100 protein-coding genes and 2 riboswitches (2 of these 102 only partly in view) are annotated in these 115,343 nt (G+C 42.7%); of the genes, 37 read left to right on the plus strand and 63 right to left on the minus strand.

Going from position 1 to position 115,343, the window contains the following annotated elements; translation table 11 throughout:
• Positions 1 to 24: the beginning of a YveK family protein gene (locus ACCB35_RS20785; RefSeq protein WP_374055139.1), read on the minus strand. The gene continues 717 nt to the left of window position 1, outside the view; only the first 24 of its 741 coding nucleotides appear in the window; it begins with the start codon at positions 22 to 24; the stop codon falls past the left edge of the window.
• A 205-nt stretch (positions 25 to 229) separates the two neighbouring features.
• Here ACCB35_RS20785 and ACCB35_RS20790 point away from each other — a divergent pair, with 205 nt between their 5' ends.
• Positions 230 to 1,012 carry an SGNH/GDSL hydrolase family protein gene (locus ACCB35_RS20790; RefSeq protein ID WP_374055140.1) on the plus strand — a complete coding sequence of 261 codons (783 nt, stop codon included), beginning with the start codon at positions 230 to 232 and terminating at the stop codon, positions 1,010 to 1,012.
• Between the two features lie 120 nt (positions 1,013 to 1,132).
• Here the strand turns inward: ACCB35_RS20790 and ACCB35_RS20795 are convergent, their stop codons facing one another.
• Complete coding sequence (locus ACCB35_RS20795) at positions 1,133 to 1,672, minus strand: DUF6241 domain-containing protein (protein ID WP_374055141.1); 540 nt, start codon at positions 1,670 to 1,672, stop codon at positions 1,133 to 1,135.
• A 220-nt stretch (positions 1,673 to 1,892) separates the two neighbouring features.
• Here ACCB35_RS20795 and ACCB35_RS20800 point away from each other — a divergent pair, with 220 nt between their 5' ends.
• Positions 1,893 to 3,059, plus strand: a complete 1,167-nt coding sequence (locus ACCB35_RS20800; protein WP_374055142.1) for a 3-phenylpropionate MFS transporter — start codon at positions 1,893 to 1,895, stop codon at positions 3,057 to 3,059.
• Between the two features lie 214 nt (positions 3,060 to 3,273).
• On the opposite strand, the gene ACCB35_RS20805 is transcribed toward ACCB35_RS20800, so the two are convergent.
• Positions 3,274 to 4,206, minus strand: coding sequence for a LysM peptidoglycan-binding domain-containing protein (locus tag ACCB35_RS20805; protein ID WP_374055143.1), 933 nt, complete (start codon positions 4,204 to 4,206; stop codon positions 3,274 to 3,276).
• A 486-nt stretch (positions 4,207 to 4,692) separates the two neighbouring features.
• Here ACCB35_RS20805 and ACCB35_RS20810 point away from each other — a divergent pair, with 486 nt between their 5' ends.
• The 7 genes from ACCB35_RS20810 to ACCB35_RS20840 all read left to right on the plus strand — a co-directional run bounded on the left by ACCB35_RS20810 (position 4,693) and on the right by ACCB35_RS20840 (position 11,832).
• Positions 4,693 to 5,739 carry an acyltransferase gene (locus ACCB35_RS20810; RefSeq protein ID WP_374055144.1) on the plus strand — a complete coding sequence of 349 codons (1,047 nt, stop codon included), beginning with the start codon at positions 4,693 to 4,695 and terminating at the stop codon, positions 5,737 to 5,739.
• Positions 5,740 to 5,790: 51 nt separating this feature from the next.
• On the plus strand, positions 5,791 to 6,138 hold the full coding sequence (locus ACCB35_RS20815) for a hypothetical protein (protein WP_374055145.1): 348 nt from the start codon (positions 5,791 to 5,793) through the stop codon (positions 6,136 to 6,138).
• Positions 6,139 to 6,207: 69 nt separating this feature from the next.
• On the plus strand, positions 6,208 to 6,462 hold the full coding sequence (locus tag ACCB35_RS20820) for a hypothetical protein (protein WP_374055146.1): 255 nt from the start codon (positions 6,208 to 6,210) through the stop codon (positions 6,460 to 6,462).
• A 699-nt stretch (positions 6,463 to 7,161) separates the two neighbouring features.
• A complete protein-coding gene (gene treP / locus ACCB35_RS20825) occupies positions 7,162 to 8,577 on the plus strand; it encodes a PTS system trehalose-specific EIIBC component (RefSeq protein WP_044338389.1) in 1,416 nt (471 codons plus the stop codon).
• Positions 8,578 to 8,913: 336 nt separating this feature from the next.
• Positions 8,914 to 10,599: an alpha,alpha-phosphotrehalase gene (gene treC, locus ACCB35_RS20830; RefSeq protein ID WP_374055147.1), complete on the plus strand. Its 1,686-nt coding sequence runs from the start codon at positions 8,914 to 8,916 to the stop codon at positions 10,597 to 10,599.
• A gap of 744 nt (positions 10,600 to 11,343) precedes the next feature.
• Positions 11,344 to 11,589, plus strand: coding sequence for a hypothetical protein (locus ACCB35_RS20835; RefSeq protein ID WP_374055148.1), 246 nt, complete (start codon positions 11,344 to 11,346; stop codon positions 11,587 to 11,589).
• Between the two features lie 75 nt (positions 11,590 to 11,664).
• On the plus strand, positions 11,665 to 11,832 hold the full coding sequence (locus ACCB35_RS20840; protein ID WP_374055149.1) for a Spo0E family sporulation regulatory protein-aspartic acid phosphatase: 168 nt from the start codon (positions 11,665 to 11,667) through the stop codon (positions 11,830 to 11,832).
• Between the two features lie 36 nt (positions 11,833 to 11,868).
• Here ACCB35_RS20840 and ACCB35_RS20845 read toward each other — a convergent pair whose 3' ends face one another.
• On the minus strand, positions 11,869 to 12,474 hold the full coding sequence (locus ACCB35_RS20845; RefSeq protein ID WP_374055150.1) for a hypothetical protein: 606 nt from the start codon (positions 12,472 to 12,474) through the stop codon (positions 11,869 to 11,871).
• Positions 12,475 to 12,592: 118 nt separating this feature from the next.
• Here ACCB35_RS20845 and treR point away from each other — a divergent pair, with 118 nt between their 5' ends.
• Complete coding sequence (treR, locus tag ACCB35_RS20850; protein ID WP_374055151.1) at positions 12,593 to 13,315, plus strand: trehalose operon repressor; 723 nt, start codon at positions 12,593 to 12,595, stop codon at positions 13,313 to 13,315.
• A 309-nt stretch (positions 13,316 to 13,624) separates the two neighbouring features.
• Here treR and ACCB35_RS20855 read toward each other — a convergent pair whose 3' ends face one another.
• Positions 13,625 to 14,302, minus strand: a complete 678-nt coding sequence (locus ACCB35_RS20855; RefSeq protein ID WP_299742952.1) for a response regulator transcription factor — start codon at positions 14,300 to 14,302, stop codon at positions 13,625 to 13,627.
• 29 nt (positions 14,303 to 14,331) lie between these two features.
• Positions 14,332 to 15,447, minus strand: a complete 1,116-nt coding sequence (locus tag ACCB35_RS20860; RefSeq protein WP_374055152.1) for a sensor histidine kinase — start codon at positions 15,445 to 15,447, stop codon at positions 14,332 to 14,334.
• A gap of 575 nt (positions 15,448 to 16,022) precedes the next feature.
• Here ACCB35_RS20860 and ACCB35_RS20865 point away from each other — a divergent pair.
• The 3 genes from ACCB35_RS20865 (at position 16,023) to ACCB35_RS20875 (ending at position 18,671) form a co-directional block, all read left to right on the plus strand.
• The gene (locus ACCB35_RS20865) at positions 16,023 to 16,667 is read left to right on the plus strand and encodes a YigZ family protein (RefSeq protein ID WP_374055153.1); all 645 of its coding nucleotides are present in this window, start codon (positions 16,023 to 16,025) and stop codon (positions 16,665 to 16,667) included.
• A 370-nt stretch (positions 16,668 to 17,037) separates the two neighbouring features.
• Positions 17,038 to 18,099: a glycosyltransferase family 4 protein gene (locus ACCB35_RS20870; RefSeq protein ID WP_044338402.1), complete on the plus strand. Its 1,062-nt coding sequence runs from the start codon at positions 17,038 to 17,040 to the stop codon at positions 18,097 to 18,099.
• A gap of 413 nt (positions 18,100 to 18,512) precedes the next feature.
• A complete protein-coding gene (locus tag ACCB35_RS20875; protein WP_374055154.1) occupies positions 18,513 to 18,671 on the plus strand; it encodes a hypothetical protein in 159 nt (52 codons plus the stop codon).
• A gap of 11 nt (positions 18,672 to 18,682) precedes the next feature.
• Here the strand turns inward: ACCB35_RS20875 and ACCB35_RS20880 are convergent, their stop codons facing one another.
• From ACCB35_RS20880 to galU, 4 genes are all read right to left on the minus strand, one after another.
• Positions 18,683 to 20,494 (minus strand): LTA synthase family protein, encoded by a 1,812-nt coding sequence (locus ACCB35_RS20880; RefSeq protein WP_374055155.1) that lies wholly within the window; start codon positions 20,492 to 20,494, stop codon positions 18,683 to 18,685.
• Between the two features lie 173 nt (positions 20,495 to 20,667).
• A complete protein-coding gene (locus ACCB35_RS20885; RefSeq protein ID WP_052504480.1) occupies positions 20,668 to 21,804 on the minus strand; it encodes a glycosyltransferase family 2 protein in 1,137 nt (378 codons plus the stop codon).
• Between the two features lie 72 nt (positions 21,805 to 21,876).
• Positions 21,877 to 23,187, minus strand: coding sequence for a UDP-glucose/GDP-mannose dehydrogenase family protein (locus tag ACCB35_RS20890; RefSeq protein WP_374057086.1), 1,311 nt, complete (start codon positions 23,185 to 23,187; stop codon positions 21,877 to 21,879).
• Between the two features lie 10 nt (positions 23,188 to 23,197).
• The gene (galU, locus tag ACCB35_RS20895) at positions 23,198 to 24,070 is read right to left on the minus strand and encodes a UTP--glucose-1-phosphate uridylyltransferase GalU (protein WP_374055156.1); all 873 of its coding nucleotides are present in this window, start codon (positions 24,068 to 24,070) and stop codon (positions 23,198 to 23,200) included.
• Positions 24,071 to 24,392: 322 nt separating this feature from the next.
• Between galU and ACCB35_RS20900 the strand changes: the two genes are divergently transcribed.
• Entirely contained in the window at positions 24,393 to 25,193 is an 801-nt protein-coding gene (locus ACCB35_RS20900) for a glycosyltransferase family 2 protein (protein WP_299742926.1), read from the plus strand.
• A gap of 515 nt (positions 25,194 to 25,708) precedes the next feature.
• Here ACCB35_RS20900 and ACCB35_RS20905 read toward each other — a convergent pair.
• From ACCB35_RS20905 to ACCB35_RS20935, 7 genes are all read right to left on the minus strand, one after another.
• Positions 25,709 to 26,677 (minus strand): hypothetical protein, encoded by a 969-nt coding sequence (locus ACCB35_RS20905; protein ID WP_374055157.1) that lies wholly within the window; start codon positions 26,675 to 26,677, stop codon positions 25,709 to 25,711.
• Between the two features lie 5 nt (positions 26,678 to 26,682).
• Positions 26,683 to 28,056: an O-antigen ligase family protein gene (locus ACCB35_RS20910; RefSeq protein ID WP_374055158.1), complete on the minus strand. Its 1,374-nt coding sequence runs from the start codon at positions 28,054 to 28,056 to the stop codon at positions 26,683 to 26,685.
• Positions 28,057 to 28,095: 39 nt separating this feature from the next.
• On the minus strand, positions 28,096 to 28,449 hold the full coding sequence (locus tag ACCB35_RS20915) for a hypothetical protein (RefSeq protein ID WP_374055159.1): 354 nt from the start codon (positions 28,447 to 28,449) through the stop codon (positions 28,096 to 28,098).
• A gap of 378 nt (positions 28,450 to 28,827) precedes the next feature.
• A complete protein-coding gene (locus ACCB35_RS20920) occupies positions 28,828 to 31,089 on the minus strand; it encodes a SpoIID/LytB domain-containing protein (protein WP_374055160.1) in 2,262 nt (753 codons plus the stop codon).
• 63 nt (positions 31,090 to 31,152) lie between these two features.
• Positions 31,153 to 31,956 (minus strand): hypothetical protein, encoded by an 804-nt coding sequence (locus tag ACCB35_RS20925; protein WP_374055161.1) that lies wholly within the window; start codon positions 31,954 to 31,956, stop codon positions 31,153 to 31,155.
• A gap of 12 nt (positions 31,957 to 31,968) precedes the next feature.
• The gene (locus ACCB35_RS20930) at positions 31,969 to 34,029 is read right to left on the minus strand and encodes a cell wall-binding repeat-containing protein (RefSeq protein WP_374055162.1); all 2,061 of its coding nucleotides are present in this window, start codon (positions 34,027 to 34,029) and stop codon (positions 31,969 to 31,971) included.
• Between the two features lie 202 nt (positions 34,030 to 34,231).
• On the minus strand, positions 34,232 to 35,329 hold the full coding sequence (locus ACCB35_RS20935; protein WP_374055163.1) for a glycosyltransferase: 1,098 nt from the start codon (positions 35,327 to 35,329) through the stop codon (positions 34,232 to 34,234).
• 220 nt (positions 35,330 to 35,549) lie between these two features.
• On the opposite strand from ACCB35_RS20935, the gene ACCB35_RS20940 reads away from it, so the two are divergent.
• Positions 35,550 to 36,983 (plus strand): oligosaccharide flippase family protein, encoded by a 1,434-nt coding sequence (locus tag ACCB35_RS20940; RefSeq protein ID WP_044338413.1) that lies wholly within the window; start codon positions 35,550 to 35,552, stop codon positions 36,981 to 36,983.
• Positions 36,984 to 37,218: 235 nt separating this feature from the next.
• Here ACCB35_RS20940 and ACCB35_RS20945 read toward each other — a convergent pair whose 3' ends face one another.
• From ACCB35_RS20945 to ACCB35_RS20970, 6 genes are all read right to left on the minus strand, one after another.
• Entirely contained in the window at positions 37,219 to 38,328 is a 1,110-nt protein-coding gene (locus ACCB35_RS20945; RefSeq protein ID WP_374055164.1) for an LCP family protein, read from the minus strand.
• A gap of 156 nt (positions 38,329 to 38,484) precedes the next feature.
• Positions 38,485 to 40,320: a cell wall-binding repeat-containing protein gene (locus tag ACCB35_RS20950; RefSeq protein WP_374055165.1), complete on the minus strand. Its 1,836-nt coding sequence runs from the start codon at positions 40,318 to 40,320 to the stop codon at positions 38,485 to 38,487.
• Between the two features lie 105 nt (positions 40,321 to 40,425).
• Positions 40,426 to 42,477, minus strand: coding sequence for a S8 family serine peptidase (locus tag ACCB35_RS20955; RefSeq protein ID WP_374055166.1), 2,052 nt, complete (start codon positions 42,475 to 42,477; stop codon positions 40,426 to 40,428).
• A gap of 809 nt (positions 42,478 to 43,286) precedes the next feature.
• A complete protein-coding gene (locus tag ACCB35_RS20960; RefSeq protein ID WP_374055167.1) occupies positions 43,287 to 47,510 on the minus strand; it encodes a cell wall-binding repeat-containing protein in 4,224 nt (1,407 codons plus the stop codon).
• 524 nt (positions 47,511 to 48,034) lie between these two features.
• Positions 48,035 to 49,348 carry a cell wall-binding repeat-containing protein gene (locus ACCB35_RS20965; RefSeq protein WP_374055168.1) on the minus strand — a complete coding sequence of 438 codons (1,314 nt, stop codon included), beginning with the start codon at positions 49,346 to 49,348 and terminating at the stop codon, positions 48,035 to 48,037.
• 171 nt (positions 49,349 to 49,519) lie between these two features.
• A complete protein-coding gene (locus tag ACCB35_RS20970; protein ID WP_374055169.1) occupies positions 49,520 to 50,467 on the minus strand; it encodes an NAD-dependent epimerase/dehydratase family protein in 948 nt (315 codons plus the stop codon).
• A gap of 304 nt (positions 50,468 to 50,771) precedes the next feature.
• Here ACCB35_RS20970 and ACCB35_RS20975 point away from each other — a divergent pair, with 304 nt between their 5' ends.
• Together ACCB35_RS20975 and ACCB35_RS20980 are read left to right on the plus strand one after the other, a co-directional pair.
• Complete coding sequence (locus ACCB35_RS20975; protein ID WP_374055170.1) at positions 50,772 to 52,148, plus strand: cell wall-binding repeat-containing protein; 1,377 nt, start codon at positions 50,772 to 50,774, stop codon at positions 52,146 to 52,148.
• Between the two features lie 123 nt (positions 52,149 to 52,271).
• Complete coding sequence (locus ACCB35_RS20980; protein ID WP_374055171.1) at positions 52,272 to 52,829, plus strand: hypothetical protein; 558 nt, start codon at positions 52,272 to 52,274, stop codon at positions 52,827 to 52,829.
• A 39-nt stretch (positions 52,830 to 52,868) separates the two neighbouring features.
• Here the strand turns inward: ACCB35_RS20980 and ACCB35_RS20985 are convergent, their stop codons facing one another.
• Positions 52,869 to 54,014 (minus strand): acyltransferase family protein, encoded by a 1,146-nt coding sequence (locus tag ACCB35_RS20985; RefSeq protein ID WP_374055172.1) that lies wholly within the window; start codon positions 54,012 to 54,014, stop codon positions 52,869 to 52,871.
• A 119-nt stretch (positions 54,015 to 54,133) separates the two neighbouring features.
• Between ACCB35_RS20985 and ACCB35_RS20990 the strand changes: the two genes are divergently transcribed.
• Complete coding sequence (locus ACCB35_RS20990) at positions 54,134 to 54,868, plus strand: PIG-L family deacetylase (RefSeq protein WP_374055173.1); 735 nt, start codon at positions 54,134 to 54,136, stop codon at positions 54,866 to 54,868.
• A 69-nt stretch (positions 54,869 to 54,937) separates the two neighbouring features.
• On the opposite strand, the gene tagH is transcribed toward ACCB35_RS20990, so the two are convergent.
• The 10 genes from tagH to ACCB35_RS21040 all read right to left on the minus strand — a co-directional run bounded on the left by tagH (position 54,938) and on the right by ACCB35_RS21040 (position 65,820).
• Positions 54,938 to 56,536, minus strand: a complete 1,599-nt coding sequence (tagH, locus tag ACCB35_RS20995; protein WP_374055174.1) for a teichoic acids export ABC transporter ATP-binding subunit TagH — start codon at positions 56,534 to 56,536, stop codon at positions 54,938 to 54,940.
• A gap of 18 nt (positions 56,537 to 56,554) precedes the next feature.
• Positions 56,555 to 57,358, minus strand: a complete 804-nt coding sequence (locus ACCB35_RS21000) for an ABC transporter permease (protein ID WP_374055175.1) — start codon at positions 57,356 to 57,358, stop codon at positions 56,555 to 56,557.
• 57 nt (positions 57,359 to 57,415) lie between these two features.
• Positions 57,416 to 58,516, minus strand: coding sequence for a capsular polysaccharide biosynthesis protein (locus ACCB35_RS21005; RefSeq protein WP_374055176.1), 1,101 nt, complete (start codon positions 58,514 to 58,516; stop codon positions 57,416 to 57,418).
• A 26-nt stretch (positions 58,517 to 58,542) separates the two neighbouring features.
• A complete protein-coding gene (locus tag ACCB35_RS21010) occupies positions 58,543 to 60,861 on the minus strand; it encodes a hypothetical protein (protein WP_374055177.1) in 2,319 nt (772 codons plus the stop codon).
• 90 nt (positions 60,862 to 60,951) lie between these two features.
• Positions 60,952 to 61,371 (minus strand): HIT family protein, encoded by a 420-nt coding sequence (locus ACCB35_RS21015; RefSeq protein ID WP_374055178.1) that lies wholly within the window; start codon positions 61,369 to 61,371, stop codon positions 60,952 to 60,954.
• A 16-nt stretch (positions 61,372 to 61,387) separates the two neighbouring features.
• Positions 61,388 to 61,915: a KdsC family phosphatase gene (locus tag ACCB35_RS21020; RefSeq protein ID WP_374055179.1), complete on the minus strand. Its 528-nt coding sequence runs from the start codon at positions 61,913 to 61,915 to the stop codon at positions 61,388 to 61,390.
• An 11-nt stretch (positions 61,916 to 61,926) separates the two neighbouring features.
• Positions 61,927 to 62,904, minus strand: a complete 978-nt coding sequence (locus ACCB35_RS21025; RefSeq protein WP_374055180.1) for an SIS domain-containing protein — start codon at positions 62,902 to 62,904, stop codon at positions 61,927 to 61,929.
• A gap of 21 nt (positions 62,905 to 62,925) precedes the next feature.
• Entirely contained in the window at positions 62,926 to 63,753 is an 828-nt protein-coding gene (gene kdsA / locus ACCB35_RS21030; RefSeq protein ID WP_374055181.1) for a 3-deoxy-8-phosphooctulonate synthase, read from the minus strand.
• Positions 63,750 to 64,481 (minus strand): 3-deoxy-manno-octulosonate cytidylyltransferase, encoded by a 732-nt coding sequence (gene kdsB / locus ACCB35_RS21035; RefSeq protein WP_374055182.1) that lies wholly within the window; start codon positions 64,479 to 64,481, stop codon positions 63,750 to 63,752. Before kdsB ends, kdsA begins: the two co-directional genes overlap by 4 nt.
• Positions 64,453 to 65,820, minus strand: coding sequence for a hypothetical protein (locus tag ACCB35_RS21040; RefSeq protein WP_374055183.1), 1,368 nt, complete (start codon positions 65,818 to 65,820; stop codon positions 64,453 to 64,455). Before ACCB35_RS21040 ends, kdsB begins: the two co-directional genes overlap by 29 nt.
• A gap of 456 nt (positions 65,821 to 66,276) precedes the next feature.
• On the opposite strand from ACCB35_RS21040, the gene ACCB35_RS21045 reads away from it, so the two are divergent.
• Positions 66,277 to 67,524 (plus strand): LysM peptidoglycan-binding domain-containing protein, encoded by a 1,248-nt coding sequence (locus tag ACCB35_RS21045; protein WP_374055184.1) that lies wholly within the window; start codon positions 66,277 to 66,279, stop codon positions 67,522 to 67,524.
• A 36-nt stretch (positions 67,525 to 67,560) separates the two neighbouring features.
• Here the strand turns inward: ACCB35_RS21045 and ACCB35_RS21050 are convergent, their stop codons facing one another.
• Positions 67,561 to 69,306 (minus strand): cell wall-binding repeat-containing protein, encoded by a 1,746-nt coding sequence (locus tag ACCB35_RS21050; protein ID WP_374055185.1) that lies wholly within the window; start codon positions 69,304 to 69,306, stop codon positions 67,561 to 67,563.
• Between the two features lie 197 nt (positions 69,307 to 69,503).
• Here ACCB35_RS21050 and ACCB35_RS21055 point away from each other — a divergent pair, with 197 nt between their 5' ends.
• Positions 69,504 to 70,436 carry a LytR family transcriptional regulator gene (locus ACCB35_RS21055; protein ID WP_374055186.1) on the plus strand — a complete coding sequence of 311 codons (933 nt, stop codon included), beginning with the start codon at positions 69,504 to 69,506 and terminating at the stop codon, positions 70,434 to 70,436.
• 79 nt (positions 70,437 to 70,515) lie between these two features.
• On the opposite strand, the gene ACCB35_RS21060 is transcribed toward ACCB35_RS21055, so the two are convergent.
• The gene (locus tag ACCB35_RS21060; protein ID WP_374055187.1) at positions 70,516 to 71,202 is read right to left on the minus strand and encodes a hypothetical protein; all 687 of its coding nucleotides are present in this window, start codon (positions 71,200 to 71,202) and stop codon (positions 70,516 to 70,518) included.
• A 51-nt stretch (positions 71,203 to 71,253) separates the two neighbouring features.
• Positions 71,254 to 72,132 carry a helix-turn-helix domain-containing protein gene (locus ACCB35_RS21065; RefSeq protein ID WP_374055188.1) on the minus strand — a complete coding sequence of 293 codons (879 nt, stop codon included), beginning with the start codon at positions 72,130 to 72,132 and terminating at the stop codon, positions 71,254 to 71,256.
• Positions 72,133 to 72,337: 205 nt separating this feature from the next.
• Here ACCB35_RS21065 and ACCB35_RS21070 point away from each other — a divergent pair, with 205 nt between their 5' ends.
• Both ACCB35_RS21070 and ACCB35_RS21075 read left to right on the plus strand, forming a co-directional pair.
• On the plus strand, positions 72,338 to 72,586 hold the full coding sequence (locus tag ACCB35_RS21070) for a hypothetical protein (RefSeq protein ID WP_374055189.1): 249 nt from the start codon (positions 72,338 to 72,340) through the stop codon (positions 72,584 to 72,586).
• A 733-nt stretch (positions 72,587 to 73,319) separates the two neighbouring features.
• Positions 73,320 to 73,646 carry a hypothetical protein gene (locus tag ACCB35_RS21075; RefSeq protein WP_374055190.1) on the plus strand — a complete coding sequence of 109 codons (327 nt, stop codon included), beginning with the start codon at positions 73,320 to 73,322 and terminating at the stop codon, positions 73,644 to 73,646.
• 64 nt (positions 73,647 to 73,710) lie between these two features.
• Here the strand turns inward: ACCB35_RS21075 and ACCB35_RS21080 are convergent, their stop codons facing one another.
• The 12 genes from ACCB35_RS21080 to ACCB35_RS21135 form a co-directional block, all read right to left on the minus strand.
• Positions 73,711 to 74,031, minus strand: a complete 321-nt coding sequence (locus ACCB35_RS21080) for a hypothetical protein (RefSeq protein ID WP_374055191.1) — start codon at positions 74,029 to 74,031, stop codon at positions 73,711 to 73,713.
• Between the two features lie 246 nt (positions 74,032 to 74,277).
• Positions 74,278 to 75,600 carry a hypothetical protein gene (locus ACCB35_RS21085; protein ID WP_374055192.1) on the minus strand — a complete coding sequence of 441 codons (1,323 nt, stop codon included), beginning with the start codon at positions 75,598 to 75,600 and terminating at the stop codon, positions 74,278 to 74,280.
• Positions 75,593 to 76,159 (minus strand): sigma-70 family RNA polymerase sigma factor, encoded by a 567-nt coding sequence (locus ACCB35_RS21090; RefSeq protein WP_374055193.1) that lies wholly within the window; start codon positions 76,157 to 76,159, stop codon positions 75,593 to 75,595. Before ACCB35_RS21090 ends, ACCB35_RS21085 begins: the two co-directional genes overlap by 8 nt.
• A 173-nt stretch (positions 76,160 to 76,332) precedes the next feature.
• Positions 76,333 to 76,533 (minus strand): hypothetical protein, encoded by a 201-nt coding sequence (locus ACCB35_RS21095; protein WP_374055194.1) that lies wholly within the window; start codon positions 76,531 to 76,533, stop codon positions 76,333 to 76,335.
• Between the two features lie 199 nt (positions 76,534 to 76,732).
• Positions 76,733 to 77,683, minus strand: a complete 951-nt coding sequence (gene hutG, locus ACCB35_RS21100; RefSeq protein ID WP_374055195.1) for a formimidoylglutamase — start codon at positions 77,681 to 77,683, stop codon at positions 76,733 to 76,735.
• The gene (gene hutI, locus ACCB35_RS21105) at positions 77,661 to 78,947 is read right to left on the minus strand and encodes an imidazolonepropionase (RefSeq protein WP_374055196.1); all 1,287 of its coding nucleotides are present in this window, start codon (positions 78,945 to 78,947) and stop codon (positions 77,661 to 77,663) included. Before hutI ends, hutG begins: the two co-directional genes overlap by 23 nt.
• A gap of 1 nt (position 78,948) precedes the next feature.
• Positions 78,949 to 80,619 (minus strand): urocanate hydratase, encoded by a 1,671-nt coding sequence (gene hutU / locus ACCB35_RS21110; RefSeq protein WP_374055197.1) that lies wholly within the window; start codon positions 80,617 to 80,619, stop codon positions 78,949 to 78,951.
• The gene (gene hutH / locus ACCB35_RS21115) at positions 80,612 to 82,144 is read right to left on the minus strand and encodes a histidine ammonia-lyase (RefSeq protein WP_374055198.1); all 1,533 of its coding nucleotides are present in this window, start codon (positions 82,142 to 82,144) and stop codon (positions 80,612 to 80,614) included. Before hutH ends, hutU begins: the two co-directional genes overlap by 8 nt.
• A 270-nt stretch (positions 82,145 to 82,414) precedes the next feature.
• Positions 82,415 to 82,861: a hut operon transcriptional regulator HutP gene (gene hutP / locus ACCB35_RS21120; protein WP_301280440.1), complete on the minus strand. Its 447-nt coding sequence runs from the start codon at positions 82,859 to 82,861 to the stop codon at positions 82,415 to 82,417.
• Positions 82,862 to 83,138: 277 nt separating this feature from the next.
• Entirely contained in the window at positions 83,139 to 83,621 is a 483-nt protein-coding gene (locus ACCB35_RS21125) for a hypothetical protein (protein WP_044339954.1), read from the minus strand.
• Between the two features lie 90 nt (positions 83,622 to 83,711).
• A complete protein-coding gene (locus ACCB35_RS21130) occupies positions 83,712 to 84,305 on the minus strand; it encodes a transposase (protein WP_374055199.1) in 594 nt (197 codons plus the stop codon).
• A gap of 166 nt (positions 84,306 to 84,471) precedes the next feature.
• Positions 84,472 to 84,687: a hypothetical protein gene (locus ACCB35_RS21135; RefSeq protein WP_374055200.1), complete on the minus strand. Its 216-nt coding sequence runs from the start codon at positions 84,685 to 84,687 to the stop codon at positions 84,472 to 84,474.
• A 197-nt stretch (positions 84,688 to 84,884) separates the two neighbouring features.
• On the opposite strand from ACCB35_RS21135, the gene ACCB35_RS21140 reads away from it, so the two are divergent.
• Positions 84,885 to 85,301: a helix-turn-helix transcriptional regulator gene (locus tag ACCB35_RS21140; RefSeq protein ID WP_044339957.1), complete on the plus strand. Its 417-nt coding sequence runs from the start codon at positions 84,885 to 84,887 to the stop codon at positions 85,299 to 85,301.
• Between the two features lie 271 nt (positions 85,302 to 85,572).
• Here the strand turns inward: ACCB35_RS21140 and ACCB35_RS21145 are convergent, their stop codons facing one another.
• The gene (locus ACCB35_RS21145; RefSeq protein WP_374055201.1) at positions 85,573 to 88,074 is read right to left on the minus strand and encodes an NEW3 domain-containing protein; all 2,502 of its coding nucleotides are present in this window, start codon (positions 88,072 to 88,074) and stop codon (positions 85,573 to 85,575) included.
• Positions 88,075 to 88,382: 308 nt separating this feature from the next.
• Between ACCB35_RS21145 and ACCB35_RS21150 the strand changes: the two genes are divergently transcribed.
• The 5 genes from ACCB35_RS21150 to argH are packed head-to-tail and all read left to right on the plus strand — an operon-like array spanning position 88,383 to position 95,008.
• Positions 88,383 to 89,585, plus strand: coding sequence for an ROK family transcriptional regulator (locus ACCB35_RS21150; RefSeq protein ID WP_374055202.1), 1,203 nt, complete (start codon positions 88,383 to 88,385; stop codon positions 89,583 to 89,585).
• Positions 89,586 to 89,603: 18 nt separating this feature from the next.
• On the plus strand, positions 89,604 to 90,692 hold the full coding sequence (locus ACCB35_RS21155; RefSeq protein WP_374055203.1) for an extracellular solute-binding protein: 1,089 nt from the start codon (positions 89,604 to 89,606) through the stop codon (positions 90,690 to 90,692).
• Between the two features lie 14 nt (positions 90,693 to 90,706).
• Entirely contained in the window at positions 90,707 to 91,813 is a 1,107-nt protein-coding gene (locus tag ACCB35_RS21160) for an ABC transporter ATP-binding protein (RefSeq protein ID WP_374055204.1), read from the plus strand.
• Positions 91,810 to 93,501, plus strand: coding sequence for an ABC transporter permease (locus tag ACCB35_RS21165; protein WP_374055205.1), 1,692 nt, complete (start codon positions 91,810 to 91,812; stop codon positions 93,499 to 93,501). The genes ACCB35_RS21160 and ACCB35_RS21165 overlap by 4 nt, the downstream gene beginning before the upstream one ends.
• A 16-nt stretch (positions 93,502 to 93,517) precedes the next feature.
• A complete protein-coding gene (gene argH, locus ACCB35_RS21170; RefSeq protein WP_374055206.1) occupies positions 93,518 to 95,008 on the plus strand; it encodes an argininosuccinate lyase in 1,491 nt (496 codons plus the stop codon).
• A 42-nt stretch (positions 95,009 to 95,050) separates the two neighbouring features.
• Here the strand turns inward: argH and ACCB35_RS21175 are convergent, their stop codons facing one another.
• Positions 95,051 to 95,212, minus strand: a complete 162-nt coding sequence (locus ACCB35_RS21175; RefSeq protein ID WP_374055207.1) for a hypothetical protein — start codon at positions 95,210 to 95,212, stop codon at positions 95,051 to 95,053.
• Positions 95,213 to 95,408: 196 nt separating this feature from the next.
• Positions 95,409 to 95,483: riboswitch (cyclic di-GMP riboswitch) on the plus strand.
• 16 nt (positions 95,484 to 95,499) lie between these two features.
• Here ACCB35_RS21175 and ACCB35_RS21180 point away from each other — a divergent pair.
• The 6 genes from ACCB35_RS21180 to ACCB35_RS21205 all read left to right on the plus strand — a co-directional run bounded on the left by ACCB35_RS21180 (position 95,500) and on the right by ACCB35_RS21205 (position 104,408).
• The gene (locus ACCB35_RS21180; protein ID WP_374055208.1) at positions 95,500 to 95,631 is read left to right on the plus strand and encodes a hypothetical protein; all 132 of its coding nucleotides are present in this window, start codon (positions 95,500 to 95,502) and stop codon (positions 95,629 to 95,631) included.
• Between the two features lie 88 nt (positions 95,632 to 95,719).
• Complete coding sequence (locus ACCB35_RS21185; RefSeq protein WP_374055209.1) at positions 95,720 to 96,418, plus strand: hypothetical protein; 699 nt, start codon at positions 95,720 to 95,722, stop codon at positions 96,416 to 96,418.
• A gap of 19 nt (positions 96,419 to 96,437) precedes the next feature.
• Positions 96,438 to 97,676, plus strand: a complete 1,239-nt coding sequence (locus ACCB35_RS21190; RefSeq protein WP_374055210.1) for an efflux RND transporter periplasmic adaptor subunit — start codon at positions 96,438 to 96,440, stop codon at positions 97,674 to 97,676.
• 147 nt (positions 97,677 to 97,823) lie between these two features.
• A complete protein-coding gene (locus ACCB35_RS21195; RefSeq protein WP_374055211.1) occupies positions 97,824 to 99,443 on the plus strand; it encodes an alkaline phosphatase in 1,620 nt (539 codons plus the stop codon).
• 503 nt (positions 99,444 to 99,946) lie between these two features.
• A complete protein-coding gene (locus tag ACCB35_RS21200; protein WP_374055212.1) occupies positions 99,947 to 101,590 on the plus strand; it encodes an SWIM zinc finger domain-containing protein in 1,644 nt (547 codons plus the stop codon).
• Positions 101,583 to 104,408 carry a DEAD/DEAH box helicase gene (locus ACCB35_RS21205; RefSeq protein ID WP_374055213.1) on the plus strand — a complete coding sequence of 942 codons (2,826 nt, stop codon included), beginning with the start codon at positions 101,583 to 101,585 and terminating at the stop codon, positions 104,406 to 104,408. Before ACCB35_RS21200 ends, ACCB35_RS21205 begins: the two co-directional genes overlap by 8 nt.
• 568 nt (positions 104,409 to 104,976) lie before the next feature.
• Here the strand turns inward: ACCB35_RS21205 and ACCB35_RS21210 are convergent.
• Together ACCB35_RS21210 and ACCB35_RS21215 are read right to left on the minus strand one after the other, a co-directional pair.
• On the minus strand, positions 104,977 to 105,150 hold the full coding sequence (locus tag ACCB35_RS21210; RefSeq protein ID WP_374055214.1) for a hypothetical protein: 174 nt from the start codon (positions 105,148 to 105,150) through the stop codon (positions 104,977 to 104,979).
• Positions 105,151 to 105,174: 24 nt separating this feature from the next.
• On the minus strand, positions 105,175 to 105,552 hold the full coding sequence (locus ACCB35_RS21215; RefSeq protein ID WP_044339964.1) for a single-stranded DNA-binding protein: 378 nt from the start codon (positions 105,550 to 105,552) through the stop codon (positions 105,175 to 105,177).
• 268 nt (positions 105,553 to 105,820) lie between these two features.
• Between ACCB35_RS21215 and ACCB35_RS21220 the strand changes: the two genes are divergently transcribed.
• Both ACCB35_RS21220 and ACCB35_RS21225 read left to right on the plus strand, forming a co-directional pair.
• A complete protein-coding gene (locus ACCB35_RS21220; RefSeq protein WP_044339965.1) occupies positions 105,821 to 106,261 on the plus strand; it encodes a YwpF-like family protein in 441 nt (146 codons plus the stop codon).
• A gap of 112 nt (positions 106,262 to 106,373) precedes the next feature.
• Positions 106,374 to 106,694 (plus strand): helix-turn-helix domain-containing protein, encoded by a 321-nt coding sequence (locus ACCB35_RS21225; protein WP_374055215.1) that lies wholly within the window; start codon positions 106,374 to 106,376, stop codon positions 106,692 to 106,694.
• A 33-nt stretch (positions 106,695 to 106,727) separates the two neighbouring features.
• Here the strand turns inward: ACCB35_RS21225 and ACCB35_RS21230 are convergent, their stop codons facing one another.
• Positions 106,728 to 106,865 carry an anti-repressor SinI family protein gene (locus tag ACCB35_RS21230; RefSeq protein ID WP_374055216.1) on the minus strand — a complete coding sequence of 46 codons (138 nt, stop codon included), beginning with the start codon at positions 106,863 to 106,865 and terminating at the stop codon, positions 106,728 to 106,730.
• Positions 106,866 to 106,897: 32 nt separating this feature from the next.
• Positions 106,898 to 107,024, minus strand: a riboswitch (cyclic di-GMP riboswitch).
• Between the two features lie 644 nt (positions 107,025 to 107,668).
• Between ACCB35_RS21230 and ACCB35_RS21235 the strand changes: the two genes are divergently transcribed.
• Positions 107,669 to 107,989 carry a helix-turn-helix domain-containing protein gene (locus ACCB35_RS21235; protein WP_374055217.1) on the plus strand — a complete coding sequence of 107 codons (321 nt, stop codon included), beginning with the start codon at positions 107,669 to 107,671 and terminating at the stop codon, positions 107,987 to 107,989.
• 90 nt (positions 107,990 to 108,079) lie between these two features.
• Here the strand turns inward: ACCB35_RS21235 and ACCB35_RS21240 are convergent, their stop codons facing one another.
• The 9 genes from ACCB35_RS21240 to ACCB35_RS21280 form a co-directional block, all read right to left on the minus strand.
• Positions 108,080 to 108,376 carry a hypothetical protein gene (locus tag ACCB35_RS21240; protein ID WP_374055218.1) on the minus strand — a complete coding sequence of 99 codons (297 nt, stop codon included), beginning with the start codon at positions 108,374 to 108,376 and terminating at the stop codon, positions 108,080 to 108,082.
• Between the two features lie 191 nt (positions 108,377 to 108,567).
• Positions 108,568 to 109,002, minus strand: coding sequence for a 3-hydroxyacyl-ACP dehydratase FabZ (gene fabZ, locus ACCB35_RS21245; RefSeq protein WP_044339970.1), 435 nt, complete (start codon positions 109,000 to 109,002; stop codon positions 108,568 to 108,570).
• Between the two features lie 365 nt (positions 109,003 to 109,367).
• Positions 109,368 to 109,646 carry a DNA-directed RNA polymerase subunit beta gene (locus tag ACCB35_RS21250; protein ID WP_374055219.1) on the minus strand — a complete coding sequence of 93 codons (279 nt, stop codon included), beginning with the start codon at positions 109,644 to 109,646 and terminating at the stop codon, positions 109,368 to 109,370.
• Positions 109,647 to 109,661: 15 nt separating this feature from the next.
• Positions 109,662 to 110,504 carry a flagellar hook-basal body protein gene (locus ACCB35_RS21255; RefSeq protein WP_374055220.1) on the minus strand — a complete coding sequence of 281 codons (843 nt, stop codon included), beginning with the start codon at positions 110,502 to 110,504 and terminating at the stop codon, positions 109,662 to 109,664.
• A 60-nt stretch (positions 110,505 to 110,564) separates the two neighbouring features.
• Positions 110,565 to 111,404 carry a flagellar hook-basal body protein gene (locus ACCB35_RS21260; protein WP_374055221.1) on the minus strand — a complete coding sequence of 280 codons (840 nt, stop codon included), beginning with the start codon at positions 111,402 to 111,404 and terminating at the stop codon, positions 110,565 to 110,567.
• Positions 111,405 to 111,474: 70 nt separating this feature from the next.
• Positions 111,475 to 112,485: a rod shape-determining protein gene (locus ACCB35_RS21265; protein WP_374055222.1), complete on the minus strand. Its 1,011-nt coding sequence runs from the start codon at positions 112,483 to 112,485 to the stop codon at positions 111,475 to 111,477.
• Positions 112,486 to 112,916: 431 nt separating this feature from the next.
• Positions 112,917 to 113,177 carry a sporulation transcriptional regulator SpoIIID gene (spoIIID, locus tag ACCB35_RS21270; protein ID WP_032086905.1) on the minus strand — a complete coding sequence of 87 codons (261 nt, stop codon included), beginning with the start codon at positions 113,175 to 113,177 and terminating at the stop codon, positions 112,917 to 112,919.
• Between the two features lie 395 nt (positions 113,178 to 113,572).
• A complete protein-coding gene (locus ACCB35_RS21275) occupies positions 113,573 to 114,169 on the minus strand; it encodes a PolC-type DNA polymerase III (protein WP_374055223.1) in 597 nt (198 codons plus the stop codon).
• A gap of 70 nt (positions 114,170 to 114,239) precedes the next feature.
• Positions 114,240 to 115,343, minus strand: partial view of a DUF294 nucleotidyltransferase-like domain-containing protein gene (locus ACCB35_RS21280; protein WP_374055224.1) — the 3' portion only. Its footprint extends 792 nt past the window's final position; only the last 1,104 of its 1,896 coding nucleotides appear in the window; the start codon falls outside the window, past its right edge; its stop codon occupies positions 114,240 to 114,242.

The raw sequence follows: 115,343 nt of genomic DNA on the forward strand, positions 1-115,343 counted from the left end.
GCGCAAACTGATCGTTTCTTCCATAACTTCCTCCCTAAGATAAGAAAAAATATGTAAAATATTGTGGATTCCTGTTGTATTTTCAGAATTTTGTTGTCATAATTTTAATCAAAATGTAACATTTCCATACTTATCTATTAAACTACAAATACTGTCAAAAAGAAAGAGTAAATAAGGAATTGGAAATGTTTTCTTTGAATTTTTTTTATTACAAATGGGGGTCTAAAGTATGAAAACCTTTTCATTATTTCTATTAGGAATAATTTGTGCAGGTGTGCTTGTTTACGGGAATATGTATTGGCAGGAAAGAACCTCTGTTTCAAGTGAAGAAAAATCGACAGTTGTTACAGAATCAGCCTCTGAGGAAAAAGTGACTGACAATGAGAAAGATGTTGACTCTCTCATGGGAAACTGGCCCGAGGAAGCTCAAGCTACTTTTAAGAAAACGGTCGCTACTGGAAATCCATATAAGCTGGCTATCGTCGGTTCCCTTGCACTTGGGGCAGATGAGAACGGCTGGAGTGAACAAGTGAAAACAGAACTGACGGATACATACCGAGACACCATCGAAGTGAAAATCTTTCAATACGACACCACCTCTTTGACATTCGTCAATGGAGAAAACGTTGACGAGGTACTTGAGTATGAACCACAGCTTGTCCTGTTCGAACCATTTGCGTTGAACGACAATTCAAATGGTGTGGGCGGAGAGAATAACCAGGAAAGCATCCAGATCTTTGAACGTAAGCTGAAAGAACAAAATGAAGAAGCTGTATTGATCCTGCAGCCTACTCACCCGATTGCCGGGGCTACGTATTATCCGATGCAAATCGAGGAGCTTAAAGAGTTTGCTGAGGAGAATGGGATTCCTTATGTAGATCATTGGAGCGCTTGGCCGGTGGATGATGAGGAAGCGTTGGGTGAGTTGTTGGTGGATAGTCAGGAGATGCCGAGTGAGGAAGGGCATGCGGTGTGGGCTGACTATTTGGTGGAGTATTTTATTAATGAGTGAATGGGAATGAGCTTGAGGTTGGTTGCCTCAAGTTCATTTTTTATTGATTGGAGTCACGAAGATTACGATTACCTAAAATAGAAAAAGACGTTTCTTCAAGACACGTCTTTTTCTCTATCATTATCTCTTCTCTTTCTTTTGACTCTCTATATACTTCTTTTCTTCATTTGCACTCAGCATTCCCGTTGCCTTGCCGATGTTCCCGTTCTGCATTCTCCAAATTACATTATGATCCCCAACGGCACCGGAGAAATCCCCTTCCTTCCAGCTGGTCAGGATGTCTTTATATGTCTGTTCATTTTTATAATTGTTGATCTCTAGTTGCCCTAACAAGTAATCGATGCGTTCATCCGTGATTTCAAAGAAAGACCATTTTTCCTTTGCCTTCACCTTTTGATGACTCATGGCGTGTATGTATTGCTGGATCAGATTTTCACTCAGCGGCGTCTTCACCTTTTCCCCGAATGGGTTTTCTTTTCCCGTTTTGGTTTCGGATTGTGGCGGAGTGGTTTCCACCCCGGCAGTTGAGACGACGTCCGTTTGGTTTGTATCCTCGGTTGTGCCGGTATTGTTTAAACTGCCTACGGCGATATACACCCCGATGGCCGTTAAGAGCAGGACGCTCCCCACTATGATGGCGAATGATTTTTTTCGTAGCATGTTGAAACTCCCCCTGTATGCTAGTTTCTGTAGTACTTTCTTCTATGTGTTAGGCTAAATGTCCTGCAAGGATCTGTAAACGAATTGTAATACTACCATATTTTTCATTGATACTAAAGAGATAGTCGCTAAGTTGGTTGTATTCATGGGGAGACTGCTATATAATGACTCAATGTTTGTAAATTGATTTCCAGTCTACATAAAGGGAGTTTTGATAGATTTGAAGAATCAGACGTGGTTGTCGGTTCAGTTCTTTGCGATTTTTTTCACTTGGGGAATTTTCATACCTTATTGGACAGCGTGGCTGGTGGAAAGTAAGGACTTTTCCATCTCGGCAGCAAGTACGGTGATTGCAGTCGGGATGATTGCGCGGTCGTTTTCGAGCTTTTTTTTATTTCCGAAATTGAGTCAGACGGTATCATTGGGACGATTGTCTCGATGGCTAGTATTGATTTCGGGGGCTGCTTTGCTGTTGTTCCTGCCCATGAATTCGTTCGGGATGATATTGGGATGTATGGTGATATTCAGCCTCGTTTATCCGATGCTGCTTCCGATGGTGGAGAGCATGGCGGCTGTGATGATGAAGGAAGATGGCATCGATTATGGACGGAGCCGTTCGTGGGGTTCGATTGGATACACGGTTGCACTGCTTGCGGTTGGGTTTTTGACGTCAATTTTTACAGAGGGCGCAGTGATTTATCTGTTATTCGGGGGGATTGTGGTCATACTGCTGTCATCCTTGGCTAAATTGCCCCAGTCCATGAGTGGGACCCGCGGTCAGGAGAAGCTCTCGTATCGTGGATTATTGAAGTCCCGTAAGTTTGTCTGGGCTATGGTGGTTGTCGTACTGATTCAGGGAGCTCATGCTTCTTACTATAATTATGGTGTCCTTTATTTAAAGGAATTAGATGTTAGCGCCGTTTATATAGGTGTGATTTTAAATATTGCCGTGCTGTCTGAAATCCTGTTCTTTGCGTTTTCAGATCGGCTATTGAAGGGCAAGAGCATTTCCGTCATGTTCATGATCGCAGCAGGGGCCGCTGTGACGCGTTGGACGTTGCTGTTTCTGTACCCTAGCGTCCCTGTATTTGTCTTTACCCAACTTTTTCACTCTTTAACCTTCGGATTGACACATTTTGCATTTATGCGGTTAATTTATGAAGAATTGGAGAGCAAGGACATCCCGGCTGCCCAGGGAGTGTATACATCACTGGGCATGGGATTGAGTACCGCGATCCTGACGTTCATCGGTGGATTCCTGTATGATATCTCGCCTGGTTCCGCGTTCCTCGGAATGGCTATTGTGGTGGTTCCTTGTGTGGTGCTTGGTGGATGGATGTATTGGAAGTATGATCGTGTGGCGGATGGTGTTTTTTCATATAAATAGAGTGATTTTTTGAGCCGTTCAGGATGTTGATCCTGGGCGGTTTTTTTCATGTGAAGGTGTTAGTGTAGACGGTCCCTTTCGTAGTTCCTGATTGGTGATGGTGGGTATATGAGAAGGAAGTAATCATTTGAATTAATTGATCCTCTATGTCGAATTTCCTCGGAAATAGTACAAATTAAAAAGCGCCCCGCCTAGGCAGGACGCTCCACTCAAATTAGTTAAATCGCTTATATCCGACAAACTTCGGATTCCAATACGTGTTGCTTAACTTCGAAATCGTCACACCGCTGTCTGAAGCGTGGATGAATTCTCCGTTTCCAAGGTAGATCCCCATGTGGCTGATGCCGGCTTTGTATGTATTCTCGAAGAATACAAGGTCGCCTGCTTTCGGGCTGCTAACAAAGGAGGATTTGCTGTAGTAACCATCTGTGTTGGTACGAGCAATCGATTGGCCCGCCTGGTTGAATACATAGTAGATGAACCCGCTGCAGTCGAAGCCGGATGGTGATGTTCCGCCCCATGCGTATGGAGTTCCTACGTATTTCTTCGCAATATCAACTACGTTTGAAGTAGGAGCAGGAGTTTGCGTTCCGCCATCAGACGTTCCTTGAATGGAAAGCTTTTGACCGACATAGATGTTATCGGAAGTTAATCCGTTCCATGACTTGATGGAAGAGACGCTTACATCATAGCGTACTGCGATATGTGATAACGTGTCACCGGATTGGACGGTGTATGTACTTGATCCTGTTGGAGCAGTCGGTGTCGTGCTTGTTCCTCCTGAAGAAACGATCAGCGTTTGACCAGGATAGATGACATCACTCTTCAAGTTGTTCCACGCTCTTAGTTCAGCCAGATACACATCGAATTTGACACCGATTTTTGACAGGTAATCACCTGATTGTACGGTATAAGTTTTGGCAGAAGTGCTGGTTGGACCTGTTACTTCAAGGACCTGATTTACATAGATCATGTCGGAGCTCAGGTTATTCCAGCTCTTCAGATTTGAAACGGATGTATCATATTTATATGCAATCACCGAAAGGGAATCCCCTGATTGAACGCGGTAAGAAGCCGCTTCCGATGAATTGACAGCAACTGACGATAGTAATGCAGCAGTAGTGAAGGCAATAATGGTTTTCTTCAAAAAAATGTCTCCTTTATCGATAATGTCGAATTTTGTTGCTTGTCCATTATGGAGGAAGAAGACTGATATTTTAATAGGCTAAAATTCTTATATGAAGAAAAATAAGGAAGAAACCCCAGTATAATAAGGTTTAGTAAATTATGGACTATTTTCCGTTATTGGTAAATCAACTGGCTATTACATATTGTTTTACTAGATAGGTGAAAGTCCTTAATTTGAAAATGAACCAGCTCATCCCCTACCTCACGCACTTTAGAAATTTATGGTTGCGCTTCCATTCATTAAATGACCACTTTATAGGGCTTTACTATCTATTCTCTCCAATATTATTCACCCTCTCACATTTCCTATGGACCAGTCGATCCCAGCCTGCCCCTCCCTATTACCCACTCCCCGATTCCATCAAGAAAATTCTGAATGACAAGACGATTTTAATAGATTAAAATAAGTAGAATTTATCTTTCTATAAACAAGGGGCGGGTTGGATTGGCGGAGAAAATTAGGCTGTCAAACTTTGAATCTCTCAGGGTACTGTCGATGGTCATGATCGTCTTATTGCATTTCGGTACCTACGGATTTTCAAAATATATCGCGATATCTGAATTAAGCACGGTGAATCAATATCTATTCCATTTCATAAAGGTGCTTTGTATCGTCGGGGTCAATGTGTATGTCTTGATCAGCGGGTATTTTTTATGTAAGTCACAATTCAAGATGAGCAAAGCGTTCCGGGTCGTGCGGGAAACATTCATTTTCTCGGTTCTTATCTTTGCCGGACTCACGGTTTTACAATTGACGGATGGCTCCTATACCAGCTTCATCAGGTCGGTATTCCCGGTGTATCTGTCCACCTACTGGTTCATCACCGTGTATATCGTATTATTCATGCTTTCACCTTATTTAAATATCTTGATCAATCAGTTATCAAAGAAAGATTACGGGAAATTTCTCTTTCTATTATTTATGATCAATTGTGTATGGCAGTTCTTTCATCCCCTGGGGAGCTTCGGGGTGAACGGCGGCTATAGCATCGTGCATTTCATTTTCCTTTATTTTGTGGCGGGGTATTTAAGGTATCACGGACAGTTTCTGTCTGGTTTCAGCAAGCACTATTATTTAAGCGTTTACATATTATTGGGAGCCGTTACGGCCCTGGTCATACTGCAAGCGTGGGAATTACCATTTAAGCTGTTGTCATATAACTCCCCTGTCATCGTGATGATGTCACTTGCGCTGTTCCTGTTTTTCTCGAAGCTTACGTTTGTATCAAGACCGATCAACCTCATTTCCGGATATGTGTTGGGGGTTTATTTGATCCATGAGCATCCGTTGATCAGGCAGCGATTGTGGAATAACGTGATGGAGTGGATGAGCACCGGGAATGAGTCTTTATTGATTGTTCAATACCTGCTGTATGCGGTCGTGGTATTCGGAATTTGCCTGGGGATTTCTTATGTGGTTTATTCGATGATCAATTATAAGACATTCTTGAAGAAAAAGGATCCGGTTAAGAAAGTGAAGATGGCCGGTTGATGGCATCCATATTGAAAGAGAGCACGCCGGCTGGCAATCAGCTGGCGTTTTTTGATTGGAATTTCTGACGAATTGTCTGAAAGTGGTTTACATTTAGTGAAAACAGGTAAATTTACATATAAGTGTAAACTATTTAGGAGGGGTACTCTGGAAATCTTGATGTATTTGTTTAATATTCTAATAGCTGTTTATTTGTTTGTGGATGCCAAAAAGCATAACAAAAATCCATGGTTGTGGGGGATTCTTGGACTGCTGTTCAGTTTCATCACATTAGGGATCTACTGGATTATAACGGGCAAGAAACTTTTGGGATGGTTGATTCTCATCGCCTATGTCATCTGGATCATATTAGGGATTATCGGGGTAGTGGCATTCGGTTTGTTCGAAGCCCTGAGTTAAATTTTATGATGTAAATATATCTGCTTTGTATGGCAAATGTCTTTTTTACAACCCGAAAGGAGGCTCCATATGTGGGAAGGACATACGGAGAAGGTCGATAAAGGTTTTGAACTGATTTATTTTAGACTCAGTTATAGAAGGAAAATGATTCGGACCCTCTGGATGACCCTGCTTCTCCCTGTTTCATATTTTCTACTAAGATTCATGGGCCTGGACCTTTTCTACACCTGGATCTTTATGGCGGTCTTCTTGCTTGGTCATCTGGCACAACTTTATTATAACTACTATATGTGGAACAAATATGAGAGAGATCGTAAAGAATAGATTCTGATTGGAGACACTTTTCCTGGTTGCAGGGGGTGTCTTCTTTTTTGTTTAGGATAGAAAGATATATATAAATCACCACTCAACCTAAATAATGTTGTTTGCAAATTTCTTGTTTTACTTGATTCCATTAAGGATACATGCTCAGAAAGTTGATTGGAGCGGAAGGATGCTCGACTCCTGCGGGAGTAGCTGGACAGTATGAAAAGTGGAGGGGCTTTGCCCAGGGGCGACAAGCATAAGGTGAGTCTGCCGGAAAGGCGCTCTTTGCCTTTTTGGCAGACTTGGCTTATGACCTCGAGCCCCTAAGCCCCGTAGCTGGACAGGTGAGACCCAGGAGGCGCAGCCGAGGAGGCTCACCGCCAGCCCCGCGGAAAGCGAGCATCCTGGAGCGGAAATCAACTAGCACTCTCTACCTACAGGGGTTGTTTGGACCACATCCAAATGAAAACGGCTACACTTTTCCATTGACAACTTGTATATACATGAATACAATAAAACTATATCTTGTATATACAACAAGACCCAAATAGGTTGAAAGCGTTTCGTTTTATCGGTAGTTTTTTACGAAAGCATAGAGAGAAGCGTTTTCCACATACTATTTAGGGGAATTCCATTAATAGAAATGAAAGCGGGTTCAAGACAACTTTCGACAACATTCGAGAGTTGCCATGCACCATCACTAAGGGAGGGAATTTCATGAGCGTGAAACGTGAAGACGTTCTGGAAATCATTGAAGCGATTGGCGGCAAGGATAACATCCGTACGGCCACTCATTGTGTGACTCGTCTTCGGTTAGTATTGAATGATGAGAAAAAAGTTGATAAGGAAAGATTAGAGGCGATTGATTTAGTGAAGGGTTCATTCTCTTCCAATGGTCAGTTCCAAGTTGTCATCGGACAAGGTCTTGTAAATAAAGCGTATCAAATTTTAGCAGAGGAAACGGGGATCGAGCATGCATCCAAGCAGGATGTGAAAGATGCCGCCACTCAAAACCTGAATCCATTGCAGCGTGCGATCAAGGTATTGGCGGATATCTTCATCCCGATCCTGCCGGCGATCGTAACGGCCGGTTTGTTGATGGGTCTTAATAACATTTTAACCGGGCCGGGGATTTTCTATGATGAGAAATCGGTCATTGATGTTCATAAGCAATGGGCTGATTTCGCATCGATCATCAACTTGATTGCCAACACGGCCTTTGTATTCTTGCCCGGGTTGATCGGTTGGTCAGCGGTCAAGCGTTTTGGGGGAAGTCCATTACTCGGTATCGTATTAGGTCTTATGCTTGTTCATCCAGACTTACTTAACGCTTGGTCTTATGCAAGTGCAGAAAAGATTCCTACGTGGAACTTATTCGGATTTGAAGTCGACAAGATCGGGTATCAAGGACAAGTCCTGCCGATTCTATTCGCTTCCTATTTATTAGCGAAAATTGAAATGTTCCTGGATAAGAGAGTTCATGATTCCATCAAGCTATTGGTAGTTGCGCCAGTTGCACTCTTGATTACTGGATTTGCTTCCTTCATCCTGATTGGCCCGGTAACGTTCTTTATCGGTAACCTGTTAACAGACGGTGTGGTTTGGGTGTTTGACTCTGCTTCATGGTTAGGTGGACTGCTGTATGGTGGTTTGTATGCGGTGATGGTAATCACAGGTATGCATCATACCTTCCTTGCAGTAGATTTACAGCTGGTCGGAAGCCAAGGAGGAACATTCCTATGGCCGATCCTTGCACTATCTAATATCGCACAAGGCTCAGCTGCCCTTGCGATGATGTTTGTAGCGAAGAAAGAAAACGAAAAGCTTCGCGGCCTTGCAGGTACATCTGCCATCTCGGCTTATTTAGGAATTACGGAACCGGCGATGTTCGGGGTTAACCTGCGCTACCGCTACCCATTCATCAGTGCCTTGATCGGTTCTGCCATTGGTGGTGTACTGTTAGCGATGACAGGAACAAAAGCCTTCTCCATCGGTGTAGGTGGATTACCTGGATTCCTATCGATCATTCCTGAATACTGGCTATCATTCTTCATCGGAATGGCCATCTGTATCGTCGTACCATTCGTCCTGACAATGGTATGGTCAAAATTCAGCAAAAACGAAGCAGCCTAATAAATAGAAAAAGAAAACAGTTGTAACAACTTGTATATACAAGTTAAACTAAGGGGGACAAATCAATTCAGCCACTCACCTGCTTCTCAGGTTACGTGTGATGGATGATTGTCTCCCTTTTGTTTAGGGACGGACCTCCTGAAATCCTGTAGTGGGGCGGGTTGGTCGGTCCTAAGGGTCAGATATCAGAGGAATATGTGTTGGAGGTCCGTCCCTCTTGGCGGATCTTAAAATAGCAAAATCGCAGAAGAGTCATGTTTGACGGCCATGATTCTGTATGAGTGAAATCGATTGAGGTCCGTCCCTCAAAATTTAATCTAGGATGGTGTTTTAGGTATGAAGCAGCCTTGGTGGAAGAAGTCGGTTGTGTATCAGATTTATCCGAAGAGTTTTTATGATACGTCGGGGAATGGCGTTGGTGATATTAAGGGGATTACGGCGAAGTTGGATTATTTGAAGGAGCTTGGGGTTGATGTGGTTTGGCTGACGCCGATCTACAAGAGTCCTCAGCGTGACAATGGGTATGACATTAGCGATTACTTCAATATTCATGATGAGTATGGGACGATGGAAGATTTCGATGAGCTATTGGAACAGGCTCACGAGCGTGGGATCAAGATCATCATGGATATCGTGATCAACCATACCTCCACGGAGAATCAGTGGTTCATCGAGTCCCGTAAGTCGAAGGATAACGAGTACCGGGACTTCTATATTTGGAAGGACGGCAAGCCCGATGGTTCCGAGCCGACAAACTGGCAGTCCAAGTTCGGTGGCAACGCATGGCAGTATGATGAGGAAACTGGTCAGTACTACCTTCACCTCTTTGACGTGACGCAGGCTGACTTGAACTGGGAGAACGATGAGGTCCGCAAGAAGCTTTATGACATGATGCACTTCTGGTTGAAAAAAGGCGTCGACGGTTTCCGCTTAGACGTTATCAACCTAATATCGAAAGATCAGAATTTCCCTGAGGATGACGGTTCCGTGGCTCCTGGAGACGGCCGCAAGTTCTACACAGACGGTCCCAAGGTCCACGACTATATGCAGGAGATGAACAAGGAAGTCTTCTCTCAATACGACATCATGACGGTTGGTGAGATGTCTTCTACAACAATCGATCACTGCATCAAATACTCACGCCCTGACCGGAACGAGCTCAGCATGACGTTCAACTTCCACCATCTGAAAGTGGATTATCCGAACGGGGAAAAATGGTCGGTAGCTGACTTTGATTTTCTTAAACTAAAGGAAATCCTATCTACCTGGCAGCGTGAAATGAATAAAGGCGGTGGCTGGAATGCCCTGTTCTGGTGCAACCATGACCAGCCCCGTATCGTGTCCCGCTACGGCAATGATGGTAAGTACCATAGTGAATCGGCGAAGATGCTCGCGACGACGATTCATATGATGCAAGGTACCCCTTATATCTATCAAGGGGAAGAGTTCGGAATGACGAACCCTAAGTTCACAGGCATTGATGAATACCGTGATGTTGAGTCGATCAACATCTTCAATATTTTGAAAGAGCAAGGTAAATCCGAAGAAGAGATTTTAGAGATTCTTCGACATAAATCCCGTGACAACTCAAGGACTCCTGTGCAGTGGAACGGTGATGAGAATGCCGGATTTACGAGCGGAACTCCTTGGATCCCAGTGGCTAAGAATTATAAAGAAATCAATGCAGAACAAGCATTGAAAGACGAGAATTCTGTCTTCTATCACTATCAGAAGCTGAATCGCCTTCGCAAGGAATATGACATTATTGTGGACGGCGACTATCAATTGATTCTGGAAGATCACCGTGATATTTTTGCTTATGTCCGTAATGGCGATGGGGAAAAATTGCTTGTGGTGAACAACTTCTATGGTCATGAAACGGAGTTCGTTCTTCCTGATGAGGTTGAGGTTGAAGGCTGGTCGAGCGGGGTATTGTTGTCTAACTATGACGATACGGCAAATGCTTATAAGAACATTACGCTCCGTCCTTATGAGTCTGTTGTGTTTCATTTTACAAAATAATAAAGAAAAGGCATTGTTTACCCCGACAATGCCTTTTTTACGTTAAAATAATAGAAGGATTAATAAAACCATAATATGGGTATTAGGTGTTTAGTCACTCCACTTGTTAAAAAGTACTATCATCGAAATGAAAAAGAAGTACAGAGAACGCAACCCATATTGTAACAGGGAAAGGGAATGGGATGTACATGCAGACATACAAAAAGAAACTAAGAAAATCGATACGCTTTTCGCTACTACTCTACCCGATTTTCATAGGAACAATGGGTACCATTGGCCTGATTACTTTTATTACATGGATCATTCCCAAAGAAGATTTGCCCTCACTAATACCTGTAATCAGCCCGATGTTTCTATTCTTATACGGGACATGTGCAGTATCACTAATCATTAGGGCAGTATTTTTCAAGAAAGAAGGAACTGATAAACATGATCACTAGTCAGACCAACCAAAATCAACTCATTCGCGTTGCCTTACTTATTTTCTCCATTTTCATCGGGATCAGCGGAACAGTTTCCCTTAGCATTGTCACTCTGCTATTATTTCGGGATGGACAACTATCTTCACAATACCCCGCTATCATCATATTAGCTTTATTAACCTTTGCAAGTTGCGTGTTCACCTTATTCATACGCTCAAAATTTTTCAAGAAAGACAAGGAATGAGATCATCGTGAGAAGATTTTTTCAATACATACTAGTTATATAAAATGGCAACTAAAACAGATTCCAGGAGGGCTACCTATGTTCACAGACAATCCATCCCTTAAAAAGATCATTCGCACCGGCCTGCTCGTATTCGCCATCATGGGCTTCATCAGTGGAACACTGCCGCTGGCTATTATCACCCCAGCCCTGCTTTCCGGCAATCCGATGCCTGACCAGTTTCCGGCATTTGCAATTATTGCGGTTGTTAATTATGGATTCGCTATCATGTTGCTTCTGGTCCGCTCGAAATTCTTTAAGAAGAATCCCGATCAGCACACCTAATAGTAAACCGATTAAATAAACTAGTTAACATTTAGAGGCGATTGTGGGATAATAAATTAAAAAGGAGTTCCTGCCATGAGCATCACGCTAAACGTTCAAACCACCATTCAAGAAATGGAATTAAAACGAATGCAACTGCAATCCTTTGCCCAACAGGATGGATTCACGCATCCCGACACGGTGCTTCTTAGTCAGGAACTTGATGATCTATTTAACGTTTACCACCAATTGAATCAAAAATAAAAAAGGAAGGCTGCCGACGGGCACAGCCTTCCTTTTTTATTCTGCCGGTTCCTCTTCCCCTTCACTCGCCAGGAAGAAAATCGCAGCAACCTTCCATCCATCTTCTTTCTTATGGAAGACAGTCACTTGCTTACCGGAACGAGTCACTTCCTTATCGCTATTAGGGTCCTTCGTTGTCGCTTCAATTTCTGCATACACATCTGCTTTTTTACCAGCTGCATAATTGATAATCTTTACGTTTTCAACTGTACGCTTTGAATCGACGGAATCAAAGATTTGTTTTACATAACGCTCTTCGTCTTCGTATTCGAAATTCACCGGTGTCTTCGAGATGACACTCATGTATGATTCGAAGTCTTCTTCGTTAAATGCATTGATATATTGATCAAAGGCTGCGTTGATCGCCGTTTTCTCTTCTTCGGGGATACCCTCTGCTTCTTTCAGCTCGCTCGCATCCTCAACGATTTGTGTCATCTGATTCAGAGATGCCGCTTCATCTGTTGCCGGGTCTTCACTTGGCTTTACCTCTTCCGTACTGTTCGTGTTCTCTTCCTTCTTCTCTTCGTCTGCACCACAAGCACCCAATAGTAACGTACTCATGCCAATTCCCAACATGATTTTCTTCCAATGCTGTTTCGACAATGCTCTTCACCCTTTTCTAAAATTTGCGCTATCTCCATTCTATTGAAAATATTCACAACACTCAAGTTCAATCTCATTTCTTCCAATTAATTATGGTAAAATAATAGCAGGTGATATTATGACGAAAAGCAATAAATACAAACAAATCTTCGAGGATCTCTCTGAAAAAATACAGGATGGCACCTATACAGCGAATTCGATCCTGCCTTCGGAAAACGAGCTCTCGGTGATCTATGCCACTTCACGTGAGACAATTCGTAAAGCGCTTACATTACTGGCTCAAAAAGGACTCATTCAAAAGCTCCGGGGAAAAGGCTCCCTTGTACTGGATGTCTCCAGGATGAGCTTTCCGATATCGGGTCTTGTGAGCTTTAAAGAGCTGCAGACTTCGATGGGCCGGGATCAGATCGAGACATTCGTTCATGACTTCGGATTGATTGGTGCCGGTGATCAGCTTGCTTCAGTCCTTGAAACCTCTGCGACCGCAGAAGTCTGGAAAGTCGTTCGCTCCCGTCGAATCGGTGGTGAGAGAATCATTCTGGACAAGTCCTATTTCCTCAAGGAGCAGGTGCCGCTTCTGACAAAGGAAATATGCGAGAACTCCATATATGAGTATTTGGAAGGCGAGCTTGAACTTCCCATCGATTTCGCCAAAAAAGAAATCGTCGTTGAAGAATGCACAGATGAGGACCGGAAGTATCTTGACTTACACGACTATGATCATGTCGTTGTCGTGAAGAATTATGTGCACTTGAAGGATGCGACGCTGTTTGAATATACCGAATCGCGCCACCGATTGGATATGTTCCGGTTTGTTGATTTTGCACGGAGAAAGCATTAAGGTGGGTCCACTTCCTGGTTGGGGAGTGGATTTTTAATTGTCTATGTTGTCGCGGATGGGTACATCGCAAGCCGCGCAAAGAAAATTCGACACCGGGGGTCAATTCCTCTGCGAGAGGAGACTAGATCAGGAATTTCCATCCTATTTCGGCCTTCAATCCCATTGAAAATCTCATTCCTAGCTGAAACAGACAATCTAAAGCCCTAACTCAATCCAAAACCCCACCAATCAAACAAAAAAACGGCCCTTCTCAAAGAAGGACCGCTCTCTCAACAACAAATGTACAATACTCTATTTAGTTACCGGCACTTATCGTACTTCCACCCAACCATTCTTGATCGCAGTTACAACGGCTTGGGTACGGTCATTAACGTTCATTTTTTGTAGTATATTACTTACATGATTTTTGACAGTTTTTTCGCTGATATACAGGCCTTCACCGATTCCGCGGTTGCTCTTTCCGTCTGCGAGCATCTGCAGTACTTCACACTCGCGGCGCGTTAATAGGTGAAGCGGGCGGCGAACTTCGGATTGTTGGAATCCACCTGAGTTTTGGGCGTTTGCCAGGCGCTTGTACTCGGCTACCAGGTTATGTGTTACTTTCGGATGTACGTAGGAACCGCCGTCTGCGACGATCTTCACTGCGTCGACAAGTGCTTCTGAGTCCATCTCTTTCAATAGATAACCCAGTGCTCCCGTTTTCAGCGCATGGTTTACATAGTTTTCGTCATCGTGGATGGATAGGATGATGACTTTTGTATCCGGGTATCTGTCCATCAGTTCACGAGTTGCTTCTACGCCGTTTGTTTCAGGCATGTTGATATCCATCAGGACAACATCCGGTTCGTGTGCTTCTACTAGGTTCATGGCTTCTGAACCGTCATCGCCTTCTGCTACTACGTTGAAAGAAGGTTCGAATTCCAGGATTCGTTTTACTCCCTCTCTGAAAAGCTGATGATCATCAATGATAACAATATTTGTTGCCATGTCTTTCGCCTCCCTAAACCTTGGAAAATTTACTTATTAAGCGGAACCTGGATCAGTATCACCGTTCCTGTCCCTACTTTTGAGTCAATCGTGATGTCTCCTTCGAGAAGGTCGACACGTTCTTTCATCCCCATGATGCCAAAGGATCCTGTTTTCTGTTGTTCTTTATCGAATCCTTTGCCGTTGTCTTTGACAACAACTGTTATTTGGTCTTTCTTTACTTCTACTTTAACTTGGATATGTGATGCTTCAGCGTGCTTAAGTGCGTTTTGGACACTTTCTTGTACTAATCGGAATAGAGCGACTTCGAATTTTGAAGGAAGTCTGATATCGAGCCCCATATTCACAAACTGAATGGAGGTCTTCTGGTTATACTCTTCGATTGTACTCAAGTATTTTTTGAGGGTCGGAATCAACCCCAGGTCATCAAGTGCCATTGGTCTGAGGTCGTAAATGATGCGCCGGACCTCGTATAGGGCTGAGCGGACCATCCGTTTAAGGTCGCGGATTTCCCTGATGGCATCGTCTGTCCCTTTTTCACGGTAGACGCGTTCGATCAGATCGGAACGCATTAAGACGTTGGCCATCATTTGCGCAGGTCCGTCGTGAATTTCACGGGATAAGCGTTTCCGCTCGTCCTCTTGTGCTTCAATGATTTGAAGTCCGAAATCCTGACGCTGCTTTGCGTCCTCCAGTGCCTCATTCACTTGCCTTAAGTCACTATTTAAGTAATTGAGAACGACGGATATTTGTGAGCAAAGGTTTTCTGCCCGTTCGATCGTGTCCCCGAGTGAGTGTAAACGCCTCTCGAGTTCATCCCGGCGGTCTCTCAGCTGCTTTTCTTGCTGTCTATTCATGGATAATTTCATTTGCAGGTCATGAGCTTTCTCGTACGCTTCTCTTACCTGATCTTCTGAATAGGTTTGAAAATGTTTGCTTACTTCGGAAAGTCTAAGCCGTGCAAACTTGGATTTCTGTTGGAGGTCATCTCCTTCATCAATCACTTTCAAGACCATTTCTTTTACATCCAGTAATTCTTTCATCAAATCTTCATAATCAGTTCGACATTGCTCGCCAATCTGGAAGATTTCATCCTTACTTTCGTCAACCGTATCGACCATCTTTTTCAGGATGCTATCTAACATCTTGGTGTTTATTTTTTTAAGTGACACGGTACACCCCTCTTTTGTTCCACCAATAGTAGTCAACCTAGAATAAAGCTTTACGAAAAACTATTCTTGCATAATAATAAGTGGTTTTTCAGCTTTCGATCAGGTCCATTCATTATGTCCATAGACCTACCATTCCGCTTTAAAATCGTACCTCTTATCATTTCAATGCAAAATCACAAAACCCTTTATTCATCTAGGCATATTCCTATGTAATACCTCTACCAAGGGATCATTCGCTCAAGGTTGGAAGAGAATGAATGGGAATTATCTAGACCATTCGACTTCCCTTTCAGAGCTTTGGAACAACTGAAGTATTACTATCAGCGTCCATTATACCATGTCATATATTGTCGGAGATTAAAGTTTGATTACATTGTATTACCATTATTTCATGTAAAACCAGTTTTTTCCGTATGGAATTGGAAATTGATCTTTATTTATGTGCAATCCGTTCTACTTTTATATATAGTAGATATAGGATGCAAATAGAGATAAAACGCGTATTTCGCCATTATTCATACATAAGGAAATGGAAAGGGGAAACCGTATTGCTACATCACTATAATACCGTCAAGGGTTACGGAGAACATGAAATCAATATAGAACGCTCCAGATTCATCACATACGTCAGTCGTGTGGAATCTGAAGAAGAAGCACAGGAATTCATTGCAGCCATTAAGAAAAAGCACTCGGATGCGAACCATAATTGTTCTGCCTATATGATCGGTGAGAATAATCTGATCCAGAAAGCGAATGACGATGGTGAACCCAGTGGGACTGCCGGAGTGCCGATGCTCGAGGTATTAAAGAAGAGGGATCTTAAAGATACCGTTGTCGTGGTCACCCGCTATTTCGGCGGGATCAAGCTTGGCGCAGGTGGACTGATCCGGGCGTATGGACGTGCGACGTCAGAAGGTTTGAATGCTGCAGGCATCGTGGAAAGAAGCTTGATGCGCATCATGAAGTCCACGATTGACTATACGTGGCTGGGAAAAGTGGAAAACGAAGTAAGGTCCTCCCGTTATCAGTTGAAGGAAATCCAGTACCTGGAAGCCGTTGAGGTCGAGGTGTATGTCGAGGAAGCCAATAAATCCTCGTTCATTGAGTGGATGACGGAGCTCACAAATGGACAGGCTGACATAATAGAAGGCGATGTTGAATACCTTGAAACGCCTGTTGAAACCAACTCGTAAAAATATTTACATTGGAAAAATCTTTTTTCTTACAAAGCCATCATTAAACTCATACTAATTGTATAGAAGTAACACGGAAAAATGACTCTTTAGACGGATAGAGAAATAAGCTTTTTTCGCCTACAATGGTGAAATTAATCGGACATCCTGACGTTTAAATCCATCTGGTTAATGGGTAGTAATAAATTAACTTGTTACTTTTGAAACTTTTCACTAAAATTCGACGTCTAATGAAGAAAGCCTCTGCTTTTTTTGACAAAATAGCCACTACGCATTTTAGTAATTGTTCCCTTAAAAAAAATGTTGCACATCATTAAATATGTGGTATTCTTACAATTGGAGTGCCCATAGAAGAAAAAGAGGTGAACGAATGTACTCTCTAATTGATTTTGTAATTGCTTTTGCTATTTCTTTAGTTGTTTCTGTAGCAGTGACTCCATTCGTAATCAAATTCGCCAAGCGATTTGGCTTTGTCGATAAACCAGACCATCGAAAGGTCCATAAAGGACTCATGCCTCGTGTGGGCGGCTTGTCGATCGTCATAGGTGCATCAGCTGGCCTGTTGTACTTGAATGATCTGATTGCTCCACTTTGGCCGGTCATTCTAGGGGGTGGAATCATCCTGATCGTAGGGATCCTCGATGATCGCTTTACCCTGTCACCTAAAGCTAAACTTGTTGGACAAATTCTGGCAGCTTGTATCGTCGTGTTTGCCGACTTTAAAATTGACTTTATCACTTTGCCGTTCGTGGCAGAGCGTATATATTTAGGGAATTTCAGTTATGTGTTCGGTATTCTTTGGATCGTTGGAATCACCAATGCCATCAACCTGATTGATGGACTGGATGGACTTGCAGGCGGAGTATCCGTCATTGCCATGACTTCCATTATGGCTCTTGCAGCTATGAATGGTCAGTATATGGTGGTTGCCCTTACCGTCATCCTGATCGGTGGGACAATCGGATTCCTATTCTTCAACTTCAATCCTGCGAAGATCTTTATGGGTGATACGGGAGCATTATTCCTTGGCTATTGTATTTCCATCATCTCGCTCCTTGGATTGTTCAAGAGTGTCACGATCTTCAGTTTAGTTGTTCCAATTATCATCCTGGCTATACCGATTTTCGATACGTTCTTTGCCATTATCAGACGTATCCTGAATAAGCAAAAGATTTCAGCACCTGATAAATCTCATTTACACCATCGCTTACTGGCAATGGGCTTCTCTCATAAAGAGACGGTCTTGATCATTTACGCGATTGGAGCATTTTTCGGACTATGCGCGATCCTGTTCACACGATCAACGCTTTGGGGAGCTATTTTATTCTCCGCTGTCCTGGTGATTATCATTCAGTTGACGGCAGAAGTGGTTGGATTGATCGGTCAGCATAAGCCACTCATTAATACAATGAAGAAATTACGCGAAAGATAAGCACACGCTTTCGTCTATGCGTGGAAAATACTAGATTAGTAGAAAACCTTGGATGATTATCCAAGGTTTTCTTTTTTGTCTGATTGAGACCGATTATGGCTCCAAATTGGCTGATTATAGGGAGATTTTCTTTAGATTGTCCTTTTTTAGCTGGGAATGTAGTTTATAGCCAGCCTGAAGGCAGATTCTGGTGACGGATCTGTAGGTTGAGATGGGCTTCGCGGGAGAATTGATCCGGTTTGGTATATAATTGATCCTGATATACAATCATTAATCCTGGTTGGTTTTTTTAATCCTGAAAGGTGATTAATTGATCCTCATTTCAATTTATTGATCCTCCGTGTCGAATTTTCTTGATATTTAAATCCTTTACTCACATACATGAATTTCACGAGAAGGAAAACGGCACACTAATGAAGGACACATTCTCTTATGAAGCTCCACTGGGTTTAATCGGGACGCTTGCAGACAAGCTCTTTTTAAAAAGGTACATGCACACATTCATCGAGATGAGAGCAAACGAATTGAAGAAAATCGCAGAACAAAAAAAACACTCCTACCTCATGAGATAGGAGTGCGAGCGTTATTCTTTTTTCTCGAAGTAATTGCTTCTGATGATGAGATCCGATACTTCCTGTGCTTTCAGTTCGAATTCTTTCTTCTCTTCAGCAAGCTCTCGATCTGATCGAATCGTATTCTCGAGTGGGATGACGGCAAAACTGTCATCGGATGTGAGCATGTTTCTTCCCATTACCACATCTTCATACTTCTTATCGTCAATGCCCATGACATAAGCAAGAGTAGGGAAGATATCGACTTGACCGTAGGCCTTGTCCAGTTCCATCGGTTCCATGCCAGGATTGTAGAGGATGAACGGCACTCTGCCCTCTTCGTCGATCCCTTCAACCTTTGGATTTTCTTTCATCATTTGATCTTTGTAGCTGTTTTCGAAAGCAGCGTGATCTCCGAAAATTGCAATCATCGTGTCATCGAGCATATCATTCGCTTCAAGATCCTCCATCAGCTTGCCGACCGCCATATCCGTGTAGTGGATGGACTGGAGGTAATGAGCGGCTGATGTGTCACTGTACTGGGCTTCAAATTCAAGGCCCCTGAATTTCTCCGGGATCACGAAAGGCGTGTGACTTGTCAGTGTAATCAGATAGCCAAAGTAAGGCTGCTCCTTTTCACTCAGGAATTCGACCGATTGGTGGAAAAATTCTTCATCACTCAAGCCCATTCCGATTTCTTCGCCTTCGTGAAACTCCTCAATGGCGTGATATTCATCAATTCCGATATGCGGGTAAGCTTCTCTTCTATTCCAGTACGTTCCCTCGTCCCCGTGGAAGGCGTAGGTTGAATACCCTTCCTCTTTCAATAAGCCGGGAAGCGTCGTATAATCATTTGTCGGATAGCGGAAGAATGTGCTTCCTTCCATGACCGGCATCAGGGATGTATTCACGACAAACTCTGCATCTGAGCTTCGTCCGCCCTTTGTTTGCGGATAGAAGTTGGACGCATAGATACTGTTCTTCAACAGTTTGTTCAGGTTGGGGGTTACTTCTTTCCCGTTCACCTTTTTATTCAGCACCCAGTTTTCAAGGGATTCGAATTGCAGGATGATGAGGTTTTTCCCTTCTCCGACTCCTTCGTACTTATTGTTTAAGTACAGTCTCTTTTCCCTATTTTCCTCTTTATTTTCAAACCATTCTTTCACGAGCTTTTCTTCTTCCTCGTTCAGGTCTATATATCGATTGTTTTGATAAAACAGGTACATATCCAACACGCTGTATTGAAGCGGATTGAACTTCAATATGTAATCATAGCGATCGTAAATCTTGAAGATCTGAGCGTATGGAGTACCGTCGACATAGTGGTTCTTCAATGGTTTCACGGCAAGGATGCTGAAACCTGCAAGGAAGAGGATGATGAAGGTTTTCCATTGTACCTTAGGAATTGAAAATGATTTCTTTTTCGTCAGGATGAGCAATAGAATGATATCCACTACAAATAGGACATCGAGCCCGTTGATCAGTTCCATGATGCTCGGTCCGAGCCCTGAAAGGTTGGACGTCTGCAGCAGTGCAAAGAACGATAGTGGTGTTCCAAAATAGCGGATATACCATAACTGGGACAGCAGCAGGAGGGTCGCTATGACATTGAGACCGATTATGGCCGTTTTTCTGGACCAGGTTTTAAATAAAAATACAAAAGAAAATAACATTAAAATACTGCCTGGAAGCGTCACGAATAAGCTTTTCACTTCGAATAGGCCTTTTCCTAATAATAAATAGAATAATACGACTTTAATGGAAAGGCCGATGGCAGAGATGAGCAGGAGCTTGTCTTGCCATATGGAAAGCAGCGCCTCTTTTAACTTGTTTACTAGATTCATAATCTTTATACCCCGTTTACATAATTGTAATAAAATTTTAACACTTTTCCTTTTACTTATAAAGTCAGGGTGTGACATTTTATTGTAGAAATCGACTTTATAAGAGACGGACACGACAAATAAAGTCGCGAAAAAACCCGGTTTGAGGAGGCTCAAACCGGGTTTTGTTTCCATTATCTACTAGTAGGTGTCCATGTTGCCTGTCTCTTACCTGAGATCGCTCTCAGTGTACCGAGGAAGGCAGCATAGTTTACGAGGCAGAAGTAGTATGGGATATACGTTATTTTGTTGCTCGTCACTTTGCCTAATAGTGCGAGGAGATAGAATGCCAATTGTAGGCCGAACATCACTTGATAGAGTGGCTGATCCAGTAAGAAAAGATTAATGATAAAGATTGCAATCATATAGTAAGGAACAAGCCATCTTAAGAATTTATGAGACATGTATTTATAGAAGAAATCGAAATTCCTTACAGGATTCAACACATGCTTGTAGCTCATGATCCCTGTGAAGCTTCGCGTTACGATGCGGACTTTACGGCCAAATTCTTCTGATGATTTCGGCGATGTTTCTTCCATCGTGATCGCGTTCGGCTCATAGACGAATCTCTTTTGCTGGTTGATGATGATGAGCGGGTTCTGCATATCATCCCCGACGTTCGGATTCATTTCTTTGAATAATTCCTTACGGAGGGCATAGATCGAACCATTTGCTACGATTGTCGTACCGGTTGCCGTCTCGAGCATTTTCAAGAGTTTCTCATACTTCCAGTAAGCACCCTCCGACTCCCCGATTGAAGAGTTGGTTGGGTTCGTTAATCTCAGTTCACCACAAACCCCGCCGATTTCTTCATCTTTAAAGTGCTTCACTAAGTGATGAACGGCATCCTTATTGTAAAGGGAGTTCGCATCGGAGAATACAAGGACTTCTCCAGTTGCCATTGGGACGGACTTGTTCAGTGCCGCTGTCTTCCCTTTTCTTCCTTTCACGACATTCAGCTTCACGTTCGGGTATTTCGCCACGAACTCATTGACGATGTCGTTCGTTCTGTCGGAAGAATCATCTGACACAACGATGATTTCAAGCTTGTCCTGCGGATAATCAAGATCCACAGAGTTTTGTACTTTTTCAGCGATGACTTTCTCTTCGTTGTACGCTGCGATAAAGAGCGTTACCTTTGGTTCATAGCCTGTATCGGTGATTTGATCCTTTTTGACAACTCCTGATATGAGCTTCAGCAGGATCGGATAACCGGCATAGATATAAACCGAAAGAAGTATCAGCAGCCAAAAGATTATTTCCAGTATCATATCATGACTTCCTCTCATCTAACCTTATATACCAATTGAAGGTGGACCCTGATGAAGGATCCACCTATCTTGTTATGCTTTGATCGTTTTTCTTCCGATTGACGCATAGTAGAATCCGTTTTCTTCCATATGAGCAGGATCAAAGATATTACGTCCATCAATGATTACTTTGTTGTTTACTAGTGTAGCTACTTTTTCTAAATCAAGCTCTCTTACTTCATCCCATTCTGTCAGAATCAGGATGGCATCTGAGTTCTGGATCACTTCATACAGATCTTGTCCTGTACGAAGGTTTGGAATGAGCGCCTTTGCATTTTTCTCTGCAATGCGATCATATGCCGTGATGTCCGCTCCAAGTTCTTGCAGCTTAGGAATGACATCGACAGAAGGTGCGTCCCTCATATCATCTGTATTCGGCTTGAACGCAAGTCCAAGGACAGCAATTTTCTTATCTGTCAGGTCGCCACCGAAGGCTTCTACCAGCTTGTCCACAACCTTAAAGCGCTGAAGACCATTCACGGCTTCAACGTCTTTGACGATCTTGAAGTCGTAGCCCACTTGATCGGCAATCTTGACAAGGGCACTTGTATCTTTAGGGAAACAAGAACCTCCGTAACCGATTCCTGCGTTCAGGAATTGAGGGCCGATACGCGGGTCATACCCCATTCCCTCTGCTACCTTCGTCACGTCTGCCCCAACAAGTTCACACACGTTTGCGACTTCATTGATGAAGCTGATTTTCGTTGCAAGGAACGCATTGGACGCATATTTGATCATTTCAGATGTTTCAATATTTGTCACTACGATATTTTTGGTAAAAGGAGCATGTAATTCCTTCAGGATCGCCTCTGCTTTCTCTGATTCCACACCGATGACCGCTCTTTCCATATTCACCGTATCGTAAATGGCCGATCCTTCACGAAGGAATTCAGGGTTTGATGCGACATCGAATTCTTCATGTCCGACAACCTCTTTGATGACACCTTTGATCATGGCACCTGTTCCGACTGGAACCGTGCTCTTCGTTACGATCACTTTATAGTCATGAAGGTGCTCTGCAATCGAGCGGGCAGCCGCTTCGATATATTGAAGGTTCGCTTCACCATTCTCTTTTGGAGGAGTTCCGACCGCAATGATGACAAGATCCGCGTCCTTCATTCCTTCAGCATAATCCGTTGTGAAGGATAGGCGGCCTTCGCTGATGTTCTTTTCTACTAATTCGGTCAAGCCCGGCTCGTAAATAGGGATGATCCCATTTTTCAGGTTCTCTACTTTTTGAGCGTCTATATCCAGGCACGTCACGTTATTTCCGGCGTCACTGAAGCATACGCCTGAAACAAGCCCTACATAACCTGTACCAATTACACAAATGTTCATCTTAATTTCTCCTTGTTCATTCTGAAATGATGTCTTTTAACCAGCTTTTCAATGGACCTTTAAGGTCATCTCTCATTAAAGCAAACTCTACTGTTGCTTGAACAAAGCCGTATTTGTTTCCAATATCATATCTTTTACCATCAAAAGAATAACCGTAAACATTTTGCTTCGTATTTAATTCTTGAAGAGCGTCTGTCAATTGAATTTCATTCCCTTGACCAGGCTCCAGGTTTCCTAAAATATCAAGTACATCCGGTGTGAGCACGTAGCGACCCATGATGGCCATGTTGGATGGCGCATCTTCCAGTTTTGGCTTTTCCACGAGTCCTTTGACTTTAAATAGTGGGCCGTCATTATTAGGGTCTGCCACGTCGATGACACCATATTTGGATACGTCCTCGTCAGGGACTTCCTGTACGCCGATGATGCTCGCTTCTTTTTCTTCGAATTCATCGATCAGTTGTTTTAGACAAGGTTTCTCAGAGACTACGATGTCGTCTCCAAGAAGGACGGCGAAAGGATCATTGCCGATGAATTTTCTGGCACACCAGATGGCATGTCCGAGTCCTTTTGGCTCTTTTTGACGGATGTAGTGAATGTCCGCCATATGAGAGATTTGTTTGATTTGCTCGAGCTCATCGTATTTTTCTTTCATGGCAAGCATTTCTTCAAGCTCTAAAGACTTGTCAAAATGGTCTTCGATGGCACGTTTTCCGCGACCCGTCACGATCAGGATATCTTCTATCCCGGAATTGACTGCTTCTTCGATAATATATTGGATTGTAGGTTTATCTACAATTGGTAGCATTTCTTTCGGCTGTGCCTTTGTTGCTGGTAAGAATCTCGTACCTAAACCCGCAGCCGGGATAATCGCTTTTTTTACTCTCAAAGAACTCACCTCTTAGTTTTGTGTAAATCAATTGTTCTTATTCTACTGGTTCGAAGTCTTTTTAATAGTGTCTGCAGATTTTGGCTCATTTACGCCTCTTGGTGAGAAAACGCCCGAGCAAATTTCTTTGCTCATGCGTTTTCTCACCAAGAGGCTACCTTTCAGCTATTCGCTGAAAGGCGAGTGAAACTTTGGTTTCACTCGAATGAGCCAAAATCTATTAAAATTCATGTGTATTATACCATATGTTGTTGATTTCTTAATCTCACGGGTTTATTGTGCTATAATATAGCGAGTAATTTCAGATGTGAGGATGAAGAAAATGATTAGTGTAATCGTACCAACTCTTGGAACGAAGCCAGAGGAATTGAAACGATTGTTTGAAAGTCTTAATAATCAATCATACAAAGACTTCGAAGTCATTATTGTATCACAAGACAATCACAATTATATTACATCCGTTTTAAAAGATGTTAACTTTAAATACAATCATATTGAAATTGACCGTAAAGGGTTGTCACTTGCCCGGAACGTTGGTATTGAGCATGCGAGTGGAAGCATTCTGACGTTTTCGGATGATGACTGCTGGTATAATGACGACTCGTTCCAGCTTGTTGTCGATTATTTCAATGAGAATCTCGAGACCGATGTCGCTTGCTTCCAAATCTATGATCCGATCAAGGGCGTCTACTATAAAGAATATGACGAAGAAGAGCAGAAACAGGTTACAACCGGTAAGCTGTTGAAGAAGTCTTCTATTGAAATCTTTATCCAAACGGCGAACATCGAGCCTTCCCTGATCCGATTCGACGAGAAGTTCGGCTTGGGTGCGATTTATCCTTCTGGTGAAGAAAATGTCTTCTTATTCGATTTGGCCAGAAATCATAAATCCATCAGCTATTATCCGAAGGTTGTCGTCAATCATGAGAAGCCTGAGATGCAGACCCGATTATATGAGAAATCGTTCATCGGAAAAGGGCCTTTGTTCAAGAGAATGTACAATACCCCTACTGCGGTGGTTCTATTGACCCTCTTCACGTTGAAGAAGTATCGTCATTTAGATGAGCCGTTTAGCTATTATGGTAAAGCGTTCAGGGAGATTTTTAGGTATGAGAAGAAATAGTGTTTGTTTGATTTGTTTTGCGGCAGGCGCCCGGTTTTGGGTGCCTGCCGTTTTTTTGCGATGAACGCCGTAAAATAAAAAGGCACTTTTCGTAAAATTTGTTGTTTTTAACATGAGTTCTGCAAGGCTCTGTTAATTAGTGTGTGCTGGATGGTGAGGGGAACTGCTCCGCTTTCCGCGGACGTTCGGCCAAGCCTCCTCAGCTTCGCTTCCGGGGTCTCGGCACGCCCGTACTTCCGCAGGAGTCTGCGCAGTTCCCCTCACCATCTTTTACAGGTTTTTTTGTGACAGAGCTTCAAAGTGTGCTAGAAAACAAAATAACTTAAAATATACTTCCTTGAGACAATCAATCTCTACTTACCTTCAATGAGATTGTTTTCGATTAAGGATTCATGCTCAGAAAGTTGATTGGAGCGGAAATCAACTAGTACTTTCTTCTCTACAATAGCAACAAACTTTACGAAAAGATCGAATTAAAAAGATGCACCCCACTTGCCCGGGTGCATCTCAAGAAATCACTTCTCTTTTAAAATGACTTCCGTAATCATGTCATTTTCTTTCGTTAACTTCAGCTCGTTTGGTTCAAGCTCGAGCTCATTTTCAAGATCGCCATGGATCTTTTCGAATTCCGCTGCCGGGATGTTTACCGGGAACTTGATTTCCACGAGTCGCTTATCTTCGTTTAATCCAACAAAGGAATTGAACTCTTTATAGTAGTAGTAGAATTCAACCTCGCCTTGTCCTTCGAAGATGTAAACAGGATCACCGTATTTACGGAACAGGTTCTTTTCTGAATACCCGATTGGCAATGGCGTCTCTGGTAAAAGGCCTGCATCCACGTATTGCAGGAATTCATCTGATAGTACTTTTCTGTTGTTCTTTTCGTAATCGATCCGGAAGCTCAGCATGCCGGACTCTTCAAGAAGCTCTTCGTCTGTCAGCTCAAGGAACTCTTCCGTCGCCAATTCTTCATTCAGAGCACCTATCAGCTCGACGATAGGAATTTCTTCTTGAGCCAGTAGTATTTTGGCAATCTTACCTTCTTCCACTTCGAACACTACGCTTTGTTCATCGATTATCATATATACATACGATGTTGTCGCATTTTCATCTGCTTTATATTCAAACATGTCCAGCTCTAAGTTGTTATCAATGACCTTTTGCAGGTCGTCTCCAACATTGATCGTTTCGGAAATCTTGAACTTTTTACTGGATGTGACCAGGTAGTCTGCTTCTCCGCCCGTGAAGTGAACGCTAAGCTTCTGTGCTGGATCATCCAGGACTTCATCTTTGGATTCGGGATCTTTCATGACCTTAAAGACTTCCTGATACCTTTCGCCTAAGCCGAAATTCAGGAGTGAATATTCGTTTCCGACCGATTTATATTCACTTTTCTGCACCTCTTTTGTTTTCACGCCAACGATGATGCCGAACAAAAGAACCACAAAGATCAGATATGAAAGAAAGATTTTGTAAGAACTCAACTGTATCACTCCATTACATTTTGCTTATCTTTGTGTTTCATTTCACCGATTTTCACTAGCACGGCGATGACTAATAGAACTGCCCAGAATCGTGGTGTGACATAATCCGCTCTGTATAAGGATGTGACCATCAGGTGAAAGTACTCTACCAATGCAATGAAGTAGTACATGTTCTTCATGCCGTTCTTCAATAGGAATACGGCGATGGAAATTAATCCTGTCAATAATAGAAGGAGTCCGATGACACCTTGCTCGAATAGGACATCGATAAACATATTGTTTGCCGAGATGGCCAGGCTCATCTGAGTATGTGGCACAATCTTGGTACCCGCCAGGAACTCATAAGCCCCCGGGCCGTATCCGAATAGTCCCGATACGATGGAATGATCGAACAGCCACTGGAATGGCATGACGTACATATAAATCCTGCTTGATTGTGTCGGATCAAAAAGATTATCTCTTCTTCCCCAAATCGGAGAGAAGAATTTCGCCAGCAGGTCCGGGTTTACGAGATAAAGACCGGCAATCCCGATGATCCCCACCAATGGAATCATCCAAAGGATCTTTTTCGGGAATCTTGGATGGAACATGAGATAGACCATCAAGAAGCCTATCACGAGTACCAGATTAAAATAGGCACTCACGGAAAACGTAAAGGCCAGGATGAAAAGCGTCGGGATGAGTACGACGACTGCATACACCCATTTCCGTTTCACAAACAGGAATGCCAGGATGATCAGATCGATCAAGAACGGTCCCATATAGCTTGGTTCATTTGTGAAGGAAGTGATTCGGAAGTCGAACAGTGTCACTCCCTCAACGCTATGAACGAAGGAACGGGTATTTAAATTAAGGAATGGAATGTTGAACATGAAATAGGCCAGCTGCCAAAAGGCTACTGCCACTAATAATGATATCGACAACGGGTAGACTTTGATGATGCTTTCGTTATCCTTCGGCTCATTCGCAAGCAACCGGTAGCCGAAGTACACAAACATGAAAAAGCTGAGATAATAGGCAAGTCGCGTGATCATCGAGCTTTTCAGGTAGTTCATATACTCGACACTATTCAATACCGTAGCCGTATAAAAGGCAGAAAGAATAGCCAGTGCCAATGAGATAAGGAACAGAATCAGGAAGCGCTTCAAGTATTTATCAAACTCCGAGGTTTGCGTCAAACGTTTTCGATTGAGTACGTAATACAGGAATAATAGTGAGCCAACTCCCAATGTCAGCACCGCAGGAACGGGTACGGGGAGAAGCTTGATGTATTTAGCTTGAGTAGAGAACTGGGCGAAGAACAAATATCCGGCCACTAAAATCAAGATGATCTGCTTCATCCTCGGCTCATACTTGTTCATGAGTGTGGAAAAATTCATACTAAACTCCTCATTGTCTTTTTAGTTTATGGAAAAGCCTTATTGAATATAGTCTATATCCTTGAGTAAAAGAATTCCGTCCTTCTTCTCCCACTCCGTCATATAAACCAATTCATTATCTTTATTAAAACGATAGAACTTATTGACAGCTTCGGTATGAAAATAACTTTTGCGTTGAGATGTCAGTTTCTCTTTAAGATAGTTGAAGTCCTTTTCTGTCACTGTGTTGTCAGGACTCAGCATATATTTAAAGGCATCCCAATCCGTGTTTTCGATATTATTGCGAATATATTGATCCGCTTCCAGAAGGTTTCTGAATTTCAATGGCTGGTCACCGCAGCCGCTTAAAAATAAGGTGATCAAAATGAGTAGAGCGGCAAACTGTCTTTTCATTACAAACTCCTTTCCTATGAGGACCGTCGAATTCGTCTTTCTTATGTAAATAGGGACGCACCCTGTTACGTCTTGATAATTGAAACAACAATAAAAAATTATACATGAAAACCAACCATTTGAAAATGCTTTGTTCCTTGCATCTCTACGCTTCGTCACCCTTGTCAATACTGAAAAATGACGCAGATTCTCTATGATTCCGTTATGTTAAATATGTGTTACAAACATGATTTATAGTCATAATTTTGGAAGTTTGATCTATATGTGGGGAAGTTACTCATTTTCAGCTACCGAATATCTGGCTGGTAGTAGGGCTGGATGGGCTCCAACCCTATTAAAAAACTGCCATCCCGAAGAATGGCAGCTCCTTGATTCAAATTAATTCGCTAAAGCCTGTTGGATCTCTTGACGAACAGATTCTGAAATAGCACCTTTACCGCCTAAGAAGTAGGTATCGGCCAGGACAGTACGCTCATCCAGCCATGCTTTCACATTGTCCGGCAATTGATCCTTACGCGTCAAGATTAATGGTGATTTCATCGCTGCTGCCAATGAAGATGCAGGCAGGGCATCGATGAAGACGTCTCCGCGCGCGAAGAATAATGTCTTTTCTTCAAACTCACTGCTATATTTCTCTGCAATGGTCAGACTTGTTTGGTATCGGTCATCTCCGTATACCCTTGACACATCTGAAGCAAGACTCATCAATTGTCGTTCCACTCCAGTAGAAACGGCAGACTGACCGCCAATGATTGTTACTTTATTGATCGTATTCTCTTTCATGTAAGCTTCAACACTTTCATGAAGAGTATCTTTTGTCGTGTAAAGAATCGGGATTTGCATCATGCTTGCATAGGAAGCAATCGACAAGGCATCCGGGGATTTCTCGTCTTTTGTCACAACAAAAATTTCATCATTGTTGTTAATTTGATCTGCCACTTTCACTGCTGTCTCATAACGCTCTGCCCCGCTGATGCGTGTAACATCAGATAAGTCTTTCAATTGATTCTCAACATTACTACTGATGGCATTCGTACCACCAAGTAAGTAGACCTTTTCAGGCTGAAGTCTCTTAATCTCATCCAGAACTGTCTCTGGAAGTGACTTGGATGTGGTTAATAATAATGGTGAATCCAATTTCTTCGCCAGTACACTTCCTGTTAACGCATCGATGGATAAATCGCCGCGGCCGATGACAACAGCCTTCGATTTATTTTCCCAGCCATACTCTGATACGCTTACGCTTGTTTCGTAACGGTCGATCCCTTCAAGTTCATGAGAATAGTCGTTTAAGTCCAATTCTCTGTTCACGCTTGTTGTCGGGTAGTAGTAGCCCAGGATCGTCCTGAAGTTGTTTCCTTCTTTCGACATTTGGTACGCACCGTATTGGCTCATCCCGATTCCGTGGCCGAAACCCCCGCCGTTGATCGTGTAAAGCTCATCTGTTTCTTTCAATTCTTTTACATAAGGACTCTTCATGATCGATGTTCCCAGCATAAAACGAATGTTATAAGAGCGATCATTAATCGTTTTCGTTTGCAGCTTGATGGTTTCATCTTCATTTTTCACAAATCCACTATCTTTTTTCTCAAAATAAGTGAACGATACGGTTCCCTTTAATACATCTGTCGAAGTGAAGGAAGCATCCGGGATATCAAAAGAGACATCCTTAATATCGACGATTTTTATTTCACTCTTTTCATCAATATGATTCTTATTTTTTAACCATGATTTCATGTTGGAAATGATCGTTTGATCTTTTTCCTTCGCGTCCGACCACCATGCTTCCGGTTTCTTAAGATCTAACTCGCTTGCGTCGAATTGAGATTTCGTAAGAGGAACTGCCCAATTTCCATGTGGTGAGATTTTCGCATCATAGATGTCCGGTTTCGTTTCCAGGTAAGGAACTAAATCTGAGCCCCACACATTTTGATTCGAGAATACTCTTCCCCCGTTAGATGAAGAATAAAAAGCTTCCGCATAGCTGTCGTCTTTTTTCAGAACTTCACCTTGTGTTTCATTGACCGCTTTTGTTGTATAGGTGTTCCAATCATAGCCTTTATAGACTTGATCACTTTGCCCATCATAAATCGTCCAGTTTCCCTTTTTCAATACAAAGGTTCTGGCCGCTACAGCTTGAGCTTTCAAAGCATCCAGTCCGCCGTTACCGCCCCAGGAAGCAGGCATTTCCGCCGGGACCACGCCTTTTAAGTAGTCTTCCAGATTGATATGATTCACAGGTCTAACATATTTACTGGATTCAACCGTAAACTCAACTTCTCCTAAGTATTGCTTGTCGTAATTTCCTTTAATCGTCATGGAACGATCCATCGCTTCCGTGATCGTCGGAATGATCGATACGTTGCCACTGAACTTTTTCACTAGTGTAGAACCTTTGTAAAGAGATAGATTCCCTGACTCAACCTTGAGTGTGTAGGCAGTTCCGGGCTGGATGAAAATCGATGTCCCTTTCACTTGATAGTCCCCATTTACACTAAATGGAAGTGAACTCTTACTTCCGATATAATTCTGAAGCTTGACAGAAATGGGCTCACCCGCTGCACTTGTATCAATCGGTGCTGCCATCATTCCCGTCACCATAGTGGAAAGGACCAGCATAGATAGTAACTTCTTCTTCAATGTTTTTCCTCCTTGCAGTATGTACTTGAGGAAGGCGTTCCAAAACGGAACACCTTCAGGATCTTATAGAGCTTCTACTTTTTTCAAAACGGATTCAATTTTATATCCGTTGTCTCCTGTTTCTTCATATACTTCTTTGATCATGCCGATCCCGGGAGCATAGTACATCGTATTGATGGTATTCACGTTTCCGTTTTTCACCGTGCTTCGAACCGCGACGACATGTTCATACGTATCGTAAGGAACTTCGACCGTTTCATCTTCACTGATGATTTCCCATCGGGTTGTGTCGCCTTTTCCTTTACGCTTGATATCAGCGAGTGGCTGCGCTTCTTTATCCGGAGTAAAGTTGTCCAAAATGCTTTCTTTCACGTTCTTTGGATTACTTTCTTCGTAGACGACTTGAATCGAGTCTTGATCCCATTTAAGGATTTGAAGAGTGACCATCTCTCCCACTTTGAATACACGCTGAACATGCGTTTCATTGTGATCGACCACTGTCTCCGTTAAGCTGAAGTCCTTATTTTCAAAGGTTTTGACCATGTTTTTTTCTGGCTTCAGCTGTTGAAGTAACATGTTTACTTCTTCTTTTTCTTTTTCACTCGTTTCATTGTCTTCTTCAGATGTTTCTTCTTCAGAGCCTTCGGATGGCTCCTCTGCTTCCACTTCGTCCACTTCTTCCTGAACAGTAGTGGTATCCGTCTCTTCATTTACAGAGGTATCTTCGTTCGACGTTTCGCTTTCGGTTGTTTCAGGTTCTTCCTTCGTTGTTTTCTCACTTGGAGAGGAAGCATTGCATGCGGTGAAGACAGTCATAGACAAGATGAGCAGAGAGATTAGAAAGATATTTTTACGACTGTTTAACACTGGGTGTCCTCCTTAATACAAGACATTCTTCATTTTTACAATGATGCTGTCATCGACTTTCCCGCCAACTTTAATGACTTCTTTTACGCCACCAGCCGGCTGATACTCGAGGATGAAGTCCTCAAGGTGACTATCTAAAGAGCCGCCTACCAATACGATTGGCGCCTTTGTTTTAACTGAGAGTGCAGATGCGGTTAAAGCATCAGGGTAATTCGTTCCCGTGGAAACGATGAATTTTTCCGAGCCCATCACTGATTTGAATTTCGTCAGTACTTTTGCAAGTGTTTTATAACGGTCTGCTCCGGAGAGTCTTTCAACATTGGTTGAATAGCGTTTGATCGATTGTTCAACCGTTGATGAAATGGCACTTCCCCCACCAAGGACCTTCACTTGCTTTCCTTTTATATACGATAGAGCGGAAGAATTGATGCTATCTTTACCAGTCAGCACGATCGCCCATTGATTGGCTGAGGCAATCGGTGCAGCACCAAGGGCATCCGCATAATTCTTGCCTGATGCGACGAATACACCTTTTACATTCGTCAGCTTTTTGTTGATTAGAAGATTCGTATCATAGCGGTCAGCTCCACCGACTCTTGTAACAGTAAGTCCAAGCTTCGCCAGTCGATCTTGAACCGCAGTTGAAACGGCTCCTTTACCACCAATTATGTGTACTTCTTTTGCATTCAGTCTCACAAGCTCTTTTTCTACTTCTGAAGGAAGCTGGTCCTTACTGGTTAATAGAATAGGAGCGTTATCCAATTGAGCTGCAAGAGGCCCTACTGAAAGTGCGTCTGCGAAGTCATATGCTGTTGCGAGTACTACGGCTTTTTTCGCTTTGGAGCTTGAGAAACCGTTAGGATAAAGGTCTTTGGAAACCTTGATCGCCGTTTCCATTCGATCGAGACCGATCAGGTTTGTATCATTAATGAAACGATTGATTTTAACTCCATCGATACTCGACCAAATGACTCCCTTGGAATCAATATCAACCACTTTTAATGGCGTTGCCTTCCATTTAGCGTAATCGATTGCACTCTTGACATCGTAATACGACCATAAACTTTTGCCTGCTTCTGTTTGAACACTGTACTTTTTGGGTAAATAATTAGACCAAAGGATCTTTTCAGTGTGTTCATCCACTACTCTCGTATTTGTCAGAGTTCCTGCATATTGGATCGCGTCTTCTTTGATCGGGAAGGTTTTAAGCCTGTCATTCCCTTTTTGATAGACACTGTATTCATTCAGATTCTCATACACTTTTTTCTGCTGGTATTTATCGAATACATATGTATTGGATTGAGACTTGGAATATTGAATGGCTTCCTCTTTCGTCTTATAGACTTTAAGTCTCTTATTCTCTGCGTTATATACTTCATACACTTTGAAGTAGGAAACAATTCCGTTCTTAATACCCTCTGCAGCATTGTTTTGGAACGTCCATGTTTTAATCAGGGCTTCCTCTGTCGGATTCGACATATACCCCATCTCCAATAAGAGCGACGGCATCTGCGTGTTACGGATCACATAAAACGCCTGATCATTTCTCATTCCTTTGTCTGTCAGTCCGATGGCATTCACCGTACTCGGGTGAACCGTTTCTGCTAATCTCTTGGATTCACTTCCATACGCTACCTGAATCGGATCGGGCGGATATTCCTCTTCCCAAGCATATTTATTATCATAGTGATACGATTCGAATCCACGTACATACGGGTTTGTAGGGGCCGCATTGTGATGGACCGAAACGAATACTGTCTGGTCATTCTTTCCCTTGGCAAATGCATTGGCAATGTCTGTACGTTCTTGAAGACTCAAATACTTTGTACCATCATTATGAGTCATATATACATTGAATCCTAATGCTTTCAGCTTATCCCGTAATTTTTCAGAGATTGCCAGATTGGCATGCTTTTCATAAAAACCAGTTGAATTCCCAGAATATCCTGTTGTACCTGAATCCCAACCTCCGTGACCTGGGTCAATGACTACATTCTTCTCAGCCGATGCCAGAATCGGTATGACTAGAAACATAGCCATTGTCACAACAAGCATCGCAATCTTTTTCTTCATTTTTTTGCATTCTCCTCCATTTTATTAAAATTTTCCTTTATTCTACCATTAATATCGACAACAGTTGACATACTTTTGACATGTTTTCGTAAACTTTTACATAATTATAAAAAAAGACACTCAATTCTCCATCATTAGGATTCTTGAGTGTCTTTCATATTTGTAGGTTTGAAGAGAAGTGAGTTACCGTAAATCGAGTTGTTTAACTCTTTCCTTTTATTATTTCATTATAAAGATCTATCATTCTCTTAGAATTCTCTTCCCAATCGTAATGATTGATGACATGCTCCCTGCCGTTTCTCCCTAACTTCTCTCGTTCTGAGGAATCCCTATATAGATATAGTAGTTTGTCGGCCAGTGCTGCCGGATCCTTAGATGGGATCAGGTAGCCTGTTTCCCCGTCCAGAACGACTTCCGGCAGGCCGCCGACATTGGTTGCCACAACCGGTACACCACAAGCCTGTGCCTCAACAGCCGAAACCCCGAAGCTTTCAATCAAGGAAGAAATGACAAATATATGAAGAGACGAGATAAAATCAGGAACATCCTCATGCGCGATTCTTCCTAAAAACTCTACATTCTCAGCTATGCCGAGGTCTTCTGTCAGTTTCATATATTTCGTCATATAAGGTCCGTCCCCTGCCAGTTGCAGACGAACGTACTGGCGCTCGGATCCCAGTGTATCCAGAAAGAGTTTAAAGCCCTTCAGGAGATATTCGATCCCGTACTTCGGCTCCATCCCTTTAGCTATCCCGATTCTAAATTGACCTTCGACCTTCTCTATCAGGTCCGGTTTGAATTGTGTCGTATCCACTCCAAATGGGGTTATGGCTAATGGCTTGTTTGCATCTATATATTTCTTGGTTTCCTGTTCTAATGCGGGACTGGTCGAACAAATATAATCTGCCTTCTTCAATGCGTATTGAAGGATGATTCGATTCATCATATTCCGCTTAGGGAAGTCATAGATGTCCGATCCCCATACCGATAGGATGTAAGGACTGAATCCTGTCAGCGCCCCTATTAACCCGTAGCTCGAAGCATAATGTGAATGGATCAGATCAGGCTCATAGTTCCTGATGATCTTCTTAAGCCTCGAAACCGTAAATAAATAAGAAATCTTGTGATTCACTTTCAGATTTAAATAGACTCTGCTTACATTCTCCCAAGGGATGTGTTCAGAAGAGTCTTTGTGGTTCTCTAAGCTAATATTCATGACCTCGATACCTATCGAATTATAGTAATCAAGCCATTTCTTCGTATGTACATTATTCGCTGGTGCTAATAATAAAACCTTCATAACTCGGGTACCACACTCTCTTTTTTACTACTGACTTGCTGCACTGCCGGTTTGCATACATGCCCGACAAAAGAAATATATTCAACATTATCGTTTGTGATATAATATACTAATTGATTTGATACTTCTTATCATAATATAAAAAGCGATTAAATTGAATTTATTTGTAAAAACTATATAAATTTTGTTAATAAATTGGATCAACAGAGAGGTATTTTTCATGTTTAAACATACGTTCATTTATTTTCTATCCAAAGGTGTCCCTGGGATCATAAATTTCGTTGCGATTGCATTATATACACGTCTGTTATCGCCAAGTGAATACGGTGAATATGCCCTGGTCATTGCCGCGGTAACGTTTGTGAACACAACCCTATTCCACTGGCTCCGATTGGGACTGCTTCGCTATAATCCAAAATACGAAGGCAACCAGAAAGCCATGTTCATCAGCTCCATTACGGCTACTTTCATATCCATGACGGTCTTGACTGTCTTCCTGGGTACAGGGGCTTTCATTGTCTATACCCCTTTCCATTCGATGGCTCTCTTATGGTTCCTGGGTATTGGATTACTTACCATGCAAAGTATGTTCGACCTGTTCACTGAATACTTACGTTCTGAGCTTTCATCCAAACTATTTGGAGTAGTGACAGCATTAAAAGTGGTTTTATCCCTTATTGTAGCTGTTGTTCTGATTAAATTCTTCGGTTTTGGGGCAGAAGGAATCATCCTTGGTTTGATTATCGGAATCTTCTTATCCATCGTCTTCTTTATTCCGAAGTATCTGCACTTGATTGACATTAAGTTGATCGATCGTGACATGATCAAGGAAGTCGTGAAGTATTCCATTCCGTTCATTGCAGCCCTTTCAATGGAAGCCATCATCCTGAATACAGACCGTTACTTGATCGGCTGGTTAATGGACAAGGCATCTGTCGGAATCTATGCCGTTTCATACGACCTGGCCAAACAAATCCTGTTCCTGCTGATGATGATCATCAATTTGGCCGCTTACCCGCTTGTGGTCAAAGCCCTTGAAACAGGCGGAATCAAAGAATGTCAGAAACAATTAAACGAAAACACGTCCCTGCTGTTACTTGTATCGGTACCGGCGACAACGGGAATGATCCTGCTAAGCGATTCTTTCACGGGGATCTTCCTGGGGGAATCCTATCAGGGAAAAGCAGCGACGATCTTTTCACTGATTGCCCTTGCGATCTTTATCCAAGGCTTTAAAATGTACTATTTCGACCTTGCCTTCCAGCTCGGGAAAAACACGAAGCTTCAGATCTGGCCTGTGCTGGCCGCCGCTGTACTGAATGTGGTCCTGAACCTACTCCTAATACCGGAGTACGGCATATTCGGCTCAGCTTACGCGACCATCATTTCCTACGTCGTATCGGTTCTATTGAGTGCCTTAATCGGGAAGAAGATTTTCCCGCTCACCTTCCCGTTCAAAGAAGTCGGGAAGATCTTTATCGCGACAGGTGTCATGGCGCTTCTTGTCTGGCCGGCACTTGCCATTGATGGCATCTTCGGATTTATCGTTCAAATTGCAGTCGGGATTGCGGCCTATGCGGCTGTAGTATTGGCTTTGAATATTAACGGCATACGTCAGCTTGTGATGCGTCGATTGAAGAAATCTCCTCAGTGATTGGGGGGGTTTTTTTTGTTTGTGGGGTTGGTGTTTTGAAATTGATCCTGTTTGGAAGGGAATTGATCCCGATTCACGATAATTAATCCGGTTTTGGATTTATTAATCCTGAGTATGATTAATTGATCCTACCTGTCGAATTTTCATTACCGTTGCCCGCACCAGGCTCCAAACATTTCATAACAACAAAAAACCCACGGAGTATCACTTCACTCCATGGGTTGAATCTATCATTCTATTCCTCATAACCACTTGTATCCTCGATTTCAGTCGATTCCTCATAGACACCGGAGTCCTCGGTTTCATCATAACCACTAGTATCATCTACACCAGTCGTATCCTCGACCGCGGCATCGTCACTTACCGCTTCTTCCTCGACATATTCCTCATACGACTTAGGTTCTTCACCATTCAAGAAGTCTTTCAATGCTTCGGTATTCGCATCCATGTCTACGTCCAGCACGGCACCGACGCCTTCATATCGAGCATTTTCAAACGAATTGTCGATTGGCAGCCTCATTGTATCGATCTTATCAACCGGATTCAGGACGAATTCTTTTGCAAGGCTGATGCGGTCCATGGATCCAATATTCGTTTCGATGTAGGGTGAGACTGTCCCCATCAGCTTAGGGATTTTGGATACTCCGTTCAGTGACAACATTTCGTCTTTCAAAGCATTGATGACTTCCTGCTGGCGCTTGACGCGGCCGAAGTCTCCTTCTGCGTCATGGCGGAAGCGGGCATAGCCCAGTAATTCTTTACCGTTCAATTTTTGCAAGCCGGGTTCCAGTGTTACATTGATGTTTGTGGACATTTCTTTTTCTACATTCATTTCAATTCCATCCGGAGCGAGTGCATCCACGACCTTCTGGAATCCTTTAAAGTCCATTAACGCATAATATTGTACATCTATATCGAAGTTCTCTTTCAGCGTTTGACGAAGGAGCTCGGGTCCCCCAAGGAAATAGGAAGTATTCAATTTATACTTGCCGTATTCCGGAACGTCTACATACATATCTCTCATTAATGAAACCAATCTGGCCTCACCTTTTTCAGGATCGTATTGGGCAATCATGATCGTATCCGTACGGGATTTTTCCTCGCCCCTTGTATCTGATCCGAGAAGTAATATATTCACTTTCCCATGCTCATCTTTTTTGCCATTGAATTCAGGGATTTCTTCAGATGCCGCCTGTGTTTTACCGGCATTCATTTTTCCAGTTTGATACTGGTAGAGAAAGTACGCAGTTCCGATACTTAATCCCAGGAAAGAAAGTGCAAGAAAAATGCGGAAGAATCTCTTTCTTCTTCTCATCCGCTGTCTATAGTCATTACGAGTCTTCATGTATGTTTTTCACCTTTCAAATCGAAGATCAATACGAAGAATAATTTTATCATGAAATAGATTAAAAAAATAGAATCTTACATAAATGTAATCTCTGTTTAATAATCCTACCAAAAAAGACTCTATCGATGATCGATAGAGTCTTAGATTTCTATATTAATAATACAACTTTTTATAAAGATCTCCAAGCTCGTCTTCCACATTCATGGCACTTGGTCCCCCTAGGAGGAAGAACTCTTTATACTGTTTAGCTGCCATAAAGTTGTTCACGCTTGTCGGCAGCTGTTCCGGATTGGATAAAAGAAGCGGTGCCTTTTGCTTTGCTGCGAGTACTGAACCCGATAGCGCATCTGGATAGTTCTTCCCGCTCGCAAGAAGTGCTTTCTCATCCGGGTTGGCAAGGGGCAGCTTCTTCGCAATTTCAAGGGAGGTTTCATAACGATCCACTCCGCTTACTCTCTGTTCGCCTTTTACCTTTTTCATGACTGCATCGCTGATGACACCCGCTCCACCGACAACGATCGTGCTGTCCACCCCAGTAAGGGCTTTACTTGTATAAGAAGAAACGGCGTCAGCCGCTGTTAGAAGGATCGGATATCCTTTTACAGATGCATATGGGGCCACGGAAAGAGCATCTGGGAAGTTCTTTCCTGACGCGATGATGGCTTTATCAGGATTCGGATTCACTTGCTCTGAAATAAGCTGGGCTGTTTCGTAGCGGTCGATTCCACCGATCCGTTCAGCATCCAATCCCATTCCTTCAAGAGCATCCTTGACTCCTTTGCTGACTGCTCCTTCTCCACCTAAAATGATGACCTTGGACGCTTTCAATCGTTTGATTTCAGCTTTCGTCGCTTCAGTCAGTTTGTTTTTTTCCGTTAATAGCAGCGGCGCATCGTTCTTAAAAGCAAGGGGGCCACCTGTCAGCGCATCCGGGAAGTTATACCCTTGGGCCAGAACGACTGTATCAGCCTGACTCCACCCCTCCTTGGAAATGTCGACGGCCGTCTTGATCCGATCGGTTCCTGATAGTCGCTCACCGATCTTGTTCAGTTCGCTTGAAGCAACGTATGCCGCTTGTTTATTGTCTTCACGTTCGGCGTTGTACCAGACGAAGTGATTCGGATTCGTGGATTCATCATATTCAAACCCTTTAAGGATCTCAAGGACTTCCGTTTCACCGCTTGGAAGTTTCGCTGACACTTCCTTGGACTCAGAAGTCGGCTGTTCTCTGAAACGTGATCCATCCGCAGAAATCACCAAATCCCCTGGTTGATACGAATGTTTGGTCGTATGGGCAAGACCATCAACCTCAAACTGTTTCTTATTGAATAATAAATAATAGTTTGGCTCTCCTGTGTAGGTGAAGTCCTCTTTGGCAAAAGAAAATTCGACTCTATCATTCTTGAAGATGCCAGGGTTTCCACTGGAAAGCTCTGCATATACCCGTTCCTGATAGCTTCCGAAGTTTCTTTCACCCGTCGCCATCCTGATTGGGCTATTTTCCTGCACCTGTCCATTGTAAGCTAAAAGGGCAAAATACCAGTTCTCGATGATGTCACGCTCATTGTCCCCAACTGTTGGGATGCTGGTGGAACGATCCCAGTTGGATAGCCCCTTCTCACCAAGCTTCCACTTTTCATTCAGGATTTTGATACCTGCTTCAATATTGAAGGCGATGTCACTTTTCAAACGTTCCTCATCATAGCCGGCTGTATCGGTCACCTGCATGATCCCGATGCCGCCATCATCCGAAATATTCGGTTCTCCCTCTGCCGTAAATTGCTTCCAGCCGCTCTCTTCAGCTGCCAATGCCTTTACGATTTCAGCGGGAACATCATACTTCATCGCTGCTTCCGTCAACAGTTTATTGATTTCATATTTAGACGGGTTTTCATACCCCGCTGCCTTTGAAGTGATTGGACTCGCCAGTGTGGCGCTAAGTGCCACCGCCGCTATTCCTGATACAAGTTTCTTCATTTTAGAATTCATTGCGTTCCCCTTTAAATGTTATTTTATTCCATCTTAACATAGTATCTAGTAAACTATAACCTTCATTTACAAAAAAAAGATAGAGAGGCAATCTCCCTATCTTACTTATTCCATCATATACTGATCGATTTCCCATGCTTTCTCAATGGATAAAGCACCTGGTCCACCCAGAATGTGATAGTTGTTGCGATTGGTTATCAAATGGATTGATTTCTTCAGGTTCACGTTATCGTTTCTATCTACGAGAACCACCGGGCTTTCTGTTCTTGCAGCCAGTGGGCTTATGCTAAGGGCATCGGGGAATTTAGCCCCTGTGGCAAAATAAAGGGAATCGGAATCTGCAGAAGCAAATGTCTGATGGACCTTATAATTGGTTTCATAACGATCCAAGCCATATATACGGAAATCCCCAGGCAGACTATCTGCCACTTTATTAGAAAGGATTCCCTGACCACCGATGACATACGTCTTGGAAATTTCATTCTCTTTCATATAGGTACTCACCGATTGTGGAACCTTTTCTTTTTGAACAAAAAGTACAGGATATTGCATGCTGCCGCTATAGGAAGCGACCGAGAGCGCATCAGGATAGTTTTGACCTGAGACGATAAAGGCCTTGTTGGTTGTGTAGGGAATCACGCTATTGATCGCTACGGCCGTTTCATAACGGTCCACGCCAAATAGTCGCTTGGTCTCGATTGATAGATTCTTAATCTCATTTTCTACATCCTGAGAGATGGCATTCCCCCCTCCGATCATCAAAACATGAGAGGGATTCAATCTTTTCAACTCTTCCTTTACGGACCCACTCAATTGATTGTTCTTGACTAATAGAATCGGGCTATCCAAATGAGATGCCAATGGAGAAGCAGCTAAACTATCCGGGAATGAATCACCGCTTGCTAAAATAACAAACGATTCATTCAAGTTTTTGCCACCGATCGTCAACTCTTTCTCCTCCAGTGAGGTCCATCCACTTTTAGATATTTCTACAGCTGTTTCCACAGAGTTCAATCCGTAGATACGGTTTTTCGTTTGGACATAGTTCAGCGCTTCTTCCGCATTGATCAACCCTGTTCCAAGTCTATCGACTTCCGGTAATGGGGTGGTTGAGTTTTCAAGAGCATCCTTCACCTGCATTCCTTTTAGAAAGGGGTATTGCTGTTTAACCATAGAGGAAACCGAGCTTACAATGGCCGTTGACATACTGGTTCCATCCAGTGCTTGATAGCCGTCCATCCATGTGCTGAAAATGTTTGTGCCCGGGGCAGATACATCTACTGTCTCCCCATAATTTGAGAACGTGGATCTTGTCAATGTAGCAGAGTCCACACTGCCTACAGCCAGGACATTGGAGTAGGTTGCCGGGTAAAGGACGGCGTGCTCATCATCGTTACCTGCCGCTCCCACGACCAGTGCGCCTTTGTCCACAGCGTAATCAATGGCATCTTCAAGGGCTTGCATATTGCTGTAGCTGCCCAGACTCAAATTGATGATATCCGCTCCGTTGTCTGCTGCATAACGGATGCCTTGAATAACCGTGGACATGTAAGTGGTCTTACCTTCAAACACCTTGACAGGCATGAGTTTTACCTTTTCAGCAGCAGAAGCAATGCCCATTTTGTTATTGGTCACAGCTCCCACCAGACCCGCTACATGGGTGCCATGTCCCGACCTATCGACAGGCGGCTCTTCTTCATTAATGAAGTTCTTTCCTTCTACTAATCTACTGCGTAGCTCAGGATGCTTCAGATCAACACCTGAATCGACGATCGCCACGGTAACTTCTTTAATGGGATTGTATTGTTCCCAAGCATCCAGCACCTTCATGACCTGAAAGTCTTGGGATTGATTATGAAAATATGTATCATTCGGCGGAGCAGCTTGTGTGTAAACGAGCTGATCGACCTCAGCATATTCTATGTTTTTATTATTATTCAATTTTGATAGAGTGCCAGGAACGTCTTTTGAAGGTACTGATATGACCTCTAGTTTACCTTCACCCTTGTCTGAAGACTGTGTCGACACTTCACCTTCCTGATCCTTGTGAACCACTAATAGTTGAACCTTCTTCCCATCATCCGCTTGCACTACTCCGTTTGGAAGCAGGGTACAACCCAATAAGAAGACAATTGAAGCGATTATTCTCATTTTCATCAAGCCACTCCTCTCTCCGTTGAATGTCATTTACATCATCTGTAAAAAGTATATAAGATGGTGGAAGGCCTGTCCATGAATTCAAGAAATTTTCAGAATGATAGGCTGAAAGACCTTGATGTTATCTGTTGCCATCTTAAAGAAGAGAGTACTAGTTGATTTCCGCTACAGAATGCTCGCTTTCCGCGGGGCTGGCAGTGAGCCTCCTCGGCTGCGCCTCCGGGGTTTCACCTGTCCAGCTATTCCCGCAGGAGTCGAGCATCCTTCCGCTCCAATCAACTTTTTAAGCATGACTCTTTTAAAAGATATAAATAAAACAAAAATCTTTGCCTATAGCTCTTTTTGCAAAGATTGTTGTTTCTTTAATATGACCTGCCTGGGCTCTGTCAATCAAGTTTGTGCTGAGGGGGAATTTAGTAGAGCTAGCTTTCAACTTAACCATCAAAGTAAGGATAACTGTCTGCGAATGCCCTTTGAGTTTAATTGCTACAAACGCTCAGCATATATTTCTAAAATATGAGCTTTTTTTGTTTGTATATCAGTCAATAGGCAGTCATCACAGAGTGGATTGTAGCGGAAGGTACTTGACTCCTGCGGGAGATAGAGGAAAGGTCGAGACCCCACAGACGGAACGTCGAGGAGGCTCGACTTCCTCCCCGCGGAAAGCAAGTGCCTGGAGCGGAAAGGAACGGTCTATGTTTTCACATCTAACTAAAACAGACGTGATGTAAATCCACAATGTTTACGAAATTGCAATTAAAAAAAGCCACCCGCCATTAATAGCAGGTGACCCTATTAAACTTACACTATTAGTTTGATACTTTTTCTTGAAGGTCTTCTCTAGCACCTTCACCTACTGCACCTTTACCACCAAGTACAGTGACAGAAGTGATTTTGTTCTGGTACAGATATTTCGTTAAGAACGAATCTACTTCTTTCGGTAATCCATTTGGATCTGTCAGTAATAATAATCCTGCGTTATCTGTAACTAGTGGAGCTGCAGATAATGCATCCGGGAAGTTCTTACCGCTCGCAACATATAGCTTATCTGTGCTATTCGCGAACTCTCCAAGAATTGCTGCGAGTGTACCATAACGGTTCACACCAGAAAGGACTTTCACATCAACAGCTACTTTCTTGGCTTCAGCTACTACACTCTCAGGAACAGCAGATTTACCACCAAGCACATAGACTTTCTCGTCTTCAAGGATCGCTTTCGCTTCAGCAGACAGAGCTTTACCGTCTGTTAAAACGATCGGCATGTCGTTGGCACCGGCAATCGCTGCAGCACTCAGGGCATCTGCAAAGTTCTTACCAGTTGCAACGAATACACCATTTCCTTTGAATCCAAGCTCTTGAAGCTTCGAAACGATGGCAAGGTTTGTACCGTAACGGTTTGGCATTCCATCTGTTTCTAAACGTTCGATATCAGAAGAATTGATCGAGATGCTGTTCAATTGTGTAAATACATCGGCAGAAACGACACCTTCTCCACCAAGGATGTACACATTTTCAGCACCAAGACGTTCGATTTCAGCAAGGACTTCCTTAGAAAGCTTCCCATTGCTGCCTACAGGTAAGATTGGGGCATCAATAGCAGATGCTAATGGACCTGCAGATAATGAATCAGGGAAGTTGTATCCAGTTGAAAGGATAACTGTTTTGTATTCATGGTCATCGGCAAAGCCGTCTTTATGAAGCTTCTTGGAAACTTCGATTGCTGTTCCGACACGGTCTTGACCGGAAACTTCAGTGATGATGTCCCCGTCTACCTTGATTGGAAGCAGTGATAATACTTCATCCGTCTTCGCATCTAGTAAATATACAGCACCGATTGAGCTCATAGACTCGGATGGAGTTGTAATGTTTACATCCGTCGTTAATGATTTTCCTACTTTAAGGGTTTGTGAAGCTTTAACATCCACTTTACCTTTCCCTTTTTCACCAGGAGACAGTACACCGAACTCGTTGATTGAAAGATCAAGAGTCGTCGTTGGATCCATTGTTGCATACCCTTCGATTGCGATTTTGTACGTACCATCCGGTAATGAAGTCAGGGAAACTTTTTCGTCGGATGTAGCACCTGCAGAATATGCTACAATATTCTCTTCGGAATCATAGATATATAAATCGACATCATCAGTAGCATGTGATGGATTTGAAGTTTGAACTTCCAAAGATACATTGTTCTTCACTTTGATTTCTTGATAGTAGAATTCATTGTTACCAGGTACCTCTACCTTCTCAGAAGAAAGGTTAGGCGTGCTGAACGGTGCACCGACAACCTTCACATCTCTTGCTTCAGATAAGTAGTTTGAGAATGTAACAGATTTGGTCATTTCAGTTTCAGGTGCAACATGACCCAAATCAATTTCACCTGGTTGAGCAACTACATCCTGAACAACAGCCTCTAATTGATATTTATTTACTTCCTTACCTGCTTGTGGTCCAGAAGTTCCATATACATGTACTTCCCATACCCCTGGTTTAGGAGACTTGAAGACATGATCTTCAACGCCTAATCCACCGGAACCGTATCCTGCATATCCTTGGAATTCACTTACTTCAACTCCATCAGGATTGAATACGATCGCGCGTACGCGGCCTTTATAATCATCATTTTCACTGATCGCATTCAGTGAGAAACGGACTTCACTTACGCCAGGTTTTACGTCAAATGTATAACCTTTTGTTTGAGAAGACTGAACTTCACCTTCTTCGCGGAAGCGGAAACGATTTTCCTGGTTAAACTCATGACCAGTAATGATTGTTTGAGCTGATCTAGCTTCTACATAAGGAGTCGATGCATCATCAAATACTAGAGTCTCAGCATTTACGCCTGTCTCTAATTTCGACTCATCATACTTCACCGTAATCGTTTTGCTTTCTCCAGCTTTAAGGTCTAATTTTGATACAGATGGGCTAATCCAATCGCCAGTCGGGGATACATCAAGGCTCTTAGCTTCATCTGTCTTGTTCTCTACTAATACTTCCACTGTTTCAGGAATTTCTTTATTTCTAACATACAGACCCGGACCGCCGGAGATTTTCTCTCCATGGTAGACTGTTACGTCCACGTCTTTAATGTCTGTGATGAAGTTTTTGCGCAGATACTCATAAGCTGCAGGAACATCGATCAGTCCGCCACCTTCTTGAGCACGGTTATAGCCATCTAAATGATTGGCCGTTTCAATCAACGCTTCACGGGCGATTTCGTAGTTAAATGGAATACGATCTTTCTCCGCTGCCGATTTAAGTAACGCCACCGCTCCAGCTACATACGGTGAAGACATACTTGTACCCTGCATGACTACATAAGGTCCGTTTTGTACCGGGTGAGCAGCATAAGCAGATCCCGGTCCGACGATATCAGGCTTTTGATTCCCTACTTCGTTCGGTCCTACAGAAGAGAAGTACCATAATCCTTGTCCTTCTTTAGGAGTGCCGTCTGCGTTTTTACCGTATGGATAAGAATTGTATTCTTTTGCCCACATGTCTGCCGTGATATGTGCACCAACAGAAATGATAGGTGCTACGTCTCCAGGTGACCCGACTGTGTCTGCACCAGGACCCGAGTTACCGGCAGAAGTAACGAATACGATATCTGTATCTTCACTTAAGACCGTCATTAATTCTCCATAGGATCCTAAACCATCGTTCAGATCCGGGGAAGAACCTAAGCTCAAGTTTGCAACATCGACACCGAATCCACCTTCGGATTCAGGAAGCGCAGCATCGACCATGGCCTTTTGGATACTGAATGTAGGAGCTCCGCCAGCTGCTTTGAACACACGCATACCGACAAGCTCTGCTCCAGGGGCAACCCCTTCACCGGCAACGGCTCCGAATGCATTTGCTTTTGCCGGTCCGTTAGCCGCAGAGATACCTGAGACGTGAGAACCATGGCCGTTGAAATCAGTGAATAAATTAATTTTCTTCAGGCCGACACCAAACCAGTTCAACTCCATATCATTGACACGGAAGTTCGCTCCTAGCATGTCATCATCCACATTCACATCGAATGTACCTGTTTCATTGTTTGCATAAGCTGTTTCATCCGTAAAGTCATTATCCATATCTGTATCGATATAGACTTTGTCCCCTACCAATAGCACAGCAAAATTATCCGAATTACCATTCACTCCATCCGCATTTAAATCCTGATTCGTCCAGTTAGGATTCGTTTTCGGATATGGGTTTGATTCAAACGCTGTTCTTCCAAAGAATAATTTGTCATCGGAAGCGTCAAGCCCTGCTGTATTATATGTAGTTTCCCCTACTGTAATGGAGTCACCTTCAGCATGTCCTTTATCGAATAGCACGTCTCCCTCAGAAAGGTAATTGATATCGTCACCTAAGTATTCTTTGTAGCGCTCTTCAATGCCGTAAGCAAGTCGACGATTCGAAATAGTGTAATCCCTTACACCAACAATTTTAGAATCACCATATTTACGGGTTCCTTCTTCTAAACCTTCCGTAAAGGATTCGTGACCCGGATCTGGACCTGAGTCAATGATCCCGATACGTGTACCAGTACCATCAAACTTATCGTGGAAGTCATCCACTCCGGTAGGAGCATGGGTTTCAGCCTGATTCGGTTTTACGACCGCATCCTCATCCACTTTATTTTGATCCTTCACTTCAAGCTCAGGGTCATTTACTTCCCCTAATTGGATTTCAGCATTCTTTCCTACTGTGCGGACACTCTTAAGATCAAGAACTTCCATTACCTTGCGTGTTGGTACGTCCGCTAAGTAAACATAGTTCTTATAATTCTGTTTCACCTTAACGCCAAGCTTCTCTAATTGACCAGTCGCATCTACTTTACCGTTACCTACGATGACAAGCTCTTGAACAGCTTGATCACTCATAGACAGTGCCACAACTTCTGAGAAATTCGAAACCTTGAACTTTTTCGTTTCCTGTAAAGCGGCTTCCGCTTTATCAGGATTGAAAGCTGTTACTCCAGCGAACGAGGAAGCTACTAAAGCTGCACTTGCCATGACCGAAAATACCTTTTTCTTAAACGTCAATCCCTTTTCCCCCTTGATAGATTAATAGTAATGGTCCGAAATACTCCGTATCTTCCAAAATAATATAATTATGGAAAAATTCGAACTCTATTTTCCATTTTAATCTCAGTTAGTTCTTTAGTCAATAAAAGGAGATGTTATTTTCAGAAAAAATAATATATTTTTACTATTGTGTTTTCAGTTTTATTAAATTACTTATTTAGATTGTTTTCTTGTTGCTTAGCAAGTGCTGGTTGATTTCCGTTACAGGTGCTCGCTTTCCGTGGGGCGTGAGTTGAGCCTCCTCGGGCTTTGCCCTGCGGGGTCTCAACTTTCCCGCTATTCCCGCAGGAGTCGAGCACCTTCCGCTTCAATCAACATAATGAGAAATATTTCACCTTTCACAAGACACAATAAGAATTCTACTATCTATTAGAAATAATTATTAAAAAGAAAATGTTTAAGGACTATTGAATCGGGTAAATAGAAAAAAACTGCCTGCCGATGGCAAACAGTTTTTCTATCTTTCTATTAATTTACAACTTTTAATTTACAACTTTCACTGCGCCTAGATAACGAGGCTTCCAGTATACGTTATTCATACTTGTGATTTCCACTCCATCATTACCGGCATGGATGAATTGGTTGTTTCCGATATAGATCCCGCCATGTGATGGGCCTGGTTTGTATGTTTCAAACATGACGATATCGCCGACTGCCGGTGTGCTTGAGCGGCTTCCGAAGTTCCAGATGTCAGATGTCGTTCTGGGCAGGTCAATCCCATATTTATCATATACGTAGTTAAGATAACCACTGCAATCAAAACCGCTTGGAGTCGTGCCACCCCACTTGTAAGGTGTTCCAATATATTGTTTTGCCGTCTTGATTAAACCATCTGTATCAAATCCAAATAGACTTTGGGCTTTCTCTGATATAACGGACGTTCCACCGATGATCGTAAACTGATTGATACCCAATTTATCCACTGTCGACTTAACGGAAGTCGGGACATTATTGGATTGAATCAACATAACAGGCGAGCCTTTTTTGGCTGCAAGAACGGACCCTGTCAAGGCATCAGCATAGCTTTCACCCGTGGCAATGACTGAACTATTTGTAGCAGAATAATATTTCTCGGCGACTTTTGTTGCCGTATCATAGCGATCTTTGCCGGAAATACGGGTGGCTCTTGGCAATTGATTCTTAACGCCGTCACTTACCACGCCTGTACCCCCTACAAGAATGGAAGAACTATATTTACTTAACGCTTTTTTCGTCTCTTCAGGGACATGATTTTTCTCTGTTAATAGAATCGGCATTGATTTACTTGCAGCAACAGGTGCAATCGCAAGACTATCAGGAAAATCCCTACCGTATGTAACAATGGCTTGTGATCCGCCTACTAACGCAGCGATTTTTGCCGCTGTTTCATATCTATTTTCCCCTGCCACCCTTGTGCTTGTAATGCCTAAACCCTTAAGCTGAGTTTCAACTGAAGGTGAAATAACTGAACTTCCACCTAATATGTATGCTTTACTTGGATTTAATCGATCCAGCTCTTTTTTCACGCTATAAGGAATACTGTCTTTGGTTACTAATAATATAGGTGCGTTATACTTATCCGCTAATGGTGCACCTGCCAACGCATCGGGAAAGTTATTCCCCACTGCAATGACGACGGTACTGGCACTGGTCCATCCCTCTTTAGAAACTTTCACTGCCGTTTCATACCGGTCGACACCGCTTACTCTCTCTATCTGTGTACCTGCAGCTGATGCAGGGTTCTGGAAAAACAACAGGAACATGAAGCTTATTACCGTGACGAAAGTAATAGATACAGGTTTGCGATAATTAGACATTTCTCAATTCCCCTTCTCTATAAATCTACAAAAACTATCTTATCATTAAAATTTTCAAAATAATTTTACATTTATGTAACAATATTCGTCATATTTACCCCTTTTTTGTAATATACTCTCCTTCAAACGACACAAAAAAGCCCATTCCTGTTGTCGGAACGGGCCTTTTTGTTATTCGTTTTCTTTATTCCAATACTCCAATAGTCCTTCTCTCATGGAGAACTTTGGATTAAAACCTAATGATTTAAGCTCAGAAATATCAGAGTAGGATTCTTTTATATCTCCCGAACGTTCTTCCAGCTGTTCGATAGGGAGTTTTGTTTTGGTAATTTCTTCGTACATGCCTATCAGTTCGTTCAAGCTTGTTGAGTCTCCTGTACCGACGTTAAAAACTTTACCGATTGCTGCCGGATCTTCAGATACGAGAAGATTCGCCTGTACAACGTCTTTTACATAGATGAAGTCCCTTGTTTGTTCGCCGTCTCCATATAAGGTGAAGTTGGTTTCTTCTTTGTTTACCAGCTGTTTGAACTTATCTGTTAAGATCGATACCACACCCGAATATGGTGACGATGGATTTTGTCTGTTTCCAAAGACATTGAAGAAGCGAACGGCCGTCGTCGGGATGTCGTATAATCGGCTGAATGCGAGCACATATTGCTCCGAGGCAAACTTATCGATGGCATATGGGGTCAATGGTCTGATCGTTGACGTTTCTTTCTTGGGAAGCGTCGGCTCATCCCCGTACACCGCTGCAGAAGAAGCAAAGACAAAGCACTCCAATCCTCCTTGTTTGCGTGTTTCTTCCAACAAGTATAAGGTCGCTTCCAGATTGGTTTGATGGGTATGAAGGGGATCTTCTACTGAAGCCGCTACACTGGCAATCGCACCTAAATGAAAGACTTTCTTGAATTGATGTTGTTGAAAGAGCTTTTCAATGGTTTCTTTAGAAGATATATCCCCTTCTACAACGGTTAACTTATCGTCCTTCGGAAGGTTATCCATTGAACCCATCGAGAAATTATCTATCACTACCACTTGTTCGTTTTTGTTTAATAATTCTTCTACAATATGAGAGCCGATGAAGCCGGCCCCTCCTGTAACAAGGATCTTGCTCATTTATGTTGTTCCCCTTTCAGTATGGAGAGTTATACTTTTAATTTTTCACTGATGTAAGTATAGCAAAAATCACAATCGGATTCTATTCGGTCATTAAAATGTAAAACACCCTTAATTTTACCCTATTCATTCTTTCTAAAAACGTTTCTATTCCTGTCAAAAAAAGGCGAAAAATATTTAATTGAAACTATCTATGCAAACGTTTCAAACGCGATTATACTATTCTAGATGTTATGAAATAGTGGTACGGGATTACCATAGACATCAGCTTAAAAACAGATCAAAACTATCGGGGGAAAGAAAGATGAAAAAGTGGTTCACTGCTTCAGTTGGTTCAGCACTGCTTGCATCAAGTTTATTTGGGGGATCGGTATTGGCGGAAAGTCCTTCTCAAGAAAAGATGGAGCTTTTAGGCTACGATCGCGAGGGCTTCTTCGTTGAGGAAGAGCCAAATAATACGTTTACCAATTCCAATGAAATTGTTCTTGAGGATGCCGCAAAAGGGACATTCACAAAAGATGATGTGGATATGTATAAGATTCAAGTAGACAATGACGATCCATTGGTGATATACGGAGGATCATGGGACGAAAATCCCGGGATTCTATTAGATGTCACTCTATACGATGAAAACAAGAATGTTATAGAAGCAAATGAAATAAGTTCAGATGTGACAGATGGTTTCATGGCCGATTACACTGTTACACCAGGCACTTATTATATGTCTGTCAAGGATAAAAAGAATCTCGCAACTGGCGAAGAGTATGTAGTGATTCCCTCTCAATTCACATTTGAATCATACGTAGACCGTATTTTCGGTGCAGACCGCTACGAAACCGCCCTTGAAATTGCTTTGCAGGGGTGGGGATACGGGACAGATGAAATCATCCTGGCTACAGGAAGCAACTTCCCGGATGCATTGGCCGGTGCACCGCTTGCGTATCATAAAGATGCTCCTATTCTATTAACTACTAAAGGTTCCCTTCACCCATCTGTGGAGGAAGCGATTTATGAATTGGGTGTCAATAAGGTTACGATTCTTGGGGGTCCAGGCGTCATTTCAAATGATGTAGTGGATGAATTAAAAGCACTTGATGTATCTGTTGCACGCATCAGCGGCAAGGACCGTTACGAGACGGCAGTGGCCATCTCTAAAAAGCTGCCAAGCAATGACGCTGCCGTAGTCGTCAGCGGAAAGAATTATCCTGATGCCCTATCGATTGCGTCCATCGCTGCACAATACGGATACCCTATTCTACTATCTGACAAAGAAAGCATCCCGGCAACAACGCTGACACAGGCGAAAACATACGAGATGAACTATGTTATTGGCGGGACCGGGGTCATCAGTAATACAGTCGCTAAGAAGCTGAACGATCCGATGAGGATTGCAGGTGCAAATCGCTATGAAACCAATGCAAATATCATCCGCGATTTTAACGTTCCTACTAACTTCGTCTTCGTTGCGACGGGAACTCATTTCGCCGATGCTTTAACAGGTTCGGTTCTTGCTGCAAACTGGGGAGAGCCGTTGTTACTGACACCTCCAAATGAGTTACACCCTGACATCAAAGACTTAATGATGGATTACACATTCGGTGTAACGATCCTTGGTGGAGAGAAAGCGATCCAACCTAAGGTAGAGGACCAGATTTGGTCGATCATTGAAGGAAACGAATAATACTGAACGCGCTCTTTTGAGGAGCGCGTTTTTTATTTTGAATATTATATAGAATTTTCTGTATATTAATGGTAAAATAGTAGCATATTTTACACTATACATAAGAAAGAAGGCATACTACTTATGGAGTCTCTTACACAAACAGTCGCTACTATCTTTAAAAAACTAGTCATACATCTTGACAAGGACGAACTTCGCGAAGAGGTAAATAATCAATTACTCCAAACGATGAAAAGCTCATCAACAGAGGATGAATACACAAAAAACTTGGTGAAAGCCATTGTTTTTCATGTTGAATCAACAAAAGCCCTGCATGGAATTCTGCAGCCACTCCTGTTAAATTCAAAATATCCTAGCCTGGATGGTGTTTCGCAGCTCATGAATCGCGCACAGGCACGCATTGATAAGGACATGGAGGGACTGATCCCCCTTTACCACGATCAGATTGTGAGTGAAGTATCCGTCAATGATTTCGTCACTCAGTTGGAAATATACTTTACGACGAGCTTCACGGAACTTCGATTAACGTACCGCTTCGTCGACGCATTCGGTACAGAGAGTAATAAAGAGCTGTTCCAGCCTTTATTCGATTTTCCAGGTGAAGAAGTAGGAGAAAGCATCTTGAAATACACAAGAACCTATGCAAGCCTCCTATTTGAAAAAACACTAAAGCAGCAATAGCAAAAGGTCCGTCCCCCAGGTTGAGGGACGGACCTTCTTCTATACTTTCAAATACCACTTCTTCTTATGACAGACAAAGGCAACGATGGTCCAAAAGACCAGGTTTAATAAGCCATAAGCCAGCTGCGGATGAGGGGCAAACGTTGCCACCCATTCGTTTATCACTCTGGAGAGCGATTTTTCAATGCCGTCATCCGTCACCGAAAGATGAATTAGAACGGACCCGAGCATGAATTTACCGAAATAGATCAAGAAGCTGTTGCGTCCATATGCTTCCAGGAACCAAACAACCGGCTTCAGTGCTGTCTCTTTGGCATCTTCTTTTCGTTTATCAAAAATAAGATACAAAATCGATAGCATACCAGCTGAGAATCCAACGGCCAATAGAGCAAACGCAGGTGTCCATAAGCGTTTGTTATACGGGAGGAAATGATCCCAAGCGAGAGAGACGGCAATCAATAGAGCGCCTATCCCCAATAGTTCCCGCCATGCCCCCGTCTCCTTGCGGGTCAAGATCAATCGCCCGAATGCATATCCGAAAAGGACATTTGATAAGGCGGACAAACTGGTGACCAGTCCTTCAGGATCATACCCACGCTCGCCATGATGGTATAAATGCTTTTCGCCGAACACTGCGCTATCAATTGCGTGTGAAGGATTACATTCAGGCTGAGGCAATCCGCCTTCACAGGATTGACCTGTATAAAGGATGAGGCCCCCATATACCGACGATACCAACAACGCAATCAACATTAACTTCAAAGGAGATTGCACAAACTTGGTGATCGCTACCGTTACAACTCCAAGAAGGGCAAACATCTGTAAAACCCCGGTCAGTCGAATGGTCGAAAAATCCAACGTCCATTCCACAATGATCGTAAAAATGATGCCGTACACAATCAAGCGGACGGTCCGCTTTAAAATCTTCTCCCATTTCACCCCGCGCTGGTAGGCGATCGCCATGCTCACACCAAAAATGGTGATGAACGTAGGTAAAATGATATCAATCAACGTGACCCCATACCATTCCGCATGACGGAAATAGGGATAGTCCACCTTCCCATAAGGAATCGTACTCAAAAACACAGATAATGCTACAATAATCCCTCTCAGCATATCGAGGGAATAGACTCTTTTTTTCTTTTTCACTTCTACCTGTTTCTCTGTTGGTTGAACTTGTTCCATACTCCGTTCCTTTCACTTCACGTTCTATACTTTCCTACTATGAAAGTATACACCAGCCCCAAAAACTTTGATAGAATCAATTAGTAAAGATTTAACTATTTTCTCATCTGGAGGTCCGCATGCGAGTTATCTATCTTTCTCTCATTTTATTACTATCCACGTCACTAAGCGCTTGTACCCTTTTTGAAAAAGAACCTGATACCTCTGTCTTTTACGCCCCGCACGCAGACGACGAAACGCTCAGTTTAGGTCCTTCCATCCTGCGGCAAATTGACAAGGGAAATGAAGTAGCGGTGGTGCTTCTTTCACATGGTGAAGCTAGCCAGTCGATCAACAAAGTCAATGAAAACTTACAAGAAAAAAACCTCCCACCCATTTCGAAAGAAGAATTCGGTGACTCCCGGGTAAAGGAATTTAAGAAATCCGTTGAAGAATTAGGAGTCAAGCCAGAGAACGTTTATGTATATGATCTTCTCGATGGTGAGATCAAAGAAGACCAAGTCATGACGATCATGAATGAAATGAACGAACGCTACCCTGAAGCAAGACATCATGCCTTGTCCTATCATGACCCTCACCAGGACCATGCCGCGTCAGGAGAAGCTTTAAAAAAACTGGTTGAAGACGGGACCATTCAATCGGCCCTCTATTACCTGCCTGTTCAAGAATTTGAGAATTTGGAGTACGATGACACTTATCCTGTGCCTGATGAACTGAGTGATGAGTATACTAAGAGTTTGGATTCTTATCGGATTTGGGAGCCTGGTGAAGGGTTCTATCGGATTGGGTATACTTCGGTGGAGTCTTATTTTGTGGAGGCTGGGAAGTTTGGGGAGAGTCGTTGGCATAGGTAGAAAAAACATCCCCTCGTGTAAGTGGGGATGTTTTTTATTTGTGTGGTAGTGGCACCTATAGCCTTACCATCATTCAATGAGCTCCAACGCCATCTTTCTTTCTTGCAAATCTATAGTTACCTTATAATCGATCGTTTTCAAGTAGTACATTCCGTTAGTTTGATCGACAACGGTTGCTTTCTCGATTAGATCTTGAAGTTCAGGACTATCTGTATCGATATCTTCAATGATTATTGCATTAGAAAGTAACTCGTCATTAAAGCGATACGTAATTTTGTCGAAGGAGTACTCAAGAAGTTTTCTCCCATAAGAATCCGTTCTTTCATTTGTTAATTCTAATAGATCTTCTTTTATTTTGTCATAGTCCATCTCTAAATAGGCTAAATAATAACTGTATGAATTGGTGAATATCTCTGGAAGAAAATCCAGCATCTCTCGAATGGAAATATCTAAAGGTTCTTGTGGATTATATAAAAGTTTTACTTTATCTGCTTTGATAAAAGAATTGACTCCATTCTCATTGATACTATAAAGGTCCCCGATTTTCTTATCGACATATATTTCAGTTCCGAATTCCATCGTTCTACTAACGTTATCCAAAGATTTATCCTCATAGACCTTTACACTCTCGGTTGAAATAACCGCATTTTGACCTACAGGTATTTCTTCTATTTTTTCAGGCTTTTCATCCCCTGCATCAGGATCTAATAAGGCATTGCCCTTGAACATGCTTGTTAAAGAACTGAATGGTTTTAAGTCGAACATTTGAAGAGTGAAGAAAGATAGTAAGACAGTAAGTAATAAAATGGTCAACGAACTTAGCACTCTCTTGATGAATGATTCCTTTTTGACGTGATTCCCTGCTCGAGATATATTGCTTCGATTGAATTGTTCATTCAGCATTTCCTTGCGATACACTTTTTTCTCTTCTTCATTTAAATCATTAAACCAGCTTATGAACTCTTTATAGTTATCCAATACCTCTTTCTTCTCACCAAATTCTTTTAGCTTTCCGAAGTGAATCCACATCACTCGATCTGAAAACGAGCGAACTTGCCCAACAGAATGGCTAATGAAGAAAATGGTCTTGCCCTGCTTTTTGAATTCTTCTATCTTTTTCAGGCATTTGTCGTAGAAGGTGCTATCTCCAACAGAAAGAGCTTCATCTATAATAAGGATATCAGGGTTTGTATGGGCAGAGATTGCAAATCCCAGCCTCGATCTCATACCACTGGAATAGTTTTTGACTGGTTGTTCAATAAAATCGCCTATGTCAGCAAATTCTATAATTTCAGGAGTTACTCTTTTAATCTCCCTTTTATCCATACCAAGCATTAAACATTTCAACTCGATGTTTTCAAGTCCACTCAGGTTATTATTCAAGCCCGCAGAGATTGCAATCAAGGAAGGATCACCATTCATTTCAATCGTTCCGGAGCTTGGTTGTACAACTTCAGCAAGCAGATTAGAAAGGGTGGACTTTCCGGATCCATTGATCCCAATAACCCCGATACTTTCTCCATCATTCACTTCAAACGAAACATCTTGCAAGGCAAAGAAGTTTTTTGAGCTTTTCTTAATGCGAAATAGATCGAATAATTTGTGCAGCTGCTTCTTATTAAAAGTATAGCTCTTTGAGACATTTTTAAATTTAACTTTTGGCTTCATTACATACAAGCCTCCGAACTACAAGTAATCAATGAATTTTTTTCTGAATTTCATATGAAGACTAGAACCAATATAAAGCAAGAAAATAGTGACAATCCAAAAATACATTAGAAAATTTACATCTTCGAAGAACCATATGTTATACAGAAATGTATTTCTATATCCATCAATCAGGTAGTAAATTGGATTCAATTTTATGATTGGATCAAAAATATCAGGCATCATATGAATGTCCCATAATATAGGGGATAGATAAAACAACATTCTTAAAGTCGATTGTAACAAAGATTGAAAATCCCGAACAATTGTAGAGAATGTCGAGAACAATAATGTTGTAGCGTAAAGAAATACTATTGTACAGAAGAGATAATACGGTAACTGCAGCAAGTAAAGACTAGGTGTGACTCCGTTAAAATAAAGAATGACCACCATCAAAGTCAACATCACAAGAAAATTAAAAAAGTTACTCAGTATACTCACAGAAGGTAAGATACTTATCGGGAATTTCATTTTAGATACCAGCTTAATTTGCTTGAATACGCTGTTTGATCCTTGATTAATGGATGGGCTGATAAAGAACCAAGGTATTATGCCTACAATCAAGAAGGTGAAAAATGGATAGCCATTTACTTCTCCACCGCCTCTGATCCCTAATCCAAATATTAGCCAGTACACAGCGATTTGAATGGCAGGGTTTAAGAATTGCCATAGGACCCCGAGGTAATGCATCAAGTATTTACCCTTAATTTCATAGGTAGCCAGTCGAAGCATCAAATGAATATTTGTTAATTGTTCTTTAATTATGAGAAAAACGAATTTCATAGTATAGCTTCCTTATTATTAATCTAGTTATTATTCTTGGAAAGTGTTCAATTGGTTTTAACCCACATTACTAATAATATCGATTGTTTCCTCCAAGGAAAGCTTCTGTTTTGAATGAGGGTCTGCGTATCTTGGATATAAGATATACGCGCCAGCAAACAATTCTTCGATACTTAACGTTCTTTTTCTTCTGCTGACTAATTGACGATCATCCGTCAAGCCCCAACCAGAATAAAAAGGCGCCCCCAGAGTAGTTACTTTTATGCCTCTGATCAAGGCTTCAAAACCAGAAAGGGATGTAATCGTATAGACGTGATCGATTGTTTCAAGTGAATCAACAAGACTTAATGGTTCCTCAATTACTCTGGCAAGATGCTTAATTTCTTGAGGATCGGATTGTAAAGGTCTTCTCCCTGTCAAAACATCTGGATGAGGTTTGTATATGATTTCTGCATCCGGGTTTTCTTTTCTGGCTAAGATTACTGCATCGTTGTTAGTCCATCTAATGGCGCTGCCTTTTTGTATCGAAGCATCGTCTTCGACTTGACCAATAACCAGAATGCGCTTAGTGGTTTTAATGCCATATAGTTCTTCAATATTCCTCTTATCCACATGATTATATTTACTTATTCTAAGATGCAACAATTTGTCTATCGCTTGTCTTGCTCTATCGATGATTTCAGGTTCTTCATTAAATCTAAAGGTATTTAATAGGTGTTCCAAGTCACTTTCTTGTGTTGAGTCAAAGTACATCCCTTTCTTATCCAAAGAGATGGAGTAGGGGGGAGAATGCAATGAGCCCAGCCCCTTAGAGCGTACAAAGCCATCCTCCAACCTATATATGGGAATATTATGCTTGAATGCATAATCTCTTATGCTAGGGTCTTCATTGAATCCCCAAATAATGAATACTTTTCGGTCATATTTTTCAACACTATATTTCAGTATTCTTATATTCGTATGGAATGGAACGATTTTTATATCATACTCATTCAAGAAAGCATCCATATAGTTGCTTTTCCAATCTGAAATCTTAAAAAGATAAGCGACCGTTTTTCCGGATTCACCTTTTTTATCATTAACTAGGAAAATGATTGTTTTATATATAATATATAAAGGTTTTATTGTTGTTTTAATGACTTTTTTTAACTTTTTCATATTAAATAGTATATCATTCATTGTCCTTATTTTTTAACAGTGGCTTTACTGATATTTATTGACTTCGAATCATTCTGCTGAAATAGACTATTAAATAAGTCTGTTTCTCTTAAGGATTTAAGGTTATCCATTGAGATACCTACAACACTGCTTTGTTTTAGAGGTCCCTGAATTTTATAAATCCAGTATAGAACTAAGAGCTCATCACTTGGAATGTGCCCTAATGTACCTACTAATTCTTTAAAGTATGAATGAGGATAGCTTTGCGGGATTTTTTTCATTATTAATAAATGCTTTAATAAGTCACTTGCGTCCTCATCCGCGTGCAGGTAATTTGTTTCATTTAACAAAATTAAATCTATTTCATTAAACAGTCTGCCAACGTTGGTACTCTCACCCGTCTTGGCTTTTCTGAACCATACATTGGTTTTCGTTCCTAAGTGAATGGAGTTAGGATAGTCGACATTAAAGTTATTTATTCTGATAACGACCTTGTGGCCATCAATAAAATCACCTTGCTCTTGAATGGTTTTCTCTTCCCCTACCACGCAAACGCTGCCCTCAGCCTGAGCTATTTTGGATTCAAAGGAACCCTCTAATGACAGTATGGTTCTATAAACCTCTTGAGCGTTGGATAATCCATTATTACTTTCAGGACCAACCAATGACGATAATGCTAAATAAGGTATGTCCGTTACTTTCACCTTTGATTTTTTGACCAGCTTTTTCGCCTCTGAATAGTATCCGGCATTATTGTAAATTGCCGCATACTTTATGAGATCATTGCCAGGAACCTTTTTTCTTCTTTGGATGATCTCTTGAATAAACTGAATTACTTTTTTATTTGGCCCTTCCACGCACCATAACAAATCAATCAGCTCGTTCAGTACCGCAATCTTTCGGTCATGTTTCAAGGATTCGTATAAATTGTCAATCGCAGTTGAAAGTTCACCCATCTCTTTAAAAGCTAAAGACCTGGTATAATAAAGAGACCAATCGATGTTTTTATTTTTACTTTCTATCAGGGTATCAGAAAGCTGAATAACCTCTTTGTATGCTTCTTTCTCCAACAATATTTGAAGCATATCCATACTCCACGCAAATTCAAGCTCTTTGTCATCAACTTGCTGTATGGCTTTATTCACTAATGTTTCCGCTTCTAATAATCTTCTGTTTTTGAATAATTCTTTACCTATCATGTAGGTATTCTTTGCAATCATTTTGTCTAATATCAGAATTGCCTCTTCTAGATCAATCCGTTCATTTGTATCAGGATTTAAATATCTAGGATAGATAACATATGCTGCCGCGAAAAGTTCTTCAATTGTTACTTTCCTGTTTCTCCTCGGCGTTTCTTGTCTATCATCGGTCAGTCCCCATCCAGCATAAAATGGAGCACCAAAACAAGTGACTTTAATTCCCCGTATCAATGCTTCAAATCCTGCTAAAGATGTGATGGTATATACATGATCGATTGTTTCCAGGGCATCTACAAGACCTAATGGTTCTGTAACAACCTTTGCAATGTCGGTTACATCCATAGGGTTTGAGTACGCTTTTCGATACCCTCCCAAGACGTCCGGATGGGGTTTATAGATGATTTCTGCATCTGGATTTTCCTCGTATGCCGCTCTTACCAGATCGTTGTTTTGGATTGATCTTGCACATCCATAGCGAATCGATGCATCATCCTCAACCTGCCCGATGACGAGTATTCTTTTTTTCTTTTTCTCCCCATAAATTTCGCTTATATCGGTTCGGGCTGTATGATTATATTTACTTACTCCCATGTTAATCAACATATTCATACTGCGACTTGCGGAGTCGATCACTTCTTTATTGTCTTCAAAGTTATAAGTCTGAATGATTTCTTCTAAATCGGATGCTTCCCTGGAATTAAAGTAAAGGGTTTTAGAATCGACAGCAATGGATAACGGTAGAGTGTGTGCAGCACCTAAACCTACTGACCTTACAAACCCATCTTCTACCCTGTAGACTTTTATGTTTTTTTGTTCAGCATATTTAATCAAATCTTCTTCTTCTTTAAAACCCCAGATAATGAACACTTTTTCTTCATATTGATTGAAATAAGGTTCTAATCTATCCATGTTTCCATTTCCAAATACAAAGGCGGTTCTATATTCGTTGAAAAAGTGACTCATGTGTTCTCTTTTCCAAGGATTGAAGCCAAACATGAAGGCTACAGGTTTGTCCGAAGAATCCCAATTAGACCCTATTGTTTGAAAAGGTAGTTTCCCAGTAGCCGGACTTTTTTTACTTTCATACAGTCCTGCCTTTTTAAGAACTTTTTTAGTAAGTTTCTTCATTTTTTTAATACCACTCATTCTTCTTAATTCCTTTCTGTTTGAAAATCCATACCAAAAGAAAACACTAGTTTTGCAGGGGTATCTGACTAACTAGTGCTTCAATTTAAATTAAAAATTCTCTCTTAGTGCATCCAGCATTCGATTATATTCCTCTGTTGTGATTTTTTCTTTCGTGTTCTGTTGAGTAGCTCGTTCTAATAGAGGAATTCCTTTAGTGTTTTCACCAGATGCTCTCGGTACTAAATGAAAATGTAAGTGTCTTACTTGTTCACTAATGGTCAGAGAGTATAAACGATCTATGTTAAGTACTTCTCTGAGAACTCCTTCGGTTTTTTTAATTAATAATCCGATTTGCATAAGTTCCTCATCAGTAAGGTCTGACCAATTTTCAACATGCCTTTTCGGTTCCAAATACAAATAACCTAAAACTTGTGAATCATAAGATCCCGGTGTAATCATCCAATATTCGTTTTCATATAATGGAGTTTCTATCGTTTGATGTTTTTCACAGATTGGGCAACTTTTCATAGAAAGCACTCCTTTATTATTGAACAATCAATACCTTACCATCAAGATAGTCCTGTATAAGGGAATGGTAATCATATTGTTCAGCCAAGATGTTATCGATGACCTCCCTGACAGCTCCCTCGCCGCCATTGGAAATTGTTACATATTGAGCATACTCTTTCACAATGCTGACCGCATTGTTTGGAGCCACTGGCAATCCAACTTTTGTAAGGACAGGAAGATCATTAATATCGTCACCGACATAACAAACTTCAGCAAGGCTGATCTGCATGTCCTCCATAATCTCTTCAAGTACCGTTAATTTATCGTGGATGCCTTGATAAACGTATTTAATTTTTAATTCTTCTGCTCTTTTTGAAACAGCTTCTGACTTACGACCTGTGATGATCGCTGTTTTGATGCCTGTATAATGAGCCAGACTGATTCCCATTCCATCCTGTGTATGGAATGGTTTGTATTCAACCCTATCAGAGCCGATATACAACTTCCCGTCTGTTAGTACTCCATCTACGTCTAAAACGATTAGTTTGATATTATTCTTCATCTTAAAACCTCTTATAATCCCAGGTTCACTAAATCTTGAATGTGAACCATGCCGATTGGTGTGTTAAATTCGTCCACAACAGGAAGCACATTTACTTTCTCTTCTTCGAGAATCTTCAATGCTTCTGCAGCTAAAGCATTTTCCTCAATAACAACAGGGTTGGGGTTGTAAAGATCAAATACTGAGCTATTCAGAATGTCTTGAGAAGCTGTAATCGCTCTACGGATATCTCCATCTGTCAATATCCCCATTAACCTATTCGTATCATCCACAACACTCGTTGCTCCCAACCCTTGGGCTGTCATCAGGAATAATGCATCTTGAATCGATGTTGTTGGTGTAACCAGTGGATTCTTACTCGATGCAAATACTACATCCTTCACCGTCATCAATAGTCTTCTTCCTAAAGACCCACTCGGATGGAATAGAGCAAAATCACTTGGGCCGAACTTTCTTGCTTTTAGTAGGGCAACCGCTAAAGCGTCTCCTAATGCTAACGTCACTGTTGTACTTGTTGTAGGGGCTAATCCTAATGGACAAGCTTCATCCACCTTTCCAATACTTAGGGCAAGATCTGATTTCATCCCGAGAGTAGATTCGGTGTTTTTTACGATTGCAATCATTTTTGCACCGATTTTTTTAATGGACGGGATCAGGCTTAAAACTTCTTCTGTTTCCCCACTATTGGAAATCGCAATGACAACATCATGTCTCGTCACCATTCCTAGGTCACCGTGTAATCCCTCTGATGGGTGAAGGAATAAAGAAGGCGTTCCTGTGCTCGCCATTGTAGCGTTAATTTTTCTACCAATGATTCCTGACTTACCCATTCCCGTTATGACTACTCTTCCCTCGCAATTCAAGAGCATGTCTAACGCTTCGTTGATGGAATCCCCTATGGTGTTTGTTAAAGCTAAAATCGCGTTTGCCTCTTTTTCCAAAACATCCTTTACCACTTCAGTGAAATCAACAGTTTTTACGCTTAGCATATCGTTCCTCCTACTTAATGATTAGTATTGTTTGATTAGTCGATCGATTTCTTTAATTGGCTTAAGCACTTCTTCCAGCTCATGCAATTTGACCATATTCGGGCCGTCAGACATAGCTTCATCCGGATTCGGGTGAGTTTCCATAAAGATAGAAGACACTCCTACAGATGCAGCCGCTCTTGATAGATAAGGAACGAATTCTCTCTTACCGCCAGTCGTTGTACCGTTTCCTCCTGGAATTTGAACGCTGTGTGTAGCATCGAATACAACCGGTGCTCCTAATTCACCCATTGTCACTAGTGAACGCATATCAACAACAAGGTTGTTATAACCGAATGTTGTACCTCTTTCTGTTAAAAGGATACGATCATTTCCTGTTTCTTGAACTTTTGTCACAACGTTTTTCATATCCCAAGGTGCAAGGAATTGACCTTTTTTCACATTGATGATTTTGTTTGTTTTCGCTGCAGCAACCAATAGATCTGTCTGTCTGCAAAGGAAAGCCGGGATTTGGATGATATCCAGGACTTCTCCTGCCATTTCAGCTTGTCCAGCTTCATGGATGTCTGAAGTTACAGGAAGATCAAATTCTTTCTTTACTTTCGCAAGGATTTCAAGACCTTTCTCGATCCCAGGTCCTCGATCTGAATGGATGGATGAACGGTTCGCTTTATCGAAAGAAGCTTTGAAAACATATGGGATTCCTAGTTTAGTAGTGATTTCTTTAACCGTTTCTGCGGTTTTCATTACAAGCTCTTCGCTTTCGATCATACAAGGACCCGCGATTAGAACGAACGGGTTATTCCCACCGAATTTAATGTTGTCGTTTAAGATGATTTCTTTTGTCATGATGCATTTCCTCCTAATATTCTTTCTACTTTTGCTATATCTTCCGGTGTATCTACACCGACAGCTTCGTATGTTGTTTCAAACACCTTAATTTTGAATCCATTTTCAAGTAATCTCAGTTGCTCAAGCATTTCCAGTTCTTCGAGTGGCGATTGAGGCAGATTGACAAATTCGCCAAGGATATTCTTTGGATATCCATAAATGCCTAAGTGCTTATAGGTTTTAGCCGTGGCAAGACCCGAACGGTTGAACGGGATGTTTGACCTTGAAAAATAAAGGGCATAGTCATTAGTGTCCGTTACTACCTTTACTATGTTCGAGTCATCCTTATCTTCGTCATTGTTTATTTCAACTTTAGCCGTGATCACAGCATCTGACGATTCCTTGGCATGTGAAATGAGCAAGTCGATAAGTTCAGGTTTGATTAGCGGCTCATCGCCTTGAATATTCAAGAAGAAATCTCCTTCAACCTTAGAAGCCACTTCTTGAATTCGGTCCGATCCCGTTTCATGGGAAGTGCTGGTCATAACGGCTCTTCCTCCAAAGCTTTCTACCACTTTACTGATCTCTTCATGATCTGTTGCCACAATTACCTCATCGATCAGTTTACTTTGTTTCGCTCTTTCATATACATGTTGTATCATTGGTTTTCCCAAGATAGGCGCTAATGGTTTTCCAGGAAACCGGGATGAACCATATCTAGCAGGTATGACGGCTACAAATTTCATGTTCTCTTTCCTTTCTTTGGTTGTTCGTATCAATTCGATCAGCTATTTTTTCTGCTGTCAGCTTATTGCGGGATTGAATAGAACCTTCTATTTGATAGATAAACCTTAAGTAATAGATGAATTTTTGAATCCTCGTTTTGTTAATGGGTTTTTGCAGGGTACCTTTGAGTACATCGGTTAATTTATCAGGAGAACTGCAATGATCCACTACACCTTCTATATTATAAAAAGCTTCACCGAGAGTGATCACTTTTTTGTTTCTGGCCAAGGCTTCAACTCCGACAGTCGAGTTAATGGTTATGACTGCGGCCGCGTTGTTCAGCAGCTTACTGACACCGTACTTCTTTATAAAGGTAACACCTTGAACATTTTTGTACTTTTTCTTTAAGTCTTGATAATTATTCCTGGACATATCTTCAGGATGTTCTTTAACTAAGACTTCAATATTCCTATTTTGTTCTATATTAATAGTCTCTACCGATTCATAAACCAAATCGAGTAAATCCCTCATATCTTTTATAGTAGGAGAATGATAGAGGATTTGAGTATCCCGTGATACTTGGAATGGGACAAACACATATTCTTTTGGGAGCTCAAGTCGATCAGGCCTTCTCTTTGAGAAAAACTTTTTTTGAACGAAATACTTAAGCCCCTGCCAAAATGTGATGTGTACATAATAGTTCGGATGAATCCGGAATAAACCGCCCAACATTGAAAGAAGCTTCACAAAAGCTACTATAAATAAACTCTCATTTTTTTCTTTCAACTGTTCTAACTCAGGTTGAAACAGATACAATCTCATTCTCTCACGGTCTATTTCAATTGCATCATAATAATCAGGTGATCGTGGAATTGAGGATTCTTGATTGATCCCTTTATGATCACAAGTCACTGTATACGGTCGGAACAAACCATCCTCAAAGTAAACAATTTCGATGCCTCTTTTATTTGCAATATACTTTGCAACTTGGTCGATCCAATGATATCCATTAAATAAACAAATCACCTGGATATCCTTCGACTCTATATATCTATCAATAAAATACATGTATCGTTTATACGTCTTCAGTTCCTTAGCAGACACATCGGAACCCAAAATATCCCTGCGATAAGTAATATTATAAATGGATAATCGACACAACTCCTCATTACTTATCGGATATTCGTCTTTGGTTACATGAAATGGCACAAACAATGTAGAGACATTACTTTTAAACAAGAGTTCCCCCAACTCGAATTTCAAAAGATGACATGTATGACCCTTTTCCTCCAATGATGTCGCTATGTTCATGAAGAAGCTTTTATTTCTGTTTCCTCTTAGGAATAAATAATTACTCATTTCCCCCTCCTTGTAAGGAGTCCGTACTTTTAGAATTCTACAAAACTCAACAGTCAAAAAAAGCAATAGTGAGATTATAACATAAAATTTTAATTTTTTTGTAAAAGAAAGTAAAATTTTTAATTAAAATGTAATATTGTGTTTCTTTTACATTTACACCATTTTAATAAAATTTAATATAAGCTGATAAATTTTATAAGTAAGCAATAATGCGGTATTGCTACAATAGATGAGATTTTAATATATTAAAATCATTTTTCTATTCTCTCATAATCGGCAATTGATTTGAATAAGAAATAAGGAAATTGTCAAATTTTCAAATAATTTATCGCATGAAAATGAGTAATATTTTCACAATAAACTACCATAATCTCTTAATTTTAGGCTATAATGCTAATAAATGTGATAAAATGACAATATTATCTACCAAACTATGACAATAAAGGAGAAATATCTGTGAAAAAGACGCTTACCACTGTAGCAGCTACGGCTGTTCTCTCATCTTCCTTTGTTAGTTATGCGGCAGCCAGTACCCATAAGGTAGAATCAGGTGATTCGTTATGGACGATTGCCCGTGAGTACGATACGACGGTATCGAACCTGAAGAACTGGAATAAGCTGCAGTCAGAGCTTATTTACCCTAATCAGCTTCTGAAGGTTGCTCAAAGCGGATCGAACGTTACTGCGCCCCCTAAGAAGACAGAGAATAAGAGTAATTCCAGTAATAAGACGTATACCGTCAAATCCGGTGATACATTGGGACAGATTGCTCTTACCCATTCTGTATCAGTTTCGGAGTTATCAAGTTGGAATGGGATCAAAGGCCATTTGATTTATCCTGGACAGGTATTGAAGGTTTCAAAGGGATCTGGTTCTACTCCATCTCCGGCACCGGCACCGAAGCCTGCCCCCAGTCAACCACAGGGAGGGACCTACACAGTAAAGTCCGGTGACACCCTTGGAAAAATCGCTCTTACATATTCTGTATCTGTCAGTGAGTTATCTTCATGGAATGGAATTAAGGGGCACTTGATCTATCCTGGTCAAGTCTTGAAGGTTTCAAAGGGGAATGGACAAGCTCCGAAACCAGCTCCAACAGCTCCTTCTCCTTCCAAGCCTGAGCCGGAATCAGGGCAGCAATCCTATACGGTGCGCTCCGGGGATACCTTATCTCATATCAGTATGAAGTTTGATGTTTCAGTGGCTGAACTGAAAAGCTGGAACGGGCTTAAAAATGATTTCCTGCGAGTTGGACAGATCCTGCAGGTGAAATCAGGGAAGAAACCGGTAGCTCCCCCGCCAAAACAGGAAACACCTAAGGCCCCCGCTTCCTTTAGCGTTGATACATTATTAAGTGAGGCTAAGTCCCATATGGGGACCCCTTATGTATGGGGAGGTTCATCGGCCGGAGGATTCGATTGCAGCGGTTTCATCTATTATGTGTTTAAACAGGCTGGTTCGGACAGTGTGAAGCGTCTTTCGAGCGAAGGGTATTATAGCCGTTCTTATTACGTGAATAATCCTCAGCCAGGGGATCTTGTATTCTTCGAAAATACATATAAAAAAGGCATTTCTCACTTGGGCATTTATGTAGGGAATAATCAATTCATTCATGCAGGGGATAATGGCGTCGAGATCACCAGTTTGGATAATTCCTACTGGAAGTCTAAATTTGATGGATTCAAGAAGTTTTATGAATTATAGAATAGTAGACCCCGATGACGTCATCGGGGTCTTTTTTTATGGTGTATAGAAGTCCTGGGTATAGTACACGCCGTACTCTCCGCCGAAGTGTATTCCCACACCGAGTTTTTTGAAAACGGGGCTCAGGATGTTCTTGCGATGACCGGATGAGTTGACCCAGGCATCGTGGACAGCAATGGCATTGAACTGACCAGCGGCGATGTTTTCTCCAGCTGATGAGAAGGAGATGCCCGCGTGATCCATCCTTTGAAAGGACGATAGGCCATCCGGGTTATCATGACTGAAGAAGTTTCTTTCGGCCATGTCCCTGCTATGGGCCCTTGCTACTTCCCGGGCATCAGGATCTGCTTGGAGTGGAGCGATAAGATGTCGTGCCCGTAGTGCGTTTGCCTGGTCGAGAATCTGCTTCTCCAGACCATCTCTTAATGCTGTTTCGTTCACATCGGGATTGGTGATCGTGAAATCGTCCCTCATGAGTAAGATACCGGAAAGTGTATGGCCATCATTTTTATCATAATAAGTACGTATGAGCATGTCATCATCATAATAGTCGCTTCCCCGATTATGTTCTGCACCTATTTGTTTCAAAAGCGTTTCTACTTCCGGTTTCTCAAGACCCAGCTTAAGTCCTGACTGGGATACCCAGCTGTCCGAGTTTGAATAAAGGGCCACGACGACTCCTTTAAAGACACCAAATTGGATATATGTCTTGGGATCCTTATTGTAAACATACCAATCAAAGCTGAATCGGCTTTCATCTATTCGCTGGGGATTTCCGAGAGCAGAGCGCAGAAAGGCTTCTGACGCGTTGATATGGACCCCTTGGAATTGGAATTCTTCCGTGCTGCCTATCAATTCTTCCTCCACGTTAGAAGAAACGGCATTGCTCCCTCCTAAAATGGAAAATGCCGGATACAAGTTTACTAGACTTTCCATTGGAGAAGGAATCCTATCTTTTTTTACTAATAGAATCGGTGCGTTATCTTTCGCTGCCAGAACAGATCCCGACAACGCATCGGCAAAGTTAGCACCCGTTGCAACGTAAGCATGCTCCTTTTCCATGGGCAGGCCTTCAATGATCTTCTTCGCTGTTTCATAACGATCCACTCCGCCATACCGGGTATCAGGAGGGAGTTTCGATGCTACATCTGAAGAAATGACCCCTTCGCCACCTACCAGGATCGTTTTTTCCTTTTTATCTGTTATCGCTTTTGTAGCTGCCGGTAAACTTCCGGATTCAGTCAGCACAATGGGAATTCCATTCTTAGCGGCATATGGTGCCACCGCCAGGGCATCCGGAAAGTTCCGACCGTTGGCCACGATGGCTTTGGTGGAAGGTAGATAGTTTGCTATCTTGGCAGCCGTCTGAAAACGATCATCGCCTCCGATTCTCGTAATCTTCATGCCTAAATCCGTTAATTGCTTTTCTACGTAACGATCGATGGCCCCGACCCCACCCAATATGTATACATGCTTTGCTTTTAGTTCTTCGATTCTCTCCTTCGTTTCAGAAGGTAATCGATGTTTATAGGTCAGTAATATTGGGGCCTCCAGTTTATAAGCAAGGGGGCCTCCTGCCAGGGCGTCGGGAAATGTTTCTCCACTTGCAAGTACCACCTCATCCGACTGAATCCATCCCCATCTGGAAATCATGCTTGCTGTATCATACCTGCTTTCACCGCTTATTCGCTCTACATTTGAGTTCGCTTGGACACGATCCATTTGTATCATGCTGAAAGCGAGTATGAAGATTAAAATGGTGATTCCGACTTTTTTGATCAAGTTATCCTCTCCCTCTTTTTTATACTCCAATTATACCAAATTAACCCAACTCCCTCGGGGCTAAACGACAATTAATTGGTATTTTCTTAATCTTTTGTCATAAGAAGACAAAAATTTACTAATGTATTTCTTTTTCAGCTGATTTCTAGTATATTTTTCTTATGTGTAAAATTTATTACTTATAGGTGGGAAACAATTTGAGAGCGGATAAACATCAAAAAAAACGTAAGTGGCCAAAAGTGGTTGGAATCATCTTTCTCCTTCTGCTTTTAGCTGGTGGAGGCTACGCCTATTCCATATATCATTCATTAAACAAAACAGCTGAAACGATGAATGAGAAGATTGATCGACCGAAATCCGAGAAACGGACGGAGGAAGTCAAATTTGAAAAGAAGCATCCCTTCTCCGTATTATTGTTAGGGGTGGATGAGCGGGATGGAGATAAAGGCCGGTCCGATACGATGATCGTTGTGACAGTGAATCCTAATGAGAAAACGACAAAGATGCTTAGTATCCCCCGAGATACTCTCGTCAATATAGTCGGAAAAGGATATGAAGATAAAATCAACCATGCGTATGCCTTTGGCGGGGTTGAAATGGCGATGGATACGGTTGAAGAGTTCCTCGACATTCCGATTGATTATTATGCGAAGATCAATATGGAAGGGTTTAAGGATATCGTAAATGCCGTTGGCGGCGTGACGGTCAACAATGATTTTGCCTTTACGTACGGTGGAATGACTTTCAACGAAGGACAGATCTCATTGGACGGAGAAGAAGCATTGATCTATTCCAGAATGAGAAAGCAGGATCCTCGCGGCGACTTCGGTCGTCAGGCACGTCAACGCCAGGTCATCCAGGCGGTCATCAAAGAAGGCGCCAGTGTCTCTTCCCTTTGGAACTATGGCGACATTTTCGGAGCAATCGGTAATAACGTGAAAACGAATCTTACACTGGACGAAATGGTCGATATCCAAAAGAATTATAAAAGCGCAACGAAGGATATTTCTCAAAGTCAAATTGCCGGTGAGGGTGCCAATTTAGGCGGCATCTATTATTACGTTGTCCCTGAAGAAGAAAAGCAAAAGGTTCAGAGTGATTTGAAGGATCATTTGGATTTGAATGAATGATGATGATGCCAGCCCCGGTTTGTGGGGCTGGTTTTTTTATCGGGACTCACTTGCAGGGTAAATAAAAGAACAGCCATCTTTAAGCGGCTGCTCCTTTGTCCTTGATGATTATGGATCTACCCACCCAGAAGCCACTTGCCATGAACAGGGCACCGAGGAGTGAGAGAAACAGTAAAGATGATGCTCCACCGTCCTGATAAGGTAAGTTTGTATAATATCCGTGTGTTTCTTCTGATATCCCTCTTATCCACTGGGTCTCAAGCTTTGACTTTGTGTCGGTGGTGAAATCACTTTTTTTGACGATTCCATTTTCATTGATCGTGTATGTTCTATACTTAGTGGGTTCGCTCTCATTTGCAGGAGTTGTTTGTAAACTGACTATGAACTCTTCTTTTCCTGTCTGTTTGTCTGTCATTAGCTTATATAGAATTGCATCGGAATATGGTTTCATGCCTTCTTCATCAGGATTCACCTTAAAACCTTTGAGCTTGGCTTCCACTTCTTCATTAATTTCAAGGATGATCGTTGGAGGATCGCTTTCCTTTTGTACAAAGGTGCTCATTTTCACCCCATGAAAGACTTGGACTGTATCGATTATTCCGTCCTCTTCCAATGAAATGAAATCATATCTTTTATCAAATGCTTTTTGGTAGAAGTTCTCTCTTACGGATTGGATAAGAAAATAAGCTGCGATCACCATGATGACTAGCCCGATGATGAAAAAAGATCCACTTATCCTTAGCCACAACTTTTGTCTCTTGTTCATAGTCACTCACTCAAATCCTATTTATTTTTAAAAAAGAATCGAGGTCCGTCCCTAAATTGTTAATTTTTCTATTTTCCGACGGATGTATTGGATGAATTTGTCGTCTCCTTGAAGCTCGAAGACAATGAGTGCTTTTTGCATGTATTTCTCTGCTTCTGCCACTTTCCCTTGTAGCTCATAGTTGTAGCCGATGTGATAATGAAGTTCTCCAAGGAGGTACATATTGTCCTTTAGGATGCACCAGTCGATGGCATCCTTACAATACTTCGTGGATTGATCAATATCTGAGAGCCTTGTTAACACTCTGGCAATATTATAGTAGAGCCTCGTTTTGATCGTATAGTCCGTCAAATGGGGCAGTGCTTCAATATGCGACTTCACTTCTTGGTAAATCTCTGATGCCCGTTCAAAGATTCCTTCTTCGAAATACATGACCCCGATCGTTAACAGAATTTCAATTTCTCTTTCTGTCCAAATTTTATCGGTGGTGTGGGTTAACGTAATGGATTTGCGGAGTGTATTTTCTGCTTTCTCGAGATCCTTATCAAGCTCGAATTGATAAATTCCTTTATGCCACTTCAGAAGTTGCAAATTTCTGTTATTATTAAAGAATAAAGGATTTTCTTCTTCAGCTGTGACCACTTCTCTCATTTCTTTATAATCCATATTTCTTCTCGCGATTTGCAACTGTCTTCCAACCTCTAGGACATAATCAAGTCGAGGAGTCATTCCTATATCAAAAAAGTAGTTAACGTCCACTCCCAGCTTTCTGGATATCAAAAACAACGTCGATGCGTAAGGAAAGACATCTCCTTTTTCGATTTTACTTATTTGAGCTTGGGTACAGATCCCTTCTGCAAGCTCTTCCTGTGAAAGACCTATATTCTTACGTAGTTCTTTTATTTTTTGACCTACGATACTAAAGTCCATGTGAATCTCCCCTAAGAAAAAAATATTCCTATAATTATATTTTTCATTATAATCAGCCGTATGGCTTATCTTTCATCACAAAAATTGGTGAATAAGCCCCTAGAATCGGTATGTATGCATTTGTTAAATATGCTTTAATATAGTTAACAATCTTTTAATCAATCATACCCAAAAACTTTCACTTTGAAAAAGGGAGGAAATACCTATGAAAAAACGTTTTCTTACAATTGCCACTGCTTCTGTCTTACTTGTTGGAGCTTTCGCAGCAGTTAAAGCACCATCCAATGATGTAGCTGAACTACCTTCTGTATACTCGACTCCAAATGTAGTAGCAGAATTACCTTCTGTTTACTCTAAAGTTGTAGCAGAGCTTCCTTCTGTTTACAAAGCACCTACTGAGAATGCAGCTGAACTACCTTCTGTTTATTCTAAAGAACTACCATCCGTTTACTAATACTCCAACCTAGAGAGATGACAAGCCTTCAAACGCAGGAGGCTTTTTTTTCATTATAATATGAATTTACATTCCCACTATATTCTTTTAAGCATATATCTAGAAAGTTTTCCCTACCATCAAACAAAAAGTGAGGAATTTTTCACTTTGATCACCTATGTATTGTCGAAAAGAGCAAATGATCATATAGCCTCCCTGACTTTTATCCATTCGCTTTTTTCAAAATGAGTATGTTTGACGCTATGTACCCATCCTTAAAGGGTCTATCCCTGATACCACCAGAATGAATAGTACCATGAACCTTTGGTGACTTCATTACTTTCCCCATTCCCTCTCATTGTATTTCAATAGGACAACTTTACTAGTATAAACGCAAGCCTTCCTACTGACTATATAGTTTCTAAACAAGATTTCTGATATCAGGTCTTTCTTCTATTCTGATGTTCTTGAAATTCGCTTCCTTCTAAATTATATATTCTATTCGTTCGTATCCATTTCCTTCATTATAAAAGAACTTTGGACGGAATGTGATTTTGGAACTATCCTTCTTTTGATTGGCGCATCTCCACCTTAAATATTCTTTTAAGAATATGCCCGGAGTTATATAAATGGAGAAAAAGTGATCCTTGGAGGAGATTTTAAAACTAATATCCCCTGTATTGCTTTGTGGTGCCAAATACCTTATTCAATAATTTTTGATAGGATAAAAGTACAATAAAAGAAAGGGGGCTTCATGATGAATAGCATAAGCATGAAAGTAAATCCTCTATACTCGGATTTGGATATGTCGATCCAGTTCCAATTTGAATTTTCCAAAGGTGATTGTAAGGTCGGGGAAGCCATGGTATCCACGTATGCCATCAACAACAATGTAGTGTATCTCAAATCGCAAAGCGTGACAGCTGCTACGGTTGAAAAGTGTGCCGTCATTGATCAATTCGAAATTGCAGGTGACCTTGGAGAACCCTGTATGAAGAAGCTCCGTCACTTTCTGAAAGTGATCGGGATGAAAGAAATTCATTCGGGTTATGATATGGCGCGGGAGAAGGTTAGTAACTAAGGTTTTGTTTAGATTGAAGAGGCTGTCCTTTTGATGAGGTCAGTCTCTTTTTGCACCATTGGCTTTAAAACTTTCTCACTATTCTTTTCAACACGATATACTTTCTTCTATTCGTTTGTTTTAACCTGACTAAGATCGGTAATGCCACTATTTTCATTCCACTGATTAGAAGGGCTGCATAGGCAAATGAGTTCAATAAAAAGTATTCCAAGTTGAGTAGTAATACTCCCATCGAGCATAAGACCCATAGTATGGTCTCCATTCCCACCCTACCTGCGAATGTCATTTTCTTTTTGCAGAATAATGCAGGGAGCACTGCAACGATGACGGATCCAATGAGCAGGAATAGTATGGCGTATATCATGCCTATAATCGCTGTTATCATATGAGTTCCTCTTATTTCTATAAAATCCTACTCCTGTTTCATTTCACCTTTTCCGTAGTGAAATCCTTCTAATTTCGATATTTGTCTAGTACCTTCCCAAAAGTACGATAAAAGAGCTTTGGCATTGGCCAAAGCTCTTTATATAAGTGTTTCAATGAGAAGATGAGCCGCTACCCTGCTTATCAAGCTCTGATGTCGAGTGTCGGATCGGTTTCACCTTTCCATGGGGTGGATGAGGGACGGACCTTACTCAATCGAGTTTAAATCACCCAACCAATTGATATCTGGGTAACCCCCTTCGTGAGTACTTTTCGAATTGCTCAATCCCGTATCGTAATAACCGGCTATACTATTCTCAATATGAATCACATAGGTATAATCATCCCAAATCGTTCCTTCTCCGATCGCTTTGTTCGAAACATCCGTCAATCTCTTCAGGAATTGGTTTGCTATGGCTCTCATTTCTTCCTCCGGTGTTTCCTGAGGGACGACGATGTTGAATTCCAATGGGTCCTGTTGAGAGTGAAGGACGACTGCTGGGGACACTGTATTTTCCACGATATAGTCTCTCGCTTCATTGAACCATTCAGGACGGAATTTCATCGGTTCTTCTTCTCCTAGATACTTTACATCCTTACTCAGGTACTCTGAACGTCCGTCATTCTTAAAAAGAGCTACTGAGGTAATAACGGATTCACGATCAATGAATTGGATCTCTTCCATTGTATATGGCTTAATTTTGTTATTGCCTTGTATCTCCATTTCCACTATATAGTCACCATATAGATAATTCGCCGAATATACACCTTCCAATGCATTAAGGAAATAATACGGTTCACCCAGGGTCGCAATGACCTGGTCCAATGTATAAGACGGGCTGATATTGGAACGGATCTCCAATAACGTCTTTTCATCTTGGAAGTAGAGGAGATAGTTCTCAACCCGATCATAGCCTTTGTGACCCTTCTTGGTGTCGAGATCTTCGTACTTGTCCTTATATATCTCCTGTATACCTTCCATGGAATCTCCAATCGTAAAGTCAGTCCCGTTGAATGTTCCATTGGCTGCTTTTTCCTTGAAAGCATTAGGATTGTTCAGGATCGTAGAAAAGTCAAAGGCCGGGAGTGGAGGTGATGTATCCGCTGGTTCATTCTTGTCTTCCTCTTCTTTTTTCTCCGGCATTTTCTCTGCTTCTGCTTCTTGCTCCTGATTCTCTTTCACATCATCGACGGTGGTCGCCGATTTTCTGATCGAGGCTTTTTCCTCTATTATCTTTTCATCCCACTCGTCAGTCGGTACGTATGTGAATTCTGCAGGTTCTTCTTTCTCTTTTTCATTTTCTTTCACCAGATCTTCCTTGAATAGATAGCTGCTGCCCAGGATCGAAAGGATCAAGATGATGCATAAAGGAACGCCAAGATTGGTGAAGATGGACTTGACCGATGACTTCTTTTGTTTTTCATTCCTTATCTTCGTCAGGATGGCTCTTTTTTGACTGACAGGGTCGGTGTTCTTGAATACTTCCCGTTCTATTTCATCCTTCATATTGTGCAAAGGGTCCTTATTCATTGGGAATCCTCCCTCCCATTGTTTTCTTCAGCTTCTCTCTCCCCCGGTCCAGCCTCGTCCGGACCGTCGAAGGATTGATCCCAAGCATGTCTCCGATTTCCCCAGTCGTTAATTCTTCATAGTAATATAATAGGATGACTTCTCGATATTTCAGGGGGAGTGAATATACATGAGATGCCACTGAGTCATTGTCTTCGTTCGTTATGAGTTCTTGTTCGGGTGTAATGGACGTCCCTTTTTTAAGAATGGTATGGAACGTATTTACGATCGTATTCTTCCTGAAATAAGCCGAGCGCTTATAATCTTTACATAAGTTAATGGCAATTCTATAAATCCACGTTTTGTAAGAGGATTTATGATTGAACTGATGGAGGGCATGAAAGGCTTTAATGAAAACCTCCTGAGTAATATCCTGGGCAGCCGGCCAGTCTTTCACATATAGATACACCAATTTCGTCACCTGTACTTCATACTCATCAATTAAACTCTCAATCAACCTTTCTTCACTTATCTCCATCTGCATCACTCCCCCCTTCTCATGTTGTATCACTTCATCCATTTGTTATCCTCCCCTGAGCAGACCGGGTACCTGATTTTCAGATTCGACCCTGGAACCAGGTCCGTCCTTCTCTTTGTAAGTTTAATGTATTTTTTTACATTTTTGTAAGTTATTCATTCATTAGACGCGAGTGGAAGGAAGTGTGTCTCAATTTTGGATGAAATTTCTTGTGCTTAGTTTAATAGAAGAGGCTGGGACAAACCAAAAAACACCAAATAAAGACGAACAATAGAAATGTAGGTTCTTAATATCGCTAATGATTTCCGTGCAAGACTACGCTTTCCGCGGGTAGCCCGTGAGCCTCCTCGGCAAGCCTGCGGGGTCTCACATAAGCTACTTTTCCCGCAGGAGTCTCCGTCTTGCACTCCAATCAACCGCTGGAGACTGCTAAAATCAAATGGGCCAAAAATAAATAATAAACCCGAACCAATCTGCCTCTAAGAAGCGGGTTGGTTCGGGTTGCATTTAGACTAAAATACTTTTTTCCCAGCTTCTACATGTATGTATCATAATCATCACTGAAAATGAAGGTCCGTCCCTCAATGCGTTAAAGCGGTGAGGGACGGACCTTGGTTAGTTTATTGAATTTATGATCAAGAGGCTTGCTACTCTGCTTGTCATATCTCTGATGTCGAGTGTCGGATCGATTTCCACGATGTCCATGGTGGTTACCTTAGGATGCTGCATGGCGGTTTGAACTGCCTCCATTAATGTATCCGGATGCATTCCGCCTGGACCGATTGCCGGGCAGCCCGGAGCGTATGCCTGGTCGAGGACGTCCATGTCTACTGAAAGGTAGATGGTGTCGACTTGGGATTCTAGTTGGGCTATGGCGTCTTGGATGAGTTCTGCGATCGACGAGTTGTGTTTTCTGACGTCCTTCATCGTATAGACCGTGATCCCCTGCTCGATTGCATAATCATGATAGGCTTTGGCGTTGGCGTAATTGCGGATACCAATTTGGATGAGGTGCTCACCTTTAATATGTCCCTCTTCTATTAATCTTCTAAAAGGTGTCCCATTGGTAGGGCCGCCGTCTTCCGTGTTACGGAGGTCATGGTGGGCATCGAATTGGATGATGCCGACTGTGCCTTTCGCTTCCTTGATGGCTTTGACCGCAGAAGTTGTGATGGAGTGGTCGCCTCCAAGGATGATGGTGAATGGTGCTGCATTGGTGTTCGTAGCGTCTTTGACTGATTCATAGATTCGTTGATGGCAGTCTTCTATTGAGGTCGGGTGCATGGTGATGTCGCCGAAGTCGATGATGGTTTTCTTGTCGTCGGCGAGGTCCGTCCCTCTTTCGATATTGTACGTCGTAAACGAGTTAAGGCATCGTCTGATTGCATCGGGTGCAAAGCTTGCTCCTGAGTGGGAGATGGAAGGTTTGGAGAGGGGGGCGCCGACGATGGCGATGTCCCCTTTCTTTCCCTCTTCCCAAGCCGTCAGCAGTTCTGCTGCCTTTGTTGTGTAGCGGTCTTTGAACTGCGCTTTACCCGCCTGTTTAATGTGTTGAAATGTGCTCATGAAGCTTCTCCTTGCGGTAGATGATCCGGCCGTTTTTCATGACGGTGTGGGTGTGGTTCACCCCGTAGTGATAAGGTACGTAATGATAGTTTGGTACATCCCATAGGACGATGTCAGCTTGGCGCCCTGGCGCCAACTTTCCTGCTGAGTCCCCTCTATTAATGGCGTAGGACGCGTTGACGGTGACGGCGTTCCAGATTTCTTCCGGCGTCATTTTCAATTGCAGAGATGCCAGATTCATGATGAACTGCAGGTTCTCCGTCGGTGAGCTTCCCGGATTGAAGTCTGTTGACAGGGCGACGGCTGCTCCCGCTTCCATCATGCCTCTTGCGTTGGCGAACTTGCCTTTGTTCAGGTAGAAGGATGTGCCTGGCAGTAGGACCGCGATGGTGTCTGTTTTCCCCAGTGCCTGGATGCCTTTTTCTGATGCGCCAACCAAGTGGTCTCCGCTAGTTGCGCCAATTTCAGTTGCCATTTCCGTTCCGCCGAGTGGATCGATTTCGTCAGCGTGAATTTTTACGGAGAAGCCTTTTTCTTTTGCTTTTGTCAGGAACTCCCGGGATTGTTCTACTGTAAATACCCCTGTTTCGCAGAAGATATCGACGAATTCAGCCAGCTGACCTTTTTCGATATCGTTCAGCAGGTCGAGCATTTCCGTTAAAAATTCGTCGGAGCGCCCTTTGAATTCCGGTGGGATCGCATGCGCTCCAAGGAATGTGGAAACGATGTCTGCCGGGTGCGATTCGTTTAGTTGTTTGGCTACTCTCAGCTGTTTTAGTTCAGTTGGTCGGTCAAGTCCGTAGCCGCTTTTCGCTTCGACAGTTGTGACTCCGTATGAAATCATTCTGTTTAAGTGAAAGCGCGCTTTAGTGAGCAGCTCTTCTTCTGATGCTTCGCGCGTGGCGCCTACTGTAGATAGGATGCCTCCCCCGCGTTTCAGGATTTCTAAGTATGGAACTCCCTGCTGTTTGAGGGCCATTTCGTGTTCACGTGAGCCTCCAAAGACCAGGTGAGTGTGCGGATCAACAAGACCTGGTGTGACGAGCTTTCCTTCTGCGTCGATTCGTTCCGTTGCTTTGAGGGACTGTGCCTCTTCATGGGTTCCGATCCAAGCGACAAGTCCGTCCCTGATGGCCAAGGCCGCGTTCTCTGAAACCTTGATTTTACTCATTTCCTCGCCTTTTAGAGGTCCGTCCCCATGATCCATAGTCAGGAGCTGTCCGATGTTGTCGATGATGGTGTCGAAGTGTTTTTCTGCGGTCATATTATTCTCCTCCTTTGTTCATCGGGATGTGGATGTTGTGTTTTTCTGCTGTTTTTTCTGCGATGTCGTAGCCTGCGTCGACGTGGCGGATGACACCCATTCCTGGGTCTGTTGTAAGGACGCGTTCTAATCTTTCCTGTGCAAGGTCCGTCCCGTCTGCCACAACCACCATTCCAGCGTGCAGGGAGTACCCCATCCCTACTCCGCCGCCGTGGTGGAAGGATATCCATGATCCGCCTGCTGCTGTGTTGATGAGGGCGTTCAGGATTGCCCAGTCTCCCACTGCGTCACTTCCGTCCTTCATGCTTTCCGTCTCGCGGTTCGGTGAAGCAACGGATCCGCAGTCCAGGTGGTCACGTCCGATGACGACCGGTGCTTTCAACTCGCCATTTCGTACGAGTTCATTGATGGCAAGACCCATTTTCACACGCTCGCCGTATCCAAGCCAGCAGATGCGTGAAGGCAGTCCCTGGAATGCCACTTGCTCCTGTGCCATATCGATCCAGCGATTCAGTGCTTCGTTTTCTGGGAAAAGCTCTTTGATCAGGCGATCTGTTCTATAGATATCCTCCGGGTCACCTGACAGTGCAGCCCAGCGGAAAGGTCCTTTTCCTTCACAGAATAATGGACGGATATAGGCTGGAACGAAGCCAGGGAAATCAAAGGCATTGTCGACCCCTTCATCCTTCGCTACCTGACGGATGTTGTTGCCGTAGTCGAATACGATGGAGCCTCTATGTTGGAACTCGAGCATTGCTTCCACGTGTTTGGCCATGCTTTTTTGTGAAAGGGTTGTGTAGGCTTTCGGGTCCTGTTTGCGTAGTTCGGCAGCTGCTTCTAATGAATAGCCTTCTGGTACATAGCCGTTCAATGGGTCGTGAGCAGATGTTTGGTCGGTTACGATATCGATTTGGACGTTTCTCTTTAAGAGTTCATGATGAACCTCTGCCGCGTTTCCAAGCAAGGCGATGGAGAGAGGCTTGCCCTGGTCACGTGCTTCATAGGCCATCATTAACGCTTCATCGATGGAATCCGTCTTCACGTCACAGTATTTCGTATCGAGACGCTTTTGGATGCGTTCTGCGTCAACATCGACTGCAATCACGACTCCACCGTTCATGGTGACGGCGAGTGGCTGTGCTCCACCCATTCCACCTAGTCCTGCTGTGAGAGTGATTGTACCTTTAAGGGAGTTGTTGAAATGTTTCTTGGCAAGTGCCGCGAATGTTTCATACGTCCCTTGCAGGATCCCTTGTGTCCCGATATAAATCCAGCTTCCCGCCGTCATTTGACCGTACATCATGAGTCCTTTCTGATCCAGCTCATGGAAATGCTCCCAGTTTGCCCATTTCGGTACAAGGACCGAGTTTGATAGTAAAACTCTTGGTGCCGCTTTGTGGGTTTTGAATACACCGACCGGCTTTCCCGATTGAACAAGCATGGTTTCATCATTTTCCAAGTTTCTGAGCGTGTGGACGATTGCGTCGAAGGACTCCCAGTTACGGGCCGCTTTCCCGATACCACCATATACAACCAAATCTTCAGGGATTTCCGCTACTTCAGGATCAAGATTGTTATAGAGCATGCGGAGGACCGCTTCCTGCTCCCATCCTTTGCATTCAAGGTCCGTCCCTCTTTTTACGTGTACGATGCGTTTGTTTGCTTTAACCATTTGTCGTTTCCTCCTTTGTTTTGGTTGGTTTGATTAGTGTGCTAAGCGTTGTTTGCTGAAGCCACTGGTTGGCTTTTTCTATGTCTTTCGAGAAGATGCGATCCTTTGTAATGGAAGGAATGATCTTTCTCGCTGCTTCATAAAATTGGCGTGTTTTGCTTGCCAGGAGGTCCGTCCCTCTATGTTCTGCTGCCTGCAGGTTGCAGATGAGTTCGACTGCGAGGACTCTTCTTGTGTTCTGCAGGATTTGGTAAGCGTGTCGTGATCCGATGGTTCCCATGCTGACGTGGTCTTCCTGGTTGGCGGATGACGGTATGGAATCGACGCTCGCTGGATGGGCGAGTGTTTTGTTTTCGGATACGAGTGATGCCGCGCAGTATTGCATGATCATGGCACCGGATTGAAGTCCCGGTTGCGGGCTCAAGAAAGGTGGCAGGTCATTCAGCTGCGGATTCACCAATCGTTCGATCCGTCTTTCTGAAATATTGGCAAGCTCTGCTACGGCGATCTTCATGAAATCCATGGCGAAGGCGATCGGCTGTCCATGGAAGTTCCCTCCTGAAATGACCTTTTCCCCATCATCGAAAATCAGGGGATTATCCGTCGCTGCGTTCATTTCGATTTCCAGCTTTTCTTTTACATAGTCAAGTGCCTGCCAGGATGCTCCATGTACTTGCGGGATGCACCGTAATGAGTACGCGTCCTGGACTCTGAGTTCTCCTTGCTTCGTTGTCAGCTTGCTGTCTTCCAGGTAATCCCGGATTCTTTTTGCCGTTGCGACCTGTTGAGGATATCCTCTGACTAAGTGAATATCTTCGTCGAAGGCATCCATGATTCCTCTAAGTCCCTCCAAGGTCAGACTTGCAATCATCTCGCTTTGGAAAGCCAGTTCCTCTGCTTCCAGATATCCGATTACCCCCATCGCCGTCATCGCTTGGGTTCCATTGATGAGTGCCAATCCTTCTTTTGCCTGAAGCTGGATAGGGAAGATATTTTCTTTTGAAAGGACAGGGAGGGTTTGATGTACCCCTCCTTGATAGTGGACTTCGCCTTCTCCCATCAATGCAAGAGCCAGATGAGAAAGTGGCGCTAAGTCTCCGCTTGCTCCAAGTGACCCCTGCTGTGGGACCACTGGATGGATTCCTTTGTTCAAGAACTCCGCCAGTCTTTCGACGATCACTGGTCTAACACCAGAATACCCTTTTAAAAGAGCGTTGCATCTCAGTAGAAGCATGGCACGTGAAACGTTCTCCGGGAACGGATCACCCACTCCACACGCATGTGAGTGAATCAGATTCAGCTGAAGCTCCTCCACATCATCCGCATCAATCAACACATCACTGAACTTCCCAAAGCCCGTGTTGATCCCATACACCACACGCTTCTCCTTCACAATCCGCTCAACCGCCTCACGACTCTTCCGCACCCGCTCCATACTAACCGGCGAAAGCTCAACTTGCTCCTTCCCATAAATAACCCTCTTCGCCTCATCCAGCGTCAAACTACAACCCGTCAACTCCACCATTACAATCACCTCTTCATATTTTTAGGGACGGACCTCTCTAAATTGCCTCTACACAACCTCAGTCTCGCTAAACCCCTCTAAACCACTATTATTGTTGTTGCGTTCTTTAACGCTTTAAACCACTGCGGGACGGACCTCCGAATCTTCACTGTCCACTCCCTAAAGACTCTCTTGACCCCAAAATTCCACACAAAAAGAGGCTCGACCAAAGACAGACTTCTGCCGTTGGTCGAGCCTCCTTTCAACTAATATCTTTAGGCTCTAAATTATTTAAATATGATTAATTCCAAGTCCGATTGTCTCGTGCTCCAGCCCCTTAATGGGCGCACCAATCGTTCCGTATAAAGCAACCGCGATCCACTCGCCTTCTTCTTCACTCTCATATGGAGTTCCCCTAACAACCGAAAAGCGCAATCCCACCGTGCGCAGGATCTCACCCAATTGCGTATGGCCGCGGGTCACACCCGTTAATGCCTCCATGATGGCGTGATATAAGGCATGCATTTCCCGGTACAAATCTTCACGGACAAGATCACTTCGTTTTGCTGCCGTTTCAATCGCAGCAACGATTTTCTGACTGTCCATGGATCCGATTTTCCCGGTGCAGTAACTCCAATTCAGTTCATTGAAATGCCGGTTCCACTCTTCTTCATCCTTATCTACGAGCAGAAGAAGCATGGCGTTCTTTCCGATACGAGTATGGTCTGTCTTTTCCAAGTGGCATTCGCACCTTACGTGAAAATTCTAAAAATACTAATAACTACTTACATTGTATGGTCTGGCAGGTAAGAGGTCAACGAAAATAGTGCTGATTTTAGAAACTTAGAGAGGTAGTTTGGTAGCGTGGTAAAGGGTTTTGGGAGATAAGCTAAGGTGAAAACGCAGGTGGTGTGCCATGGATTAAACATTGGAGGTCCGTCCCTAAATCACTCTACTGTCTAAAGTGCTTTAAAAAAGACGTACCTATTCAGTTTAGGTTCGTCTGATTCCTCCTTTACTCTTCTTGTTTTTTTCCTTTTCCTTTATACACTTGAGGATTGTTCATGAGGTAGGTGACAGTTCCTTCATCACTCTTCATGCTTAGATAGGATAAAATATCATTTTTGTCTTCATTAGTCAGTGGCTCATCCATGGGGTATAAAGGTTTGATGTTTAAAAGCTCTGCACCATTTCGTTTCTCGAGCACTATTTTACAATCCTTTGGCTCCTTGTCTCCTATGCGGACAAACTTGAACGGGATCGAGTGATTCCGATCAATTGGAACGGCAAACAGAGTGGTGAATCCAACAGTCTCCAGAATCTTATCTGAATACATGATGCTTTCAAGTGCATGTGAAAATCCAGGGGGGCGGTTCACAACAACCAGCTTGTTGTAATAATGTTGGCCTTGAAACACAACTAAATGCTTCTTCGATTTCTTGATGCTCCTCTTTGAAACGTGAAAATCCTCGAACACCAATATAAAGTCTTTTTTCATTCTTTCTCCTCCTCGGAATAGGAATTTTGTCCTACAAACATGGATTTCGACATAAATATCTGTTTTCCTTCATTTTTTTACAAAAATAATTTAATTTTTTACAATTTTAATTGTAATTTCATCAAATTCCTCATTTGGGAGTTCCTTTTCTACTTCTTGGTCTACATATCCTTTATAAAGCTTCACTTCTGAATCTGGAAAATAGGCCAGGGTCCTCTCCTTTGATAGGAGGGGATTGTCGATGGAATGGACATATGAGGGGTAGCTGCTCCATGGATAATACTCGGGGACGACTGTAAGTTTGGCTTTGACAGGATTCTGATGAATATATCTACTGACCTTAATAAAATAGGCTGGGGTGTCAATCTTGGTGGATCCATATCTCCCTTGAAAGACATGGCCGACATAATCGTATTTTTTATTGAAATAAATGGCGTAACGGGTATGAAGGATTCTGAAGATCTGTTGGAGTGGAATATCATGGGTTTCGATCAGAAGATGAATGTGGTTGGACATTAAACAGTAAGCGTGGATAGTAAAGGGATACTTGTCTTTCGTTTCCTGCAGATAGGATAAATATTTCTTTCGGTCTTCAATGTCATGAAACAAGTCTTGCTTCCGGTTCCCTCTCGCTGTCACATGATAAGTGGCTCCCGGACACCACTCCCGAGGCGTTCGTACCATAACATCACTCCTTCATTTAATTCAAACTGAATTTCGTACAATTACCTATTCGACACATCTCCACAAAATCCTCTTTTTTTGAGGGACGGACCTCTGGAAATTTGCAAAAGGCGTTAAATCAGGCTGGTTATCTCCAATGTAAACTTTAGAGGTCCGTCCCTCATCTTTATTCTTCTATTAGTAGGTAATTTCTTCTGGTTGCCCCGCTGGTAAAGCTGTTTTTAGAATAGTAGATTACACGCTGTTTGCCGTTATGTTTAGTACTGAATACCAGGTTTGATTCTGACCTCAACCGGATCCATTTGACCTTTCCCGTTAAACTGGGTCTCGCTTCCACTATATACGTGGCATGAATCTTTCTCCCTTTGTTCCAATCTCCCATTCTATCTTCCACCTTTACCCCCAATTCGACAAAATTACAATTATATTTACATTTTAATACGTTTTAATGTAATTATGTATACCTTTTCTAGATTATCTTCATTTGTAATCAATAATCATATTTCAAATCGTGTAATTTTCCGTTGATATCTATTAAAACCTTTATCTTGAAGAAAAAAGGGATAGTCGGTGAATAGAATGGACTTACATATAGAGTTGAAGCATTATCGGAATGACGTATTGGAGCTTACTCAGAGAGAAGCCGCCTCTCGTTTAAATATCAATCAGAGTACGTTATCAAACTATGAGAACGGCACAAGGGACATCCCGTATAAAATGCTCCTTACCTTCAAAGAAGTCTATAAGATTCCCACCCATGAAATGAACCGGATTATGTATGGTGAGGAAAGTGGAAGTCTTGGTGGTAATGGTCACGATCCCATGATCCTTAGAGAAAACTTCGAAGACCAAGAAAATAGGGCAATCCTGAAGATCCTTCAAGATTACCCAAAATTCAAACGTACCCTATCCTCCCTCACCTACTTCACAGAAAAACGCAAAGAAAAATTCATCACCCAGGTCAATCACCTTTACCAGACGATGAAGGATTGGTGACTCGAGGGACGGACCTCGAATCACCTCATAGAAATCGATGAACCTAGTAGTGTAGGAGGGTTCCGAAGTCACCGCCTTTGCTGCAGGTCCGTCCCTACAATCGTACAAAAGGATTGATGAACCTTATAGTACCGGGGTTTTCTTGAGAAACCTCCCTCTATATAGGTCCGTCCCTCCAACCCCTCCAAATCCTGTTAACACTAATGCACCAAGGCCTCATAAACCACACTACGAAAAAAACAAAGGTCCGTCCCTCTCTTAGTTCCCTCTCTTAGTTCTGTCCATAGCTCAGCAGGTTGGTGAAGATCCGGTAGCCTCCTGGTATTCCGCCTTGGATTTGGCGGTAGAATACGAGGTTGGTGTATAGGTAGGTTCCTTGTCCGTATTCGGCCATGAGGATGCCTCCGTCGAATGGGTCTTCACCCGGGTCTGCCATGCTGACGAATGTTTCGTAGCGGTCATCCCATGTCATCGGGTAGTATAAGCCTCTTTCTTGTACCCAGTTATCCCAGTCCGATCCCGTGATCGTATTAGGGTAGTTGAATAATGGTGATTCCGGCTGCAATACCGTCACGTCCGCATTTTCATCGGTCACTCTCCAGCGGATCGACGGGCTGCCGATTTCCAGTGGATAAGGCGCTGTCGTATTTTTATCCCATCCGTCATTCGGTTTATGATACTGCACAACCAGATGCCCTCCGTTTTCCACGTATTCTTTCAGACGCGGATTATTCGCAACCAGGTCATCCCTTGATAAATAAGCACGTATCCCGGTCACAATCGTATCGTATTGGCTGAGATCTCCCGACGCTAAATCTTCTTCCGTGAGTGATGTGATGTCCATCCCCACATTGCTGAGATAGTCTGCCACTTTATCAAAGCCGCTTTCAATGTAACCTACTTTCAAGTTTTCAGGCGTCAGCAATTCAAACGCCACTCCGTTCACTTTTGAATCATACAGGTAATAGAATGTCCCGATGTGGTCATAGCTTATTTCCTGGACCGTTGAAGAGAAGGTTTTACCGTCGACGACGGCTTGTGCATCGACCTTGAAATTCCCTTCACCGATGTCTTCCGGCGGACTGAGCGTAAAGGATACCTCTTTCTCCTCTTGTTGCTCATCGAATTGAACCGTCACCTCTTGAGGGGATACCTCCCAACCCTCTGGAGCCGAGAGCGATACCTTTGAAGAGGTTGCTCCATCTCGGTAGTTCTTCACCTTCGCGACCACAGGGATTTCATCCTGTACTTCAGCCCTGTTGACCACGATATCTTCCGGGTTGAGGGTTATGCCTACGTCAGGCAGGACGGCGATGGTTCCATCGAGATCTTGAACGTGGGTCGTTTTTGCACCGGCTGCCTCAAAGCTCACTTTAGCCTGGATGACCGGCTCTTCGTATGCATGATAATAATCGGCTTCATTCGGAACTTGAACGTCGAATACTACTTCACGTTCCTCACCAGGCTTGAGGTCAACCGCTTTTCCACCGCTCTCAACAACCCAATCTTCCGGTGTCACGAGTTCGACTTTCGCTTTTTTCAGCTTTTCTTCTCCAAGATTGGCTACTTGCACTTTCACCTGCACCTCTTGCCCCTTTGTCAAAATGGTCGTTTCAGAAGAGGCATCGACACTCAATTCCGAAGCGACAAAGCTCACTGCATGCAGCTGCTCTTTCTTCAAAGAGATTTTGTGGAGCAAGTCATTCTTCATTTGTTCATCAAGCTTTGATTTCTCGGTTTTCTTTTCTAGTCTTTCAACTTCTTTCAAGGCTTTCTGTGTTTTATTGAACGCTTCTCCTCGATCAGGATAGCTTGATATGATCCCTTCCAGGCTCTTTTGAAACTTGGTATAGTGGACCTTGAGCGATTTCTCACCCTTAGGCATTTCTTCTCCCCACTCTTTAAAATCATATGGGATTCCCTCGAACAATTCGTCCGTTCCTTTAATTTCTACGGAACTCTCCTCTAATTCCAAGTGAGTCTGTCTCGGGGCGACCCCGATGTCATTCCCCATTCCCTGGCTCTTATGCATATAGCGGGATTCTTCCCCGATTTGCGGGTAAGACATCTCATAGATGGGATCGTAGTCTCCGATTTCCAAGGAAGTCGTGGCTGTTTCTTCTGATTGTGCAGGTAAATAGAACTTCTTCACCTGCCAAACCGACAAGCCTTCTTCCAGCTGTTCCGGGAATACGTCTGGGTTTGCAGCGTCCTCGAACGCACGTTCACTAAGGATGGTGATGGAGCGATGATGTCCATGTTGGGTGTCGGAGTCTCTGAAGGATGGCATTAAGATATCTGGCTGGTAGGTCCGGATGAAGCGGATCAGTCGTTCGTAAGTGAGTTCTTCCCCCCACTTTTCCAGCGTTTCATCTGGGGTTTTGGAAAATCCAAAGTCGTAAATCGGATCTGAGGTGGTTTCACTGAGGTGGTAGGCTTTTACGCCGGTGATCTTGGCGGCTTCGATCATTTCCCTGGAGCGGATGATTCCAAGGGCATTCCCGAGCTCCTGGCCGATTTCATTTTGGCCGCCCTCTCCTCTATTCGCAATCAGGCTTGATGTTTTCACTCCAAGGCCACGGGATAGGTAGGCAAGGAAATCGCTTCTTTCGTCATCGGGGTGAGCCCCTGTGTTCAAGAACGAAACCGTCGTATCCAGAGGTTTGACAACATTCCATAATTCCACGTCATGCTCCTCTGAATGAACGACACCATTAAAAGGTAAAAAAGAAAGCACCAGCAATAACGAAAGTAAATAGCTCATAAACTTCATTCGTGTAACCCCTTTCATTTTTAGAAACTTGGTTAATCATTAAACTGCCACTCTCCACTCCTTTCGTCATAGGTCTTTAGTATGTTAGTTAAATTACCTAACTAACTAAACCCGGCAACCTCTCCTAATTAGTATCACATAAGGATAATAATGTAAATAATTATTTTACAGATAATTCAAACTGTTGTCATATTAACATTTTAAATTATCATAAAATTAAAATAACTATTGTAACTTATTCCATAATAAGGTATATTTCTTGTTAATTAGTAAACTTTACTAACCAAAATAAAGAAGGCCGTGATGCAATGAGTTTAAGAGGGGCACCTATGCAGATGAAATCGTTGAATAAAAAGAGAGTACTTCAGTGCATTCAAGAAAACTCCCCTATTTCCAGGGCGGAAATTGCTGCACAAATGAACTTGAGTAAACCGACCATCTCGTTGATTGTAGATGAATTGATAAAAGAAAAATGGATTTATGAAAAAGGGATCGGTCCCTCTTCTTCCCAAGGAGGAAGGAAGCCGATTCAGCTATTTTTCAATGAAAAAGCCGCCTATGTGGTTGGAACCGATATTGGCGGTACAAAGGTGAAAACAATTGTTTCCGATTTAGGTGGAAATATCATTCAGTCAAAGAGTTTTTCAACATCACACTATTTGCAGACAGGTCTTTTGGAGCAGATTGCAAAAGATGTCTTCCGCATGCTTGATCATCTTCAGATCCAAACAAGCGACGTATTGGGAATGGGCATGGGCGTACCGGGAATCACACAGAACGGGGTGGTCCTTGAAGCCCCGAGCCTCAATTGGATCCGATATCCGATTCTTTCAGAAGCTGAAAAACACTTCCCCTTCCCCATCCACGTGGACAACGATGTGAATGTTGCCGCACTTGGTGAGCAGTGGGTCGGAAGCGCCAAAAACAATCGCCACGTTCTATTCATGGCCGTGGGGACCGGGATCGGAAGCGGGATTATCATCAATAATCAGCTTTACAGGGGACATTCGAATGCTGCAGGAGAGATTGGTTATATGGTGACAGATAAAGATGACCTCCAGAATGACTTTAAACCGATGTTTCATCGATATGGCTATCTGGAAAGTGTAGCCGGAGGCAAGTCCATTGGGCATAAACTGACAACCCTGGTATTGGAGAATCCTGATCATCCGGCTTATGAAGAAGCCAGAAACTCAGAGTTATCCGGGGAAACCGCTTTTAATCTGGCAAAGTCCGGTGACCCGACCGCCCTTTCCGTCGTCAATGATGCGATTGACCATCTGGGCTATGGGATCATCAATGCAGCAAGCTTACTAAATCCAGAGGTCATCATTTTAGGAGGTGGTGTGTTAAAGTCATCCGATTTCATTCTTCCAAGACTACGGAAAATGGTTGATCAGTATCTTCCAAGTTCAGTAGAATTGAAGATTTCACAATTAGGGGGAAATGTTGGCGTTTTAGGTGCGGTTTCACTGTTTTTACGCGAGCACGAGGGAATGATTAATTTTTGATAATAAGGGGGATTTTTCATGAAATTGAACAAGAAATTATCGGTGATGACAACGGTTTCTCTATCTGCTGCTTTATTGCTTTCAGCTTGCGGCGGATCAGAACAGGGGTCCAGTTCAGGCAGCTCTGATGAAAAAGAAAACAAGCTCGAAGAAAAGATTGTTGTGTACTCTCCTCATGGAAAAGACATCCTGTCTAAATTTGAACAGCAATTCGAGGCAAAATACAATGTCGACGTTGAATGGCTCGATATGGGGTCACAGGAAATCCTGGACAGGATCCGCTCCGAAAAAAATAACCCGCAGGCAGATGTCTGGTGGGGAGCCCCTTCCACAAACTTCGATCAAGCGAAAGACGAAGGATTACTGAAACCTTACGAACCGTCTTATGCATCAAGCCTGGATGAAGGCTTCCACGATCCTGAATGGAACTGGTCAGGTACGAGCCAGACGCCGGAAGTGATCATGTATAACAGCAAGGAAATCTCGAAAGAAGAAGCACCGAAAGACTGGGATGAGTTATTGGATCCTAAATGGAAAGACGAGATCATCATCCGTTATCCTCTTGCTTCCGGAACGATGAGAACGATTTTCTCTGCGATGATCTATCGTGATTATAAAGATTCAAATGATCCGGCTAAAGGATATGAGTGGCTTGAGAAACTGGACGCGAACACAAAGGAATATTCAGCTAATCCGGAAATGATGTACAACAAGGTTGCTAAAGGCGAAGGTGCTCTTTCCGTCTGGGCGATGCCGGATGTCGTCATGTTAAAAGAAAACAAGAACTACCCGTTCGAATTCATCATCCCTGAAAGTGGGACACCTGTTCTGACAGAGGGGATCGCACTTGTTGAAGGCGCTCCTCATCCAAAAGCTGCTGAAGCATTCTACGAATTTGTCAATACACCGGAAGCCGCTAAGATCCTGGCGGAAGAATTCTATCGCATTCCGACGAGAAACGATGTCGAGGGACTTCCTGAGTGGATCACGGAAACAGAAATCAAGAGTATGGACATCGACTGGAAAGTATTCCAGGAAAAAAGCGATGAATGGATGAAGCATTGGGATGAAAACATCAAAAACGGAGAGAAAGAAATCAAAGAATAGGAAGTGTGACCGGTATGGCGTCGATAAAAATAGATAATGTCCAAAAAGCCTTTGGAAAGGTTGTAGCAGTTGATCAATTAAACTTGGATATCAGGGACGGGGAATTCTTTACCTTCCTTGGTCCAAGCGGTTGTGGCAAGACAACCACCCTCAGGATGATCGCCGGATTCTACTATCCTACTAAAGGTGTGGTCCGTTTTGGTGAAAAGGACATGACGCGCGTACCTCCTGAAAAAAGAAATACGGGCATGGTTTTTCAAAACTATGCCCTTTTTCCTCACATGACAGTATTTGAAAATGTTGCTTTCGGATTAAGAGTCAGAAAGCTGGCCGTTAAAGAAGTAAAGGCCCGGGTCAAAGATGTTTTGACTAAAGTCAGACTTGAACAATATTCCGATCGTCAAGTGAGTCAATTAAGCGGAGGTCAACAGCAGCGTGTCGCGTTAGCCCGTGCATTGGTGATCGAACCGGAAATCCTCTTATTGGATGAGCCACTCAGCAATCTGGATGCGAAACTTCGTGACGAAATGAGAAGCGAGATCCTGAGATTACAGAAAGAATATAACATCACTACTATTTACGTGACCCATGATCAGGCAGAGGCCCTCTCCATGAGTGACAGGATCGCCGTTTTCAACTTCGGGGTATGCCATCAGGTAGGGACACCGACTGAAATCTATAATGAACCTGCCAATGACTTTGTCGCCCGTTTCATCGGAGAGATCAATCTATTGCCTGTTTCTCTTGATCGCGTCGAGGAAAACAGCGTGTACGTCTCTGCAAAAAGCGGCTCGATCACCAAAGAGATCGCTGTACATAACCATCCTTCCATTAGAGAAATGAATGAGCAAGGTGACATCGCCCTCTCGATCCGTCCCGAAGCTATAAAGCTTGTGGATCAACATCATGAAGGGGAAAATGTGTTCAGAGCAACCGTAAAGGAAGTTCACTTCTTCGGATCCGTCATTAACGTCCAGATCGAAGTTGACCAGCAGCTCTTACAGGTTCATACATTGAATACTCTTCTTTCCAATAAGCTTCAACCGGGTGATGAAATCCGGGTTGAATTCCCTAAAGAACATATGCGTCTCATCCCGGTGATCAGCGGTGATGCCCCATGATAAAGAATCGGGACACCCGCTTGACTTTATGGCTGCTGCTGCCTGTACTCCTGGTGTTGATTGCTTATGTGCTTTATCCTTCATTGCGGACGTTTCTGGAAAGCTTGAACAAAAACGGCAGCATAGGATTTGAAAACTACGCAGACTTCTTCACTCAAGAATCGAAAACAAATCTGGAAGCCTTATGGAACTCTGTCTATATCTCGGTTTTAAGTGTCCTGGTCGCTGCCCTGATCGGAATTCCACTGGCGTTCATTTTTAATCGCTATGATTTTCCGGGTCGCAACTTCTTTTCAACCGCCGCCATCATGCCCATCGTCCTCCCTTCCCTGGTCGGGGTCATGGCCTTTATGTTTTTATACGGTGAGACGGGATTAATACCGAACGCCATCAAAGATTTGTTCGGATTGAAGGACGTTCCCTTTAAAATCGGCGGTGTTTCTGGGATCTTGATCGTCCACGCATACACCATGTATGTGTATTTCTATATGACTGTCTCTTCAGCCATCAATAAAATCGATCCATCTTTGGAGGAAGCGGCCTTTAACCTGGGAGCCAATCGATTCAAGGTCTTTTGGAAGGTGACCTTTCCATTACTGACTCCAGCGATCGTTGCTGCCTCGTTGCTCGTATTTATGATTTCAATGGCATCCTTCAGCGCACCTTTTTTACTGGCAGGAGGATTCCGCGTTTTAAGTTTACAAATTTATTTTTCCAAGATAAATGGTGATATGGAAGTCGCCGCTACACAATCTGTCATCCTCTCGATTGTGTCCATCAGTTTCTTACTTTTCATGAGATGGTATCAGAATCGAAAAGATTACCGTATGGCTTCAAAGGGGATCGGTGCTCATCGAAGTGAAGTGAAGAATCCATTCATGAAGTGGACACTGGTCGCTGCAGGTGTTGTCGGAGTCGTCATCCTTCTCCTGCCTCACTTCACCATCCTGCTTCTCTCTCTTGTTCCGGATGGTACATGGACATGGCAGACGTATCCAAGCGTTTTTAATTTCGAAAATTACCGGTTACTCTTTGAGGACCCGAATATATTTAAACCGCTCAAAAATAGTTTGATTCTTTCATTCATTGCAACAGCAGGGAACCTGGTTTTCGGGGTACTGACCTCTTACTTATTAGTGAAGAGGAAATTTGTCGGTAAGAGCTTTGTCGATATTCTAGTGATGATCCCTTGGGCACTTCCGGCAACCGTCATCGGGATGAACCTGATTTTTGCCTTTAACGAGCCGACTATTTTCTCTTTCGGAAACATCCTTGTCGGTACTTTCTGGATCCTGCCGTTAGCCTACTTTATCCGGCATATCCCATTGGTCGTCCGTTCAACCAATGCGGTACTGGAACAGCTGGATGACTCGATTGAAGAAGCTGCAAGGAGCTTAGGGGCTAAATGGTTTTATACTTTTAGAAAAGTGATCCTGCCTATCATCATGCCAGGGGTCCTGGCAGGGACGCTCCTCGCTTTCGTAGAATCAGTCGGGGAATTTCCAACATCCGTATTGCTTTACACCATATCCAACCGCCCTATTTCCATTGAAATCATGAACCAGCTTCGCATGTTTAATATGGGGCAGGCTGCTGCTTACGGAATGATTCAAATCGCCATCATCGCTGTCATTCTGTTCATTTCAAATAAGTTTTTCGGTGTGAAAGCTGAAAAATCATTATCCTAGAATCGGAGTTGAAAGAATGATCAATTTAGAAGATTTCATTAAGAATGAAGGCAGCTCTTTTCCGGGTAAAACGTATGTTGAAGAGCTGTTAATGCCTGTATTCAACGACCAGCGTGACTACCTGTTCCATGTCATGTTCGATATTCACCGGGCACATGTCATCATGCTTTCCGAGCAGGGCATCATTTCACCGGACGAAGCGGGAAAGATGCTTGAGGGGATTAATTCCGTCGCAGAAACAGAGGTCGCAGGAGTCTGCTATCAGCCCCAATTTGAAGACCTGTTCTTTATGATGGAAGCTAAGATCGGCGAGGAAATCGGAGACGAACTGGCAGGGAAGATCCATATCGGAAGAAGCCGGAATGATATGGGTGTGGCCATGTATCGCCTTGTATTGAGGGAGCACCTCCTGCACCTTCTAAGAACCTCCAATCAACTGAGTGAAGTGCTGCTCGCACAAGCAGAACAGCACACAGAAACGTATATGACAGGGTACACACATACCCAGCCGGCACAGCCCACCACACTGGGACATTATTTCTTAGCCATTTACGATGTGTTACAAAGGGATATTGGACGCCTGAAAGCGGCCTATAAAACCGTGAACCAGTCTCCACTGGGGGCAGCTGCCCTCACAACGACCGGATTTCCCATCAGCCGGGAGCGGACACGGGAATTGTTAGGTTTTGATTCAATCATCGAAAACTCTTATGATTCGATTGGAGGCGCAGATTATTTATTGGAAACCGCTACGGCCCTGATGACTTGTATGGTCAATACAGGCAGGTGGATCCAGGACTTCCTTCAGCATGTCACGAGGGAGTTCGGAACGTTCCTGGTGGCAGACCCTTATGTGCAGGTCAGCAGTATCATGCCCCAAAAAAGAAACCCGGTTTCCATCGAACATTCCCGTTCCATCGCAAGCAGCGCTTACGGGGATGCCCTAGCCGCACTGAACATGGTGCATAACACTCCGTTCGGTGACATCGTGGATACAGAGGATGATCTGCAGCCACACCTCTATCGGGCTTTTAACAACGCAAACCGTGTTTTAAAGCTTATGTATGCCGTCATTGCCACTTTAAAAGTAAACAAGGATCATGCCAAAGAAATGTCCAAGAAATCGAGCATTACCATCACCGAGCTCGCCGATACCCTGTCACGGGATTACAATATTCCATTTCGAAAAGCACATTCCATCGCCAGTTTCATTTCCAGAAAAACGATTCAGGAACGAAAGGAGCTTTATGACTGGAATATTGAAGAGATCAACAAAATGATTCAAGAACATGCCACTATTTCATTGACTGATGAAGAATGGAAGAAAATCATTTCCCCTGAATACTTTATTAGAATAAGAAATATCCAGGGCGGTCCCAACCCTGATGAGGTTTCAAGAATGGTTCAAATCAGGAACAGAGCCCTCTCCCTTCAAATAGAGGAGCTGGATAAAACCGTTGAATCACTTAATCAAAAGCGGAAAGCCTTAGTTTCATTCCGTTTTTGAACATATATAAACCAAAAAGCGCTGAGATTCCCATTAAGGATTCTACAGCGCTTTTCGACTTTGGGTTAGAGCATATCCAGTCTGTAATTCTTGTTTCAACCAATCGATCATTTTATCTGTATCCATATCGCCTTGCTGACCCTTGTCATAAGCTTTCTGGATTACAGAGAGAACGTATTGTTCCTTGCTGACATTTCCTTTCAAAAAGACAACCTCCTACAATATAAAACAGTTTCTATCACTTTATTACACTATTAGACGAAAGTTCAAACATCAATTACTAGTTATAATACCAAAAAAAGACATTGATTGATAGACTATTTTAAAAATATTTCCATTAAATAAGGAGGAATTACCTATTACGGTTTGTAGTAATTTGTCGATAGAATGAAAGTAAGGTTCTGAATAATGGCAAAATCATCGAAAGGTGATGACGCAAAGCTATAGGGGCTAATCATGCCAGCCAGCTACCAAACCAGGAGGGATTGTAATTGTCGTCGTTTTTAACTCCGGAAGAAATGTACAAGAGAAAGAAAACTAGAAAGAAATTAATGTATGCAGGATTATTTTTATTTACGATCATCCTCATAGCAGGTACTACAGTTCTTACGTACCAAATGTAAAAGCGTCCATTCGACGCTTTTTTTATTTATTTTCAGAATTCGTTCTACAATTTATGGAAAAGTTCGATGATTTTCGATAGAATAAGAGATGGAATTTATACAAGTTGGAGGCCAGCATTTTATGCATAGAGAAGTCAGACTATTCAGGGGTATTACTCAACCATCAACCTTCTTTTATCAATTGAAAGAGATGGAAGTGATAAAGGGATATAGAAAGCGTGTCTTTTTCCTATTTTTATTATCCATCATCGCTTTTGGACTCATTTCATCTTTTGGAATCGGAATGGATCCTCTTTCTAAAGAAATGACGAAACTTTCACCAGCCACTTATGAACTAGAGAAATTCCTGTTTTTCTTAGGCAGACTACTAGCCGGACTGCTTTATGCAGCGATAGTCCTCTTTTTCTCTTCATTAATCTTTTGGACCATTTCAGACGAAGGTGAATATCGAAAACTGGTCATCACTCAAGGTATAGTCTTAATGATTCTATTAGTTGAAAAACTAACCTATATTCCATTATCCCTATTCTTATCCCTTGACTGGTACTCTTCACCACTATCATTAGGAGTCATAACCCAATACTTAACATCAAAATCGTATGTGATCTATTTACTGGGAAGTTTCTCCCTTTTTAAAGTTTGGGTTTTCTACATCCAATATAAAGGCATCAAACAGTTGACCAATCAAAAAAACTGGATCATCTGGTTAGTGATTCTTTTGACCAATCTATTCTTATGGTCCCTTAACGCACTACTGGCTTTCTTAAACATATCAACCTTAATTTAACTATCCAAAGGCTGTGAACATGATGAATAGAAGAACCATTTTTTATAGCACATTAACACTCTCTCTCTTGTTTGTTGGTGCGAATACATATCTCATTGAAAAAGCGAACAGCAAGGTCGACCGCGAAGTCCGGGTAGCCAATTGGGAAATCAGCGGAACAGGAGATCTGGCTAAAGAGCTTCCGAAACCGGGTGTCGTGACAGCTGAAGAAGAAAGCTACATCTATTTCAACGACGAATTTGGCTCCTTCAAGAAATTCCTGGTTAAAGAAGGTGACCAGGTGAAATCCGGAACGCCACTTTATGAATACGAAGTAACCGATCAAACTCAGCAAAAAAATGTTCTGGAATCAGAAGTGGAACAATTGGAAGATGAAATCGATAGTATCGAAGACAATATCGACGATTTGGAAGGCCTGGAATCATCCCTTCCCTCCACTTCTACGGACGATAAAGAAATTCCAATTGACGCAAGTGCGCTTCAGTCGGAGTTTGATATAAAAAAAGAAATCGCCGCTAAAGAATTAGAAATCGACCGTTTAGAAAATCAAATCGAAAATCTTGAACGCCAAATTTCGGATATCGAATCGTATGAAACAACGTTAACGGTTCAAAGCAGTGTGGACGGGACGATCAAAGATCTTTCACATGCGATCGATAATCCATTGATTACGATAGCCTCACAGTCCACCATTGTAACGACTGATCTTACGGAAAAAGAAATCGTTACGGTGGAAGAGAATATGAGCGCAATGATTCAATCTGACATTGAGAAAAAGACTCAAAAAGGAATCGTCACCAGTGTTGCCACCCTCCCTAAAAACGATCCGCACTTGCAAACGGACAGCATGTATCCTGTGGAAGTGAAGCTTCAGGATACTGATAACAAGCTTCTTCCCGGTCATCATGTTTTCCTATCGATCATTACGGAGGAAGTAAAAGGGGCATTTGTCGTGCCTGTTACTGCGATTGAAAAAGAAGGCTCTTCTGCATTTATCTGGATCCTCACTGAAAAAGGGACCGTTGAACAGCGAAAAGTTGAAACAGGGCTCCAAGTAAATGGGCAGCAACAAATCAAATCAGGCGTAAAGGCCGGGGAATACTACATTGTTTATCCCGGCGACATTCCAGCGTTAGAAAATGGTACTCCTTTCATAACGGGGATTGACTGGAATAGGATCAAGCTGCGGGATTTGAAGAAAGTAGATCGTCCAACGGTCTTGGAAAATCTGCTGGTAGGAATATTGGAACGGAAATAACAGGGTCAGCCGCATTTGAAACCGGAATGGTTTAGATGCGGCTTTTTTAATGAAATCATGCCCTCAGGACGATTCATTTTTCTATACATACTCCTTCCCAACCAACAAATACTATTGGGTAATTACTGACGAAAAGGAGCGCTCACCATGAAAACACTCAAACGCCTCATCATCCTCACACTCTTTCTATCCCTCCTGGCCTTTTCCTTCCCTGCGACCTGCCTTTTCGCCGCTCCAACGGCACCCAAGAAAAACGTCATCCTCATGATCATGGACGGCACCAACTCCGACGTCGTCACGTTGTCACGGTGGTACCGAGGGACGGACCTTCATTTAGATCGCATATTAACAGGCGGAGTCCGGACCTATTCGGATCAGTCGGCGATCACCGATTCCGCCGCAGCCGGGTCGGCCATGGCCACAGGTATGAAGACAAAAGCTGATTATATAGGAATGAACCCGGTTGGACGTCCCGTTCTGACCGTCCTTGAAGGTGCGAAGTTATCAGGCTACAAGACCGGAATCGTAGCCACCTCCCCTGTCCAGCATGCCACCCCGGCCGCGTTCACTTCCCATGTCCTCAATCGTGAAGAATTTGGAGATATCGGTGAACAACAAGTGTACCAGGGTCTCGACGTTATCTTAGGCGGAGGTGCCGCCTGGCTGAAATCGAAAGCAAAAGACCACGTCAAAAACGATGACGGCATGCTGAAAACGAAAGAAGTCAGTCGTGAGGATGGAGAAAATCTCGTAGAGGTCATCGACTCAGAGGGCTATGATTTGATTTTGAAGAGGGACGGACTTCTAAATAGAACGGGATCATCCAAACTGTGGGGGGCGTTTGCCGAAGAAGATATCGCCTATGAATTGGATCGGAAGACGTTGAACCCTGATGAACCTTCCCTTGCGGAGATGACGGGGGCTGCGATCGACAGACTTTCTCAAGGGGAGAAGGGTTTCTTCTTAATGGTCGAGGGCAGCAAGGTGGATTGGGCAGCTCACAAAAATGATCCTGTAGGGATGATTAGCGAGGTATTGAGCTTTGACGATGCCGCCCGAGAAGCTCTTGCATTCGCCCGCAAGGACGGTAATACGATGGTGATCGCCGTCACCGATCACGGGAACAGCGGGCTGACGCTTGGGAATCAGGGAACAAATGGGGACTATAAACGTCAGCCTGTCGAGAAGTTTGTTAAACCTTTACGAAAAGCTGAGCTTACGGTTAAAGGTTCTGTTTCTAAACTTAAGGAGGATCGTTCCAATTTAAAAGAGGTTCTTTCAAACTATGGGCTAGGTGGTTTGAGTAAAAAAGAATTTTGCGCGATGGAGGATGCTTCCAAAAAAGTGGAGGATTTAGAGGGTGAAATGGTGAAACTGTTAGCGAAGCGGGCCAATCTTGGTTTTACGACACATGGGCACACTGGCGAGGATGTCTTTTTGTATTCGTATGGCCCCGGGAAGCCTGTTGGCCTTATTGAAAACACGGACATTCCGAGAGCGATTTCTAAATATCTGGGATTTTCATTAACTTCCGGCGAATTTGCCTCTTGGTATGTGGATGGTACGGAATTTTATCGTGAAAGAGGTTTTGACGTGCATATCAAGGGACGGACCTCGAAAAATCCCGAGATGGTGGTGAAGCGTGGGGACGAAGAGCTGCGTTTTCCTGAAAATAAGGATTTTTATTGGAAAAATGGAGAAAAAGTGCAGTTGAAGAGCGTGAATGTGTATGATGGGGAGACTTTTTATGTGCATGTGGAGGAGTAGGGCTCGTGTTGGGGAAGTTTTGAGTTGATTCGGGAGGTTTATTTTCAAATTCGACCGGTTTGTTTTCAATTTTGGCGTTTTATTTTCAAATTCTGGGGATTTATTTTCAACTTTCGGGATTTATTTTCAAAAACGCACTCTTTATTTTCAAATCCACCAGGGACAACCGGTACCAGGTAACTTTTTGGAGGTTTTTCACTCATCATCATATTTTATTATCCACTTTGAGGATTTTATTATCGAGATGGGACCATATATTATCGACTTTCTAAATATATTATCGACTTTGAATCATTTATTATCGACTTTCCAAATATCCTATCGACTCGCGTCCCAATCCCACTCTGCCTTCCAACGAACCATCCCAGCTACTACACCATTCGACAAACTCCCCCACCCTCACCTAACCCCCTTCTCCCACTTCCCCCGCCTCATGTTCCTTTTCCCCCTCCTTTTGCGTTATAATAAAAGAATGCGATTTTATAGATTGGAGAGGTTGGTTGATGTCGATTCGTATTCAGGAGTTGAAGGATAAGTTACTTCCCATGAGTCAGTCGATACAGGGTGAGCTGGACCCTAATCAGGAAGAGAGCAAGAATGTCGTGTCGAAGGGCCTTCTTTTGTTCCGTCAGAACCTGGTTTCAAATGTAAAGGTCCGCGATGAGGAAGTGACGGCCGAGGTACAGGATGTGACGCCTGTGACCCTTGAGCTGAATTTCTCGTTCCCACTATTAAGTAAGTGCTCATGCCCTCAGGATAAATGGTGCCGGCATCAAATGGCGACCTTTTTTTTGCTATATAACAAGGTTGGACGGGTCAGTGAGTGGATCCAGAATTGGCGGAGTCAGTCTGCTCCCGCTAGTCAGGAATCCCGGGCTTTGGATGATTTATTGAAGAAACACAGCAGCACCGGTGCCCTAAAGAAAGCAAGCGATCTATTAAACGAACGGAAAACGCGGGGAAACACGCCTGAGGAATGGTGGCAATTCTTTTACTCTATCCTCAAGCAGGAAGACTTGGAGTTACTTGAAAGACAGCCCTATTTGATGGATGTCCTCGTTCAGAATATAACGAAACGCTTCATGAAAGAAGCGCCATTTGAACGTGAATGGAAGCCCTTATATCAGCTGTTTGCCACCTTTTATTTGTCCATACATATCGATCTGTATTTACAAAAGAGGAATGTTGAACTAAGCCGCGAGCAGTACAGCATGTATGATTTTCTTTTAGGGGAAATGGAAGACGCTGTGGAAAAACTGTCGATTCATGCCATGCCGTTCAGCTTCGATCCGTACATTGCCTTTTTGAAGAAGAAGACGATCGAGATGAGTGATTCCACAGAAAATAGTACGATGATGAAAGCCGAAGTGTACCGCTTCCTATGGTACTACTTGTTTAAACATAAGTCTTGGCGCCGTGAAGAGGTAGCGCGATTGGAAGAGCAGGACGGTCAGGATCCTACTTTTTACAATGTGGCCCTTCTCCATCAATATCTGTTACTCGAGGATTTGAATAAAGCAAATGAAATCGTGGATGAGCTTGGTACAGAGCTTGTCGCGTTCAGTGAATTCTGGCTGCGCAAATTTTTCGTCGGCAAGCGTTATGAAGTCGGTTTCTTTCTTGTACGGAATATCTTATCAAGGATGCCGGATCACCTTGAAACCCTCGACTATTATGAAGCGACACGATTCGTGCGCTGGTTTGTGCGGATATTGCCGATGGATTGGCTGATGGAGAAGGACAGCTCACTTGTGAACGAACTCCTTCTGTCCATGCTTCCGTACAGCTTTTTCTCCTACAATGAGTATCTCATTAGCGCGAAGGCTTATCGTGAATGGGTGGAGTTGCAGAAGTACATGAGCTATAGCATTCAGGAAATGGAAGGCATGGGACTCCGCGATGTGACGAAGGAAGCGCCTGAGCTCGCACTGCCCATCTATTACTCCGGGGTCATGGATGCGATCGATCAGAAGAATCGTGACAGCTATAAGCTGGCGGTCCGCTATATGAAAAAGATCCGGACGATTTATAAAAAAATGAAGAAAACTGAAAAATGGGATGTGTATCTCACCTATATTTTAGATAAATACAAGCGATTACGTGCGTTCCAAGAAGAGTGCAGAAAGGGTAAGTTAATCGATGCTTAAACTGTCTTCCGTAAAAATCAACGTCAACACAACTGAATATGAAGACCGTTTCTTCATCACTGCAGAAAATGACGAAGGAAAACTTCTGGCTCCAAAAGAATGGAAGGGCCAGCTGTTTCTTTGGCATGAAGAGAGTTTCTACGGGACACTCCTTGAGGAATCCGCCAACGGGATTGCCGTGACTCAGTGGCAGCTTCTCACATTGCTTGCCGGTGAGCATTTCAGCAGCATGATACAGTGGGACTGGGATGAAACCGGGCAGGCGTGTATCGCGATCGCTCCTGTGATCTACGAGGCGGTGGAAGCCGGACGCTGGCTGCCACGCTTCGAGGAATGGCAGGAAAAAGGACTGCAGTTTCATATCCCCGATGAGGTCTGGTCGAATTTTAATGATGGGTTTTGGGAGGAAGAACTTCCTGATGGAGGTCCGTCCCTCAAAACGTTGACGGAGAATTGGTTTCAGGGTGCCCTGAATGAGGCGATGGCTTCGGGCGGGTCGAGTGCGATGAAGCGGATCCAGAAGCTGAAGGAAAGTACACTTACGTCTGAAGAGCTGGATGCGTATTTTGATGAGAAGCGCTGGAGTGAATGGATCGCTGGCGAGGATGAGGAGCTTCCGTTCTCGATCGGACTCAGGATCTCTGAGCCGCTTGATGAGGATGAGTCATGGGAGCTTGAGACGATCCTTAGAGACCGCAAGAAAACGAATCGTGTCATTTCACTGGCTGAAGACACAGTCCCTCCTTCCTGGAAGAAACATCTGACGGACGTATCGGAAGAACAGGAACGCTGGATGAAGATGATGCCGATCTTACGTGACGCGGACGGGTCACTCCGCACGGCTCTTGGTGAGCACGATGCCTGGGATTTCCTATCCGTGCTGAGTGAGAAGCTCATTGACTTGGACATCGAAATCCTCTTGCCATCCTGGTGGGAAGCCATGAAGGATGCTCAAGTGTTGGTGAAAGCCAAGCTTAAGAATACGGACACAAGCTACCGTCCTTCATTCGTAGGATTGAATGCCATGCTTGATTTCGACTGGCGATTATCCATGAACGGTGTCAATCTGTCGGAGGATGATTTTAATCAGCTCGTCGATAATCAGCGACGCTTGGTGAAGATCCGTGGTCAATGGATGAAGCTTGATCCCGCCATGATTCGCAGGATTCAGCAGATGATGACGAAAGCGAAGCAGGAAGGGATTTCGATTCAGGATATGCTGGAGCAGGAGCTCGTTCCACGCGATTCTGATGAATCGGATCTTGAACCCGAAGACGACGAGCATGATCCCTATAAATACGCCAAGATCCAGCTGGAGCTCAATCGCTCGATGAAAAAAATGATCCACCAGCTTACAAATGTGTCCTCGATTCCATTAACGGAAACACCTGACGCGTTTATCGGCGAGCTCCGCCCTTATCAACAGCTTGGCATGAGCTGGATGCTCTTTTTGCGGAAGTTCGGATTTGGCGCGTGTCTGGCTGATGACATGGGGCTGGGGAAAACAGTACAGTTGATCACGTACTTGCAGCATGTAAAAGAAACGGAGAAACCGGAAACACCTTCATTGATCGTTGCTCCCACTTCCGTTCTCGGAAACTGGCAGAGGGAGTTGGAGAAATTTGCTCCGGACTTGAAGGTTCACCTGCATTACGGGCCGACCCGATCGAAAGGCGAGCAATTTGCCACAGATATCAAAGGCGTAGATGTGGTTCTCACCTCTTACGGCTTATCACATATTGATTTTGACGAGTTATCGGAAGTGGTTTGGACATCGATCTCTCTTGATGAAGCGCAAAACATCAAGAATGCCAATACGAAGCAATCCCGTGCGATCCGCAAACTCAGCGGTAAGCACCATATTGCACTTACCGGGACCCCGATGGAGAATCGACTGTCCGAGCTGTGGTCAATCTTTGATTTCCTTAACCACGGGTATCTTGGTGGATTCACACAGTACCAGAAAAACTATATCGCTCCGATTGAAAAGGATGAATCAGAAGAAAAAGTCAAAGAGCTTCAGGCAAAAATCAAACCGTTCTTATTGCGCCGAACGAAGAAAGACCCTGAAGTGGAATTGAATCTGCCTGAAAAACTGGAGCAAAAAGAATATTGTCACCTTACCGCTGAGCAGGCAGCCCTATATGAACAGCTGGTGAAAGACACTCTAGCGAAGATTGAAACGCTGAGTGGATTTGAGCGGAAAGGATTGATCCTGCAAATGCTCAACCAACTGAAGCAGCTCTGTAACCACCCTGCTCTTTATTTAAAGGAACCGGATCCAAAATCAATCCTGTCCCGCTCTGAAAAGATGCAGAAGCTGAAGGACATCGTGGAAACCGCTCTGGAGTCCGGCGAAGCTTGCCTGATTTTCACTCAATATATTTCAATGGGTGAGATGATCCAGGAAGTAATGAAAGAAGAGTTCAACGTCGATGTTCCATTCCTGAACGGCAGCATGGCAAAAGGAAAACGCGATGAACTCGTGGAGAAATTCCAGAATGGCGAGTTCCCAGTATTCCTGCTGTCACTGAAAGCAGGCGGAACCGGTTTGAACCTGACAGCTGCCAACCACGTCGTTCACTACGATCGCTGGTGGAACCCGGCTGTTGAAAACCAGGCAACCGACCGTGCTTATCGTATCGGACAACAGCGATTCGTTCATGTTCATAAACTTGTTTCTTCAGGTACCCTTGAGGAAAAAATCGATGCGATGCTGACGAAAAAGCAGGCATTGAACGATGAAATCATCCGCAGTGATCAGTGGGTTACCGAATTGTCTGATCAGGACTTGAAGTCGTTGTTAGTGTTGGAATAATTGTTAATGGCCTCTTTCCTTTTGTGGGAAAGAGGTTTTTTGATAGGTGTGGCAATTGGGTGAGCTGGCGTTTACTAGTAGCTAATGGGGGGTTTTTTAAAAGGGTTTTGACAAATTAGGCTTAGGTTTGAAACTTTCTTGGTCATTATTACAAATATAATCGTAAAATGTATACGATTTTTTATGCCGACTTGTTTTGTTGAGCCACTTTTAAGCAAACTTGTGCTACTTCTGGACTTTGTTGTGCCACTTTCAGCGTTCGTTGAGCCACTTTCCACAAAACTTGTGCCAAATTGTGAATAACTGAAATCATTACCGTTCATCACGGGCAAAGATCTAATTCAATCGCTCTCTTACCAATCAAAAAAACGCCGGCTCCCCAAAAGGAAACCGGCTCAATATGAAGACAATAAGGGGAACGACTGCTACTTTACTCACTGCTACACATGTTTATCTCTAACGAGGTATGGTTGAGGCATGTTGCGGTGACCATTGGAATTTGAGACAGCTGCTTATTAGGTTGGTTGGATTTTTCGTATGGAAAGAATTCTGGGTGAGGTTGTTTTACTTATGACGAGGTTTTCAATACTGGATTCGGGTACTCATATCCTTGCTCGAGGGCAGTCACCCGTTGAGATAAATAGAAATTTTCGACATTCGCTCTTGCTACTTTTTTGATGAGGTCCTCTGTTAACTTTTCCATTCGGATGATTCTTTGTTCAAGATCTTGCAGTGTGGCCACAACTCCATCTCCCTTTTAAAAATGTTAGAACGGTAATTCGATTGGCTCTTTTTTGTTTGGGTCGGAAGCATTTACCGGCTCCCGTTTGCTGTCCATAAACCTGACATTTTCAGCGACGACTTCCGTTACATACGTGCGCTTTCCCTGATCATTTTCATAATACCGAGTTTGTATGCGACCGGTCACTCCAACGACAGATCCCTTTCGGCAATATTTCTCCATATTATCGGCTGCCCGGTTCCAAATGGTGCAGAGTACAAAATCTGTATCAATTTGGCCTTTTTGATTCTTGTAGTTGCGATTCACAGCTATCGTTGCGTTAAGTATCGATTTTCCTTCCATTGTTTTTCTTGTTTCGGGGTCCTTGGTCAGCCTTCCAACGATGGTCACTTGGTTGATCAATTGGATTCGTTTCCTCCTTTCTCATATGATGCTCTCATCTTACAACCATCTCTCTCATCTTGTAAAATCATGGATTTCCGAAATTCGAGGCAAAAATGGCTTAAATTTCGGAAATTCCCCTAGGGAGATTTTGCGTTTTTTGATCGAAATCGGGCTCATAAACACAAAATTGCATCTTTCGTTCTTTTTTTCATCGAGGAATTTGTTAGGGAAACAATTCCTACTATGATATAATTTTATAAAACCTTTAAATGGGAGATGTTCGTTCATGAAAACCTTTAAAGTTATTTCACTGCAAGTAGTGGAAAACGATGAACTGCGTGACTTTGAAATTGTGGACGGTCTGATTATAAATAAAGAAGATGGACAAAGTACGTGGCTTGTCGAAACCTATTTGTCCAATGAATATATCGAATTTTTTCAAGAGGCTCAGCAAAGGAATGAGGATTTGGAAATCCAAGTCGTGATTTCCCATAAAGCCAACGATCCGGCTGCTTTCATGACCTCCATCCGTTGTATTAAAGAAATGGATGATCATATTAGCATTATGTTTGAGGGGAAATTGAAGAAACAACGCAATGAATATGCTGAATTATTACTTGATGACTTAGTGCAAAAGGGGTATTCTGGCGAGGAATTAATCCGTGAATTTCGTGAGAAAATGGTATCGAAACCGCGTATTCCGGCAACTGCAAAACCTAGCGTTTAATTATACGAAATTATGTAAACTTTATATAGAGCAGGGTATAACTGTTTGCTATAATAAACTTATACGTTTATTTCATTCCCTTTTATAATGAAGTTCTAGGCAGGTGTGAACAGTGATTGGTGAAAGAGTTAAAAAATATAGGCAGGAAAAGCGAATGTCCATGACAGAACTAGCTGAAAAAGCAGGCGTCGCTAAATCATATTTAAGTTCTATAGAGCGTAACCTTCAACAAAACCCTTCCATTCAGTTCCTTGAGAAAGTTTCGGCTGCATTAGGGATCCCATTGGATGCTTTACTGCATGATCAACCGGATAATCAAAATGTCGATCACGAATGGCTAAAAATTGCCGAAGAAGCTATGGATTCTGGCATTTCAAAAGAGCAGTTTCGCGAATTTATCGAGTTTAACAAATGGAAGCTAGGCAATAAATAAAGTCTTGCGATTGTTCGCAAGACTTTATTTATTTTAAATCACCTTGTAACCTTCTTTCATTTGTGGGGTCTGACTGTGGAGAAACTTTCTTATTTCCGCTTTTGGTATTCCTGCTTCCAGCGCTTGTTTGATCAACTCTACCCATTCCATATCAAGTTCACGATTTGTCATCAATTTCCCCTCCTAAAATACTATCTAGTATTTCAGGCAATCCAGCCATCATAGCTTTAAATACGCTCCGTAACCTTCCTTATCGAGAAAAGCGTATTCCCCCACCTTAGATCTGTGACTTTGCGTCCCTACCTTTCAATAGGTTTGCCTTTATCTGACTAATTCGTTATTACTGATTCTATTATACTAATAGAATTCTATTTCCTATGTTGTTTTTTGTCTTTTCTGACAATAATATTTACCCTTTATTTTTACACATACACCTATTATTTTACATTTTTTAGAATATATATCCACTATTTTCTTCAAATTATTTGATATTCAAGAGAAATTTGTCGAATTAATTTGGATGGAGCATTAAACGTTCTTGTTATAAGATTCTAATTTTTTCCTTATTGTTGTGACTTTTTGAGTGATATCCTGAAATGATGTTGCTTTATAAAAAGAACATTCCGTTAAATCATTGCCACAGGAAGGACATAACCATTTTCCAGATTCAGAACTACTATATGATGCCCGTGTACAACGTCTGCAAATTTTTTTATACAATTTCCTGACTCCCTCCCTGCTTTCAAATCCTTAATAATCGACGAAACGCTTGTTCTTTTTAAAGAACTATTTAATTTAGTATATAATTCTTTTATATAAGTCTAAAGTCTCTCATTCAGCCATAATAGGGCAAAAATCCAGCTTGATTGTTCTTTATTATGAATTTTCTTTCAATTTCTTACTATTTTGTTATTTATAAAAAACAATATGTTCTATATAATGAATATATTAGAGTTGGGAAAGGACTGTGATTAATGGTAGGTGAAAAGATAAAAAACTATAGGGAGAAAAAAGGAATGACCATTATTGAGCTTTCTAAACAGTCTGGTATATCTAAGTCCTATATAAGTTCAATAGAAAGGGGAATCCAAAAGAACCCCAGTATACAGATCCTTGATAAATTATCTGCAGCACTTGGAGTAGCGTTGAACCAGGTACTTGACTTTAAGCCTGATATTGATGAGGAATGGATCCAATTAGTAACAATGGCCATTGAGGAAGGTTTAACAAAGCAGGAGTTTTTAGAATATATTCAGTTCATTCAGTTTAAAAGACTTAGTTCGAAGGGGAATTGATGCTGGTAATATAGATGTCTTACCATTTTTAACATGCACTATAAGAAAAGAAAAATAGCGCAGAAAGCTTAAAGCCTCTGCGCCCTATCATTACTCGTCCTTATTATCCGGATCCTGCATATCTTTATCATCTTCCACAGCGTCTTCTTCAGGCGTGTTGTTATCCTTCGCTGCATCTTTGTCACCTTGCTCGTTTTGGTCTTCTGACTCAGGTAAATTCTCTTCACCCATGTCGCCGTCATTCTCGTTCATGCCATCTTCTTCAGGCATTTCTTCTTCTGTTGGTGCCTCATCTTCCGGAGGAGGCTCCTGGTCTGCATTACATCCTACAAGAAGCATGGCAGCAAGTGCTGATCCACCAAGAATTGATAATAATTTTTTGCTCATGATGTATTACTCCTTTCTAACGTGTATGTTAGTTAATGTAAGACCGTTACTTTGGTCTTTCGTTAGCATTCCCTGAAAATGAATTAACTTGCATTTTGAAGGGAACTTTTTTGGAGAAATTTTATTTGAGCATTTGACAAAAAAAACGGGCCTGAAGTGAACGAATCACACCAAACCCAGTTACAAATAGACTATTCTTGTTTATCTCCAAGAGCAAACATCATTTCCAATTCGCAGGCAACCTCACCGTCAACCGTCGCCACGCCTTTGCCTTTACCGATAGGCCCTTTAAAGCGGATCATTTCAACCTCAAGTCTCAGCTGATCTCCCGGCTTAACTTGGCGCTTGAAACGACATTTATCAATGCCTGTAAAAAAGGCCAAACGTCCACGATTATCTTCCACTTTCAGCATGGCCACAGCTCCAACCTGAGCCAGCGCCTCTACAATCAGCACACCAGGCATAACAGGATAATCAGGGAAATGTCCATTGAAAAACTCCTCATTCGCCGTTACATTCTTAATCCCCACTGCTTTCTTGCCTTCTTCCACCTCAAGGATTCTATCCACCAACAAAAACGGATAACGATGGGGAATGATTTCTTTAATTTGATTAATATCAAGCATTTAAAACTCCTCCTACCAATATGTATGTACACCTTATTGTATCTAAAGTGAATGTGGAAAGGCAACAACCTGGAGAGGGACGGACCTCATCAAATATTGCCCATCTGCATTAAAAGCCTATGAAGTCTGGGTTCTTTTATGAAGAATTGCAAAATCGAGGTCCGTCCCTATATTTACACCCCGTGAAAAAGGATTGCCTCCATATACAAAGAGTGCAATCCTTCAATAGTTAGGGTTATGTTGTTGGCAGGTTATCTGCTTGGGAAGGGACGGACCTCGAATACTAAGCTCAATTACAATGAACCCACGTGATATCAGGAATCTTTGCCCTAAGCTGAATATTTCGAGGTCCGTCCCTCAAAAAGTTAATTTTTTTTGACGATGTCGATGATGTGCTGCCAGGTTTCTGCTTTGAATACGTCGGCTGCTTTGCCGTCTCCGATGCCTGCAAAGCCTATGACGGCACCCAGTGCGAGACTTCCTGCAAGAAGAAGGATAAACAGAAGGATTCTGAGCCAGATCGGCAGCATGCGTACACGCACCCAGCGCGTCGGCTTGGATTCGTCCTTTTGCTTGACTTTTTTTTCTGCTTTTACTGCTTCTCTTGTCGTTTTCTCTTCTTGTAGTAGCTCTTTTTCACTCATAGCATTTAACTCCTTTTAGCGTATCCCATTTACAAGGCCCATCATTTGATCTGCAAGGGAAATCGAGCGGGCCTGAAATTGATATGATCGTTGGACATTCAGCATGTCCGTCATTTCTTTGCTTATATCAACGTTTGATGCCTCTAACGAATTCTGAATCATTGAGATATCAGCACGTCCTCTGCCAACGACATTCGTTACGATTTCATCTTCCGTAACACCCAGCCCGTCCAGGTTCACTGGTAAACCTAACAGGTTACCGCCAAACTGCTGAAGGAACTGAGGCTTTTCAACCGTGACGATTCCCAGGTTGAATTGCTGATTAGCTCCGCCTGAATCCATAACCGTCAGCGTTCCATTGTCCCCTAACTGAAAGGAAGAAGCATCTTCCGAAAATGTAATATAGTTATCGTTCTCATCCAGGACCGGCAAGCCGCTTCCGTTTACAAGCATCGCTTCTCCATTCCCGGTTGGACTGACAAAGAATTCCCCGTCCCTCGTATAGCGCACGGCACTCCCGTTATCATCAGCAGCAAGGACTTTAAAGAACTGACCCTCATTTGTTAAAGCAAAATCCAATTGGCGGCCCGTTGATTTTAAAGATCCCTGGTTTAAGATCAATTGAGACTGTGAAAGCTTTGCACCACTGCCTTCCCGTATTCCAAGGGGGGTAAGTCTACCTGGCTCAAATTTATCTATACGTTGATTCTTAACCTGCTGCACAAGTAGCTCAGAGAATGTCGCTTCCCTTCGCTTATATCCAATTGTATCTGAATTCGAGAGATTATGACCAATCATGTCCATTTGTTTCTGCAATTGACCTAATGTGTTGGTTGCTGTAATCATCGTTCGATTCAAGACGTGTTCCCCCCTATTATAAGGTATTCAGTGGCGAAATTCATTTACAATCTTTAACTATCAGTTGACCCGTCCAATTTCGTTCGCTGCTTTTTCCATACTTCGATCATACGCTTGAAGGACTTTTTGATTCGCTTCAAAGGCTCTGTACGCTGATAACATATCCGTCATCGTACGGGAAGCATCCACATTGGACCTTTCAAGAAAGCCCTGCTTGATGGTAAAAGAAACATCGTTTTCCTCATAAGCATTTGGAAGAGGCTCATTGCCTTCTGTCGCAAATAACCCGTCTCCCTCTTTCACAAGTCGATTGGGATTGTCTGAATAGCCAACGCCTAAAGATGCCACAATTCTTCCATCGACAACGATCTGTCCTTTTTCCCCAACCGTGAACTGCTCACTGTCCAGTTGAATGCGCTCACCATTTTCATCCAGAATATAAAAACCGCTGTTCGACGTTAAAAAGCCGTTCCCATTCACAGTCAGATTCCCGTTTCGTGTATAGCGTGGATTTCCATCCGCACCTTCCACCGTGAGAAAAACGGATCCAATTGTCCCTGCTTCCCCATTTGTCGGCATGGAACCGTCCAGTAGTGCAATGTCCAAGTTTCTTCCTGTTTCCTGAAGGTCTCCCTGAAGAAAAGAAGGAATCGCCTCTTGCATATACACACCCGTATTAAGAGGTCCCACCTTTTGATTAAAAGGAAGGGAAAGTCCTTTCTCTGTCGGGATGGATGTTGAATCCATACGTTCCAGGAGCATTTCAGGAAATGCCCGCATGGATGCCTGATCCGCTTTATATCCCGGCGTATTCGCATTCGACATATTGTTCGTTAACATTTCAGTCTTGCGTTGTTGAGAAAGCATTCCTGATGCTACAGTATAAAATCCTCGAAACATGTTTTTCACCTCATAACTGTGTAGCCGTTTTTATATCGGATGAATGGTGCGATATTTTTATAAGAAAAAATTATCCAATTCGTCTTCTTGAAATTTTATCGATGTTTTCGAGCATTAAACCGGTTCCGACCGCTACGCAATCCATAGGGTTTTCAGCAATTAGTACCGGTACTTTCAGTTCTTCTGCAAGAAGGGTATCCATTCCGTGAAGAAGTGCTCCCCCGCCTGTCAAAATGACCCCGCGGTCAATAATGTCCGCTGATAATTCCGGTGGAGTCTTCTCAAGGACATTTTTAGCAGCCTGTACAATGACAGCAACCGATTCACGAAGAGCCCCTTCAATTTCCTTAGCTGTCACGGTAATTGTGCGAGGAAGGCCAGATACCATGTCACGGCCGCGGATGCTCATTTCACTCCGTTCTTCATCAAATGTTTCTGAGAATACTGTACCAATGTTCACCTTGATATCTTCAGCAGTACGTTCCCCGATCAGAAGCTTGTACTCTTTTTTAATATAGTTAAGGATTTCTTGGTCAAACTTATCACCGGCCATTTTAATGGACTGGCTTGTCACAATGTCACCCATGGAAAGAACCGCTACATCCGTCGTTCCTCCACCGATGTCCACGACCATGTTTCCTGTAGGATTGAAGATATCCATCCCCGCTCCAATGGCTGCCACTTTCGGTTCTTCTTCTAAGTAGATCTTCTTACCGCCGCTCTTCTCAGCCGCTTCCCTGATCGCCTTCTGCTCTACACTCGTGATGTTCGTCGGGCAGCAAATCAAGATTCTTGGCTTAGAAAGAAACCCTTTTACATTCAATTTATTGATAAAATGCTTCAGCATCGCTTCTGTCACATCAAAGTCAGCAATGACACCGTCTTTTAACGGACGGGTCGCCACAATGTTTCCAGGAGTACGCCCAACCATGCGACGCGCTTCTTCCCCAACTGCTAATACCTTACCTGTATTCTTATCCAAAGCCACAACCGATGGCTCATTCAAGACAATCCCTTTACCCTTAACATGAATCAAAACATTAGCCGTACCAAGATCAATCCCAATATCTTTCGCGAACATCTTGTGTTTCTCCCTTCTTCTTCTACAAATTCATCATTATTTTCATCTATGGTTTCATCTTTATGTCATTACGTTAAAACGTTAAGGCAAAACTTTCACCTAATTAATTATTTTACCATAAATATGTCGAATGTAGGTATTCTATGTCAAAAAAATGTATTGATATTGTTATTTATTTGGAAAAGTATAGGGATATAGGAGGGGGAATGTTACAGGGATGTTAAGGTTTGGTGAAGTTGGTGGGGTAGAGGGTGTTGATTGCCCCTGGAATAAAATACAAATTCAGCTGTTAAAAAAACACGAAATTTCAACAGGCAAAATCCCTCGAAATTTCAACAGGCAAAGTCGCTTCGCAAAACCCCTCCATTCCCCCCTCAAAAACAAAAACACACCAAGCGTGACCCATTTTTCTGGGGCTTGGCGTATTTTGGTTAGCTGTGGAGCTCTTCTTTTTTGTATTTCTGCTTCGTCGCTTCTCCACCTCGTAGATGCCGGATAGATTTATGATAATCAAGTATTGTTTTGACTTCATTTGCGAGTTCTGGATTAATTTCTGGCAGTCGTTCTGTTAAATCTTTATGGACAGTACTTTTGGACACGCCAAACTCCTTCGCAATTACACGAACAGTTTTTTTCGTCTCCACGATATACTTACCAATCTTGATTGTTCTCTCTTTGATGTAATCGTGCACACCACTCGACCTCCCTAAATTGGATGTGAGAAGTGTGAAATGAGACCCGCTTTCGCATCAATGAAATAGTACAGACCTCTTGCACGTATGGACACATGTGCAAGCGGCAGAAAGCCTTATTTAATCCACGGCAGCTTCCTGATGTTACAACGTATAATCAAATATTCAGCTGATGATCAATGGTATAATGACGATTCCTCACCTCAAACACTCTCTATTTTGATAGGTTTGTATCATTTTATTAGCTTGTGCCCACATATATGCACAAAAAACACAATAAGGACAAGGTTTGAGGTTGATTTTCTGAAAAATCACTCTTAGGGACGGACCTTCACATGGATTAGTGGAAGAAGTGGTTAGGTCAGATAATGTTCCAAACCCGGATTCCCATCCCTTCACCCACGCCCTCGGCTGACCTGGACCAACTCTCCCCAGGTCTCCACCTTCCGATCCCTTAACAGCTCCAGCAATTCTACAAACAGATAAGCCGTCATAAGAGCATCGTTTAACGCCCTATGTCTTGGATAAACCCGAGTCCCAAAAACCTGGGCGTACCTTTCAAGATCTCTCATATCATATGAGGGCGAGAGAAATCCGATAAGATTAAGCGTGTCTATGCTTGGGGACATCTGAAGATGATACCCTGCCCGTTTCAGTTCACTCTTCAGCACGAGTTCATCAAAGCTTACATAGTGTCCAACCAAACTATTCACGTTATTTCCTTCTAAAAAATTGAAGAAGTCACGAATGGCATCGGAGGCTACCGGTGCTTTTTCGACATCTTTTGACTGAATTCCAGTCAGCTGATTTATTTCCTGAGAAATGAGTCGATGAGGATTGGAAAATGTCTGAAATGTGATGTTTTCCTTTACCTCATACCCTTCTACTTTAACCGCTCCGATTTCCAGCATCCGGTCCTCTGCTCCAACGCGGAATCCAGTCGCTTCCGTATCAAATACAATAAATGTAAGGTCTGCAATTTTCCTGTTCAAGGGGACTGAATCATAGTGGAGCGGACACGAGATCTTTTTCTTTGAAAAAATGAAGATCTTCACATCCCTTCTATGTTAAAGAGTAATGAGACAGCATCATATGTTGAAATTCACGAATCGTCTTCACACTTTTGTACAGGTTTTCTTTTTTACGGGTGGAGAGGGTGGAGAGGTGTACCGTATCTCCCTTATCTTTCCGCTTAAACTCTATATAGAGTTTCATTGCTTCCTGGAATGCTTCTGATAATTCTTCTGCAAATTCCGGGGAAATCGACCGTTTTTCTTTCAAAAAATCCAGCTTCTCCCGGGTCGCTCCCGACGTACTCCCATGGGCAGCGTTCAATATCTGCAGGGCATGATGAAAAGGGAACAGAATATCTTTCTTAATGGAAACCGTTTTTCTGTCCATGCCTAATATCGAACGAATGGATGAATGAAGAACCGGCACAGGTTTGGTTTTTTCCACTTGAGCCAGCCGTACCAATAATATCTTTGAGCTGCGGAGCTGATCTTTGATCGCATTTTCAAATGTTGAGTGAACCCTTTCGTCCCCATATAAAAATCGATAAGAAAAGAAGTTTTGTACCTTCAATAGGGTTTCTTCTGATGAATGGACAGACCATTCTCTCAACCTTTCCTGCCAGGAAGCCACACTCCCTGTCCACGCTTTCTGATTCGACATCATACCTCCGTCACAAAGACGCAGTCCTGCCTTTTCCAATTCAACAACGGCTCTATCAGCAAACTCTCGAAAATATTCCACCGCTTCATTACTATGTTTTTCATAAACGAGGAAATGATCTTGATCTGTCAACTTGAACTGCTCTTTCCTTCCTGCTGAGCCCATGACATAAAAGGCATACAGGCAAGGAATCTCCCTGCCTTCTTCTGATAACTCTTCCTCTACCTGCCTTAAGATCCGCTGATAAATACGATCGAAGAGCCCGGACATGAAATCGAGTATGTGAAACACCGGAGCATGCGCCTTCCAAAGACTCGTTAACATGGACTCTGCCATCGGTTTCACCTTTTCCAGAGGGAAATCCTTGCTTTCCAGTTTCCTTGCACTCGTCAGCGTTCCTATATGATTCGCTTTCATTACATCATGTAAAGTGATGATGCCGACGAGAGGTCCGTCCCTCTCCTTACCCCCGACAACGGGCAGATGTTTGAT

It is taken from the genome of Rossellomorea sp. FM04394 (assembly GCF_041889765.1).
GTDB lineage: Bacteria > Bacillota > Bacilli > Bacillales > Bacillaceae_B > Rossellomorea > Rossellomorea aquimaris_B.

Coding starts and splice junctions, on each gene's coding strand:
- ACCB35_RS21025 (WP_374055180.1), bottom strand. CDS start 62,904: ATGCTAAGCGTAAAAACTGTTGATTTCACTGAAGTGGTAAAGGATGTT.
- argH (WP_374055206.1), top strand. CDS start 93,518: ATGATCAATTTAGAAGATTTCATTAAGAATGAAGGCAGCTCTTTTCCG.
- ACCB35_RS20860 (WP_374055152.1), bottom strand. CDS start 15,447: ATGTTAGATAGCATCCTGAAAAAGATGGTCGATACGGTTGACGAAAGT.
- ACCB35_RS20935 (WP_374055163.1), bottom strand. CDS start 35,329: ATGAAGGTTTTATTATTAGCACCAGCGAATAATGTACATACGAAGAAA.
- ACCB35_RS20945 (WP_374055164.1), bottom strand. CDS start 38,328: ATGAAGACTCGTAATGACTATAGACAGCGGATGAGAAGAAGAAAGAGA.
- ACCB35_RS21130 (WP_374055199.1), bottom strand. CDS start 84,305: ATGGTACGAACGCCTCGGGAGTGGTGTCCGGGAGCCACTTATCATGTG.
- tagH (WP_374055174.1), bottom strand. CDS start 56,536: ATGAAGCCAAAAGTTAAATTTAAAAATGTCTCAAAGAGCTATACTTTT.
- ACCB35_RS20975 (WP_374055170.1), top strand. CDS start 50,772: ATGAAAAAGTGGTTCACTGCTTCAGTTGGTTCAGCACTGCTTGCATCA.
- ACCB35_RS21190 (WP_374055210.1), top strand. CDS start 96,438: ATGATGAATAGAAGAACCATTTTTTATAGCACATTAACACTCTCTCTC.
- ACCB35_RS20940 (WP_044338413.1), top strand. CDS start 35,550: ATGTTTAAACATACGTTCATTTATTTTCTATCCAAAGGTGTCCCTGGG.
- hutH (WP_374055198.1), bottom strand. CDS start 82,144: ATGGTGGAGTTGACGGGTTGTAGTTTGACGCTGGATGAGGCGAAGAGG.
- ACCB35_RS20990 (WP_374055173.1), top strand. CDS start 54,134: ATGCGAGTTATCTATCTTTCTCTCATTTTATTACTATCCACGTCACTA.
- ACCB35_RS21135 (WP_374055200.1), bottom strand. CDS start 84,687: ATGGGAGATTGGAACAAAGGGAGAAAGATTCATGCCACGTATATAGTG.
- ACCB35_RS20790 (WP_374055140.1), top strand. CDS start 230: ATGAAAACCTTTTCATTATTTCTATTAGGAATAATTTGTGCAGGTGTG.
- fabZ (WP_044339970.1), bottom strand. CDS start 109,002: ATGCTTGATATTAATCAAATTAAAGAAATCATTCCCCATCGTTATCCG.
- ACCB35_RS20950 (WP_374055165.1), bottom strand. CDS start 40,320: ATGAATTCTAAAATGAAGAAACTTGTATCAGGAATAGCGGCGGTGGCA.
- ACCB35_RS20985 (WP_374055172.1), bottom strand. CDS start 54,014: ATGGAACAAGTTCAACCAACAGAGAAACAGGTAGAAGTGAAAAAGAAA.
- ACCB35_RS21040 (WP_374055183.1), bottom strand. CDS start 65,820: ATGAGTAATTATTTATTCCTAAGAGGAAACAGAAATAAAAGCTTCTTC.
- ACCB35_RS21090 (WP_374055193.1), bottom strand. CDS start 76,159: ATGGATGAAGTGATACAACATGAGAAGGGGGGAGTGATGCAGATGGAG.
- ACCB35_RS20875 (WP_374055154.1), top strand. CDS start 18,513: ATGAAGGACACATTCTCTTATGAAGCTCCACTGGGTTTAATCGGGACG.
- ACCB35_RS21160 (WP_374055204.1), top strand. CDS start 90,707: ATGGCGTCGATAAAAATAGATAATGTCCAAAAAGCCTTTGGAAAGGTT.
- ACCB35_RS21165 (WP_374055205.1), top strand. CDS start 91,810: ATGATAAAGAATCGGGACACCCGCTTGACTTTATGGCTGCTGCTGCCT.
- ACCB35_RS20965 (WP_374055168.1), bottom strand. CDS start 49,348: ATGTCTAATTATCGCAAACCTGTATCTATTACTTTCGTCACGGTAATA.
- ACCB35_RS20915 (WP_374055159.1), bottom strand. CDS start 28,449: ATGAAAAGACAGTTTGCCGCTCTACTCATTTTGATCACCTTATTTTTA.
- ACCB35_RS20885 (WP_052504480.1), bottom strand. CDS start 21,804: ATGATACTGGAAATAATCTTTTGGCTGCTGATACTTCTTTCGGTTTAT.
- ACCB35_RS20855 (WP_299742952.1), bottom strand. CDS start 14,302: ATGGCAACAAATATTGTTATCATTGATGATCATCAGCTTTTCAGAGAG.
- ACCB35_RS21220 (WP_044339965.1), top strand. CDS start 105,821: ATGAAAACCTTTAAAGTTATTTCACTGCAAGTAGTGGAAAACGATGAA.
- ACCB35_RS21020 (WP_374055179.1), bottom strand. CDS start 61,915: ATGAAGAATAATATCAAACTAATCGTTTTAGACGTAGATGGAGTACTA.
- ACCB35_RS21205 (WP_374055213.1), top strand. CDS start 101,583: ATGCTTAAACTGTCTTCCGTAAAAATCAACGTCAACACAACTGAATAT.
- ACCB35_RS20880 (WP_374055155.1), bottom strand. CDS start 20,494: ATGAATCTAGTAAACAAGTTAAAAGAGGCGCTGCTTTCCATATGGCAA.
- hutI (WP_374055196.1), bottom strand. CDS start 78,947: ATGACCGCAGAAAAACACTTCGACACCATCATCGACAACATCGGACAG.
- hutU (WP_374055197.1), bottom strand. CDS start 80,619: ATGGTTAAAGCAAACAAACGCATCGTACACGTAAAAAGAGGGACGGAC.
- ACCB35_RS21240 (WP_374055218.1), bottom strand. CDS start 108,376: ATGAGCAAAAAATTATTATCAATTCTTGGTGGATCAGCACTTGCTGCC.
- ACCB35_RS21085 (WP_374055192.1), bottom strand. CDS start 75,600: ATGAATAAGGACCCTTTGCACAATATGAAGGATGAAATAGAACGGGAA.
- ACCB35_RS21080 (WP_374055191.1), bottom strand. CDS start 74,031: ATGATAACAGCGATTATAGGCATGATATACGCCATACTATTCCTGCTC.
- ACCB35_RS21125 (WP_044339954.1), bottom strand. CDS start 83,621: ATGAAAAAAGACTTTATATTGGTGTTCGAGGATTTTCACGTTTCAAAG.
- ACCB35_RS20795 (WP_374055141.1), bottom strand. CDS start 1,672: ATGCTACGAAAAAAATCATTCGCCATCATAGTGGGGAGCGTCCTGCTC.
- ACCB35_RS21185 (WP_374055209.1), top strand. CDS start 95,720: ATGGAATTTATACAAGTTGGAGGCCAGCATTTTATGCATAGAGAAGTC.
- ACCB35_RS21200 (WP_374055212.1), top strand. CDS start 99,947: ATGTCGATTCGTATTCAGGAGTTGAAGGATAAGTTACTTCCCATGAGT.
- ACCB35_RS20955 (WP_374055166.1), bottom strand. CDS start 42,477: ATGAAAATGAGAATAATCGCTTCAATTGTCTTCTTATTGGGTTGTACC.
- ACCB35_RS21145 (WP_374055201.1), bottom strand. CDS start 88,074: ATGAAGTTTATGAGCTATTTACTTTCGTTATTGCTGGTGCTTTCTTTT.
- kdsB (WP_374055182.1), bottom strand. CDS start 64,481: ATGAAATTTGTAGCCGTCATACCTGCTAGATATGGTTCATCCCGGTTT.
- ACCB35_RS21235 (WP_374055217.1), top strand. CDS start 107,669: ATGGTAGGTGAAAAGATAAAAAACTATAGGGAGAAAAAAGGAATGACC.
- ACCB35_RS20970 (WP_374055169.1), bottom strand. CDS start 50,467: ATGAGCAAGATCCTTGTTACAGGAGGGGCCGGCTTCATCGGCTCTCAT.
- treC (WP_374055147.1), top strand. CDS start 8,914: ATGAAGCAGCCTTGGTGGAAGAAGTCGGTTGTGTATCAGATTTATCCG.
- ACCB35_RS20870 (WP_044338402.1), top strand. CDS start 17,038: ATGTACTCTCTAATTGATTTTGTAATTGCTTTTGCTATTTCTTTAGTT.
- ACCB35_RS21005 (WP_374055176.1), bottom strand. CDS start 58,516: ATGAAAAAGTTAAAAAAAGTCATTAAAACAACAATAAAACCTTTATAT.
- ACCB35_RS21250 (WP_374055219.1), bottom strand. CDS start 109,646: ATGAGTGAAAAAGAGCTACTACAAGAAGAGAAAACGACAAGAGAAGCA.
- ACCB35_RS20910 (WP_374055158.1), bottom strand. CDS start 28,056: ATGAATTTTTCCACACTCATGAACAAGTATGAGCCGAGGATGAAGCAG.
- ACCB35_RS21065 (WP_374055188.1), bottom strand. CDS start 72,132: ATGGACTTTAGTATCGTAGGTCAAAAAATAAAAGAACTACGTAAGAAT.
- ACCB35_RS21230 (WP_374055216.1), bottom strand. CDS start 106,865: ATGACAAATCGTGAACTTGATATGGAATGGGTAGAGTTGATCAAACAA.
- ACCB35_RS21000 (WP_374055175.1), bottom strand. CDS start 57,358: ATGAAATTCGTTTTTCTCATAATTAAAGAACAATTAACAAATATTCAT.
- ACCB35_RS20840 (WP_374055149.1), top strand. CDS start 11,665: ATGAGCATCACGCTAAACGTTCAAACCACCATTCAAGAAATGGAATTA.
- ACCB35_RS21265 (WP_374055222.1), bottom strand. CDS start 112,485: ATGTTCGCGAAAGATATTGGGATTGATCTTGGTACGGCTAATGTTTTG.
- ACCB35_RS21155 (WP_374055203.1), top strand. CDS start 89,604: ATGAAATTGAACAAGAAATTATCGGTGATGACAACGGTTTCTCTATCT.
- ACCB35_RS21075 (WP_374055190.1), top strand. CDS start 73,320: ATGATGAATAGCATAAGCATGAAAGTAAATCCTCTATACTCGGATTTG.
- ACCB35_RS21140 (WP_044339957.1), top strand. CDS start 84,885: ATGGACTTACATATAGAGTTGAAGCATTATCGGAATGACGTATTGGAG.
- ACCB35_RS21060 (WP_374055187.1), bottom strand. CDS start 71,202: ATGAACAAGAGACAAAAGTTGTGGCTAAGGATAAGTGGATCTTTTTTC.
- ACCB35_RS21010 (WP_374055177.1), bottom strand. CDS start 60,861: ATGAGTGGTATTAAAAAAATGAAGAAACTTACTAAAAAAGTTCTTAAA.
- ACCB35_RS20980 (WP_374055171.1), top strand. CDS start 52,272: ATGGAGTCTCTTACACAAACAGTCGCTACTATCTTTAAAAAACTAGTC.
- ACCB35_RS21015 (WP_374055178.1), bottom strand. CDS start 61,371: ATGAAAAGTTGCCCAATCTGTGAAAAACATCAAACGATAGAAACTCCA.
- ACCB35_RS21195 (WP_374055211.1), top strand. CDS start 97,824: ATGAAAACACTCAAACGCCTCATCATCCTCACACTCTTTCTATCCCTC.
- ACCB35_RS21260 (WP_374055221.1), bottom strand. CDS start 111,404: ATGTTTCGAGGATTTTATACTGTAGCATCAGGAATGCTTTCTCAACAA.
- treP (WP_044338389.1), top strand. CDS start 7,162: ATGAGCGTGAAACGTGAAGACGTTCTGGAAATCATTGAAGCGATTGGC.
- kdsA (WP_374055181.1), bottom strand. CDS start 63,753: ATGACAAAAGAAATCATCTTAAACGACAACATTAAATTCGGTGGGAAT.
- ACCB35_RS20835 (WP_374055148.1), top strand. CDS start 11,344: ATGTTCACAGACAATCCATCCCTTAAAAAGATCATTCGCACCGGCCTG.
- ACCB35_RS21070 (WP_374055189.1), top strand. CDS start 72,338: ATGAAAAAACGTTTTCTTACAATTGCCACTGCTTCTGTCTTACTTGTT.
- ACCB35_RS21150 (WP_374055202.1), top strand. CDS start 88,383: ATGAGTTTAAGAGGGGCACCTATGCAGATGAAATCGTTGAATAAAAAG.
- hutG (WP_374055195.1), bottom strand. CDS start 77,683: ATGAGCACATTTCAACACATTAAACAGGCGGGTAAAGCGCAGTTCAAA.
- ACCB35_RS20900 (WP_299742926.1), top strand. CDS start 24,393: ATGATTAGTGTAATCGTACCAACTCTTGGAACGAAGCCAGAGGAATTG.
- treR (WP_374055151.1), top strand. CDS start 12,593: ATGACGAAAAGCAATAAATACAAACAAATCTTCGAGGATCTCTCTGAA.
- ACCB35_RS20930 (WP_374055162.1), bottom strand. CDS start 34,029: ATGAAGAAAAAGATTGCGATGCTTGTTGTGACAATGGCTATGTTTCTA.
- ACCB35_RS20820 (WP_374055146.1), top strand. CDS start 6,208: ATGTGGGAAGGACATACGGAGAAGGTCGATAAAGGTTTTGAACTGATT.